The sequence below is a fragment of the Streptomyces sp. NPDC051563 genome (assembly GCF_044454225.1).
Taxonomy (GTDB): Bacteria; Actinomycetota; Actinomycetes; order Streptomycetales; family Streptomycetaceae; genus Streptomyces.
This window is the reverse complement of sequence record NZ_JBITDL010000005.1, coordinates 211,156-321,766: the sequence shown is the minus strand read 5'-3', so window position 1 is coordinate 321,766 and position 110,611 is coordinate 211,156. Positions and strand designations below refer to the sequence as shown.

Genomic DNA, 110,611 nt, shown 5'->3' with positions numbered 1-110,611 from the left:
CGTTCAGGTGCAGGACGGGCAGGACCGCGCCGCAGGTCACGGGGTCCAGGAACTTGTTCGAGTGCCAGGCCCCGGCGGTCGGGCCGGTCTCGGCCTCGCCGTCGCCGACGATGCAGGCGACGATCCGGTCCGGGGCGTCCAGGGCCGCACCGAAGGCCGTCGCGAGCGCGTACCCGAGCTCTCCGCCCTCGTGGAGGACGCCCGGTACGGCCGGGGAGAGATGGCTCGGGAAACCGTCCGGGGCGCAGTACCGGCGCGCCAGCTCGCGCAGTCCGGCCCCGGTCCGGGCCAGGGCGGGGTCGTAGTCCCCGTGCGTGCCTTCGAGCCACAGATTGGCGTGCAGCGCGGGCGCACCGTGCCCCGGCCCGGTGACCAGCAGGACGTCCGCGCCGCGCTCCCTGACGAGGGTGTTGAGCGCCTCGTAGACCGTGGTGATGCCGGGGCAGGTCCCCCAGTGGCCCAGCAGCCGCGGCTTGACGTGTTCGGGGCGCAGCGGCTCCGTGAGCAGGAGATTGTCCTGGAGGAAGATCGAGGCCGCCGCCACGTAGTCGGCGGCCCGCGCGTAGGGGCTCCGGGCCCTCTGACGCGGCTGTGCGGAGGGGGTCACGGCGCTGCTCCGAATCGTCGGGAACGAAGTGGACACTTCCCCGCGCCTGCCCCGGCCGTCCCCTCCGAACCCGTCCCGGCGCGGCACGCGACACGCGGCCGGGGAGCGGTGGCGGTGGAACGTCCGCATTCGCGGCTCCACCGGTTGGGGATCCGGAGCCGGGGAAGGCGCGCAGGGAGGCGGAACGCTCCGGTCCGGGCCGGTCCGCCGCGCTGTCGGCATGCCGGGCATGCCGGGCATGCCGATGGCCCGATGTACCCGATATCCCGGATATCCCCGATGAAGGAAGTGAGCCCCGTGCGCATTGCATTTCTGACCGCCCCCGAAGGCGTCGAGGAAGTCGAGCTCACCGCGCCCTGGCAGGCGGTCGAGGCGGCAGGCTGGAACCCGCAGCTCGTATCGACGGAGCCCGGGCGGGTCCAGGCCTTCAACCACCTCGACAGGGCCGGCACCTACCCCGTCGACCACCTGCTGGCGGGCGACACCTCGGACGCCTTCGACGCGCTCGTCCTGCCCGGCGGCCTCGCCAATCCGGACGCGCTGCGCATGAACGAGCGGGCCGTCGGGTTCGTCCGGAGCTTCTTCGAAGCGGGCAAGCCGGTCGCGGCCATCTGCCACGCGCCGTGGACCCTGGTGGAGGCCGATGTCCTGCGCGGCCGCACCCTCACCTCCTGGCCGAGCCTCGCGACCGACATCCGCAACGCGGGCGGCACCTGGGTCGACGAGGAGGTACACGTGTGCCACGCGGCCCCGGCGGGGCTCGTCACCAGCCGCAAGCCCGATGACCTCGATGCCTTCTGCGCCGCCCTCGTGAAGGAGTTCGACCTCGTACGACACTGACGTCACCGCACGGCGGTGACGGAAGCCGCTGGCGGGCGGGCGGCTCAGGGTGGCCGCCCGCCCCGGGTGCAGCCGGTCAATAGCCGAGGGCGCGTTTGAGTGCGGCCTTGTCCATCGTGGAGCGGCCTTCGATGTTGCGCTGCTTCGCCTCGTTGTACAGCTGCTCCTTCGTGGGTCCCCGCGAGCCGCTGTGCGAGTGCAGGCCGCCCCGCCTCGCGGAGGACATGTCGTGCGTGGAGGACCGGCTGGCGGTCTTCGACTCGCCGGCACGCGCCCTCTCCTTGTTGACCGTGCGGGCGGCGATCTCCTTCGCCCGCCGCGGGCTCTCGCCGCGCTGCTCCGCACTCTCCTTGATGTGCTCGTACTGCCGTTCGCGCTTGGGGCTGGAACCGCGGGGCATGGCCGCTCCCTCTCCACTCGTCCTGTGCCGGTCCGGTGGCGGATCCCCCGGACCCGCACTGCGTCTGCCCGGTCCTCGGCCGCGCATACCACCACGGGCATCAGCCCTCCGGCCGGCCGGGACAACGTCACTCCCGCGCCGCGCGGTTGACCTGTTCTCCGCGCCGCTTCCCCGCACCGTCCCGTACTGCACCCCCTGGGCGCGTGCAGGGAGCGGCTGCCGGGGCAGATGCGCCGGAGACCCGTACACCTGAGAAGGGACGGACACCATGACACGACCGAGGATCGTGGTCGTCGGCGCGGGCTTCGCCGGCGTCGCCTGCGTACGCCGCCTGGAGCGGACGCTGTCACCCGGGGAGGCGGAGATCCTCCTGGTCACGCCGCTCTCCTACCAGCTCTACCTGCCCCTGCTCCCCCAGGTGGCTTCCGGCGTGCTCACCCCCCAGTCCGTGGCGGTGTCGCTGCGCCGCAGCCGCCGCCACCGGACCCGGATCGTGCCCGGCGGGGCCGTGGGCGTCGACACCCGGGCCAAGGTCTGCGTCATCCGGAAGATCACCGGGGAACTGGTCGACCAGCCGTACGACCACCTCGTACTCGCCCCGGGCAGCGTGACCCGCACCTTCGACATCCCCGGCCTGGCGGAGCACGGCCGGGGCATGAAGACGCTGGCCGAGGCGGCCCACCTGCGCGACCACGTCATCGCCCAGCTCGACCTGGCCGACGCCGCCGCACCGGGCTCGGCGGAGCGGGCCTCACGGCTCGGATTCGTCGTGGTGGGAGGCGGCTACGCGGGCACCGAGACGGCCGCCTCCCTGGAGCGGCTCACCAAGAACGCCGTCGGCCGCTACCCCCGCCTGGAACGGCGCGAGATCACCTGGCACCTCGTGGACGTTTCCCCCAAGCTGATGCCCGAGCTCGGCGACCGGCTGGGCAGGGCCGCCCTCGACGTGCTGCGCGGGCGCGGCATCGAGGTCTCGCTCGGCGTCTCCGTCGCGAAGGCGGGCCCCGAGGACGTCACGCTCACCGACGGGCGCGTGCTGCCCTGCCGCACCCTCGTCTGGACGGCCGGCGTCACCGCGAGCCCGCTCATCGCCACGCTGGGCGCCGAGACCGCCAAGAGCGGCCGGCTCGTCGTCGCACCGGATCTGCGGGTGCCGGGGGCGGAGGGCGCGTTCGCGCTCGGTGACGCCGCCGCCGTGCCCGACCTGGCCGGCGGCGGGGACGGCGCGGTGTGCCCGCCCACCGCGCAGCACGCCGAGCGCCAGGGCAGGATCGCCGCCGACAACCTCGTCGCCACGCTGCGGGGTACGCCGCTGCGCCCGTACGTCCACAAGGACCTCGGGCTCGTCGTCGATCTCGGCGGCCGCGACGGCGTCTCCCGGCCGCTCGGCATCGACCTGCGCGGCATGCCCGCCCAGGCAGTGGCCCGCGGCTACCACTGGGCGGCGCTGCGCACCGGCGCCGCGAAGACCCGGGTGATGACGAACTGGCTCCTCAACGCCGTGGCCGGCGACGACTTCGTCCGGACCGGCTTCCAGACGTACAAGCCGGGCACGTTGCGCGACTTCGAGTCCACGGACCAGTACCTCACCCCGCAGGAGATCCGGGCCCGGCAGGATGCGGAGGAGACGGCCTAGCCGACCGGCGAACGCCGGTCAGCGGCCGAAGGTGTCGATGCCCTCCACGAGCCAGTGCCCGTCACGGTCCACCAGGTCGAGGGCGAACATCGCTCCCGCGTAGACGCCCTGGTCCTGGGCGTTCTGCTTCTCGGCTCCCGCCGTGCTGACACTGCTCTGGTCGGCGTAGACCAGGACGCGCGCCCGGTCGCCGTCGATCCGCTCGACGGCGCTGTCCGTGACCGTCGTGGTGATCACCGTCTTCTGCTTCTCCGCCTGCGCGAGGACCTCGTTGAAGAGCGCCCGGTGCTGGGTGACGGCCTTGCCGGTGAGCAAGGTCTTCGACGCGCTCTCGAAGGCGGCGGGGCGCGCGTGGTCGTAGGAGAAGAGGGAGGCGACGGCCTTGGCGGTCTGGCCCTTGATCTCGCTGGTACGGGCGAGGTCGGTGAGCGCGGTGTTCGCCCGTACGGGATCGTCCCGCAGCGCCGCGGCCCGGCTCTGGGCGAATCCGGCGCCGGAGCCGAGCAGGAGGGTGAGGGCGCAGAGGACGAGGAGGGGGACGAGGTGCTTCCTCCCTCCCCTGCCCGTGGGGGCGGAGGTCCCGGCCGCTTCGTCCCGCTCGGGCGCTTCGTCCGGCTCGGGCGCGTCGTGCCGCTTCTCCTCGGCGGCCCCGCTCGCCCGGGTCCGTGTCCGTGCGGACGCGGGCCGGGGGCTCGCGGGCGGGCGCGAGGTGCCGGCCGGGGGGTCCTGTGCGCCGGTGTCGTCGGCCGGGCGCACGGCGGGGACGGTCTGGCTGCCGACGGACTGGCGGCGGCGCTGGCGGTTGATGAGGTGGCGGGTCGTCGACATCGTGCCTGTCCTTCTCGCGTGCGGGCGGCTCTCGGGTGCGGGCGGCTCTCGGCTGCGCGCGGCTGTCGCCGGCACGGCCGGCTATCGCGGTGCGGCGGCCGTCAGCCGGTCGCCGTACCGCCCACCGGGGCCTGGCCCAGCGCGCTGAGCTTCCAGTGGGTTCCGGTGCGGCTCAGTTCACCGAGCATGCGGCTGTCCTTCTCGCTGCTCTTGTCGTCGGCTCCCTTCACCGTGACCCGCAGGGCGACCAGCACCTTGGCCCGCCCCGCCCGGTCGTCCAGCTCGGTGACGGCGCCGGACAGCACCCGGGCAGTGGTCACCGTCTTCGCCGTCTTGACCTGCTGCGCGAACTCGACACGCCCCGCCACGAGTTGGTCGTGCAGGTCGCCGGTCGTGGACGACTCCCACAGATCCAGGCCCTGGTCCACCTTGGTGTGGTCGAGGGTGTTGAGGTTCTGCACGGCCTGTTCCGCCGCCGCGAGCGCCCGGTCGCGCTGGACGGCGTACGCGGCGGACTCGTCGTGACTCGCCCCGTACCAGTCCTGGGCCGCCCACGCGGCGAAGCCGCCCGCGACCAGGGTGAGCACGAGGGCGGCGACCAGGATCGGCCGGGTGCCCGCGAGGGCGCGGACCGCGAGTGTCATGGGATGTTCCCGTCTCCCGCTCATCTCTCAGCGGGTCTTGATGTCGACGATCTGCCAACGGTTCTCCTGGAACCGGGCAGTGACGGTCAGCTGGGCCGCGGCCGAGGTCGTGGCGCCCTCGTCCCGCCGCGAGGTCTGGTCGAGGAGGACCAGGAGGCGCGCGGTGTCCCCGTCGAGTTCGATCACCCCGGTGCGGACGGCCCGCGTGTTCAGGGTGATCTTCTGGGTCTCCAGGTTGGCGCGGAGCTGGGCGAACAGGTCGGTGTACTGCCGGGCCGCCTTTCCCCCGAGCACGGTCCGCGCCGATCGCTCGGTGGCGTCGGCGCCGGTGGGGGTGTACGAGAAGATCCTGGCGAGGCCGTCGCTGATCTCTCCGCTCACCCGCTCGGTGGTCGCGGTGTCGGTGAGGGCGCGGTTCTGGGCCGACGGGGTGGCGCGCAGTCGGTGTGCGCCGTAGAAGAAGGCGCTCCCGCCCAGGAGCAGGAGGACGACCGCAGCCACGACGGCAGGGGTCCGCCACCGGCCGGCGATGCGGGAGCGGGTGTCCCGGGCTTCCCGGGCGTCCGGTTCGCCTTCGGCACCGGCGCGGCCGCCGTCCGCCTCCCCGTCCGCCTCCTCTGACGCCTCCTCTGACGCCTCGTCCAGGGCAGTCGTGGCCGTCGCTCCGGAGCCGGCCGTCGTGTCGGGCGCGGCCGGCTCCTCCGTCTCCTCGGGGCCGTGCATCGTCTTGCGCCGCAGGAGCGTCACCGCGCCTCGCTTCCCGCGCCGGCCGGGGCGGAAGCACCGGCGCCGGCGCCCGCCACGGGTACGGCGCTCAGTGCCTTGACCTTCCAGGTGTCGTCGCCCGTGCGCTCCAGGACGGCTTCGAGGCGCTTGCGGTCGCTCGTCGCCTTCGAGGTGCCTTGCGGGGTGACGTCGACGCGGACCGTCGCGATGAGCTTCGCCGTACCCGCCCGGGCGTCCAGCGCGGTCACCGCCGCCTCGGTGACCGTGGCCCGGGCCGAGGCGCCCACCACCGGTTGCGTGGCGCCGAGTTCGGTGTGCAGCGGCCCGGTGGAGGCCTCGCGCCACGCCTCGATGCCGGCCTGCGCGTGCTCGCGCGTGGAGGCGTCCAGGGTGTTGAGCACCGTGAGGTGATCGCGGCCCTGGGCGAGGACCTCGTCCCGCTCCCGCCCGAAGGCGAGGCCGTCGTCGGTGCGGGCCTGCGCGTAGGTCCAGGCACCGGTCCCGCAGAAGGCCAGCGCCACGGCCAGGGCGGCTCCCGCGAGGACGCGTGCTCGCCTCATCGACCGCCCCCGGCGCCGAGGCCGAGCAGCCCGGCCAGGTCGGTGGGGCCGGCGGCCTGGCCCGGCAGCGCGAGTGCGCCGGGCAGGGGCTGCGCGGCCGGTGCGGCGGCGGGGCCGTTGCTGCCCGAGGGCAGGGAGCCGGGTCGGGCCGGAGTGGGGACGGGGCCGCCCTTGGGTGCGTTCGCGGAGCCGCGCACGTTCTGCCCGGAGGAGGCCGGGCTGGTGCAGGAGGCGCCGGTGTTGAGGGCGGGCGCGGTGCCGAGGTCCAGGCCGTTGCGGTAGCGCGTGCCGCCGTAGCCGGAGGTGCAGGGCAGGGGCTTGAAGAAGGTGACGGCCATGCCGAGGTTCATCCGTCCTCCGTCGACGGTGGTGGCGCCCGCGGAGACGGCCACGGGGAACTTCACGAGCAGTTCCTCCAGGCCGTGCTGCCGGGTGACGGCGATCTCCGAGGTGGTGAGCAGGTTGGCGAGGACCACGCCGAGGCTGGGGTCGAGGTCGCGCAGGAGGCCGCTGATCTGGGTGGCCGCGTCCGGTGTGACGGCGAGCAGGCGGCGGACGTCGGCGTCGGAGCCCTTGAGGGTGACGGCGAGTTCGCGCGCGCCGGTGGCGAAGTCCCTGATGGCCCGGGCCTCCTCGGCCTGGGTGCGCAGGACGACCTCGCCGTCGTTGATGAGGCGGGTGGTCTCGGGCAGGGAGCGGTCGGCGGCCTGCACGAACGCGCTGCCGCTGTCGATCAGGGCCTGGAGGTCGTCGCCGTGGCCCTCGAACGCCTTGCCCAGTTCGTCGACGACCGTGCGCAGCGAGTCGAGCGGAACGGACCGGGTGAGGTCGTTCATGCCGGCCAGGAGGTCGGTGACGGGCGCCGGGACCTCGGTGTCGGCCTGGTCGATGCGGGCCCCCTCCCGGAGGTACGGGCCCTGGTCGCTGCGGGGCCGCAGGTCGATGTACTGCTCGCCGACGGCGGACAGTCCGGCGACGACGGCCTTGGCGTCGGCGGGGACGCGGGCGGCCCCCTTCTTGATGTGCAGCCGGGCCACGACCCCGTCGGCGGTGAGGTCGATGGCGCCGACGCGGCCTACGGAGACGCCCCGGTAGGTGACGTCGGAGTGGGGGAACAGGCCGCCGGTCCGGGAGAGGTGCACGTCGACGGTGTAGTAGTCGGCGACGCCGATGTAGCGGCCGAGGTCGGCGTAGCGGATGCCGAGGAAACCGAGGACGAGGACGGAGATGACGAGGAACGCGAGGTTCTTCAGCCGTACGGCGAGGGTGATCACCGGGTCTTCCCTCCGCCCTGTGCTCCGTCGGTGGTGTTCCGTCCGCTCGGGGAGGACGAGGTTCCGGGCGGGGTGAAGCTCTGGACGGGCGGCAGGGGCAGCGGTGAGGGCGGGTTCGCCGATCCGCGGCCGGGCGCGCCGCCGCGGGCGGTGGTGCCCGGATCGGTGGGCGGGGTGGGCGTGGGCGTCGGGCCGGGCGTGGTCTGCGGGACGAGCGGCGGGATGACCTGCGTGCCCGGTTCGGCGGCGATGTACAGGTAGGTGTTGAGGTAGTCGCCCTTGATGCCCCGCATCACCTCGTCGGTGAAGGGGTACGTCAGCAGGGCCTGGAGCGAGTCGGGCAGGTCGGCGCCGGCGTCGGCGAGTGCCTTCAGCGTGGGTGCCAGGGCCTTGAGGTCGGCGACCATGTCGTCCTTGCCGGCGTTGATGGTGGAGACGGCGACGCCGGACAGCGTGTCGAGGGCGCGCAGCATGGTCAGGAGCGAACCCCGTTGGTTCTCCAGGGTCTTGAGGCCGGGCGCGAGGCCGGTGATGACCTTCCCCACGTCCTCCTTGCGCCCGGCCAGGGTGGCGGAGAGCCGGTTGACCCCGTCGAGGGCCTGGGTGATGTCGGCCCGGTGCGCGTCGAGATCGCTCACCAGGGTGTTGACCCGCTCCAGCGTGGAGCGGACCTCGGGCTCGCGTCCGCCCAGTGCGGAGTTCAGCTCCTTGGTGATGGTCTTCAGCTGGTTGACCCCGCCGCCGTTGAGCAGCAGGGACAGGGCGCCGAAGACCTCTTCGACCTCGGTATTGCGGCTGGTGCGGGCGAGCGGGATGGTGCTGCCGTTGGCGAGGCGCGCACCGCCCGCGTCCTTGGCGGGGGCGGTGAGCTCGATGAACTTCTCACCGAGCAGGCTGGACTGCTGGAGGCGGGCGCCCGCGTCGGCGGGCAGCCGGATGTCTCCGTTGATCTTCATGGTGACGCGCGCCGTCCAGTCGCCGGTCCCGAGGCGGATCTCGGTGACGCGGCCGACGGCGACGTCGTTGACCTTGACGGCGGACTGCGGGACGAGGCTGAGGACGTCGGCGAGTTCGGCGGTCACCGTGTACGGGTGGGAGCCGAGGTCCGCCCCGCCGGGCAGCGGCAGGTCCTCGATGCCGTCGAAGCGGGGCAGGTCCGCGGGGAGCATGGTCACGGTCAGGACCACGACTGCCCCCAGGGCGACGATTCCGGCGATGCCCGCCCCGGTGGCCTTGCCGGTGAGGGGTCCGCGGCGCTTCACCGGTCCCCCTTCCCGCCGCCGGCCGGGGAACCGCCGGCCGAGGAGGCGCCGGTCACGGGCAGTGGGAGCAGCGGTCCGCCCATGCTGATCTCGTTGAGGTTGGCCCGGCCGTCGAGGGTGCGGGTGTCCTTGTTGTACGCGCCCACCACGTTGGCCGCCGCGAGCGGGGCCACGTCGAGGGCTTCGGCGAGGGAGGCCCGCTGGTCGACGAGGGCCTGGGTGAGGGGGACCAGCCGGTCGACGTTCTGCTTCAGCTCGCCCCGGTTGTCCTGGATGAAGGTCTTGACCTGGGCGAGGGCCTTGCCGAGTTCGGTGAGGGCGCCCGCCAGGTCGTCCTTGTTGTCGGCGAAGAAGGTCACCACGTCGTCGAGGCGTTCCTGGGCGGTGCGGACGTCGCCGTCCTTGTCCTTGAGCATGGTCGTGAACGTCTGGAGCTGGCCGAGCGTGGCGAACAGGTTGTCGCTGCTGCCGTCGAGGGTCTTGGCCGCCTTGCCGAACTCCTGGATGGAGGTGCCGATCGCCTCACCGTTGCCGCCCAGGTTCTTCGCGCCGGTGTCGATCAGGCCGGACAGGGCTCCGCCCGCATTGGCGCCGTCGGGGCCGAGGGCCTGTGCGAGGTCGGTGATCGAGGCGTACAGCTGGTCGATCTCGACGGGGGTCCGGTTGCGGGAGGCGGTGAGCCGGGCTCCGTTGGCGAGGGCGGGGCCCGAGGCGTAGGCCGGGGTGAGCTGGACGTAGCGGTCCGCGACGATGCTGGGGGCGACGATGACGGCCCGGGCGTCGGCCGCGACGCGTACGCCGTCGTCGACGTGGAGCCGGACGCGTACCCGGGTGCCGTCGGGTTCCACGGATTCGACCTCGCCGACGCGCACGCCGAGGATCCGCAGGTCCGAACCGGCGTAGATGCCGACGGCGCGGTCGAAGTAGGCCGTGACACGGGTGCCGTCGGAGTCGAGGGCGCGTACGGCGACGAGGCCGCAGGCCGCGAGCACCACCATGGCGAGCCCGATGACGAGGGGTCTTCTGACGTCGGTCATCGGGCACCGCTTCCCTTCGCCGCCGCCGGCGTCTGCTGCGGCGGTTGGCATCCGGCCTTGGGCTGTGACGCCTCGGGCAGGTAGTTGCGGGGGACGACTCCGCACAGGTAGCTGTCGAACCAGTGGCCGTTGCCCAGGGTGTTGCCGACGAGCCGGTAGTACGGGCCGACGAGGGCGAGGGTCTTGTCGAGCTGGCCGCTGTTCTTCTCCAGGACCTCGGTGACGCGGCTGAGGGCCTTGAGGGTGGGGCCGAGCTGGCGGTCGTTGTCGGTGACGATGCCGCTGAGCTGCGTGCCCAGCTCGCGGCTGCCCTTGAGCAGGGCGCGGATGGCGTCGCGCCGGTCCTTCAACTCGCCGAGCAGGGAGCCGCCGTCCTCGATGAGGGTCTCGAAGCTGGACTTCTTGCCTTCCAGGGTCTTGGTGAACGTTGCGCTGCCCTGGAGCAGTTGGGACAGCTGGGCGTCACGGCTGGAGACGGACTTGGAGAGTTCGGACAGGCCGGTGGCCGCGCTGCGCACGTCCGGCGGGGAGTTCTTGAAGGTTTCGGAGATCGTTTCGAAGCTCTCGGCGAGCTTCTTCGTGTCGATGGCGTCGACGGTGCCGCTCAGGTCCTGGAAGGCCTGGGTGACGTCGTACGGGGAGGTGGTGCGCGCCAGCGGGATGCGGCTGCCGGGGTCCTGGCGGCCGGCCCCGAGCGGGTCGAGGGCCAGGTACTTCTCGCCGAGCAGGGTCTTGATGGCGATGGCGGCGGTGGAGCGGTCGCCGACCCAGGCGTCGCCGACCCCGAAGGTCACCTTCACCTTGGGCCCGTCGAGGGCGACCCCGGTGACGGAGCCGACCTTGACGCCGGCGATGCGCACCTCGTCGCCGGTGGCGAGTCCGGCGGCCTCGGTGAAGTCGGCGCTGTAGGTGGTGCCCGTGCCGGAGAACGGCAGCCGGTCCAGGTTGTAGGCGAGGACGGCCATCACGGCGAGCACGACGAGTCCGACGACGGCCACCGCGACGGGGTTGCGGTCCTTGACGGGGGTGAACCTGGGCGGGCGGCTCATCCGCGGCACCTCGATTCGGTGACGATGATGCCGGTCGGCGGCTTGGAGCCGTCGGAGGTGCTCACACCGCTCACGCGGGCCTCGCAGAGGTAGAGGTTGAACCAGGACCCGTACGAGGACAGCCGGGCCAGGGCGGCCATCTTGGCCGGTGTCCGGTTGAGGAAGTCCTCGATCTGCGGCGTGTGTTCGCCGAGGTTGGTCGAGAGGCGGCCCAGTTCGCCGATGCTCTGCTTGAGGGGGGCCCGCCCGTCCTGGAGGAGTCCCGCGGTCACGGTGGTGAGGTCGCCCATGGCCTGGACGGCCTCGCCGAGCGGCTTGCGGTCGTCGTTGAAGCCCGTGACGAGCTTCTGGAGGGTGACGACGAGATCGCCGAAGGCGGCCTCGCGGGTGTTGAGGGTGTCCAGGACGGTGTTGAGGTTGGTGACGACCTGGCCGATCACCTGGTCCTTGGCGGCGACGGTCTGCGTGAGCGAGCCGATGTGCCGGAGGAGACTGTCGACGGTGCCGCCCTCGCCCTGGAGGACCTGTACGAGCGACCCGGCGAGGTCGTTGACGTCGCTCGGGGACAGGCCCTCGAAGAGCGGCTTGAACCCGTTGAACAGCAGGGTCATGTCGAGCGCGGGCGTCGTGCGCTCCAGCGGGATGGTGGAGCCGGCAGGCAGGACGGAGCCCACGTCGCCGCTGCCCCGGTCGAGGGCGACGTAGCGCTGCCCGACCATGTTGAGGTACTTCACCGCGGCGGTCGCCGAGACGGGGAGCGTGCGGTCGTCGCGGATGCGGAAGGTGACCTGGGCGGTGCGCCGGTCGACGACGCGGACGTCCGTCACCTCCCCGACCTTCACGCCGGAGATCCGTACGCTGTCCCCGTCGATGAGCCCGGTGACGTCGGTGAAGAGCGCCTTGTACGAGCGCGTACCCGCGTCCACGCCGGTGTTGGCGATGCTGAGCGCGAGCACGGTCGTGGCGAGGGCGGTGACCAGGACGAAGATCAGGGACTTGACCAGCGGGCCGGTCAGGGGGCGCCGGCGGGTGTGGGCGAGGTCGTCTCTCACTTCAGGACCACCTCCGCTCCGCGGTACGCGGGTCCGGCCAGCAGGCCGCTCCAGTCGGGCAGGTCGCCGGGCGGGGTGCCGGCGGCGGGGGCGAGGAGTTCGTTCAGGAGGTCGTTCTCCTGCTCGGAGTTGGCGGGTCCGAGGTTCTGCTCGGCCGCCGCCGTGGCCCGTACGGCGGGTGCCACCGGGACACCGAGGTAGGGCACGGGGTAGCAGTGCGGGCCGCCGCCCGAGGTGTACGCGGGGGTGTCGCGGCCGGGTGCGTAGGCCCCGCGGGAGGGCACGGTGACCACGTTGACGTGCAGCCCGGGCTGGTCGGTGCCCTTGCCGAGGGCCTTGTCCATGGCCGGCACGAACTCGGCGAGGGTGCGCAGGGTGCAGGGGAACGACGCGGAGTACTCGGAGAGCAGCTCCAGGGTCGGCCTGCTGCCGGCGCCGAGCCGGATGATGTTGTCCTTGTTCTGGCGCAGGAAGGTGGTGAGGTCCTGCGCGGTCCGCGTGGTGGCCCCGAAGGTGCCGGCCAACTCGCTCTCCTTCTCGGCGAGCGTGCCGCTGGTGGTGGTGAAGTCGTTGAGGGCCGTGACGATGTCCGGGGCCGCGTCGGCGTACACGTTGCTGACCTTCACGAGTTCCTGGAGGTCCCGGTTGAGCGCGGGCAGCTCGGGGTTGAACTTCTGCAAGTGCGCGTCCAGTTGGGCGAGGGTGTCCCCGAGCTTGGCGCCGCGCCCTTCGAGCGCCCGGGAGACGGCGGACAGGGTGGCGGAGAGCTTCTGCGGCTGGACGGCGGTGAGCATGGGCAGCACGTTGTCGAGGACCTGCTGGAGTTCCACGGCGCTGCTGGAGCGGTCCTCGGGGATGACGGCGCCGGCGCCGATCGGCTGCGACGAGGGCGACGCCGGCGGTACGAGCGCCACGAACCGTTCGCCGAACAGGGTCGTCGGCAGCATCTGGGCGCGCACGTCGGAGGGGACCTCGTGCAGGGTGTCCGGGTCCATCGCGAGGGTGAGCCGGGCTCCCGTGGCGGTGGCGGCGATGGAGCGGACCTCGCCGATGACGACGCCGCGCATCTTCACCTCGGCGCCCGGGTGCATCTCGTTGCCGACGCTGCCCGTCTCGATGGTGATCGGGGCGCTGTCGGTGAACTGCTTGTCGTAGACGGCGATCGCCAGCCAGACCAGGAGGGCGGGGACGAGCAGGAAGACGAGGCCGGCGGACCGGTGGCGCAGGGTCGTCGCGCGTGGACTGCTCATCTCACCCCGCCACCTTCACGGTCGTGGTCGCGCCCCACAGGGCCAGCGACAGGAAGAAGTCGGTGACGCTGATGAGCACGATCGCGTTGCGCACGGACCGGCCCACCGCGACGCCGACCCCGGCGGGGCCGCCGGAGGCGCGGAAGCCGTAGTAGCAGTGGGCGAGGATCACCATGACGCTGAAGATCAGCACCTTGAGGACCGACAGCACGACGTCCGTCGGGGAGAGGAACAGGTTGAAGTAGTGGTCGTACGTTCCCTGGGACTGGCCGTTGAACAGGACGGTCACGTAGCGGGAGGCGAGGTACGACGAGAGGAGGCCGATCGCGTAGAGCGGGATGATCGCCGCGACGCCCGCGATGATGCGGGTGGTGACCAGGTAGGGGATGGAGCGGATGCCCATGCCTTCGAGGGCGTCGACCTCCTCGTTGATCCGCATGGCGCCGAGCTGGGCGGTGAAGCCCGCACCGACGGTCGCGGAGAGCGCTAGCCCGGCGACCAGGGGTGCGATCTCACGGGTGTTGAAGTACGCGGAGACGAATCCGGTGAACGCGGCGGTGCCGATCTGGTCGAGGGCCGCGTACCCCTGGAGTCCGACGACGGTGCCGGTGAACAGGGTCATCGCGATCATCACACCGATGGTGCCGCCGATGACACCGAGCCCGCCGGAGCCGAAGGCCACCTCGGCGAGGAGCCGTTGGACCTCCTTGAGGTAGCGGCGCAGGGTGCGCGGTATCCAGGCCAGTGCCTTGACGTAGAACAGGAGCTGGTCGCCCGACCGGTCGAGCCAGAGGAACGGGGAGGCCATCGACCTCAGCCTCCCTTCGGCGGGACGATTTGCAGGTAGATGCCCGTCAGCACCATGTTCACGAAGAACAGCAGCATGAAGGTGATGACGACGGACTGGTTCACGGCGTCGCCGACTCCCTTGGGGCCGCCGCGCGGGTTGAGGCCGCGGTAGGCGGCGACGATGCCCGCGATGAACCCGAAGATCAGGGCCTTGAACTCGCTGATGTACAGGTCGGGCAGTTGGGCCAGCGCGGAGAAGCTGGACAGGTAGGCGCCCGGGGTGCCGCCCTGGAGGATGACGTTGAAGAAGTAGCCGCCGAGCGTGCCGACCACGGAGACCAGGCCGTTGAGGAGCACGGCCACGCCCATCGTGGCCAGCACCCTCGGCACCACGAGGCGTTGGACCGGAGAGACTCCCATGACCTCCATCGCGTCGAGCTCCTCGCGGATCTTGCGGGAGCCGAGGTCGGCGCAGATCGCGGAGCCTCCCGCGCCGGAGATGAGCAGGGCGACGATGAGCGGGCTCGCCTGCTGGATGACGGCGAGGACGCTGGCGCCTCCGGTGAACGACTGGGCGCCCAACTGCTGGGTGAGCGAGCCGACCTGGAGGGCGATCACCGCGCCGAACGGGATGGAGACGAGCGCGGCGGGCAGGATCGTGATGCTGGCGATGAACCAGAACTGCTCGACGAACTCCCGGAACTGGAAGGGCCGTCGGAACAGGGAGCGGCCCACTTCGGCCGCGAGGGCGAAGAGCCGGCCGGTCTGCCGCAGCGCACCCGTGATCACGAGCCGCTCCCGGTGGCCGGAAGCCGCAGGGTCGGCGCCTGCGCCCCGCGCGCGTAGGTGTCCTCGATGGCGGCCCGGGCGGCGGGCGGCAGCGTGTCGAGCATGGCGAGGACGCGCTCGCGGCGCCTGAGGGCGGCCTGGCGGGGCGGGAGTCCGGGCGAGGGCTCCAGTTGCGGCACGATGACCCGCGGCCCGGCGGGTACGAAGCCGGGCACGGCGGCCTCGGCGGCGAGGGTGGCCTCGTCCTTCTCCTCGGACATCCCGATGGGTCCCTCGCGCCGCCCGGCGAGGAACTGCGCCACGACCGGCTCGTCGCTGGTGAGCAGCAGTTCGCGCGGGCCGAAGGTGACGAGGTTGCGCCGGAAGAGCATCCCCATGTTGTCGGGGACGGTCGCGGCGATGTCGAGGTTGTGGGTGACGATGAGCATCGTCGCGTCGATCTGCGCGTTGAGGTCGATCAGCAGCTGCGAGAGGTTGGCGGTGCGGACGGGGTCGAGGCCGGAGTCCGGCTCGTCGCACAGGACGATCTGCGGATCGAGCACGAGCGCGCGGGCCAGTCCCGCCCGCTTGCGCATGCCGCCGCTGATCTCGCCGGGGAGCTTGCCCTCCGAGCCGAGGAGGCCGACGACGTCGATGCGCTCCATGACGATCCGGCGGATCTCCGACTCCTTCTTCCGCGTGTGCTCGCGCAGCGGGAAGGCGATGTTGTCGAAGAGGGACATGGACCCGAAGAGGGCACCGTCCTGGAACATGAGGCCGAAGAGTTTGCGGGCCTCGTAAATGTCGCGCTCGGGGCTGTTCACCATATCGACGCCGGCCACGAGGACGCGTCCCCGTTCCGGCTTCAGCAGGCCGATGAGCGACTTGAGGAAGACCGTCTTCCCGGTTCCCGAGGGGCCGAGCATGACGCTCACTTCCCCTGCGGGCAACGTCAGGGTCACGTCCTGCCAGATGTTCTGCTTGCCGAAGGACATGGTCAGACCTTCCACAGCCACTTCGATTCCCACTTCACCTCCAGCAGTCATGTGCCACTTGTACGTCGCGGGCCGCACGTTAGGTCGTTCGCGATCACCGGACAATAGGTGGGACACCAATTCGGACCGGCGCCGAAGAACTTGTCACCACGTGGACAAGACCGGCCGCGCCACTTGTCTCCCACGTCAGGACTCCCGCGTTCAGGGGCCGCCGACCAGGGATCAGGTGTCGCTCCCGGAACGCTACGGTCGAGTAACATCCGACGGCAATAAGCGGGTTCCGAGTTTTTCGCGCGACGCCCGCCGCCCCGCACTCCTTGTCACCTGGATTACACATTCACGCCGCCGCTTGTCACCGCGGAGAGCACTCCGCGCATCCGCCGGGATGCATACGTCCCGTGCGGCGGAAAAGCGGGCCTGAGCGGCGTCCGATCGACCGGAATTATCGATTTTGCGCACCCGGCGGCTAATGCGATGACGAGGACCGCTCACCCCGTGAACAGTTAATGCGGACTCTTCAAAGAATCTTGAACTACGCCATTGTTCAGCCAAGTTTCCCGCAAGTAACGTCAGCGTCGCGGCCGAGGAACACCGAGCCGCGGGCCGCCGCCGTCTCCCCCACCGCACGGCTGCGGCCCACCTCTGCCGGTCAATCCCCAAGGAGTCCCACAGCCATGAAGAACACCCTCAGAAACCTCGCCGTCGTCACCAGCGCCGCTGCCGCCGCACTCGCCCTGACCGCGGGCTCGGCATCGGCCGTGCCGTCCACCACGTGGACCGTCAACCCGTCTCCCGCTGCCTTCACGGCGACGAACAGCGGGAACATCGTCCTCAGCGTCAACGGCATCGCCATGACGTGTACGACCTCGGGCGGATCCGGCTCGATGGCCAGCGCGACCGGCAACCCCGCCACCGTCGCCTCGATCAGCGCCATCAGCTTCGGCGCCACCGGCTCGCCCTGCACCAGCGTCCTGGGCAACGTGACGACCGTCGCCACCACCCCGTGGACCGTGGTGGCACAGGACTACACCGCCGCGACCGGCGTCACCAAGGGCTACGTCGGAAACGTCGACGCCAAGGTCACCGTCGGCGCCTGCGTCTTCCGCGTGACGGGCAAGGCGTCCGGCACGTACACCAACTCGACGGGCAAGCTCGCGGTCGCGAGCACCACCGGCGAGCTCAACGTCGTCTCCTCGACCAACTGCGGCAGCGCCGTACCGGTCGGCGCCAAGCCCATCTTCACCGGCGCCTACCTGGTCAAGAAGACCGGCACCGCGGTCATCCCCACCATCGTCGGCACCAACCCGTAGGCCATGCGGGAGTGCCCCGGCACTCCCGCGGGTCCGTACGCCCGACCGGCAGGACCGGCCGGGCGTTCGCCGACCCACCCCGACCAGGCACGCCGACCGGCCCCGCCGGCCGTCGTGCCCCGGACGATCTCCGAGCGGAGCAAGTGATGAGAGGCCACCGTCCCGCCCTGCGGACACCGCGCGTCCGCGCACGCGGTGCGGCGATCGCCGCCTTCGTGGCGCTCGCCCCCCTGATCTCCTCGGCTGCCGCCGCGGTGGGGTCGCAGGTGGTGACCGCGAAGCTGCCCTACGACTGTGCGCTGCCCTCGGGACAGCAACGCGTCGCGGTACGGGTCAAGGCCACCTTCCCCGACCGGGCCACCACCGGTGAGGCCATCCGCCCCACCGCGGTCACCACGACCGTCGAGCTCCCGGCCGCGGCCGTCGCCGACCTCGCGGCCCTCAAGGCCGCCACGGTGGTGCCCGAGACCAGGCTGTCCCTCGACGTCGCCCAGCACGGGGCGAAGGCCCAGGCCCTCTGGCGCGGCACCGGCGCCGCGCCTCCCGTCACCGTTCCCGCCGAGGGCCCGTTGACCCTCACCACCACCGGCGACGCCCCGACCGTGACGGCCACCGCCGACGGCGACCTCACCCTCACGGCCACGGACCTCGGTGTCGACCTCGCCCTCGGCACGGCCGACGGCGCGCCCACCGCTCCCCCGTCCCTCACCCTGGCCTGCACCCTCACGAAGGACGCGGCCGGCCACGGCCTGCTGGCCACCGTGCCGGTCGGCCCGGTCACCCCGGCCCCGGCCACGAGCGGTTCGCCCTCCCCGTCGGCCCCGGCGTCCGGACGTCCGACGGGCTCCGCGTCCCCGACGGATTCCACCTCCCCGGCAGGACCCGGCACCCCGAAGGGGTCGACGAAGCCGGGGGCTCCCGCACAGGAGGCCGGCGGGGGCAAGGGCAAGGACAAGGCACCGAAGGTCGGCCAGTCCCGCGTCGGCCCGTCGGCCGCCAGGCCGCCGGCGCCGCCCTGCATCAAGCAGAACCCGACCGACAAGTCGCTCACCGCGTACATCACCGGCTACTCGAACGTCCGCAAGCTGGGCGGCGCCTCCCTGATCCCGGTGTCGTGCGTGCAGATCGAGCAGGGCGACCCGGACATCGCCTTCCCGCCGGACGGGACCATCCACCTGCTCCAGAAATCCGCCGCCTATCTCGACTACCAGGGCCGCAAGCAGACCCCGCCCTTCAAGTCCACCTTCCTGACCTTCGGTTTCACCCCGACGACGGCGACCATGATCCTGGAGCAGGCGGGACCCATGACCGTCGCCTCCGACGTCCTGCTCGTCTTCCCCGACAACATCGCGGAGACGTACGTGCGCGCCCCGCTGGTCCTGCGCGTCCTGGACGTCGAGGTGAACGGCACCCGTCTGGACGTCGGTCCCTCGTGCCGTACGCAGACCCCGCTCAGCTCCCCCGAGCCCGATCCGGCCACGTACCCGGGCCCGCACCTGGTGATGCTCGGCAAGGGGCAGCTCATCAACGGAACGGACGCCACCGGGTACGTCCTGACCTCCGGCGGACCGCTGACCGGCGAGGTGACCATCCCCGCCTTCACGGGCTGCGGCGCGGGTGGCGAGGACCTGGACCGGCTGCTGACCGCCTCCATCTCCGGCTCCGGCAACTACGTCAAACAGATCCAGGGCCAGACGTGTGCCGTGGCCGTCGAGGTACCGACCGAGGGCCAGTGCACCGAGGACCGCCAGCCGTACGTGGTCCCCGTGCCGGAGCGCTGATCCGCACCCCCCGCACCCCCCGCACCCCGTATCCCTGTACCCCGCACCCCGCACCCCGCACCCCGCACCACAGACCTGAACGTCCCCCGTCACCGAAAGGCACCTCCATGCCACTCGCCTCCGCACGCACCCGGCTCGCCACCCTCTCGGCGCTGACCGCGTTCGGCGCGTTCGCCTCCCTCGGTACGGCGACCGCCGCCACGCCGGCGCTCAACGGAGGGTGGGCGCCGTTCACCCGCTGCCCCGTCGACTCGCCGACGATGCTCGGGGCGGACGGCCTGGACAAGGCGCCCCAGTGCGTCGTCTCCTACTCCACCAGCGGATCCATCAAACTCGGCAACACGACGGTCCTCACGGGCAACAGCAACCTCCAGATGGGGGTCGTCCAGAACGCCGACGGCACCAGCACCGTCGTCGCGCCCGCCTCCGGGGCGATCATCGCCGACTCCGCGACGGTCCCCGGCGGCCTCCTCGGACTGATGTGTCCGAGCAACATCCCGGGCATCACGGCCATCTGCCAGCAGCTCGCGGACGCCAAGCTCAACAAGATCACCGCGACCCTGGAGTCGGTGGGCACCCCCTCCAACTTCGACCAGATAGCGGGCGTCGTCACCGACCAGACGATCGTGAACATCCCCGTCCGCATCCACCTGGAGAACCCGTTCCTGGGCAGCAACTGCTACATCGGCACCAAGGCCAACCCGATCGTCCTGCAGCCGAAGAACCGCACCTACCCGGAGTTCGGGGTGGACCGCTTCAACGGTGACGGCAGCGCGAACGAGGAGGGCGAGATGAGCCGCCTGAACCTCCTCGGCTCCACCCAGTACGACACGTCCTTCGCGGTCCCGGGCGCCAGCGGCTGCGGCCTGGGCATCTTCGGCCTGATCGACGCGGCGGTCAACCTCAAGACCGGCCTGCCGTCGGCAGCCGGCAAGAACAGCCTGACCCTCAACAACACCCAGACCTACCTGGGCGGGCTCTACGCCCCGGGGACGGTGGCCCCCGACGCGGGCAAGCAGCTCTCCCGCAACTGGCACTCCGCGGTCAAGTAACCGCCACGGAGGGCCTATTCCCAGCCGATCTCTGCGACCTGCCCGTTCCTCCGGAGCCACTCTTGTTCATGTGGTGTACAGCCAAGGCAACTTGATTTAGCGTCAGCACCACAAACAGGTATGGACCTGACGGGCAGCGCCCACGCCCTCGACTCAGTCCGGGTGCTGCCACGCCGCTCCCCATCGGGCGCGCAGGAGAGCAAGGGACCGGTCATGCCCTCAATCGCACAGACGCCGGACATCGGTGAACCGCTCGACCCGCTCCCCAAAGAGTTCGCAGCCCTGATGAGGCCCGAGGTCCCGGGCCTCATCAAGGAGATCAGGGTCGAGGTCCAGCGCGCCTATCCGGTGTACACCCGGCTCCTCAACGGCCCCAACGCGGACGCCATCCGCCAGGGTGTGGAACAGGCGCTGGGCACGTTCGTGGACCGTGTCGCCGACCCCGGCGCGAGCTCGGTCCTGCGGGACGAGCTCCTGCGCAAGTTCGGCCGGGTGGAGGCCTACGAGGGCCGCGACCTCGACACCCTCCAGGGGGCCTACCGGCTCGGCGCCCGCATCGCGCTCCGCCGGGCCAAGACCATCGGCCGCCGGTACAAACTGTCCCCCTCCCTCATCCTCGCGTTCGCGGACGCGCTCTTCGCGTACGTAGACGAACTGGAGGCGCTCGCCCGCGAGGGCTACGCCGAGGTCCGGGCGCGCGCGGCCTCCGAGGTGTCGGCGTTACGCAGGCAGCTGCTCCACCTCATCCTCGTCGGCTCGCCCCTGCCCCAGGCGACCATCGCCGAACTGTGCGAGCAGGCGGCGTGGGAACTCCCCGACCAGTGCACCCTGGTGGCCTTGAGGGCTCCGGCCCCCGACCGCATACGGACCTGCCTCGACCGCGACGTCCTCGCCGACCTCGGCATCCCGCAGCCGCACCTGCTGATCCCCGGCCCTCTCACCCCCGAGCGTCTGGCGATGCTCGAATCCGCCCTGGAGGGCGCCTCGGCCGTCATCGGCCTGACCGTGCCGCCGCCGCAGGCCGCCGACTCCATCCGGTGGGCCAGGAGGGTGCTGCAGCTCATCGACGACGGGATCGTGCCCAACCGGCCGCTCGTGCACTGCGAGGACCATCTGACAACGTTGTGGCTCCTGTCCGACCCCTCGCTCGTCACCCACATCGCCGCCCGCGAACTGGCCCCGCTCAGCGGGCTCACCGGCTCCCGGCGCGGGCGCCTGGTCGAGACGCTGCGCGTCCACATCTCCACGCGCGCCCCCGCCGATCAGGTCGGCGAGGTGCTCGGCGTCCACGCGCAGACCGTCCGCTACCGCCTGCGCAACCTGGACGCCCACCTGGGCGACCGCATCACGGACCCGGACCACCGCTTCACCCTGGAAGCGGCCCTGCGCTCGCTCCACCTCCAGGGCAACGACTACGCGGAGTGACCAGCCCCCTCGCCCCGCGCGCTTGCCCTCACACCGGCGACCGCTCTCGCCGGCCGGCTGGACGGGGCCTGGTGGCCCCGCTGGCCCGTTAAGGTGTTTTCGCCGTCCAAATGGTTGACCAGTCCGAGGTCGAAGCCGCCCTCGGGCAGGCCTCGTTGGATCTCCGTCTGCCGGTCCAGGGCTTCGAACACGCCGGCGATGTGCGGCAGCAGTTCCCGTCCCTGCGCGCTCATCGTCGATCCGGACCGCTTGCGCTCCAGGAGCTCGACCCCCGGCTCCCGTTCCAGATTCCTGACGGTCTCGCTCAAGGCGTGCTGGGACACGCGCAGTTCCTCCGCCGCCCGCCGGAGAGAACCGAGCCGGGTGACTGCGGCAAGGTATTCCAGTTGTTCGGTCCGCATCCCAGCAGAATGCTTTTGGTTTTCCGGTCCGTGCAAGGGTTCCCCTGTCACAGGTTCGTGAAATCCAGTGATCCACGATACGAAACCGGTCGGGTTTCCCTTGACGGTTCTCATGGACTGCTGCCAGCATCGAGTTCATGAACAAGCGACTGGACCTCACGCGGCGACGCCATGTCGACCTGGCCCGCGTCTCCAGCGCCGCTTGTCGCTCCTGCGGCCCGACTCGCTGATCCGCCGCTCCCCCAGTGCCCGCAGCCGACGTACCGGCCGGCGTGCCGGGCTGTTCCCACGCCGTCCGAATCCGGGTCCCGCACAAGGCTGATTCCCCCTCCCGTGCAAGCCTGGCGAATCCGGCGTGCCTGAAATTCTGAGCATTCCGCGACAGGAGTTCCGCATGCCCACGCCCGTCCAATTCGCCTATTGGGTTCCCAATGTCAGTGGCGGTCTGGTCACCAGCACCATCGAACAGCGCACCGACTGGGGATACGACTACAACCGGGAACTGGCCGTCCTCGCCGAGAACAACGGCTTCGACTACGCCCTCAGCCAGGTTCGGTACATGGCCAGCTACGGAGCCGAGTACCAGCACGAGTCCACCGCTTTCAGCCTCGCCCTGCTGCTGGCCACCGAGCGGTTGAAGGTCATCGCCGCCGTGCACCCCGGCCTGTGGCATCCGGGAGTCCTCGCCAAGTTCGGTGCCACCGCGGACCATCTCTCCAAGGGCCGGTTCGCGGTCAATGTGGTCAGCGGCTGGTTCAAGGGGGAGTTCACCGCCCTCGGCGAGCCCTGGCTCGAACACGACGAACGCTACCGCCGCTCGGAGGAGTTCATCCGCGCGCTCCGTCAGCTCTGGACCGAGGACCACACCGAACTCGCCGGCGACTTCTACCGGCTGCGCGACTTCACCCTCAAACCCAAGCCGCTGAACACGCCCGAACGCCCCCACCCGGAGATCTTCCAGGGCGGCAACTCCACGGCCGCGCGCGCCATGGCCGGCCGGGTCTCCGACTGGTACTTCTCCAATGGCAAGGACTTCGCCGGAGTCACCGAACAGGTCGACGACGTTCGCAAGTCCGCCGCCGAAGCGGGGCGCAGCGCACCGAAGTTCGGACTCAACGGCTTCCTCATCGCCCGCGACACCGAAGCCGAGGCCCGTGAGACGCTCCGCGAGATCGTCGCCCGGGCCGACACCGATGCCGTCGAGGGCTTCGGCGCGGCCGCCAAACAGGCCGGCCGGTCCGCCGCGGACGGCAAGGGCATGTGGCAGGACTCCTCCTTCGAGGACCTGGTGCAGTACAACGACGGTTTCCGCACCGGGCTCATCGGTACGCCCGAGCAGATCGCCGAGCGAATCGTCGCGTACAAGAAGCTCGGCGTCGACCTGCTCCTCCTGGGCTTCCTACACTACCACGAGGAGGTCAAGTACTTCGGCCGACAGGTCCTGCCCCTGGTGCGCGAACTGGAGGGCCAACTCGACCACGGTGAAGCCGAGTCCGCGCCCGTCCCGGCAGCCTGACCGCACCGCTCGCCCTGCCCGCTTCCCGCCCTCCGTACCGCACGCCGCGAAAGAGGTCACTCACCATGAGCACCGTCACGCCCGTCGACTGGCAGACCCGTCCCGACCCGCGGTCCGCCGAGGAGTGGATCGCTCGCGCCGCCGAGGTCGCCACCGTCCTCGCCGGCGATGCCGCCGCCCGCGACCACGCGGGTGCCACCCCCCATGCCGAGGTCCAACTCCTCAAGGATTCCGGCCTGGTGACCCTTCTCGGGCCCATCGCGCACGGTGGCGCGGGTCAGGACTGGACGACCGCCTACCGGGTGGTCCGCGAGGTCTCCAAGGCCGACGGCTCCATCGGCCAGCTCCTCGGCTACCACTACCTGTGGAACTGGGCCGGCCGCCTGGTGGGCACCCGCGAGCAGTGGGAGCACTTGGAGGCCGAGGCCGCCAGGAACCGCTGGTTCTTCGGCGGAGCCGTCAATCCGCGCGATGCGGACGTCCTTGTGACGGAGGACGGCGACGACCTGGTCTTCACCGGTCGAAAGACCTTCTCCACCGGCAGCAAGGTCTCCGACGTCACCGTTCTGGAGGGCGTCTTCGAGGGAACCGACCAGCACGTCTTCGCGATCGTGCCCTCCGACAGCGCCGGCCTGACCTTCCACGACGACTGGGACAACATCGGCCAGCGGCTCACCGAGAGCGGCGGCGTCACCCTCGACGGGGTCCGCACCCCGTGGTCGTCCGCGGCCGGGTACGTCGGCAAGAAGTTCCAACCGCGCGTCTACAACACCCTCAACGTCCCCACCATCCAGCTGGTCTTCGTCAACTTCTACCTCGGCATCGCGGCCGGCGCACTGCGGACGGCCGCCACCTACACGCGCGAGAAGGCGCGCCCCTGGCTGCACGGGGGTCACGAGCGCGCGGTCGACGAACCGTACGTGATCGACGTCTACGGCGATCTCACCGCGAAGCTGTGGGCGGTCGAGGCGCTGGCCGACGCGGTCGCCGCCGAGGGGCAGCGGCTGCACGAGGACCCCGACGCGGTCACCGAGCAGACGCGTGGCGAGTTCGAGGTCCGGGTGGCCGCGGTCAAGGCCCGCGCCACCGACGTCGCCCTGGAGGTCTCCCAGCGCGTCTTCGAGGTCACCGGGGCCCGCTCCACCGCCCGCGCCGAGGGCCTGGACCGGTTCTGGCGCAACGTGCGCACCCACACCCTCCACGACCCGGTCTCCTACAAGCGCCGCGAGGTCGGCCGCTGGGTCCTGGGCGGTGAGCTGCCCGAACCGACCTGGTACTCCTGACCGCTCCCCGGGGCGCCTCCGGCCTTCCGAAGGCGCCCCGGCCATCCGAAAGGGCAAGCATGGCCACCGTTCTGTCCGTCTCCGGCAGCCCCTCCGCCTCCTCCCGCACCGGAAAGCTGCTGCGCCACCTGGATGCGCGCCTGGCCGCCCGGGGCCACGAGGTGATCCCGCTCGACATCCGCACCCTCCCCGCCGAAGCACTGCTCGGCGCCGACTTCCGCCACCCGGCGATCGTCGAGGCCACCGCGCTCTTCGCCCGCGCGGACGGCATCGTCATAGGCACCCCCGTCTACAAGGCGGCCTACTCCGGCGTCCTCAAGGCGTTCCTCGACCTGCTCCCGCAGTACGCGCTCGCGGGCAAGACGGTGCTCCCGCTGGCCACCGGCGGCACCACGGCCCACGTGCTGGCCATCGACTACGCCCTGCGCCCGGTGCTCAGCTCCATGGGGGCCGGCCACATCGTTCAGGGCTGGTTCACCCTGGACAAGGACCTCACCCCGCACGCGGACGGCACCCTGACCATCGCCCCGGCCGCGGGCGAAGGACTGGCCCAGGTCCTCGACCAGTTCACGACGGCCCTCGACCGGGCGCCCCTGCCGGCCCTGGCGGGCTGAGCCGTGACCGCACACGTCATCGGCGACGACGCGGAGGCCCTCGAGGTCGCCGCCTCGCTGGCCGAGGAGTTCCGCGCCGACGCCTCCGCGCGGGACGTCGAACGCCGCCTGCCGCGTGCCGAGCTGGACCGGCTCTCCGCGTCCGGGCTGCTCGCCGTCACCGTGCCCGCCGAGTACGGCGGGGCCGATGTCTCCGCCCAGACCCTTGCGGAGGTCTTCCGGCTGCTGGCCGCCGCCGACGCCAGCCTCGCCCAGATCCCGCAGAGCCACTTCTCGTACGTCAACGTGATCCGGCGCCAAGGAACCGACGAACAGCGGAAGTTCTTCTTCGCCGAGCTGCTGGCGGGGGCGCGCCTGGGCAACGCCCAGTCGGAGGCGGGCACCAGACACGTGCGGGACATCCGTACCCGCCTGGAACGGCGGCCCGACGGCGGGTACGAGCTCACCGGGGTCAAGCACTACTCCACCGGTGCTCTCTTCGCCCACTGGATCCCGGTGCTGGCCCGCACGGACGACGAGAGCCTGCACGTGGCCTTCGTACCCCGGGACGCCCCGGGCCTCACCGTCGTCGACGACTGGGACGGCCTGGGCCAGCGTACGACCGCCAGCGGTACCGTCCGCCTGGAGGGCGTACGGGTGCCGGCCGACCGGGTCCTGCCGCACCACCTCACGTTCGAAGGCCCGCAAGTCCACGGCGCGGTGGCTCAGTTGCTGCATTCAGCGATCGACGCCGGTATCGCCGCGGCCGCTCTCGCGGAGGCGGCCCGGTTCGTACGGACCAAGAGCCGCCCCTGGTTCGAGAGCGGCGTCGAATCGGCAGCCGAGGACCCTCTGCTGATCCAGCGGTTCGGCGAACTCGCCATACAGGTCCGGTCAGCGGAGGCACTGCTGGGTGACGCGGCGCGGGCCGTGGACGCGGCCCGCGCGGACCTCACCGACGATTCGGCGGCCGAGGCGTCGATCGCGGTGGCGGCCGCCAAGGTAGTGGCCGCGCAGGCCGCCGTGGAGGTGGCGTCCGCCCTGTTCGAGGTGGGCGGTACTCGCTCCGCCCTCAATTCCCTGAATCTCGACCGGCATTGGCGTGATGCCCGCACCCACACGCTGCACGATCCGGTCCGCTGGAAGATCCAGCACATCGGACGCTACGTACTCAACAACACCCGGCCGCCCCGCCACGGTCTGCTCTGACAAGCCCCCCGAGGACCTGTCAGCCATCGGCCCTCCTGAACGGAAGACACCACGTGTCCCTCACCTTCCACTGGTTCCTGCCCACGAACGGCGACAGCCGCCATGTCGTCGGCGGTGGCCACGGCACGCCCGTGACCACCAGCGGACGCGACCGGCCCCCGACGGTGGCCTACCTGAGCCAGATCGCCCGCGCCGCCGAAGACCTGGGCTTCGCCGGCGCACTCACCCCCACCGGCGCCTGGTGCGAGGACGCGTGGCTGACCACGGCGATGGTCGCCCAGCACACCGAACGGCTCAAGTTCCTGGTCGCCTTCCGTCCCGGCTTCGTCTCCCCCACGCTCGCCGCCCAGATGGCCGCCACCTTCCAGCGGCAGACCGGGGGCCGCCTCCTCCTCAACGTGGTCACCGGCGGCGAGAGCCACGAACAGCGCGCCTACGGCGACTTCCTCGACAAGGACGCCCGCTACCGCCGCACCGGAGAGTTCCTGGAGATCGTCCGGGCCCTGTGGGAGGGCAAAACCGTCGACCTGCGCGGCGAACACCTCACCGTCGAGGGCGCGAAGCTGGCGGCCGTCCCGGATCCGGTGCCCGAGGTCTACTTCGGCGGCTCCTCACCGATCGCCGCCGAGATAGCCGCCCGTCACGTCGACGTGTACCTCACCTGGGGCGAGCCTCCGGCGCAGGTGGCCGAGAAGATCGCCCGGATCCGGGAGCTCGCCGCGAGGGAGCAGCGTACGGTGCGGTTCGGCATCCGGCTGCACGTCATCACCAGGGACACCTCCGAGCAGGCCTGGGCCGAGGCGGACCGGCTCCTGGCGGGCTTCGATCCGAAGACCGTGGCATCCGTACAAGCGGGACTCGCCCGGAGCGAGTCCGAAGGACAGCAGCGGATGCTCGCCCTGCACGGTGGCGGCGACCGGCACGGCCTGGAGATCCACCCCAACCTCTGGGCAGGGATCGGCCTGGTGCGCGGCGGCGCGGGCACCGCCCTCGTCGGCAGCCATGCGGAGGTCGCCGAGCGCATCAAGGAGTACGCGGCGCTGGGCATCGACGAGTTCATCTTCTCGGGCTACCCGCACCTGGAGGAGGCGTACTGGTTCGGCGAGGGAGTGCTGCCCCGGCTCGCCGCCGAGGGCGCGTGGCAGCACCCCTTCCAGAAGAGCGCCGCTCCGGCTGTCCAGGTGCCCTTCGCCTGACAGCTCCCCGGCCGGGGAGCCCGCGAACGGCAACGGCCCGGTGCAGGCTCAGTGCACCAGTGCCGGGGCGGTCTCGGCCGGCTCCGGGGCGGGGGTTCGGCCGAGGTGGTTGAAGGCCAGGTTGAGGAGGACGGCGGCCACGCAGCCCGTGCTGATGCCGGAGTCGAGGATGATCCGCAGGCTCTCGGGGAAGGCGTGGTAGAAGTCCGGGGCGGCCATGGGGATGATGCCGGCGCCGAGCGAGATGGCGACGATGAGGACGTTGTCGCCGTGTTCCAGCGAGGCCTTGGTGAGGTTCTGGACTCCGCTGGCCGCGATGGTGCCGAAGAGGGTGATGCCGACGCCGCCCAGCACGGGCTGGGGGATGAGGGCGACGAGTGACGCCAGCATGGGGCAGAGCCCGAGCAGGATGAGGATGCCGCCGGCCGCAGCGACGACGAAGCGGCTGCGGATCTTGGTGATGGCGACCAGGCCGACGTTCTGGGCGAAGGCGCTGGCGGCGAACCCGTTGAAGAGCGGGCTGATGGCGGTGCCGAGGCCGTCGGCGCGGAGGGCGGCGGCCAGGGTCTTCTCGTCAGCCGGCCGGTCGACGATCTCGCCGAGGGCGAGGACGTCGGCGGTGGTCTCGGTCATGATCACGAGCATCACGATGCACATGGAGATGATCGCGGCGGCGGCGAACTGCGGCGCCCCGAAGTGGAAGGGGGTGGGGAAGCCGATGAGGTCGGCGTCGCCGACGCCGCTGAAGTCGGCCAGACCGAGGGGCAGCGAGAGCAGCGTGCCGGCGATCAGGCCCAGGAGGATCGAGAGCTGCTTGAGGAAGCCGCGCAGGAAGCGGCGGAGCGCGACGGTGATCAGCAGGCTCGCGGCGGCCAAGCCGATGTTGGTCAGGCTTCCGTAGTCCTCGGCCTTGCGGTTGCCGCCCTGCGCCCAGTTGAAGGCCACGGGCAGGAGCGAGATCCCGATGAGGGTGATGACCGTACCGGTGACGATCGGCGGGAAGAAGCGGACGAGCTTGCAGAACCAGGGCGCGAGCAGGAATCCGAAGACGCCGGCGACGATGACGGCGCCGTAGATGACGGGAAGCGCGTCCTGCGGGCTCTGGGCTTTGGCGATCGCCAGCATCGGCGCGACGCCCGCGAAGGAGACCCCGTTGACGAAGGGCAGCCGGGAGCCGATCTTCCAGAAGCCGAGGGTCTGCAGCAGCGTGGCGATGCCGGAGGCGAACAGGCTCGCGCTCATCAGGAAGGCGATGTCGGCGGTCGACAGGCCGACGCCGATGCCGACGACGAGGGGCGGTGCGACGACGCCCGCGTACATCGCGGCCACGTGCTGCAGACCGGCGCCGAACAGCTTCAACGGCGGCAGGGTCCGGTCGACGGGGTGCTTGGCCGCCTCGGGCTCGGGGGCGGGGGCTTCGTTCATGGTCAGGTCACTCCTGGGCAGGGCGTGTTCGCCCACGCGACCGGCGCCGCACACGCGGACGGGGACGTACGCGTGGGGCCGGCCGCGCGGTGTGCGGGTCGGATACGAGGTGCCACGGGCACGGATGCGGACGCACGGGAGCGGCCGGGCGTGCCGGTGGGGAGTAGGGCGTCGGTGGCGCGCAGTTGCGCGAGGCGGGCGCCGGCAGGCCTCCCGGGCCGGAGGCCCCGGCGGGGCCTGGTGCGGTGGGAGTGCGGCATGAGCACCGAGGGTGGATCGACGTCCGGGACGGGGGTGGTGTCCCGGAATGGTTCCGCCGATCGACCGGAGTCGCCGCGCTGCCGTGGTGTCCACGTGGCTGCGGGCCGCTCCGATCTCACCGAGCCGAGTCAGTTCCTCACGCTTTCAGGATTCTGTCAAGGACCGGGCGTTTCAGGCCGGTTCGGCGGATTTGGGCCACCTGGAGAACAGGCGCGCCGATCCACTCAGGTGGCCGATACGCCGACCGCGGGACAAGGGTCGGGGGCCGGCATGGACGGTTGACCCAGGTCCGGCATCCAGCCGACCGCATCTTCTGGGCGATCGACCAGTGAGTTTCAGCCACACCACCCTGCTAGGTTCAGCCAGTCCGAGGCGATCCCTCGGCCCACACGCCCCGGGCTACTGCGGGTCTTGGGGCGTGCACGGCTTCGGGCGGGGAACCGGTGATCGTCGCACTCGGTTACCCGCCCGGTCGGACCGTCCCGCGGATTCGGGCCTGTTCGTGACGCCGTGCGGCAGGTGTTCTCTACGGGTCAGAGTTCGACGACCGTGATCTCGCGTACGGTCCCGGGCCAGACGCTGCGGGGGCTGCCGGTGGGTACGTCGGACGGGGCACCCTGCTTGACCTGCGCGGCCGGATCCTGCGCGCCGGCGGTGGGCGAGCGGTCCAGGAAGTGGGCGGCGTTCCCCTCGGGCCTACCCGACCGTACGCCGCCCCGGTTCCCGACCTGGCCGCCGCGTTCCGGCCGGAGAAGGTGCGGCCGACCGCAGGTGGCAGGCGCTTGCCACATTCACCCATATGGGCCACAGATGCGGTTCTGTGTGGTGCGGGCCCCCATCGGGGTCACGCACCCCCGCAAGAGGAAAAGCCCGGTCGGCAGAAGTGTGCCGACCGGGCTTTCCTACGGCAGCGGCGCCACTGGTGCGCCGCTGCCGTTACAAGGAGCGAAGGCTTAGGCGGGGGTGATGTTCTCCGCCTGGGGGCCCTTCTGACCCTGGGTGACGTCGAAGTTCACCTTCTGGCCTTCCTGGAGCTCACGGAAGCCCTGGGCGGCGATGTTCGAGTAGTGGGCGAAGACGTCCGGGCCGCCACCCTCCTGCTCGATGAAGCCGAAGCCCTTTTCCGAGTTGAACCACTTCACGGTGCCGGTAGCCATGTGTCCTCCAAAGGACTAGAGACCGGTCCCGCACCATGCGGGAGCCGGAGGTGATCGCCCTGGTCCTCAGAGACTGTGAACAGCAAAATCGCCCGTGAAAGGTGCATTCACGGGCGACCGGTACTTCGGAACCATGACAGCTGGCACTGACGCTACACGGACGGCCGCGCTTGCACCACGAGAACGCCGCGCGTGGCCCGGATGGTCCTCTGCGGCTCGGGTGGTGCCGGCCGCTGCGCGCAGGGCGCGACGGCCGGCCGGCGCGACCTCGCCGAGTCCTCACCCCGTACCCCGGAGTCCCTGTTCGAGCACCACATCCGCCGCGGAGATCAGCGAGGGCGGCGGATGCGGATCGGGCCGCGGGCACTTGCCGGATCGACAGGTCGGCCCGCTTGAGTGATCTCCACCTCGCCGGACGCGACCAGCCGACGGGCCGCGCGGCGGGCCGGTTCCATGAGCGCGCGCCAGCCCTCGTCCTTCCCTTCGTAGACCGCTCGCGCAGCGTCTGAGGGGCAGATCGAAGCGGTCGGGCCGCGGCGCTCCAAGAGTTCCAGGATGGCCCGTTCCAAACGCCGGTCAGCCGGTTGTTCGGTATCCGTCACCTCGCCAGTATCGCAAGGGGGGCAAGGCAACAGCTGAATTCGCCGCCTTGCGTGCCCCTCCCGCGAGAACGGGAGAAGGCTCCCCCTCAGGCGAGGGGGAGCCTTCTGCGTCAGGATGCGACGGGGTCGCTCAAGCGTGGCTGTGGTGACGCTTGTTTCCGGTGACCAGTCGGTAAACGGCGAGGAGGATGACCGAGCCGATGATGGCGGCGATCCAGGTCGAGAGGTCGAAGAACCCGTCGATCGAGTCGACACCGAAGATCACCTTGCCGAGCCAGCCGCCGAGCAGCCCGCCGGCGACGCCGATGAGCATGGTGATGATGATGCCGCCCGGGTCCTTGCCCGGCATCAGCGCCTTCGCGATGAAGCCCGCGAGCAGCCCTATCAGGATCCAAGCAATGATGCCCATGCGCTTCTCCTACCTCGATGAATAAAGCCTGTGTTAGCCCTCGTCTGCACCGCGCCGAGGTTTTCAAACGTTCGAATCCCGAGCTCCTGGCTGGGTGGCCGCGCCTGCCCCTCTTCGGGGACAGGGCTGAGTACCGGGCGCACCCTCCGGTCCGAGCCGGCGCCCGGGTTCGCGCTCCGTATCCGGAGATGCTCCTGCGTGCATCCGAAGCACGGCGCGGGAGAGAATACGTCGAAGAGATATGTCCCCATTTCGACTATCTGGACCGTGTGGTTTCCGCTGCGTCGGCGGATGGGTCGCCCGTGATCGATGGAGGCTGATGTGGAGCGCGACCGACTGGCACTGGCCGCGGTTCTGGAGGCCGCGGAGGCGGCCGCACCCGTGGATTCCCTCGATGTCGTGGCCCGCAACCTGCGCGACCGGTTCGACGCGCGCTCCGTATCGTTCCTGTTCGTCGACGTCGTGGGCCGCCGTCTGCTGCGGGTCCACGACACGGCGGACAGGCAGCACCAGGACCGCGCCCACCAGGTCCCGCTGTCCGGCAGCACCGTGTACGACGAGGTCCTGTGCTCCCAGAAGGTGGTGCTCGCGGCGGACGGCGGGCAGGGACAGCGGGTTCTCGCGCCGGTGACGAACCGCGGTGACACCGTCGGCGTCCTGGAACTCTTCCTGCCCCAGGTCACGCCGGAGGTACTCGTGCAGGTGGAGGGGGCCGCGCACGCGCTGGCGTACATCCTGGTCACCGACCGGCGCTTCACCGATCTCTACCACTGGGGCAACCGCACCACCACCGTCAGCCTGGCCGCGGAGATCCAGCGCCAGCTGCTGCCGACCGCCGCTACCTGCGAGGCGCCGCAGTTCACGCTCGCCGGGGCCCTGGTTCCCGCCTCCTCCATCGCCGGGGACACCTACGACTACAGCCTCGACGCCCACACCCTGCACCTGTCGATCACCGACGCCATGGGCCATGACGTCGACGCCTCCCTCATGGCCACCCTGCTCGTCAACGCCTCCCGCGGCGCCCGCCGCTCCGGAGAAGGCCTGGCCGAGCAAGCCCGCCAGGTCCACCAGGCCCTCCTCGAGCACGGGCGTCAGACCATGGCGACGGGCCAGCTCCTGCGCATGCCCTGGACGGCAGCAGCACGCAGCTCGTCAACGCCGGCCATCCCTGGCCCCTCCTGCTGCGCGAAGGAGCGGTCACCGAGCTGCCCCTGGCCGTGAACCTGCCCTTCGGCTGCGCCTCACTCACCGGCCCGTACCCGGTCCAGGCCCTTGACCTGCGGCCCGGTGACCGGCTCCTGCTCCACACCGACGGCATGCAGGAATGCGACGCCGAAACCGTCGACCTGCCGGCCCTCCTGCGCAAGACCATGGCCGAGCATCCACGCGAGGTCGTACGCACCCTGGTCGGCGCCGTCAGCGACGTCTACGGCGGCGGACCGCCGAAGGACGACGCCACCGTCCTGTGCCTCGACTGGCACGGCCCCCACGGCCCCCAAGGCCCCCACGGCGAAGGGCGCCGAACGGACAACTGATCGTCGTGACGGGGAAAGCCCGATGGGTCGGGGCGAATCGGGTGGGAGTCCGCAAAGGGGGCAGACGCCGGGCACGTCCACCTTGCGGAGGAAGACTCGTGGTTGCGCCCATGCTCGTCCTCGACCAACCTGTGCCACGTCTCGGCCAGGCCACCACCACGGTACGGGGCGTCACGCACGCGTTCCTCGAGCACGCGGCCCGGATCCGGGCCCCCGCACGGCCCGAGTACGCCGACGCGGTCCTCCTCGTCGTCATCGAGCTCGTCACCAACGCGATCCGCCATACCGAGGGACCCGCCGCCGTCCACCTCGAACTCCACGAGGACCACATCGAGATCCGCGCCACCGATTCCAGCCCCGCGGCGCCCGAGCCTCGCGTACCCCGAATCGACGGCAGCGGCGGCTACGGACTGCACCTCATCAAGACCCTCACCACCCGCACCCGCACCGACCCCACCCCGGACGGCGGAAAGACCATCTACGCCTACGCCCCCTGGTAGGAGCCATGGGCGCCGGCTCCCCGCTCGCGGATGCGCTCCGCGGCTCCCCCGCCCATGATGGGGACCCCTCCCCGCCCTCCACGGTCAGGACCCGATCGCATGCCGTCACCGCGCGTCCAGAAGCGCCGACACCACCCCGTCATCCGGTGCATCGCGGCCGACGCGTACTCCTGCGAGCACCGGAGCACGTGATGCCGCGGGACTCCCCGCCGGAGCACACCCCGGACGGACGCTACGTCGTCATTGCCGGCAGGCGCTGGCGGGCCACCGACCCGGATCTCCCCACCGATGCCGACGCGCGTCTGCGCAAGCATCTGATGGCAGCCCGGCGCGCCGTCGGCGCCGCCCTGCGGGCGCAGGACGAGGAGGCCGAACGCGAAGCCCGCCGCCGCGTGCACACGGCCAAGGTCGCCCTCGGCGAACGCGGCACCCCGTGGTGGGAGCAGACCGATGCGGAACGCCGGGCCCGATGGCTGGACGGACTGACGGTCCTGGACGAAGAAGCGGACCGAGGCGGGGACCGGGGCGCGGACCGGGGGTGAGCCGGAGCGCACGCGAACCGCGTGCCCGGCCGTACGTCTCGCCGCACTGCGCGGAATTTCGGGCCTGGACCTCGGACACCGGGGCCGAGGGCGTCCCCCGATCGGCGCAATGACCTACAGTTCCGGAGGGGACCGCCCGGTCTCCTTACTAGGGATGTGCGCTGTGGCTGATGAGACCGTGACTGATCGTCTGATCGGCTTGTTGACCGTCCGGGGCGAGGACCTGGGCTCGGAGTGGGCCCAGAAGGTGACCCACTCCCTGGGCGGGCGCGTGAGCCGCGCCGAGGTCGAGCGCGAGCTTCAGGAGCTGTACGCGGCGCTGGTCGCCGCCCTCGGCGAGGGCAGCCTGGACGGCCGCGGTGAGGCGTTCGGCGAGGTCCGTGCCCTGCTCACCGAGCTGTCGCGGAACCGCGCCCGGCAGGGTTTCAGCCCCACGGAGACCGCGGTCAGCGTCTTCGTCCTCAAGGAGGTCCTGGAAACGTCCCTGGCCGGTGATGACGCGGACGTACAGGCGTACGTACGCTTCACGGCCCTCCTCGACTCCCTGGGCCTGTTCACCATCGAGGTCTACACCCGCACGCGCGAGGAGCTGATCTCGGCGCAGGCCGAGCAGCTGATGGAGCTGTCCACGCCCGTGGTGAAGCTGTGGGACGGGGTCATCGGTGTTCCGCTGGTCGGCACCCTGGACTCGGCCCGCACCATGGTCGTGATGGAGAAGATGCTCCAGGCCTTGATCGACACCGGTTCCGAGCAGGCCATCATCGACATCACCGGTGTCCCGGCGGTGGACACCGAGGTGGCCCAGCACCTGCTGAAGACGGTCGTGGCCGCCCGCCTGATGGGTGCGGAATGCACCATCTCGGGAATCCGGCCGCAGATCGCCCAGACGATCGTGGCCCTGGGCATCGACTTCGGTGACATCGTCACCAAGGCCACCCTGGCCGATGCCCTGCGGCACGCGCTGCGCCGCTCCGGGGTCAGCTTCTCCCGTACCGCTCCGTCAGCCGGTGCCCGGTGAGCGAGCAGGTTCCGGTCCTTCGGATCGGCCAGGTCCTCCTGGTGTCCATCCAGACCGATCTGGACGACCAGGCCGTCATGCTGCTTCAGGACGATCTCGCCGCCGCGGTAGTGGAATCGGGTGCGCACGGGGTCGTCATCGACATCACCGCCGTGGAGATCGTCGACTCCTTCGTGGGCAGAATGCTCTCCACCATCGCATCGATCTCCCGCTTGCTGGACGCGCAGACCGTCGTCGTCGGCATGCGTCCGGCGGTCGCCATCACCCTGGTCGAACTCGGTCTCTCCCTCGGTGGGGTACGGACCGCGCTGACCCTCGACAAGGGCCTGCGCATGCTGGAGCAAGCCCGCGCGGCCTCCCTGGGCGAGAACACCTTCACCGCCCCGGGCGGATCCGGGCACGAGGGCATCGTGCCGGATGCCGCGGCCGGTCAGTGAACGGGCCTGACCAAGGCCCGCAGGTACTGGAGATCACTGCCAACGCCGGAGTGGTCCAGGCCCGTCAACTGGTGCGTGCCCTGGCGCAGGAGTGCCGGCTCTCGCTGGTGGACCAGACGAAACTGATCACCGCGGCCAGTGAGCTGGCCCGCAACACCCTCATCTACGGGGGCGGCGGCACCATGACCGCCGCCGTGGTCGAGGATCGTGGCCGGCGCGGAGTACGTCTGAACTTCGTGGATCAGGGCCCCGGCATCCCGGACGTGGACCTGGCGCTGACCGACGGCTGGACATCCGGCAGCGGTATGGGCCTGGGCCTGTCCGGGTCCAAACGGCTGGTCGACGACTTCGTCCTGGACACCGTGCCCGGGCAGGGAACCACGGTCACCATCACCAAGTGGGGCAGGTGATCACCGTGGGGGGACCACCGCTCCTCGACTGCGAGGACTCCGCCTGGTTCCGCGATCAGCCCGAGGCCGCCCGCGGTGCGGCCGCCGCGCTGGGCCGCCGCGTCGGCCTGGGCGAGCACCGCACCGCCCAGCTGGTCCTGGCGGTCGCCGAGCTGGCGACGAACGTGACCAAGCACGCCGTCGACGGCTCCCTGCTGCTGCGCGTCCTGCGCAACGAGGCCGTGGCCGGAGTCGAGGTCCTGGTCGTCGACAGCGGGCCCGGCATCGCGGACGTCCCCGCGGCGCTCCGCGACGGTGTGTCGAGCACCGGCACCCTGGGCATCGGCCTGGGGGCGCTGCGGCGCCTCGCGGACAGGTTCGACGTCCACTCCGTACCGGGAATCGGAACCGTGCAGTTGGCCCGCTTCTGGCCGCACCCCCTGGACCCCTCGCTGACGCGCGAGACGATCGTGGGCGGGATCACCCGGCCCATAGGCGGCGAGGACGTGTGCGGCGACGCCTGGGCCGCCCGCATCGACACCGGCGAGCAGGCCGCGCCGGTGCAGGACGGCAGGGGTGACAGGGGCGACGGCGCCGGTCTCACCTCCACCGCGCCCGACTGGTCGATCCTGACCGGGGCCCGGACCCCGTTCGGCCGATCCGACCACACCTCGGCGTCGTCGGATCGGCCGTCGCAGCGCTCACCGCGGCCGGAACTCAAAGCCCGGTCCGCGCTTCTTCGCGGGGCCACCGCGGGACCGGGCCACGGCGTGCTGGTGATGTCCTGCGACGGGCTCGGGCACGGGCCGATGGCCGCGATCGCTTCTCAGGCGGCCGTCCACGCCTTCCGCTCCGGGAGCGCGCGCACGCCGGAACAGGCGATGGAGGAAGTGCACCGGGCGCTGCGCGGAACCCGCGGTGCCGCGGTCGCGATCGCCCGCCTGGAGCCCGATGGCCGCCTGCTGTTCTGCGGGATCGGCAACATCAGTGCGTGCGTGCTCACCACCGACTCCCGGGCCAGCCTGCTCTCCCACCCCGGGATCGTGGGCCACCAGATGCGCCAACTGCGCACCTACGAACACCGGGTGCCCGCCCACGGGACCCTGGTGATGCATTCCGACGGACTCAGCGAACGCTGGACCGCGGGCGACCTCGCCGGTCTGCTCCACCACCCGCCGGCCGTGATCGCGGCCGGGCTCCTGCGCCACGCCGGCACGCGGCGCGACGACGCCAGCGTGGTGGCCGTCAAGGGAGCCTGGTGAACACACCCGTCCCCCGCACCCGAGGGCCCGGGCCCGTCCCCGTCCCCGTCCCCGCACCCGGGCCCGGGCCCGGGCCCGGGCCCGGGCCCGTCGCGACGATCGGCACCGAGCGGGACGTCTTCGCTCTGCGCCGTCGGGCCAAGGGGGTGGCCGAAGCCGCCGGGCTCGACAACCGCGACCAGGTGCGCCTCGCCACGGCGCTGAGCGAGCTCGGGCGCGACCTCCTGCGGCCGATGCCCATGACCGCGACGTTCGACGTGCTGCGGGAGCCCTCCGCGCTCAAGGCCACCCTGCGGTGGCGCGACGACCGGGTCCCCAGCGGCGAGTCGCTCGCCGCCGTCACCCGGCTGCTCCCCCAGACGCTCTACCTGCCCGCCACCGACGGCGCCGCCGGCCGGCCGGCCGGCCGATCGCGCGGCGGCCGCATCGAAATCACCTGCCCCGTACCCGAGCTCGCCGCCCGCGACATCGAAGTGGCGCACGTCCTGGCCCGTCTGGAGACGGACGCTCCCGCCAGCGCGATCGACGACCTGCGGTCCCAGACCCGGGACCTGATCGCCGCGCTAGAGGAAGCCCACGCACAACGCGACGAGCTGGAACGGCTCAACGAGGAGCTCACCGAAACCAACGCCGGGGTCATGGCCCTGTACGCGGAGCTGACGGTGGAACACAAGGACGTCGTAGAGCGCTTCGGACAGGAACACGAGCTCGCACTGACCCTTCAGCGCACCTTCCTCCCGGCCGCCCTCCCCCAATCGCCCGGAGTGGACCTCGCGGTGCGCTACCTGCCCGCCGCCACGACGGCCGAGATCGGCGGCGACTTCTACGAGGCCATCGACACTCCCCACGGACTGCTCCTGGCCGTCGGCGACGTCGTCGGGCACTCCCTCCAGGCAGCCGTGGTCATGGGCCAGCTCCGGCACGCCCTGCGCGCCTACGCCGCCCAGGGCCACCCGCCGCACGTCCTGCTCCAGCACCTCGACCACCTGCTGGGCCTGCACCAGCCCGGATGGACCACCAGCGTCTGCATCGTGCTGGTCGAACCGGGCAACTCCCGGCTGCAGGTGGCCAATGCCGGCCACCTGCCGCCCCTGCTCCTCTCTCCCGGCGGCGCACCCCGGTACCTGCGCGAACACGGCCCGCTCCTGGGCCTGGGGGTGGACCACCCGCCGGCGGTCAGTCACGCGATCGAACCGGACAGCCTGCTCCTGATGATCACCGACGGACTGATCGAGACCCGCGACAGCGACCTGTACGAGCGCATGGACATCCTCAGCGCGGCCGCTGCGGCCGGGCCCCGCGAACCCGAGGCCCTGTGCACGAACCTGATCGACGTCTTCGCGGCCGAACCGGACGACGACATCATCGTTTTCGCCGCTCGCCTCCGTCACCCCCGATAGCGACGCCGCCCTGCCCGGCGGTCGCCCCGCAAGGGCACTGCGCGGCCCCGGTCCCGGCACTCCGTAGTATCTACGGGAGACGCCCGCCATCGGGCGTGCAAGCCCTGAGCGGGCCGGGCCAACGAAGCGGACAGTGGAGGGCGACCCACAGATGTCGACCGAATCCTCCATATCGGTGGCCGCCGTCTTCGACGGCACCGAGAGAATCGCGGACGCCCGGCACATAGCCGGCTCGTTCCTCGCTGGTCTACGCGACGCGCACGGCCTGTTCGTGTCCGTCCGCACGCTGGAAACCGTTGAACTCGTGGTCAGTGAGCTGGTCACCAACGCACGCAAGTACGCCCCCGGCCCCCACCGGCTGACGCTGGCGGTCCAGGACGGATCCGTCGAGGTGGGCCTGTGGGACAGCAACCCGGTCACTCCGACGATCCTGGCCCCCGACCCTTACAGGGTCGGCCGGCACGGCCTGGAGATCGTGAGGGCCTCGGCTCGGGACTTCCAAGTCCGGCAAGAGGCAGAGGGCAAGCTCATCACCGTCGCCATCGCACTTGACGAGACCCCATCGGGGCCCGCCATCGCGTGAACCCCCTGGCACCGGGCGCCGCAGCCGGGATCGCCTCTCCGCCGGCAGCAACCACGCGGCCCCTTTCCGGCGACGGACGCGTGCACGTAGCCTCCACACCGACCACCCGAGCACGGACCGACATCGGCGCCATGCCGACCACCCCGGGGAGCTTCCCCACAGCCGAGATACAGAGGGACCCATGGAAGAGCTCGTGACGGTGTTGCCGGACGTCGAAGGCGTACGCGTGATCGCATGCGCCGGCGAATTCGACCAGGACACCCTGGATCCGTTCAGCCGAGCCGCCGACCTGGCCGTCGCCGACCCGACGGTGCGAACCATCGTCGTGGACCTCAGCCGGGTGACCTTCGCCGACTCCTCCATGCTCAACGCGCTGATCCGCCTGAGACGCACCGCGACCCCGCTCGTCCTCGCCGGCCCGATCCCCGCTCGGCTGGCCCGGCTCTTCGAGCTCACCTCGGCAGGCCAGATCTTCACCATCGTCGACGGCCTCGACGCAGCACGCGCTCTGTAGAGCGCGACCGCGTACACCCGCCGTACACCCCGGGGATGGCAGCGGGGTCGGAGCACGGTGGGAAGCGCGCAGCCGCCAGGAGGCCGCCCGCTCGGGGAGCGGCCGGCACCGCGAGGGGTCAGCCCGGCCAGTTGCCCGTCGCACGTCGTACGGTCACTGCGCCCGACCTTTCGACCGAGGCCTTGACCACGGAGAAGATCGCGCCCTGGATGGCCGCGGCGAGCAGGATCTGCTTCCAGGACCGGCCCTCGTCGGTGGCTGCGGGAGCGTCGCCCTCGCCTGCGAGGACCTTCCACGCCTGCTTGAACGCCGCGCCCGCGATCATGCCGCTCACGACGCCGAGGGCCATCCCGACCGGCTTGTAGGGGATCTTGGAAGCGTTCACTTGCGCCGTCCTCGGCTGCGGCGCACCAGCAGGAGGACGACAACGGCGGCTCCGGCCGCGAGGAGCGGGCCGCGGTGGGCGCGGGCGGCCGTCGCTGCCTGGCCGGCCTTCTCCAGGACCGGGTCGGGGGTCTTGTCCAGCGCGTACCGGCCCGCCTTGGACGCGCCGTCCCGTACCTGCGCCGCGGCCTGCGCGGTCCGCTCCAGGACGGGGTCGGGCGTGTTGTCCTTCACCAGCTGGGCGGCTTGCTCCGCCTTCTCACGGATCTGGCCGGAGACCACGGCCGCCTGCTCGGCGGCCTGGTCCTTGATCGCGGCCGTCTTCTCCTTGGCCTGGGCCTTGATGTCGGCCTTCGCCGCGAGCGCCTCGACGGTCCGGCCGAGCTCCTCCCGGGTGTGCTCGACCTGCTCGCGCAGTTCCGCGGAGCCGTGGCCGCCGGAACTGGGGGTGGGAATGCCGATGTTGGTACGGGCGTCGTCGTTCATCGGTGTGCCTTCTCCTTGATCTCGGCCAGGTCGGCCTTGACGCTGTCGATGGTCTGCTCGGGAGCCGGGGAGCCTGCCCGGGCGATCTGCTTCTTGCCGGCCAGTGCGGCCAGCGCGGCCCCGAGGCCCAGGACCGCGGTGACGACGAGGGCCGACGCCCACACCGGCAGGACCAGCGCGAGCGCGGCGATACAAGTGGCGGCCAGGGCCTGAAGTGCCAGGATGCCGAGGAGCCCCGCGGCGCCGAAGAAGCCGCCGCTCTTCCCGTAGTGCTTGCCCTTGTCGGTCATTTCCGCCCGGGCCAGTCGCATTTCCTCGCGCACCAGCTCGGACATCTGCTGCGAGGCGCGTGAGACCAGGGCGCCCACCGAGTCGTCTGTGGTGTGATGCTCTCGCTCTGCCGTACTCATGATGCGGACACCTCGCCCTTCTTCGATCGGGTGAAACGTGCTGTACGTCGGCCTCGTGCTCTGCCCGGCGCTGCCCGAGGTGCCCTGGACGGGCTGCGAACGAACCTCGAAGTGCAGGGCGGGACTCCCCATGGAGATGTCCGGGCCGCCGTCATCGCGCGACTACCCCGCAACGGCCCCGCCACCCGCTCGGCGGCCAACCCGACGGAAAGGGGCCGGAGTCGATGCTCCATGCGGCGGTACACCGGTGAGGGTGCCGGAGGTCTTGTTGTACGAGGCGAAGTTCGCGACATCCGGGCACTGTTGCGGGCCGGCATGCAAAGGGGCCGGAACCGCCGCTGCGGTTCCGGCCCCGTCGTATTGCACGTCAGTCCTTGAGGACGTCCTTGACCTTCTCCTTGGCCTCGCGGGCATCGCCCTTGGCCTGCTCGGCACGACCCTCGGCGGTCAGCCGCTCGTTGCCCGTCAGACGGCCGGCGGTCTCCTTGAGCTTGCCCTTGGCCTGCTCGCCCTTTGCTTCGGCCTTCTGCTCACCAGACACAGCTGATCACTCCCTGTTCTAGGAAAAAGCCTTACGGAACCCCGTATGACCACTGCGGGCACTCTCAAACAGCAGCTTCGCGGGGGGCAGTGGATCAGGTGACTGCGGACGGCCGTGGAAGAGGCCCCTCTCCGGATGTCACCAGTAGTGTTTCCGGCCTCCGACGGCGTGGCCGGCCGCGCCGAGGATCCAGAGAACCGCTCCGACGATCAACAGGACGATCCCGATGGTCCACAGGATCGAAATTCCCGTCACGAAACCGATGATGAGCAAAATGATGCCGAGGACGAGCATGGTGTCCTCCCACTCGCTTGACGCTTCACAACCAGGGTAGGCGCAAGCCGCATCCTTCAGCCTGTCGAGGCGCGGATCGAAGGGGCGATGACCATGACGGGGATATTCGGCACCCCTCGGGACCGGGGCCGGGGCGCGGTACGGCCACCGAACCGCGCCCCGCTGACGTGGACGAGCTGACGTGGACGGGCGGTGCAGGCATCATGCGATTCCCCTTCCGGTCCCGCAAAACCAGGGGGACGCGGCGCCTTCGGAGCGGCCGACGGCCCACGTACGCCTCCTGGCTGGCCGGAACGCTCAGCGGGACCGGCGTGAGCTCGTCGCCCGATCGCGGCGACGGCACCCGTGTCCTCGTCCTGGCCGGTGAGTTCGACCGCGGGGCCTTGGTGACGCTCCGCAGGGCCTTGGCCGAGAACAAGGCCGGCCCGGCCAAACAGACGATCATCGACGTTTCCGGAGTCGTCCATGCCGACTCCGGCCTCCTACGGCTCCTCGTACAGGCGCACCACCTGCTCCCCCGGTTCACGGTGGCGGGCCCCCTGCCACCCCAGCTGCGTCGGCTCCTGGAGCTGAGTGGCGCAGCCGGGATCCTGCGCATCGCGCCGGATGTCGAAGCGGCGCGCGGTGCTGCGTGAGGCCGGCGCGCCGCTTACCGGTCAGGACCTCGATCAGGACCTCGCCTGGGCACATCCCCGAGTGAGCCACGGGGCCTCGTATCAGGAGGATGAGGAAGGCGGTGTCGCCGTGTGGTCGGGATGGTGGTGGGTGCGGCGCATCGTCTTGAGCCGGGCCTCCAGGAGGTGGTCGCGCCCGTCGGCCAGCTCGTCGACGATGTCGTGTTCCGCCGTGGCGAAGGGTTGGTAGTAGGTCTCGTTGTAGGCCTCGACGATCTGGAACGTCCAGTGGCCCGGGATGACGTTGCGGCCCACGATCTCGCGCTCGATCCGTGCGGCCTGCTGCTCGTGCCCCGCCTCGCGCAAGAGCCGGACCGCGTCGCCCAGCTCGAAGTCGGCGGTCCCGGTCAGCTGGTGGAAGCCGTAGAGGTGGCCACGGGCCCGCTCCGTGGTCTCCAGCGCCTTCGACAGCGCACCCAGAGCGCGCACCGTCTTCTCGTCGACACCGTCCGGGACCTGATGCTCCGGGTCCATCTCACGATTGCTGTCCATGGAGGATCTTCTGCCCCACGGCGCCCTGTCCGAGCGGCCGAGTGGGCCGAGCGGCGTAAGACAACGCGCCGGACGCCTCTGCCATCGTGCTGCTTCCGCTCGGCAGAACTGGGTAAAGTACTAGAAAGTCGACATAAGCCGCGCTCGCACTCTGCTTCACCCCACTCAGAGGGGGGTAGGCGATGGATTCCTGGCTGATCTGGTCGATCGCCGCCCTGCTCCTGGGCGTGGCGGAGATCTTCACGCTCACCGCCGCGCTCGGCCTGCTCGGCGGGGCCGCGCTGATCACCGCGGGGACCGCCGCGCTCGGGCTTCCCCTCCCCTGGCAGTTCCTGGTCTTCGCCGTCGCGGCGACGGCCGGGGTGCTGTTCGTGCGTCCCGTCGCCCTGCGCCGCCTGACCCCACCGCAGAACGAGCGCTTCGGCGTGGACGCCCTGGTCGGCGGAGCCGCCTACGTCACCTCCGAGGTGACGGGCCTGGGCGGCAGGGTACGCATCGGCGGCGAGGAATGGACGGCCCGCGCCTACGACGAGACGCTGGTCATCCCTCCCGGAACGACCGTCGACGTCATGGAGATCAAAGGCACCACCGCGCTCGTCTACCCCCGGGAGTGAGCCATGGAAGCATCGGCGTTCCTCATCGTCGGCCTGCTCCTCGCGGTCTTCGCCGTCTTCACCGTGATACGGGCGGTACGCATCGTCCCGCAGGCCCGCGCCCGCAACGTCGAACGGCTCGGCCGCTACCACCGCACGCTGACCCCCGGACTCAACGTCGTCATCCCCTACGTCGACCGCGTCTATCCGGTGATCGACCTGCGCGAGCAGGTCGTCTCCTTCCAGCCTCAGCCGGTGATCACGGAGGACAACCTCGTCGTCGAGATCGACACCGTTCTGTACTTCCAGGTCACCGACCCGCGCGCGGCCGCCTACGAGATCGCCAGCTTCCTGCAGGCGGTGGAACAACTGACCGTCACCACCCTGCGCAACGTCGTCGGATCCATGGACCTGGAGAAGACCCTCACCTCGCGGGACACCATCAACAACCAGCTCCGCGGCGTGCTCGACGAGGCCACCGGCAAATGGGGTCTCCGGGTCAACCGGGTGGAGATCAAGGCCATCGACCCTCCGCAGTCCATCAAGGACGCGATGGAGAAGCAGATGCGGGCCGAGCGGGACAAGCGCGCCGCCATCCTCGGCGCCGAGGGCCAGCGCCAGTCACAGATCCTCACCGCGGAGGGCGACAAGCAGTCCGCCGTCCTGCGAGCGGAGGGAAACCGGACGGCCGAGATCCTCAAGGCGGAAGGCCAGGCCCGAGCCATCGACGAGGTGTTCCAGGCCGTGCACCGCAACGACCCCGACCCCAAACTCCTCGCCTACCAATACCTCCAGGTACTCCCCCAGCTCGCCCAGGGCCCGGGCAATACGTTCTGGGTGATACCCGGCGAGGTCACCTCCGCCCTCCAGAACGTCACCCGGGCCTTCAGCGAGGTCCTCCCCCAGTCCACGGCCACGCGCGAGGCCCCCTCGGACGATCTGGCCGTTCAGGCGGCGAAAGACGCGGCGAAGGCGGCGGAAGCCGCCGCCGAGGCACTGGCCGACGCCGCGGAAGCCGACAGCGCCCGCACCGGGCCCCCGACGCGGCTCTCGGGCCCAGGCCCAGGCCCGGACCCGGATCCCAGCGCCTGACCCAGGCCACCCGGCTCACATGCGGCCCTTGCACTGGACACGGTGCATGGCCCCCGTTACCAGCCGCGGCCGGCCCCCGCCCTCTCGGGCGTACGGCCGCGCACACCCGCGGCGAGGGCGCCGACGTGCTCGCTACCACGATGCAGCAGATCGGCGGCTCCATCGGTACGGCGCTGCTCACCACGGTCTCGGCGAGCGCCGCCACCGACTACCTGGCCGGCAAGAACCCGAAGGACCCCGCGATCCTCGCGTCTGATGCTCGCCCATCACTCCCTCTAGGCCGGGAAGGTGTGGCTGGCCGAGGAGACTCCCGGCGACGTCTTGACGGTCGCGGCCTGGAGGCCCGCTACACCGGGCGCGGAGCCCGATCCGACGGAGGTCGACCAGCTGCTGGCAGGGGAGGTGGGACCGCCGCACACACTGCTGATACGCGCTCGGCAACAGGGGCACGAGGACAGGGAAGTCGGCACGGCCCTGGTCCGTACGTGCTACGGGATCTCGGCCCCTCCCCTGACCTCGTGATCGCAGTCAGCCCGTCCGAGACGGAGGGGTCGAGCTCGAAGAGCGCGGCTTCGACGGGCTGCACGGGGTGCGGCTCCCCTCCGGAGCGAGCCTGTGGCTCTGCGAACTCAGGCCGCACGACGGCTCATCACGCGCATGACCAACCACCACGGTGCAGGGGTGTAACTGGGTTCCCCACCAGCGGCCTTCCGTTCCGTCCACCGGTCCACCGGTCCAGGATGTCGGAGGGCTTCCGGGCGGCTTCAGCCGACCGTGACGGCCTCCGGTGCCTGCCGCGGCAGGGAGGCGGATGCGGAGGCGGGGCGGCGCGGGCGGGCGAGGAGGACGGCGGCCAAGCCGGCGATCACCCAGACGGTCAGCGTGATCAACGGCCTCAGGGCCCCTGCGCCGTCGAAGAACGCCACGGACCGCACCAGCGAGCCACCGGCGCCGGGCGCCAGCCACTGGCCGATCAACCCGGCCGGCTCGGGCAGCAGCTCGGGGGCGGAGGTCATGCCCGAGAACGCGTTGCCGACCATCATGGAGAGCAGGGCGCCGACCCCTATGCCGGCCGGGCCGATCACTGCCGCGAGCCCGGCCACGGTGGCGCCGACCGCGAGGGCCGTGAGGCCGAGTGCGCCGGCTTCGGCCCACCAGTTTCCGGTGAGCGCGCCGAGCCAGCTGTGGGTGAGTGATGCTGCCACGATGCCGACCAGGCCGGCCGATCCGAGAAGTGCGAGGACTCCGCGGGTACCGCGCAGTCCGAGGAGCGTGATGACGGCGCCGGCCGCGATTCCGGCGAGGGTCATCGGCAGCAGGCTGGAGCCGAGTACGGCGCCGCGTGGATCCTCGGCCGGTGCTGCGACCACATCGGTGATCTGAACCTGCGTGCCCTTGGGGCTCCCCGCGGTTACCGCCTGCTGCAGCAGCTGGGCCACCACCGTGCTCGCGGCCGAGGCGGTCAGCAGCTTCGGGCCCTGCTGGGTGACGACGACCGCGCCGTACACCGTCCGGGTCTCGATGGCTTCACGCGCCGCGGCTTCGTCGGCGTACCGGTGGATGTCGAACGCGCCCGGCTTCTGCTGCAGTTGCTTCTGAACGCCTTCGGCCGCCGCCGCGGGACCCGCGACGCCGATGGGGAGATCGCGCGGTGCGATCCGGCTGGCCGGCCAGGCGAACGCCCACAGCGCAAGGGTCACGAACACCGGGATCAGGACTATGACGGCGATCAGACGCCTGCCCTGCGGCGGGGACGGCGCCGCGGAAGTAGCGGAGGAGGTGGCCATCGAGGCTCCCGAAGTAAAAAGAATGAGCATTCGTTTTAGCTAGATCACTGTGTTGCAGGCTGCGACACTTGTCAAGAATGAATGTTCGTTTTACTTTGGGCGCATGGCTCGCGTATCCCAGGAACACCTCGACGCCCGCCGCCGCCAGATCTTGGACGGCGCCACGCGCTGCTTCAGCCGCCACGGCTTCCACAGCGCCTCGATGCAGGACGTCCTGCGCGAGGTCGGCCTCTCCGCGGGCGCGGTCTACCGCTACTTCACCAGCAAGGACGAGCTGATCGCGGCCATCGCGACCGAGGCTCTCGCCACCGTCCGGGCCGCCTTCGAGCGAGCCGCCGCGGAGCACCCGCCGCCCTTGCCCGACGTCCTCCTCACCCAGACCCTCGGCGACGTGCTGGCCGGAGGGCTGCTGGGCGACGGACCGGGAGCCGGCGACGAGCTCGAGTTTCCCCGGGTGGCCCTGCAGGTATGGGCGGAGACGCTGCGCAACCCCGAGCTGGCCAAGGCGCTGCGCCAGGGGTTCGACGAGATGCACGAGGCCTGGAGCGCGGTCGTCGGGGCCTACCAGGAGGCCGGACTGATGAGGGCCGACGTACCGGCCGACCGCGTGGCGCGCACCTTGATGGCACTGGCGCAGGGGTTCATCGCCCAGCAAGCCCTGTTCGGGGATGTGGAGGTCGACCAGTTGCGGGACGGACTGCGCGGCCTGATGTCCATGACGGAACCCGGGACCGCCTGACGAGGGGACGCGCGGCCCGCGCCATCAGACCTCGATGTCGCCCGAGCGCGAGGGGACGGCGTCGAGCGAGGCGAGCATCGCCCCATCGAGGCTGATCGCGCCGGCGTGGATGTTGGCCCGCAGGTGGTCGGTGTCGGCGGTGCCGGGGATGAGGAGCGTGTGGGGGGTGTGGTGGAGCAGCCAGGCGAGGCCGATCTGCGCCGCCGAGACGTCCAGGGCCTGCGCCGCGGCGAGGACGGCGGGCTCGTCCGCGACCTTGGCCAGACCCGCGTAGGCACCGCCGAGCGGGAAGTACGGGACCCAGGCGATGCCCTCGGCGAGGCAAATCCGCACCATGTCCTCGTCGGCGCGCGACACCAGGCTGTAGGCGTTCTGCACGCAGGCGATGCCCGCCGGGAGGGCCCGGCGCAGGCCGTCGGGGGAGACGCTGCTGAGGCCGATGGCGCCGATCTTGCCCTCGTCGCGCAGGGAGGTCATGACGGCGAGCTGGTCGTCGAGGTCGACGATCTGGTCGCCCTCGGCGCGCAGGCCGGGGCCGTTGTCGGCGCGGCGGAGGTTGACCAGGGGAATCCGCTCGAGTCCAAGGCTCTTGAGATTGGCCTCGACGCCGGCCCGCAGCTGCTCGGGGCGCTGGGCGAGGCGCAGCGGGATGGGCCCGGTGGGGTCGGGTTCGGCGCCGACCTTGGTGACGACCAGGACCTCGTCCTCGGGGCGGAGCGCGGCGGCGATCACCTCGTTGACGAAGCCGCCGCCGTAGAAGTGAGCGGTGTCGACGTGGTCGACGCCGAGCTCGACGGCGTGGCGCAGCAGCGAGATCGCGGCGGCACGGTCCAGGCGCCGCAGCTGCATGGCGCCGTAGCCGATGCGGGAGACCGTGCGGCCCGACAGTGCGCCGGGCCCGCCGGGACGCGCCACCCCGGTGGCGGTGAGCTGGTCGGATCGGTCGGTGGATGCCATGGCGGTCTCGCTCTCATGAGACGATGGAGATAAACGGAGGGACTCCGTTAATGGCCACCGTAACACTAACCGGAGGACCTCCGTTTTGAGTGAGACCCACTCCCCCGCTCCCGGCCGACCGGAGAAGCCGGCCGGACGCCCGGCCCGCGCAGACGCACGGCGCAACCGGGAACGGCTGCTCGTGATCGCCCGTGACGCCTTCGCCGCGACGGACGGCAAGACCACCCTCGATGCCATCGCCCGCGAGGCCGGCGTCGGGATCGGCACCCTCTACCGTCACTTCCCCACCCGCGAGGCGCTCGCCGAGGCCATCTACGCCTCCGAACTCGACGCCGTCGTCACCAGCGCCCCCGCACTGCTTGGCGAACTGCCCCCCGAGGCGGCCCTGAGGGCATGGATGGACCGCTACGCGGCGTTCGTCGCGGCCAAACGCGGCATCACCGACACCCTGCGCGCAGGCTGGGCCGCGGGCACCATCGCGACACCTGCCACCCGGGAGCGGATCACCGCCGCGATCGCGCAGATCCTCGACGCCGGAGCGCAGGCCGGCTCCCTCCGGGCGGACGCGGAGCCGGAGGTGGTCACGATGATGCTGCTCGGCGTCTTCATGTCGACGACCGCCGGCAACAGCCCGGAGCTGACGGGACCGCTGCTGGATCTCGTGGCGGACGCGCTACGGCCTACACCGACGGGCGGACAGCCGCTGGATCGGCCCACTTCGTCGCCGACGTCGTGAAGACCGGCTCGCGCGCCGGGTCGTTCGAGGTGGAGGCCCGGTTCTCATAGGCGTCAACAAACGCGCCTTGTGGACCACTCACAACACGGCGCCACAGCCTCCGCGAGAGAAGGGCACCCAGCAGCGGCCGCGGCGGAGCGCGAGCTGCGATACTGCGCAACTCGCCGCTCGGCTGACATCAACGCAGTTCAGCGCACCCTTCCCCTGGGCTTCAAGCGGGTCGGGGGGAGTTCCGGTGCCGGAATCGGAGGGCCGTCGTAGCCCTTGACCTCGCCGTAGCGGGTGCCGTTCATCCAGTCCTCGCGGAAGCCTGCGATGTCCTCCTGGGAGCGGCCGATCCAGTTCCAGAACATCACGATCTCCTCCTCGAACGGCTCGCCGCCCAGCAGCATCAGGCCGGCGTCCGAGACCGCGCGCAGGGGGAGGTCCGTGCGGCCGCAGCCGAGGTAGAGCATGGCGCCCGGGAGGAGGGGGACGCCGTCGACGTGGGCTTCGCCCGACATCGACAGGACCGCGTACTCGAAGTCCGGGTCCAGCGGGAGCCGGGTTTGCGTGCCCGCCGCCAGGGCCAGGTCCGCGCCGACGATCGGGCTGTACGCGGTTCCGGGCGAGGTCGCCGTGTCCAGGGTGCCCAGAATGACCGTCGCCGTCAGGCCGGGGGCGCTGACCTGGGGGAGGTCCGCGTGGTGCTGGAAGTGCGGGTCCACGTCGCGGTGCGCGTCCGGGAGGGCCACCCACAGCTGCGCGCCGTGCAGGAACCGGGCGTGCGGGCGCGGGCTCTCCTCCGAGTGGCTGATGCCCCGGCCGGAGGTCATCAGGCCGAGCTCGCGCGGGCGGATCGTCTCCAGGCTGCCGACGCTGTCGCGGTGCAGCACCTCGCCCTCGTGGAGCCAGCTGACCGTCTGGAGGCCCGAGTGGGGGTGCGGGGCGACGGCCATGCCGGACTCGTCGGCGATGTCGTCGGGGCCGTAGTGGTCGACGAAGCACCAGGCGCCGACCATGCGGCGGCCCAGGTTCGGCAGGAGCCGGCGGACCTCGGTGGACCCGCCGAGCTTGACGGTGCGCGGACTCAGGAGCTCGCGCACGGGCTCGGCGACGACGAACCCGCGTCCGCCGCAGGTGGAGAGAGCGGGCTGGCGATCGAGATTGCTCATACCGCACAACTTAGTCCCGGCGCAGCCGCCGGGGTCAGGGGAATGTGCGTACGGATCCACGTGTTGAGCAGCCGGACCGAACAGAAAGCGGAACGGCGGAGGGATTCGATGGACGTGACCGACGTGACCGACGTGACGGGCATGACCGACGTGACGGGCGCGATCGACGTGACGGGCCCGATCGACGGGCGCCACGGGTACCTCGAGCACGGGACCGCCGCCGAGCGCTGGGACCGCGGCCGGCTCTTCTTCGAGGCGAAGGAGTACGCGAACGCCGCCCGCGTCCTGCACGGCGTGGCCGCCGAGGCCCCCGAGCTGCTGGCGCCGCGGCTGCTGCTGGCCCGCGCCTACTACCACTCCGCCCAGCTCTCCAAGGCCGAGCGCGAGCTGCGCGCCGTACTGGAGCGCTGGCCCGTGGAGGACTACGCGCAGCTGATGCTCGGGCGGACCCTGGAGCGCCTGGGCCGGGCCGCCGAGGCGGCTCCGTACCTGCGGATCGCCGCCGCGATGGCCGGGGACTTCCCGGAGTAGAGGCGGCCGGGCCGGGTCCGCGGCGGGGCCGTGTGCCCCGGCTCCCACTCTCCCGGCCCCGCCCGTGCGGGACCGGGGCGGTCCCTCGGTTAGCCTGGGGGCAATATGAACCGTCTGACCACGCCCTTCGGCTCCTACGAGCTCGCCCGCTTCCCCGAGGACCCGCGCGACCGGCTCTTCGCATGGGACGCCGCCGACGAGTACCTGCTGCGCCACCTCGAATCCGGTACGGGTGAACGCGGGCCGGTGGATCTGGCCGGCGCCGGGCAGATCACCGTGATCGGGGACCGCTGGGGAGCGCTGACGACGGCGCTGGCCGCGCACCGGCCCACCCAGATCACCGACTCCAGCCTGACCCGCTCCGCCACCATGGCGAACCTGGACCGCAACGGGATCGGCACCGCCAAGGGCACCGTGACCTTGCTGACCACCCAGGACGCGCCGCCGGAGCGGATCGACGTCCTCCTCGTCCGGGTACCCAAGAGCCTGGCGCTGCTGGAGGACCAGCTGTACCGGGTGGCCCCACACGTGCACGCCGGGACCGTCGTCGTCGGCACCGGCATGGTGAAGGAGATCCACACCTCCACGCTGCGGCTCTTCGAGAAGATCCTCGGCCCGACGAAGACCTCCCTGGCAGAGAAGAAGGCCCGCCTGATCTTCTGCACTCCGGGCAACCCGGGTGCGACCCGGCCGACGACCCCCGGCCCGTGGCCGCTGACCTACGTCGTGGACGAGGACGGCGGCTCGGGCGCCGGACTGACCGTCGTCAACCACGCGGGCATCTTCTGCGCGGACCGTCTCGACGTCGGCACCCGCTTCTTCCTCCAGAGCATCCCGACCAATACGGACGGGGCCCGGGTCGTCGACCTGGGGTGCGGCAACGGGGTCGTCGGCACGGCGGTCGCGGTGGCCGACCCGCGTGCCGAGGTCGTCTTCACGGACGAGTCGTACCAGGCGGTCGCCTCGGCCAAGGCGACGTTCCGCGCCAATGTCACGCACGAGCGCGAGCGGGCGGACTTCCTCGTCGGCGACGGGGTGGCGATGCTGGACCCCGGCTCCGTGGACCTGATCCTCTGTAATCCGCCCTTCCACTCCCACCAGGCGACGACCGACGCGACGGCCCTGCGGATGTTCGCGCAGTCCCGCAAGGTGCTGCGGCCGGGCGGCGAGCTGTGGGTGGTGGCCAACCGCCACATGGGGTACCACACGCATCTGCGGCGTCTCTTCGGCAACAGCGAAGTCGCCGCGAGCGAGCCGAAGTTCGTGGTGCTGCGGGCGGTCAAGCGGCGCGAGCAGCCGCGCGGCGCCTAACAGCGCGCACGGCCTGCCGCCCGACCGGCCGTACGCCCCGCACGAGGAGGCCCGCCGGCCCCGGAGACGACTCCGGGACCGGCGGGCCTTCCTGCATCCGGGCGTGAGCGGTGGGCGGGGGCCTCAGCGGTGGGCCGGGAACTCCACCACCTGCTGGTACGTGGGCCGGTTCTGCCAGTTGATCTGCGGATGGGCCAGGCCGCCCACCGGGCGCTGCACGATCGAGTCCGCGCACCACTGGTTGCCCGCGGCGCAGGTCCCGCCGGCCGGGTACACGGCGGCGGGGGTGGCGGCCGCCGCCTGCTTGAGCGTCGCCGTCATCGCGTCCCGGCACGCCGGGAGCGAGCCGCCCCCGCAGTAGGGCCGGGCCAGGGGTCCGGACACCGGGCGGCCGAGCAGGGTCCGCAGGTCCTTGTCCACGTAGCTCCACCAGCCGTACTGGAAGGCCGAGCCGGCGTGCGAACCGGTGGGCCCGTGGCCCGCGTTGGGTGCCTCGTCGATGGTGAGCGAGGCGCGCAGGGCATCGTAGAGCGGGGCCCCGAGGCCGGGCTTGAACTCGGCCTCGACGAGCAGCGGCCACCAGGCGTCCATGATGCGGACGGCGTCCGCGTGCCCGTACGTCCTGGAACCGCGGGTGGTCTCCTTGCGCTCGGTGCCCGCCGCCTGCCACGCGGCGAGCTTGTCGACCGCGGCCGCGACGGCCGGATCGGTGACGGGAGCGCTGCGCAGCACGTCCAGCAGCTCGGGCAGCAGGTTCTCGGCGCGCAGGTCGGTGACCGCCGCGTCGGCCATGGCGCGGGTGAGCCCGGCCCGGGTCACGCCGCCCGCCGCGACGAGCGGTTTGACGCGCTGGTCGAGGAGGTCGCCGCGGTGGACGGAGCCCATCTCGAAGCCGGCCGCACCGTACCCCTTGGCCTGCTTGTTGTTCCAACTGATGTAGTAGTCCTGGCCGATGGACTGCGGATGCTCCGCGGGCGGGGTGTAGGCCGCCGTGTTGGCGACCGGGTCGAAGCCCTGCCACTCGTACTGCTGCGTGCCCAGGACGGGCAGCGCCGCGTCGACTCCGGCCGGACGCACCGGATTCGACCCGCTGTTGTAGTACGCCGCTTCGCGCGAGTCGGCGTAGAACCAGTTGAAGGCGTAGCCGATGTGCTGGGCCGCCTCCTGGAAGGTGCGGGCGTCCTTCACGTACGAGGGGTCGTTGAACATCTGGAAGCCGATGATCGAGTCGGCCTCGTGGCGGTACGTGGAGCGCAGCGCCGTGTAGGCCACGGGCTTGCCCGCGATGGTCGCGCGGTGCGTGACGATGCCGTAGTTGGTGCGCCACACCTGCATCCGGTAGGAGCCGCCCGGGGTGGGATCGGCGACGGAGGACTTCCAGGTGTTGGTGTGTTCCAGCTTCTCCATGGGCGTGCAGGCGCCGCGGTAGAGGTAGGAGGTGCTCGCCTTCGTGGGGGCGCCGCCGCCGGGCTCGCACAGTTCGACGGCGAAGGTGTCGGTGATGTCCTGGCCGGCCGAGGTGGCGCTCCAGGCGTAGTCCTGCCCGCGCCCGAGCTGTACGTACATGCTGACGCCCGCGAAGGAGGCGCCGCGCGCGCTGATGCCCGGGCCCTGGAGCTCCTGGAGCATGAGGAGTTGGGGCGCGAGGTAGCCGGTCTGCGGGCCGAAGACGGCGACCGGGTGGCCGCTCGCGGTCTTCGCGCCGGAGACGAGCAGGGCGTTGGACATGCTCTGCTTCATCGGTTTGGGCGGGGCGGCCGCGGCGGCGGTCGCGGCCGCGCCCGTACGGTCGTACACGAGCTGCTCGGCGGTGACGGAGCCGGCGTCGGGCAGGGCCGTGCCCCGGGGGTCGGCGGGCTTCTGGGCGTAGGGGAAGCTCGTGCCGTCGTGGACGGTGAGCACGGCTTCCGGGTCCTCGCGTTCGCGGAAGGACTCCCAGACGCGGGTGCCCTCTTCCAGGCCGTACGTCTGCTGCGCGGACAACAGGGAGAGCGCGGCCTGCACTTCGCCGCCTCCCCCGCCTCCGAACAGGCCGCCCACGACGGAGGCGAGGGCGATCAGGTCGGTGAGCTTGAAGGGCTGGATCTCCCCCGCGTTGGTGATCGAGTTGATGTGGCCGGTCAGCACGTACTCGCCGGGGAAGTACCGGCCGTTCTTGGACTGGACGCGGTAGGCGTTGATGCCGTCGATGTAGGCCTGGGCGTCCTCCATCGCGAGGCGCCCGCGCTCGCCCTCCGTGCGGATCCGGTCCACCTGCGCCTGGAGGTCCGCCTCGGTGTACGGGGCCTGCGGCCAGAACTGCTGCTCCAGGCCCTGGTTGGCGAGGGCGCCGCCGGCGAAGGGGGTGAGGTCGCCCCGGCCGACGTGCCGGAAGAGGTCCATCTGCCAGAGCCGGTCCTGGCCGGCCGCGTAGCCGGCACCGAAGGAGGTCCCGTAGCGGGTGGTGCCCTTGATGTGCGGGACGCCGCTCTTCTTGTCCCGGGTGATGGTGACGTCGGAGCGCGGGCTCGTGGTGGACTCGACCTGGTCGGCCGGGACGCCGAAGGAGGCGTCGTTGAAGAAATCGTTGAGCTTGGCGTCGGTGAGGCCGGGGTAGCCGGCCACCAGGGAGTCGTAGCGCGCCAGTTGATCGGAAGTGTGCGCGGGCAGCGTGCCGAAGGCCTTGTGGGCGAGGATCTGGGCGAGGGTGGCGTTGCCGCTCTGGCCCGGCGGCAGGATGTCCGCGCACTGCTGTCCGCAGTAGTCGGCGTAGTCGGCGATCGGGAGCGGCCCAGCCGGGGCGCCGGCCCCGGAGGCCGCCGAGGCCGCCGAGGCCGCCGAGGCCGCCGAGGCCGCCGGGGTCAGCAGGGCCGCTCCGAGGGCGATGAGTGCGGTGGCGACGGCAGTTCTCGTGCGGGCTTTCGTGCGCGTGGTGGGGCGTCGCATGCGTGCTCCTCCGTGGGGGGCAGGAACCGGTCACGGGGAGGGTACTGGCAGGTGCTACCACTCAGTAAGATGAACGACCGTCACTTTTGCCCGCGGCGAAAAATCCGTTGCCGCGGCGAGGCCTCCCGGGTGAAGCTCCCTGACATGTCACGAAGCACCGCAGGGACCACTGCGCGCACCCCGCGCGGCGTCGCCGACCTCTTCACCGCCGACGGCCGCCTGACGGCCGTCCCGCGCAAGGCGGCCCGCCGCGAACAGCTCCTCACCCACCTCACCGAGACCCTCTTCGCGGCCGACCGCGCGTACACCGAGCCCGAGGTGAACGGACTGCTGCGCACGGTCCACGAGGACTGCGCGGCGCTGCGGCGGTACCTGGTCACCGCCGGGCACCTGACCCGCACCCGCGACGGCTCCGGCTACCGGCGGGCCACGACCACCCTGTAATGGGTCGTCAGCCGGCCGTCCTCGCCGATCACGTGGAAGGCCACGGCCGGCGGCTCGTCCGTGTGGACGTACTCGCTCGCCCCGGACGCCGCCTCCCACGGGAGACGGGTCGTGGACACCACGCCCGGCGCCGCGAGCAGCGGCCGCCCGGCGAAGGTGGTCGCCGCTCCCGTGTGGGCGTGCCCGCACAAGAAGGCCGTGAGGTGCGGATGCCGTGAGGCCAGCTCCGCCAGCCGCTCCTCGCCGAACTGCCGGATGCCGTCGACGTACGGGATGTGCAGCGGGACGGGCGGGTGGTGGAAGGCGACCAGGACGGGCACCTCGCGCGGGGTGCCGGCGAGCACCCCGTCCAGCCAGGCGAGCGTCGAGTCCTCCAGGTGGCCGCGGTGTTCACCGGGTACGGACGAATCGCACACGGCGAGGACGAAGCCGTCGCCCCGCAGCACCTGGTCGACCGGGGCCGCGGACGGGCGCTCCTCCCCCAGCAGGCCGCGCCGGAAGGCGGCGCGGTCGTCGTGGTTCCCGGGGCAGACGATCAGCGGATGGCGGGAGCCGAGGGCCTTGCGCGCCTCCTCGTACTCCTCCGGGCGCGCGTGGTCGGCGATGTCCCCGCTCACCAGCACCGCGTCGAGCGCGTACGGGAGCCCCTCCAGGTAGTCCATGACGACGCGGGTCCGCTCGGCGGCCCGCTCCCCGCCGTCGAGGTGGACGTCGCTCAGGTGGGCTATCACGATCACGGGCGGTGGCTCCTTCGGTCCGGAAGCTTGGGATTGTATGCCCGGGCACCGCCGCCGCGACGGTGAGGTGGCCCCCGAGATGGACGCCCGGGTACAGGCACGGTTCCCGTCCGAGCGCGCCGCCGGCATCCACGGCGCCGACCACGTCATCGACGGCGGCGCCCTCGAGGCCGGCTAGCGCACGCCGTGTTGCGGCGGCCGGGCCTCACCTCCTCTCCGCCTCCAGCAGCCTCAGCGCTTCCAGGGCCACGGCGCTGCCCCTCGCGACCCCGTCGGCGACCACCTGCCGGTGCGGGTCGTAGCCGCCGGTCGCCTCCTCGTCCACGAGCTCGTCCGCGTTCGCCCCGTCCACCACCAGGACCCCGCCCGCGGTCAGTCCGCGCAGCGAGGCCGTCACGAGCAGCGCGGAGAGCTCCATCTCGATCGCCGCGACCCCGGCCTTCCCGTACGCCGTGAAGGGGATCAGGCCCGGCTGGAAGGCGGCGCGCGTCCAGACGATGCCGCGGTGGTGCGGTGCGCCGGCCTCGCGCGCCGCCCGCTGCAGGGCCAGTACCGCCTCGGGGGCGGACACCGCGGGATACTCCGGCGGCAGCAGCTGGCCCGTCACCCCGTCGTCGCGCACCGCCGCCTCCGCGATCACCAGGTCGCCGTCGGCGATCCCGGGGCGGATCGCCCCCGCCGTACCGAACCTGATGAAGGTGCGCACGCCCGCATCGGCGAGCTCCCGGAAGAGCAGGATCGCCCCGGGGGCGCCGACCCCGTGCGAGGCGACCGTCACCGGGAATCCGCGCCAACTCCCCGCGAACACGCGGAATTCGCGGTGATGGGACACCTCGACGGCGTCTTCCAGCAGGTGCGCGACGGTTTCGGCCCGCGCCGGGTCCCCGACGACGAGCGCGGAGGCCGGCAGGCCGGTGCGCGGGATGCGGGTGAGGGGCAGCAGGTCCTGCGTCATACGGCAGCTCCATGAGTACGGGCGGCACGGCGGCGGCCCGCCGTGGTGAGGAAGAGGGCCGCGAGCGTGACGACGTACGGTGCTGCGTCCGTGGCCTGCTGCGGGAGGCCGAGGCCCTGCAGGCGGAAGCCGACCGCCTCGGCGACGGCGAACAGCAGGGCCGCGAGCAGGACTCCGATGGGTGCGGCCCGGCCGAGCATGACGGCTACCACGGCGATCCAGCCGCGGCCGGCGGTCATGTTCTCGGAGAACAAAGTGACATTTCCGAGTGCTAGTTGGGCCCCCGCCAGACCGCAGAGCGTACCGGCGGCCAGGACCGCGCCGTAGCGGTACTTCGCGGGATTCACTCCCAGGGTCGCGGCGGCCTCGGGCGCTTCGCCGACACCGCGCAGCCGCAGCCCCAGCACGTGGCGGGAGAGCTTGAAGGCGGTGAGGGCCACGGCCGCCCAGGCGAGGTAGGCGAGCGGTGACTGCCCGCCGATCAGCGGAAGTCCGGCCAGCGCGGGGTCGTCGAAGGTGCCCCGTACCCCGAAGACCGTACGCAGCAGGAAGCCGGTGAGTCCGAGGGCGAGCAGGTTCATGGCCACGCCCAGCACCACGGCGTCGCCGCGCAGCGTCACCGTGCCGACGGCCAGGATCAGGGAGTACGCGGCGGCGGCGAGCGCCGCCGCGAGCACTCCGAGCCACGGACTGCCGGTGAACCAGCTCGTGGTGACCGCGCTGAAGCAGCCGATCAGCATCATGCCCTCGAGGCCGATGTTGAAGACACCGGCCCGCTCGCAGATCGCCCCGCCGAGGGCGGCGAGCAGGATCGGGGTGAGAGCGCGCACGACCGAGAGGAGGAGGTCGGTTTCGAGGGACATCAGGCGACCTTCACGTTCTTGTTCTCGTCCTCGGCCTTGTTCTCGTCCTCGGCGCTGTGGCCGGGGCTGCTCTTCTCAGTGATCCCGTCGGGGCCGTGCCCGGTGCCGCTCCGCGTCGCCTTCTCCTCGGCTTCCCCGGAGCGGCCGGGCCGCCGGAGCATCCGCGGCCGCGAGGCGAGCAGGACGATGACCAGGGCCTGCAGCACCTGGGTCAGCTCCCGCGGCACCTCGGTGGCCCGCTCCATGCTCAGGCCGCCGACCTGCAGGACCGTGAAGAAGAGCGCCGCGAGCACGGTGCCGAGCGGGGCGGCGTTGGCGAGCAGCGCCGCGGTGAGTCCGGTCCACGTGTAGCCGGGTGCGGTGAGCGCGCCGTCGAGGAAGCGGTGCGGGAAGCTCAGCGTCCCGATCGCCCCCACCAGGCCCGCGAGGGCTCCGGAGGTGCCCATCAGGCGCAGCGTCAGCCGGGCCCGGTCCACGCCCGCGTAGGCGGCGAACCGGGGTCCCAGACCGGTCATCCGGACCTCGTACCCGGCACTGGTGCGCGTGTCCACGAAGAAGTGGACACCGGCCGCGGCGACCACGAGGAGCAGGCCGGCCGTCACCGTGGTCGAGCCGAGCGCGGGCAGCGCCACGCCCTCGGGCAGTCTGCGCGTCTGGGGCAGGCTGGAGCCGGGCTCCTTCAGCGGGTACCGCGCCAGGTAGGAGGCGAAGGAGACCGCGGGGTAGGACAGCAGCAGGCTGCTCACCAGCAGCGGTACGCCGAGCCGGGTCTCGCACCCGGCGGCGAGCATGGCGTACGCGGCTCCGGCCGCCATCCCGGCGAGCAGGGAAGCGACGACGACGAGCGGGGCGGGGAGCGGCGCGTAGAGCCCGGTGACCGCGGCGGCCAGGCCGCCGAGCACGAGCTGTCCGTCGCCGCCCAGGTTGATCAGTCCGCCGCGCAGCGGCACGGACAGGGCGAGGGCCATGCCCAGGACGCTGGTGCCGGTGGTCAGCGTGGCGCCGAGGCCGTCGGCGCCCAGGGAGCCGCTCAGGACGGCCCCGTAGGCGGTGAACGGATCCGCCCCGGTCGCCGCCAGGAGGACCACCCCGACGAGGAGGGTGACGGCCACGGAGATCAGGACGGGTGAGCGCACGGCCGACACGAGGGCGGCACGGACGGAGCGGGTGGAAAGGGCGGAGCGGGTGGGAGGGGCGGAGCCGGCGGGAGGCTCGGAGCGGGTGGGCAACGTGCTCATGTCAGGCCCCCGCTCCGGCCATGGCCAGGCCCAGGGTGCGTTCGTCGGCGTCGTCCCGGCTGTAGGAGGCCGAGATCCGGCCCTCGTATATCACCAGGATCCGGTCCGACAGGCCGCGGACCTCGCTGAGTTCCGCCGAGACCAGGAGGACCGCGTGACCCGCGTCCCGGTAGGCGGTCAACTGGTCGTGGATCTGCTGGACGGCGCCGATGTCCACACCGCGCGTGGGCTGCTCCACGAGCAACAGCGGCGCTCCGTGGGCGAGTTCCCTGCCCACCAGCAGCTTCTGGAGGTTGCCGCCGGACAGTGCGCCCGCCGGGGCGGCGGGTGAGGGGGCCTTGATTCCGTAGCGTTCGATCAGGGTGCGGGCGTGCGCGCGCAGGGCCGCCGGGTGCAGCAGTCCCCGCCTGGTGGCGAGCGAGCGCCGGTGGTGCCCCATGGCCAGGTTCTCCGCTACGGAGGCGGCCGGCGCGGTGCCGACGGCCGCGCGGTCCTCCGGTACGTAGGCGAGGCCCGCCGCCCGGCGGGCGGCCGGGGACGCGTGGGTGATGTCCTGCCCTGCGAGCTCGACCCGGCCGGCGCCGACGGGGCGCAGGCCGGCGAGCGACTCGATCAGCTCGCTCTGGCCGTTGCCCGCGACGCCGGCGATGCCGACGATCTCGCCGGCCCGTACGGTCAGGTCCACTCCGCGGACCCCGGCGACGTTCAGGACCACCTCGCCGGGGGTCCCCGGCTCGCTGACGCGGTCCAGCTCCACGCGGCGGCCGGTCATGGCCTCGGCGATCTCGGCCGCGGTGGTGTCGGCGGTACGCAGCCGCGCGGTGACGCGGCCGTCGCGCAGTACGGTGACGCGGTCGCTGCCCTCCAGCACCTCGTGCAGCTTGTGCGTGACGATGATCACCGAATGCCCCTGGGCGGCAAGCGACTTGAGGACGGCGAACAGCCGGTCGGCCTCGTCCGGCGTGAGGACGGCCGTCGGCTCGTCGAGGATCAGGACGCGGGCGCCGCGGTGCAGCAGTTTGAGGATCTCCACCCGCTGCCGGACGCCGACGGGCAGGTCGCCGACCCGGGCGTCGGGGTCGACGGGCAGCCCGTGCTCCCCGGCGAGTTCGCGGACGCGCCGGCGCGCGGCGGCCCGGTCGAGGAGGCCGAACCGGCGGGGTTCGGCCCGGAAGACCACGTTCTCGGCGACGGTCAGCGAGTCGAAGAGCCGGAAGCTCTGGTGGACCATGCCGAGTCCGGCGGCGATCGCGTCCGCCGGGTCGGAGAAGGCCACCTCGCGCCCGTGGATGCGGATCGTGCCGGCGTCCGGTCGCTCCATGCCGTAGAGGATCGACATCAGCGTGGACTTCCCGGCGCCGTTCTCCCCCATCAGGGCGTGGATCTCGCCGCGCCGGACCCGGAGGCCGACCCCGTCGTTCGCGAGCGTCGCGGCGAACCGCTTGGTGATTCCGGTGAGTTCGACGACCGTGTCGTCAGGGCTACTTGGCGGCGGGGTCATCGACCTTCAGCTCCCCGGAGACGATCTGGTCGCGCAGCCGCTTCACCTGGTCCAGGACCGGGGCGTGCTGGGCTATGACGCACTGGGAGTCGGCGACGCCCGGCTCCAGGCCGGTCAGGCTGATGCCGCCCTCCTTGAGTCCGTACGAGACGATCTGGCCGCCCTTGCCGCCCAGGACCTGCTGGATGCCCTTCTCCACGGCGACGTCGGTCTTCTTGATCACGTTGTCGACGACGGTTCCGGGCGCCGAGACGCACTGGTTGACGTCCACCCCGTAGGCGAAGACGCCCTTGGCCTTCGCCGCCTCGAAGACCCCGTAGTTGCCCGCGGCGGCGGCGGCCATCAGCTGGTCCGTCCCGGCCGAGATCAGCGAGCTCGCCTGCTCCTTGGCGCGGGCCGAGTCGTTGAAGGGGGACTGGCCTCCGACGAAGCGGGTGGTCGCCTCGGCGGCGGGTGCGGTCTGCTTCGCCCCGGCGGCGAACGGGTCGCTGTACCGCCGGAACTGGGGCGTGTCGAGCACGTCGACGGCCCCGACCTTGCCGCTCTTGCTGAGCAGTCCGGCCTCGGCACCGGCGAGGTACACCCCTTCGTGCTCGCGGAAGACGGCGCAATCGACGTTCGGATACGTCTGCTTGGTGCAGGCGTCGACCACCAGGAACCGCTGCTGCGGATGGGCCTCGGCCTGCTGGGCGACCAGGTCGGCGAACTCGAACCCCACCAGGACGATCACCTGCGGCTTCGCGTCCACCGCGGCCTGGACGTTCTGCTGCCGGGAAGCCACGTCGGTGGATTCGTAGACCTTGGAGCTGCCCGAGTTCGCCTTCGCCGCCGCCTTCAGGCCGTCCACGGACAGCTTGAGGAACTCGTTCTGTCCCACCGCGTCCGGGGTGACGAGGGTGAACACCGGGCCGCCGGCGCCCTGTCCGGACTCCTCCTTCTTCGCCGCGGCGGCGTTGCAGCCGGTGGCGAGCAGGGCTCCTCCCGCCACGGCGGCGGCGAGTCGAAGGGCGCGGGTACGGGATCTCCGGGACATGGAGGTGACCTTCCAGAACGGTACGGACGTACGGGGGTACGGATGTACGGGGATACGGGAGCAGGGAGCAGGGGGCACTGAGCACGGGGGTGCGGGGACGCGGGTGCATCGGCACGGGGTGCACGAGGCGGGCGGCGGCCGTTCGCATGTGAACGGCGCACGACATCGATGAAATCGATGTGAAATCAGACGGGTCGGGAAGAGGGCCCGTCAGGCGTCAGACGCAGGGCGAAAGGGTGCGCTCAGCCGCGACAGGCGTCGCTGGAGCACCGGCCGTAGTCGAGGTAGCGGCGCAGCGTCAACAGCATGTGCGCTCTCCCCCTCGGACCACCGGCGTGCAACAGTTCGTTGAAGCCAGGAGAGTAACACCGGTCCGCGCACGACCGCTCCGCCGTCTCGAACTCTGGTTCCCGCGGCTGCTGTACGGTGACGCGCACCCCTCCCCCCTTCCTCCCCCAAGCCTTTGGAGTGCACAGCCATGACCAGGGAACTGCGTGCCGTCGAGTGGGCCGGAGACGCTCTCGCGCTGATCGACCAGACCGCTCTGCCGCACCGCAAGGAGGTGCTGCGCGTCGCCGACGTGGACGCTCTGGTGGACGCGATCCGGCGGCTCGTGGTGCGCGGAGCCCCGGCGATCGGCGCCGCCGGAGCCTACGGCGTGGCCATCGCCCTGCTCCAGGGCGAGCGCGAACGCTGGGACCGCACGCGGATACGCGCCGAGGTCGCCCGGATCCGGGAGGCCCGGCCGACCGCGGTCAACCTGGCCGTGTCCGTGGACCGGGTGCTGGCGAGGCTGGACGAGGGTGTGACGGCGGTCCTGGCCGAGGCCGTCGCCGTGCAGCGCGAGGACGTGGAAGCCAACCGCGCCCTGGGCGCGCACGGCGCGGACTGGCTGCAGAAGCGGCTCGACGTGGACCGCCCGCTGCGCATCCTGACGCACTGCAACACCGGTGCGCTCGCCACGGCCGGCTGGGGCACGGCGCTCGGCGTGATCCGTGAACTGCACGCCCGGGGAGGGCTGGAGACGGTGTACGCCGACGAGACCCGGCCCCTCCTGCAGGGGTCCCGGCTGACCGCCTGGGAGTTGGCCGAGGAGGGCATCGCGCACTACGTCCAGGCCGACGGCGCGGCAGCCGGCACCATCCTGCGGGGAGAGGTGGACGCCGCGGTGGTGGGCGCCGACCGGATCGCCGGGAACGGCGACACCGCGAACAAGGTGGGTACGGTCGGCATCGCCCTGGCGTGCGCCCATGCGGGCATTCCCTTCATCGTGGCCGCGCCCACCACGACAGTGGACCTGGCGACCGCGAGCGGCGATGACATCACCATCGAACTGCGCGGCGAGGAGGAGGTGTTGGAGTGGGGAGGCATCCGCACCGCACCGCTCGGCTCCCGCGGGCACAACCCGGCCTTCGACGTGACTCCGGGCAGCCTGGTGACGGCGCTGGTCACCGAACGCGGCGTACTGGAGGTGTCGGCGGGCGAGCTCCCGGCGGATCACCTGGCCTGACCGGCCGGTTCCGGAAGGGACGGCCCGTAGGGCGCTCCCGCGCGGGGAGCGCCCTTGAGGGGCGGCGGACGGCGTGCGGGGTCAGCCCGCCGCCAGCTCCAGTTCCAGGAGCCATTCCACGATCTCGGTGTGGTGGCGGGCCTGCCGGGGCGAGTCTCCCCACGCGTACAGCCCGTGCCCGGCCACGACCACGGCCGGCATCCGCGGGTCGCGGGCGGCCTCCAGGCGGTCGCCCAGTTCGCGCATGTCCTGGCTGTTGGCGATCACGGGCAGGGTGACCTCCTCGCCCTCGGCGGGATGGCCGAGGCCCTTGAGCATCTCCAGGTCCTTCAGGACGATGCCTCCCGGCTGCCTGCGCCCCATGAGTACGGAGGCGACCGTGTGCACGTGGACCACAGCGTTCGCACCCGTCAGCAGGGCCACGCGAGCGTGCAGCTCCGCCTCGGCGGACGGCCTGCCCCCGCTCACCGCCGCTCCCCGTTCGTCGACCACCACCACGTCCGCGGCGTCGAGTTCGCCCTTGTCGTGGCCGCTCGCCGTGACCGCCAGCCGGAACGGCTCGCGGGACAGGAGTGCCGAAAGGTTGCCGGAGGTACCGCGCATCCAGCCGAAGGAGGCGAAGCGGGCCGCTTCCGCCGCCAGTACCGCCCCCGCCTGTTCCAGCCCGGTCACCGTCGTCACGCTCGCGCTCACGCTCCGCTCCCCACTCCACTGATGTCCTCGAAGGTCCCGGCCTCCGGATGGTCCTGCACGCCCTGCTCGTAGTACGGCTCCCCCGGCCGCCGCACGCCCACCGCCCGCCATCCCGCCGCCCGCGCGGCGTCCAGTTCGCCCGCCCGGTCGGAGAGGAACAGCAGCCGGTCCGGGGAGATCCCGGTGTCCGCGGCGATCGTGCGGAAGGACCCGGGCTCCTGCTTGGGGCCCGCGTTCTCCGTGTCGTACCAGCCGCTGACGAGCGCGCTCAGGTCTCCCTCCGCGCTGTGCCCGAACCAGGCCCGCTGGGCGGCGACCGATCCGGACGAGTACACGTACAGGGCCGCGCCCGCCGCGTGCCAGCGCCGCAGTGCGGGCACCACGTCGGCGTAGAAGTGCGCGACGAGCTCCCCGCGCGCGAACCCCTCGGCCCACAGCACGCCCTGAAGGGTCTTCAGCAGCGTCGCCTTGCGGTCCTCGTCCAGCCAGGCGTTCAGCACCCGCACGATCCGCGCCGGGTCCGCGTCCGGCTCGCCCAGCTCCGCCCGCACCTGGTCGAGCGCGCGGGCCACCTCCGGTTCCCCGGACCGCTCGGCGATCAGGGCGGCGAACCGCTCGCGGGCGTAGGGGTAGAGCACGTCGACGACGAAGCCGGTGGAGCTCGTCGTCCCCTCTATGTCCAGGACGACGGCGTCCACGGCACGGCTCACGCCGCGTCCTGCGCCGTGATCGTGTCGAAGTCGGGGAAGCGCTGCGCGATCCCGCTGCCGGTGAAGGATCCGATCCAGCCGTCCTCCTCGTGGAAGAAGCGGATCGCGGTGAAGGCCGGCCGGGTGCCCATGTCGAACCAGTGCGTGGTCCCCTTCGGCACACCCAGGAGGTCCCCCCGCTCGCACAGCACCGCGTGGACCTCACCCGCCACGTGCAGGTAGAAGATGCCGGAGCCCGCGACGAAGAAGCGCACCTCGTCGTCGTCATCGTGCGTGTGCTCCTGGAGGAACTTCTCCCGCGCGGCCTTCGCCTTCCCGGCGAAGCCGGGGTCGTCGTCGGGGTGCAGGGCGACCACGTCGACGGTGGCGAAGCCCTCCTCCTCGGTCAGCCGGTCGATCTCGGCACGGTAGGCCGCGAAGACGGCCTCGCTGCCGGCGTCCGCCGCGAGGTCGTCGCGTACCGGCCACTGTTCGTAGCGGATGCCGATCGGCGCCAGTGCGGCGGCGATCTCGGCGGGATCGGCGGTACGGCGTACGACGGTCTCGGGGCCGGTCTCCGGCCAGGTCGTCAGCAGCGTCACGGAATGCTCCAGGGTGGAAGGGGCGGGGTGACGGGGGTGCGGGCCCCTGGCCCCGGGCCGATTCTCGCTCCTGGTTGTTGCCACAACATGGCGGCTGCATGGCAGGTCCGACGGGCGTGGAGGGCGGCCGGCGGGCCCGGTGGCCGTACGGGGGACACCGGGGCGCCCCGTACGGGGAACACGGGGCCCGCCGACACCGTTGCACCGAGCGAGGGGCCGAGGCCGTATCGACGGACGGCACGCTCAAGCAACGACGTACTCATGCAGGAGGACTGCTTTTCATGACCGACCGGCCCTTGACGCTCATGGCAGTACACGCGCACCCCGACGACGAGGCCACCAGCACCGGAGGGGTCCTCGCGATGTATGCGGCGGAAGGCATCCGCACGGTGCTGGTGACGTGTACCGACGGCCGCTGCGGTGACGGACCGGGGGGTACGAAGCCGGGTGCTCCCGGGCACGATCCGGCGGCCGTCGCCTCTATGCGGCGCAAGGAGCTCGAGGAGAGCCGTCACGTGCTGAAGATCAGCGATCTGGAGACGCTCGACTACGCCGACTCCGGGATGATGGGCTGGCCGAGCAACGAGGCCCCCGGAGCCTTCTGGCAGACCCCGGTCGAGGAGGGCGCGGCCCGGCTCGCGGAGCTCATGCGGCACTACCGGCCCGACGTGGTCGTGACCTACGACGAGAACGGCTTCTACGGCCACCCCGACCACATCCAGGCCCACCGCATCACGATGGCGGCACTGGAGCTGACCGAGCTGACGCCGAAGGTGTACTGGACGACGATGCCCCGCTCCGCGATGCAGCGCTTCGGGGAGATCATGCGCGAGTTCGGCGAGGACATGCCGGAGCCGGATCCCGCCGAGACCGCCGCGCTGGCCGAGATCGGCCTCCCGGACGAGGAGATCACCACCTGGGTGGACGCCACCCCGTTCAGCGGCCAGAAGTTCGATTCACTGGCCGCTCACGCCAGCCAGGGCGAGAGCATCTTCTTCCTCAAGATGGGCAAGGAGAGGTTCGGCGAGCTGATGGGCGTGGAGACCTTCGTCCGCGTCAAGGACACCACCGGCGCGCCCGTACCCGAGACCGACCTCTTCGCCGGCCTGCGCTGACCGGCCCCGCCCACCCCACGGCGGCGCGACATCCGGTAGTCCCGGCGCAAGACGGGGCGCCGGGCCCTGCCGGGCACCGGAAGGGCTTCGCCCGCCCGTCCCGGGGGTAAAGGACGCGGACACCGGCGCGACGGGGGCCACGGCGCGGAGGACGGGGGGGACACGGGTGCGGGAACGGACGGCAGTGCGGGAACAGACAGGAGTGCGGGAACAGACAGGGGCGCGGGCGTCCACGGGACCGCAGGGCGCGGGATGACGGCTCCGGGCCCGGGCGGCCCGGGCCCGTCCGGGGGCGTGGTGACCCGGGTACGCACGGCTCTGGCCGGGCTCGGGGGCGTACTGGGGATCCTAATCGGAATCTACGCCGACGAGGCCCGTACCGCGCTCGCCTGGGCGGGGGCGCACGCCGTCGCGCCGGCCGGTGTCGCGCTCCTCGCCGCGGGCGCCGGCTTCGGCCTCGGGTGGTGGAGCGGCGGCGGGGCGGGTGCGCGCGGCCGGGACGCGGGGCCGGTGGTGGCCGAGGGCTCCTTCGAGATCAGCGCCGACGACTTCGAGGTGGACCTGCCCGCGGACCACATGGTCTTCGGCCGCCGACTGCGCTACCTGGAGCGGGCCACGGCCTCGCGCGACCTGGTGGTCCTGTTGCACGGTCTGGGCACGGACGCCTCGGAGTTCCGCCCGTACATGGCCTCGGCCCGGCCGCACACCGTCGCGTTGACGGCGTTCGGCCACCATCCTGAGGAGGCGCGGGACGCGCGCTACCGGCCGATCGGCCTGGCCACGCACACCGAGTTGATCGCGGGCGCCATCAGGGCGCTCGCCCGGCGCCACCCGGACAAGCGGCTCGTGCTCGTGGGGTTCTCGTACGGGGCCGACACGGTGCTGCGCCTGGCCGAGCAGTGGGCGGAGCATCCGGAGCAGCGGCCCTCGCTCGCGGGGGTGCTGCTGCTGGATCCGAACATGAACCGGTCCACCCTCCCCGTCACCAGGTCCCTGGCCGGGCTGGACCTGGCCGATCCGGCGGCCGCGTTGCGCGGGATCGTGGCGGGGACCCGGGACCTGGACGGCCTCGCGAACGTCTGCGACTACCTGCACCGGATCGCCGCGAAGGACCTGGCGCAGGTGTGCCGGTACGCCGCCGAGGTGTGGGAGGACGCGGAGGAAGTGGGCTGCTACGAGCGGTTCGTGCGCCGGTGCGAGCGGCTGCGGTCGGTGTGCGCGGGTCCGGTGCGGATCCACTTCTCCACGCGCTTCGAGACGCACTTCAACGATCTGGTCGCGGATGCGCGGCGGCGCGGCGTGCGGGGGGTGTTCGACCTGCGGCGGACCGATCACTTCGCGCTGTGCGCGGAGCCGGCGCTGCGCCCCCAGGTGGAGGCCCTGGTGACGGGGTCACCAGCCCCCGCTCCCGAGGTGTGAGCGGGGGGACGAACGTAGCCGACGGGCAGTGTGCGGCCGTGCTCGTCAGGCGTCGGCGAAGAGGGGGTCGTACGGCGTGCCCGCGCGACGGCCGGCCATGAAGGAGAGGAAATCGCCGACGAAGGCGCTCTTGCCGTACGCGCCGTCGGCGGTGGTGAGGTCGCGGTGGAAGGCGGTGCGGAAGAGGGTCCGGTACTCCTCGGCGTCGATGCTCCCGTTGCCGTCCTTGTCGGTGGCGTCGAAGAGGACCTCGGCAACGCGGATGAGCGCGGGTCCCGCGAGGGAGGGGACGGCGGTGGCGTACTCCTCGGCGCTGACGCGGCCGTCGCCGTCCGTGTCGAGGGCTGCCTGGAGTTCGCGCCACCAGGCGGCGAAGGCATCGTAGAGCCGGGTCTCCTCGGGTTCGTCCAGGTCGAGGCGGGTGGAGAGCTCGCGTGCCATGGCGGCGAGGTCGGGCCAGTCGAGGTGGCCGTCGCCCGTCTGGTCCAGTACCCGGCGGAAGAACTCCTCCGCCGGGCGTCGGTTCTCCTGCGTTCCCCTCGGCGGTGCCGGTGCGGAGTCGGCCTCGCCGCCGAGCGGTGTGAGGAGGCGCAGCAGGGCCGATGCCCGCTTCATCCGGGCGCGCAGGGCGGCTACGGTGCGGGCGCGGGGATCATCGCTGTCGGGGGAGAGCGAGAGGGCTTCGATGATGCTCTCGGCGTTGATCCAGCCCGCGGGCAGGAACCGGGTGAGCCCGGCCGCGAGGTAGGCGCCCTGCATGAGGGTCGCGGCGCCCGGCATCTCGGGCAGGCCGGCCCGGCGGCGGTAGGCCTCGGGGAGCGAGGCGACGGTGATCGCGCCCAGGAGCGGACCGACCACGGCGCGGCCGGCCGCCCACAGCGTCGGCGCGCCGTCGAGCAGCGCGGGAGCGGGAAGGTGGTCGAAGAGCCGGTAGAGGATGATGCGGGCCGCCTCGGTGTTCTCCAGCTCGTTCTCGACGACCCGGTCGAAGTACCGCCAGAAGTCGTTGAGGTCCTCGGGGAGTTCCGCGGCGTCACCGTCGAGCGCGGCGAGGTACGCACGGAACTCGGCGTACATCTGCTCCATCGTGTCCCGCTCGAGCGGCTGGCCGCTCAGCCGGCACATGGTGACGGCGCTCTCGAAGAGGGTGGCGACCACCCAGGCCCGGGTGGCGCGGTCCATCGCGTCGTAGGCACGGCCACGGGCGTCGGATCCGCTCATGCGGGAGTGCAGCCGGTTGAGCCGGGCGGCCTCCCGCTCGCGTTCCGCCGGGTCGGCGCCGAACATGCGCCGCATGCTGAGGAAGGTGTTGCGCAGTCGGCGCCAGGGATGGGTGACGAAGGTGGAGTTGTCGGCGAGGGCGGCACCGACCTGCGGGTGCGCGGCTTCCAGGACGGTGGCGCGGATGATGGCCAAGGCCCAGCGCGGATCGTCGAAGAAGGTGCTGAAATGCGCGTCCGGCCCGAACAGCGTTGCGTTGTCGGCCGTTCCCGTGGTCTCGGTGGTCATGACGGGTCTCCGTTCGTCCGGGCGGGCACGCCGCCGAAGCGGCGGTCGCGGTGCCGGTAGGTGTGCAGACAGGCCAGGAAGTCGGGGGCCCGGAAGTCCGGCCACAGCACCTCGGGGAAGACCCACTCGGCGTAGGCCACCTGCCAGAGCATGAAGTTGGAGATGCGCTGCTCGCCGGAGGTACGGACGACCAGATCCACATCGGGGGTGTCGGGGAAGGGCAGGTGGTCGGCGAAGAGCCGCTCGGTCACCTCGTCGGCGGGCGTCCCGCTGAGGATCAGCGACCTGGCTGCCTCGACGATGTCCCGGCGCCCCCCGTGGTCGAAGGCGACGGTCAGGGTCATGCCCCGGTTCTCGGCGGTCAGGACCGCCACGTCCTCGAAGTCCTGGGCCAGTGCACGGGGGATCCTCGGGTCACTGACCCCGAGGAATCGGCAGCGGATACCGCGCGCGAGCAACAGCGGCGCGTGCTTGCGCACGACCCGCCGGACCAGACCCATCAGGAACTCGACCTCGGTTCCGGGGCGGTTCCAGTTCTCGGTGGAGAACGCGTACAGGCTGAGCCACTCCACCCCGGCGGCCCGGGCCGTCTCGATGACGTCGATGACCGCGGCCTCCGCCGCCCGGTGGCCCGCCGTACGGGGAAGCGAACGCCGTTGCGCCCAGCGCCCGTTGCCGTCCATCACACAGGCCACGTGCCGCGGCCCGGCACGCAACGCCCGTTCCTCCTGACGGTGTTCACCGGCTCCACTGCCGGGCAGTGGCCCGTCCGGCGGATCCTCCGTCACCGATCGGGCGCGCGGGACTCCGCGGTCCGCCACGCCCGGCCCCGCCCCGTCCGGAGCGGCACAACCAGCCGTACCAAGATCTTCCACGCCCACCCCGCCCAGCCCGAGCCCGAGCCCCTCCAGCTCTTTGCCTTTCCGGAGTCTGACAGCGCGAAGGGGACATGATCGACCGAACGAGTCGCCGTCACCTTTGATGCGTACGTTCGATTCCCGTAGGCCGGCGAGGGGGCAGGGGAAGGGAGAACCAGACGGCTTTTCCCTCGGCCGTGGGCAGGGTGCCCCAGGCCTCGGCCAGGGAGTCGACCAGGAGCAGTCCCCGTCCGGACTCGGCGTCGTGCGAGGCGAACCGTGCCTGCGGGAGCACGGGGCTTCCGTCGCACACTTCGACGCTGAGTTCGCGCCCCGCCTCGCGGACCCGCAGCCTGACCGGGCCGCAGCTGTGGTTCACCGCGTTGGAGAGGAGTTCCGACGCGAGCAGGCACGCGGTCTCGCACAGCTGGTCGTCGCCCCTCCCCCACAGGCCGAGGGTGGAACGCAGGAAACGGCGGCCCTCGCCGACGCTGCTGGGCTGGGCGGGCAGCACCACGCTCTGCGAGGTCACGGGTGAATCGGGGATGTGAACGAGGAGCAAGGTGACGTCGTCCGCGTAGTCATCGGCGTCGGCGTCGGGAAGCATCTCGCCGAGGAGGCAGTCGGCCGTCACTTCCAGACCGTCGACCGTGGCCCAGGTCTTGGCCAGTGCCAAGGAAAGGCGGTCGACCTGCTCCTCGATGTCACTGCCCGGGGTTTCGACCAGTCCGTCGGTGTAGAGGGCGAGGACCGAGCCGGGTTCCACGGTGTGGCGGCTCTCGTGGTGGGGTACCTCGCCGACGCCGAGCGGCACGCTGACGTCGACGGCGAGACGACTCACCTGGCCGTCGGGGGCGGCGAGGAGCAAGGGGAGGTGCCCCGCCGAGCAGACCGTCAGTTCTGCCGCGTCCGCGTCGACGACCAGGTAGCAGCAGGTGACGAACTGATCGGGGAGTTCGCTGACCACGGCGTCGAGGGCGCGCATCAACTGCCAAGGCGGCATGCCGGTCTTGGCCAGCGCGTGCGAGGCCGAGCGGAGCTGGCCCATGACGGCCGCGGCCTCCAGCCCGCGGCCCATGACGTCGCCGATCATGACGCCGACCCGGCCACCGCCCAGGGGGATCAGGTCGAACCAGTCGCCGCCCACGCCCGCGCCTTGGCGAGCCGGAAAGTACCGGCTCGCCGTCGGCATCCCCGGGACCGCCGCCGGTGATCCCATGAGGCTGCGCTGCAAGGTGAGGGCGACGTGGCGCTGCTGTTCGTAGAGTTCGGCGAGCTTGTCCTCGGCGGCCTTGCGGTCGCTCACGTCGCGGATGGCCGCCGACACGAGCGTTCCGTCGGAGGTCTCCAGGGGGCTCAGGCTGATCTCGACGGGGAACTCGCGCCCGTCCCGGCACAGGCCGTGCAGTTCCAGCCCGGCACCCATGGGCCGGACCTGGCGGTCGACGAAGTAGCCCTGCCGGAAGTGGGAGTGGTGACCGCGGAACCTCTCCGGGACGAGGATTTCCACGGGCCGGCCCAGGAGATCCGCCCGGGTGTGGCCGAAGAGTGCTTCCGTCTGGGCATTGACGAGCTGGATCGTGCCGCGGTCGTCCACGATGACCATCGCGTCGGGGGCGGCTTCCAGGAGTGCCCGGAACAGCTCCTCGGCCGCCTTGCGCTCGCTCACATCGCGTACGGCGGCGGAGATGAGCAGGCCGTCGGCGGTCTGCAAGGGACTCAGGCTGATCTCGACGGGAAACTCGCGCCCGTCCCGGCGCAGCCCGTACAGCTCCAGGCCGGCCCCCATGGGCCGGACCTGACGGCTGGCCGCGTACCCGCGCCGGTGTCGCGGGTGGAGCCCCCGGAACCGCTCGGGTACCAGGACGTCGATGGGCCGGCCGAGCAACTCCTTCCTGGGGTAACCGAACAGCGCCTCCGTCTGGGCGTTCACCAGCCGGATCACACCCGCGTCGTCCACGATCACCATCGCGTCCGGTGCCGCTTCCAGCAGGGCTCGGAAGGGTTCCTCGGTCGTTGTCGTCATGTCGCGCCTCGCACTCGCCGGACACCACCGAAGCCGACATCCGATCACGCCCCCGCACATCACCACGTCTCTTGACTGGAACATGTGCGCAAATGACCGAGTGCGACCAGGGCCGGGAGCCGGCATGTGTCGCGGGCGGCACCTACCCCCGGTATGCCTCCAGCAGCCGCAGCCACACCTCGCTGATCGTCGGGAACGCCGGGACCGCGTGCCACAGACGGTCGACGGGCACCTCGCCCGCGACCGCGATGGTCGCCGCGTGCAGGAGCTCGGCCGCGCCCGGTCCGACGAAGGTGGCGCCGAGCAGGACCTCGCGGTCCAGGTCCACCACCATGCGGGCCCGTCCCTTGTAGCCGTCGGCGTACAGGCCCGCTCCGGAGACCTTGCCGAGGTCGTGGTCCACGGCCCGGACCCGGTGGCCGGCGCGCTCCGCCTCCGCGAGGGTCAGGCCCACCGAGGCGGCCTCCGGGTCGGTGAAGACGGCTTGCGGCAGGGCCCGCGTATCGGCGGTCGCCGCGTGGGCGCCCCAGGGGCCGGTGTCGAGGGACGCGGTGCCCGCCGCCCGGGCGGCGATGACGGAGCCCGCGATCCGGGCCTGGTACTTGCCCTGGTGGGTGAGGAGCGCCCGGTGGTTGACGTCGCCGACCGCGTACAGCCAGTCGATGCCCGGCACCCGGCAGCTGTCGTCCACCGCGATCCACCCGCCCGGCGCGAGCCCGACGGTGTCCAGGCCGATGTCCTCGGTGCGCGGGGTGCGCCCCGTCGCCACGAGCAGCTCGTCGCCCTCCAGGGTCTCGCCGTCTTCGAGGACCACGCCGACGGGCCCGGTCGGGCCGTCCCGTTCGACGGACCGGACGGACACCCCGGTACGGACCACGGCGCCCGCCTCGCGCAGCGCATCGGCGACCAGTTCCCCGGCGAAGGGCTCCATGCGCGGCAGCAGCCCGGAGCCCCGTACGAGCAGGGTCACCCGGGAGCCGAGGGCCTGCCAGGCCGTGGCCATCTCCACGGCCACCACCGACCCGCCGACGATCAGCAGCCGGCCCGGCGCCGCCTGCGCCGAGGTGGCCTCGCGGCTGGTCCACGGCCGGGCCTCGGCCATGCCCGGCAGCTCCGGGATCACGGCCCGGGTGCCGGTCGCGACGACGACCGCGTGCCGGGCGGAGAGCACGTGGTGCTCGCCCTCCGGGCTGGTGACGGCGACCTTGCGGACCCCGTACAGCCGCCCGTGGCCCCGGTACACGTGGGCGCCGACCGACTCCAGCCAGTCGATCTGGCCGTCGTCCTTCCAGTTCCCCGTCCAGTAGTCCCGGTGCGCGAACACCGCTTCGGCGTCCAGCGGACCGGCCGCGGCCCCCGCGAGACCGGGCACCCGGCGCGCGTCGGCCCGGGCCAATGCCGGGCGCAGCAGGGCCTTGCTGGGGATGCAGGCCCAGTACGAGCACTCGCCGCCCACCAGCTCGCTCTCGACCAGCGCCGTGCTCAGTCCGGCGGCGCGGGTCCGGTCCACCACGTTTTCGCCGGCCGGTCCCCCACCGAGGACGATGACGTCGTACTCCACCGCTTCAGTCATGCGGTCCAGTCTCACCGCCCGGCGGGGGCCCGTCACGCAATCAGGCCTCCGGCGTGCCGGGCTCCTCCGCGGTGGCACCCGCGGCGCCACCCTGCTCGGCGGCGATCTTCGTGCGCACCTCTTCCATGTCGAGGGCCCGGGCCTGGGCGATGAGGTCCGTCAGTGCCGCCTCGGGCAGCGCTCCGGGCTGCGAGAAGATCGCGACCTGATCCCGGACGATCATGAGGGTCGGGATGGAGCTGATCTGGAAGGCGGCGGCCAGCTCCTGCTGCGCCTCGGTGTCGACCTTGGCGAAGACCAGGTCGGGGTTGGCCTCGGCGGCCTTCTCGTAGACCGGGGCGAACTGCAGGCAGGGACGGCACCAGCCCGCCCAGAAGTCGATCAGGACGAACGAGTTCTCGCTCACCGTCCGGTCGAAGTTCTCCTTGGTGAGTTCGACAGTAGCCACGGTTTTCCAGACCTCCAGAGTGCTGTGCTGCTTGTTTTCCCTGAACGAACGACCGGCTCGAAGCATTCCTGACCGCCCGGGATGCATGCAATGTGCATCTTGGGGCGCGCCGGGACGAGCTTCCCGAAGGGATCCCCCGGACCCGGAGGGAACCTCTAGACCCGGAGGGATCCCCCTACAGCCGAAGGGATCCGCTAGAACGGATGTCCGCCCGGGGTGGCGCGCAGCGTGGTCCAGCGAAGCTCGGTGAAGGCGTCGAGGTTCGCCTCGCCGCCGAAGCGGGCGCCGGTGCCGGACGCGCCGACGCCGCCGAAGGGGGCCACGGCCTCGTCGTTCACCGTCTGGTCGTTGACGTGCGCGATCCCGACCGGGATCCGCCCCGCCAGGTCCAGGCCTCGCGCCGCGTCGCCGGTCACGATCCCGAGGGAGAGCCCGTAGGGGCCGGCGGAGGCCAGCTCCACGGCCTCGTCCTCCGTCGCGAAGGACCGTACGGGCGCCACCGGTCCGAAGACCTCCTCCGCGTAGGCGGGGCTGTCGTCGCCGGCGCCCGCCAGCACCGTCGGACGGTAGAAGAGGTCCTGGTGGGCGCCGCCCGTGATGAGCTTGGCGCCCTGTGCGGTGCTGGCTTCCACCAGGCCGTGGACCCGGTCCAGCTGGGACCGGTCGATGAGCGGCCCCAGGTGCACCCGTTCGCGGTACGGGTCTCCGACCGCGAGCTCCTCCGCGCGCGCGGCGAGCCGCTCCACGTACTCGTCGTAGAGCGAGGCGTGCACGAGGTGCCGGCCGGCCGTCATGCAGATCTGCCCCTGGTGGAAGAAGGAGCCCCAGGAGGCCTGCGCGACGGCCGCCGCCACATCGGCGTCACGGAGCACGACCAGCGCCGAATTGCCCCCCAACTCCAGGTGCGCGCGCTTGAGGTGACGGCCCGCCAGCTCTCCCACGAGGCGGCCGCTCGCGGTGGACCCGGTGAACGAAATGACCCTGACCAGGGGATCGGCGACCAGCGCGGCGCCCGTCTGCGCACCGCCGGGCAGGACGTGCAGCAGTCCGCCCGGCAGGCCGGCCGCCGCGAAGACGGCGGAGAGTGCGAGCCCGCCGCTGACCGCGGTGCGGCGGTCCGGCTTGAGGAGCACCGCGTTGCCGAGGGCGAGCGCGGGCGCGACCGATCGGATCGAGAGGATCAGCGGCGCGTTGAAGGGCGCCACCACGCCCACCACGCCGACCGGTTCGCGGCGGGTGAAGGACAGTCGCGGCGCTTCGCTCGGCAGCACCTGCCCGGCCGGACGCGAGGCCAGGGCCGCGGCCTCGTAGCACTCCTGCGCGGCGACGTGCAGCTCGAAGTCGGCCTTGCCGGGGATGGATCCGGACTCCCGGACCAGCCAGTCCCGCAGCTCGTCGGCATGGGCGGTGAACAGGTCCCCGGCCCGGCGCAGCACGGCCGCCCGCTCCGGGTGGGTGGCGCGCGCCCAGGCACGCTGGGCCGCGTGGGCCCGTACGGCCACCTCCGCCACGTCGGCCGGGGCGGCCAGGTCGATGGTAGCGAGGGTCTGGCCGGTGGCGGGTTCGATGACCGGGGCGGTGCCTCCGGTGAGGGTGGGTCCGTCCTGCCAGAGCGTCGGATCGAGGAGCGGCATGGCGCGGGGCCTCCGGATGCGGGGAGCGTGGCGGGGGGGTGGCGGCAGGCGCCATCGTGCCACCCCCTCGCACTGGAGGCATCAATTCTCTTCGGTTACCGGGCAGTTGCCGACTGACTATGACCGGAAACGATCGACCGGCCGGAGTCGGGCTCAGCGCTCCAGAACGAGGGCGATCCCCTGTCCCACACCGATGCAGAGGGCCGCGATCCCGGTACCGGACCCGGCCGCCGCGAGCTGGTGCGCCACCGAACCGGCCAGCCGGGCGCCCGAGGCACCGAGCGGGTGCCCGATCGCGATGGCCCCGCCGCGCGGGTTGACCACGGCGGGATCCAGCTCGGGCCAGGCGGCCAGGCAGCCCAACGCCTGTGCCGCGAAGGCCTCGTTGAGTTCGAAGGCGGCGAGATCGGCGAAACCGCGGCCCGCCTTGGCGAGCGCCCGCTCGACGGCGTTCACCGGCCCCAGACCGAAGAGCTGGGGCTCGATCCCGGTGACGGCCGACGCGCTGATCCGGGCCAGCGGCTCCCGCCCGGTGGCGGCGAGGCCCTCCTCGTCCGTCAACAGCAGTGCGGCGGCACCGTCGTTGAGCGGAGAGGCGTTACCCGCCGTGACCGTGCCGGTGCCGTCGCCGCGGAAGGCGGGCTTGAGACGGGCGAGCGCCTCCGGAGAGGAACCCTCGCGGATGCATTCGTCGCGCAGCAGGTCCACACCCACGTACGGGACCACCTCGGCGTCGTACTGTCCTGCCGCCCAGGCCGCGGCCGCCTTGCGGTGGCTCTCCAGCGCGAAGGCGTCCTGCGCCTCGCGGGTGATGCCGTGCTTGTCCGCGACCAGTTCGGCGCCCTCGCCGAGGGAACCGGTCCACTCCGCGGGCATCCGGGGGTTGGTCATCCGCCAGCCGAGCGTGGTGGACCACATCTGCTGGTGCCCGGCCGGGAAGGCGCGCTCCGGCTTCTGCACCACCCAGGGGGCCCTGCTCATGGACTCCACGCCCCCGGCGATGGTGACGGAGGCGTCGCCGAGCGCGATGGCGCGGGCCGCCTGGACGACGGCTTCGAGCCCCGAGCCGCAGAGCCGGTTCACGGTGACCCCGGGCACGGTCACGGGGAGGCCGGCGAGCAGCACCGCCATGCGGGCCACGTCCCGGTTGTCCTCGCCCGCGCCGTTGGCGTCCCCGAAGACGACGTCGTCGATGCGGGCCGGATCCAGTGCGGGCGTACGGTCCACGAGCGCGCGCACCACGTGGGCGGCCAGGTCGTCGGGGCGGACCCCGGCGAGGGCGCCGCCGAACTTCCCGATCGGGGTGCGGACGGCGTCGACGACATAGACGTCGCGGACGGTACGGATGCTCATGGAGTCCCTCCGGAGCGAACGGGAGGCGGCGCGGCACACCGACACCACTGTCCGGCCCGGCGCACGCTCCGCCCGCGCCCGGGTGGGGCGCGCCCGAAGTCTCCGTCGCCCCGACCCCGCTGTCAACGGGCCGCCGAGCGGAGCAACAGGCTCAGGTCGAGTCCCGCGGCACCGCCACCGCCACCATCAGGTCGTGCCGCAGCACCGCCGCCGCGGGCTCCCGTACCGCCTGGTCCACCAGGGCCGCCAGCCGTTCCCCGGTCGGCATCTCGATCTGCACCGTACTGAGCCGGGGCCGCAGCAGGCGGCCGATCAGCAGGTCGTCCGCGCCCATGACGGCCACGTCCTGCGGCACGCGCAGGCCCACGTCCTGGAAGGCCCTCATCAGCAGCATCGCGTACTCGTCGTTGTACGCGAACGCCGCGTCCAGCCCGAGCGACCCCCACCGCTCGGCCAGCTCCGCCGCCGACTCCTCCGAGTAGGCCATCCGCAGGGCCACGACCTCGGCCCCCGGCACGGACCGCGCACCTTCGAGCCGGGGGGTGGAGAAGAGGCCCAGCCCCTCCTCCTCGGGAACGACCACGCCGATCCGCCGCCGGCCCCGCTCCACGAGGTGCTCGGCCGCCCGCGCGCCGACTTCCGCCTGGTCCATGACCAGCGCGTGCGCCCCGGGCACGGCTTCCGGCCCCATCGTCAGCACCGCGCGCGCCCCGGCCCGCTTGAGCGTGGCCACGTTGTGCGGGGACAGGCTGATCTCCCCTAGGGAGAGCACCGCGACCGGGCGCAGTTCGGCCCAGGCCCGGGCGGCCTCGTCACCGGTGAGGCCGAGGCTGCCGTACTGGACCACCGTGTAGTCCAGGCCGCGCAGCGCCCACTGCAGCTCGTTGAGGAAGGTGCTGTAGAGCGGGCCGATCGGCACGTGCGACGTGGGGAGCAGCACGATGCGGGTGTGCCCGGCGCGCAGGCTGCGGGCGGCGGCGTGGGGGACGTAGCCGAGCTCCTCGGCGGCCTCGCGGACCTTGCGGCGGGTCGGCTCGCTGATGCGTACGGCCTCGGCGTTGTTCAGGACGTACGAGACGGTCGCGCGCGACACTCCGGCGAGACGGGCGACGTCCGCGCTGGTCGGCACGAGCGGCTGGGACCGCGGCGTGGGGGGCTTCGATGACTGAGACATTGCCGTGGCATCTTTCCAGACCGTTTGTGCCCAGGGGCTAGCGGATGGCCGGAAACCAATGCTACACAGTGGTTACACGATTCACTGACACGTGTAACCCAGACGTCATCCGGGCTTCATCAAGGGTGTCTCCCCACGTGCCGGTGGCGTGCCCAGCCGTGCCGCCGTCCTGCCGCGTTCCGTCGCACCCCCGCCGTCGCGACAGGGCGGCGCGCACTCCTCCCCACACCCCTCAGCGCACCCCTCCCGTACCCCTCGCCCCTTCACAAACTGCCCAGGAGGGCACCGTGGCCCTTTCCTCCCCCGGCACCGGCACCGCCGCCGCCACCACCGACGCCCCCGCCTCCCGGCGCGGTCTGCTCCCCTTGCTGCTCGTCGGCAACGGCGCCATGTACGCCCTCTACATCGGTGTCGCCGGTGTACTCCTCGCCCTCCAGGTCGAAGACGTCGACGCGGCGAACAAGGTCTCCAACTTCGGCCTGATCGCAGGGGTCTCGGCGATCTTCGCGACGGTGTTCAACCCGGTCGCGGGCGCCCTGTCCGACCGCAGCGGACGGCGCAACCCCTGGATCCTGGGCGGTGGACTCGCCGCGATACCGGCGATGTTCCTGCTCGGCGTCGCGGACACGATCCTGCTCATCACCATCGCCTGGTGCCTCGGACAGGCCGTGATGAACATCTACCAGGCCGCCATCACCTCCGTGGTCCCCGACCGGGTGCCCATGAGCGCCCGCGGCAAGGCCTCCGCCGCCGTCGGCCTCGGCCTGCCGCTGGGCTCGACCGTCGGCGCCCTGATCGGTGCGGCCTTCTCGGACGACTACCGCACCGGGTACCTGATCTTCGGCGCGCTCGTCGCCGGCGCCGCCGTCCTGTTCACCGTCTGCACCCGCGAGGAGCGGCGCCCCGCGAAGCCCTCCATGCCGGTCAAGGCGCAGCTGGCGGCCTTCGCGAGCGCCCTGGCGGACCACGACTTCCGCTGGGCGTTCATCGGGCGGGCCCTGCTGGTCCTCGGCTACTTCGCGGTGAGCGGCTACCAGCTGTACATCCTCCAGGACCACACCGTGCTGCCCGAGGGCATGAAGCCGGAGTCCGCGGTCGCCATCCTGATGCCGCTGACCAGCGTGGCGATGGTCGTCTCCACCGTCCTCGGCGGCTGGCTGTCGGACAAGTACGACCGCCGCAAGCTCTTCGTCGGCGCCTCCGCCCTGCTGTCCGCCATCGCCCTGCTGATCCCGGCGCTGTCGACCAGCTGGACGGCCATGCTGGCCTTCGCCGCGATCAACGGCCTCGCGTTCGGCTGCTACATGGCCGTGGACACCGCACTGGTGACCATGGTGCTCCCCAAGGCCGAGGACGCCGCCCGCGACATGGGCGTACTCAACATCGCCAATGCCGGCCCGCAGATCGTCGCCCCCTTCATCGCCTCGGTGATCGTGTCCGTGAGCGGCGGCTACACGGCCCTGTTCATCGCCGCCGCCGCCCTGGCCGTGGCCGGCGCCCTGGCGGTCAGGCCGATCCGCAGCGTCCGCTAGAACGCGGCGCCCGCACCCAGCCCCCATCCCCCAACTCACATCCCGCATCCCACATCCCACATCCCACATCCCACGAAAGGCTGGCACCACCGTGCAGCTCCACACCCACACCTGGGGCGAAGGCGACCGCATCGCCCTCCTGATCCACGGGATCATGGCCGACCACCGGACCTGGCGCCGGGTCGGCCCCGCCCTCGCCGAGCGCGGCTACCGTGCCATCGCCGTGGACCTGCGCGGCCACGGCGCCAGCGGCCGGGGCGAGTACAGCCCCGAGGCCTTCGCCGACGACGTGGTCGAGACCCTCCCGGCCGGCGCCGAGCTCGCCATCGGCCACTCCCTGGGCGGCCTGACCCTCTCGAAGGCCGTCGGGCGGCTGAAGCCGAAGCGCGCCGTGTTCTCCGACCCGGCCTGGCACCTCGCGGAGCTCGGCGAGGGCTTCGGCCCCGAGATGTTCGCCCAGTTCAAGGCCGCGCCCAGGGAACAGATCCAGGCCATGAACCCGCGCTGGGAGGAGGCCGACGTGGACGTCGAACTGGCCACGCTGGCCCTCTGGGACGAGGCCACCGCCCTGTGCCTGGCCCCGCTCGCGGGCACGGACCTGCTGCCGGCCGCACCGGTGGTCCCGTCCCTCGTCCAGCTGGCGGACCCGAGCTTCCTGATCTCCCCGGAGCGCGCGACGGTCCTCAAGGAACGCGGCTTCGAGGTCCGCTCGGTCGCCGGCGCCGGCCACACCATCCACCGCGACGACTTCGACGGCTTCATGACCTCCCTGGAGGGCTGGCTCTAGGCGCACGGACCAACCCCCGGGACCGAACTCTACGTTCGGCCCGGGGGGTTGGCAGTCAGGGCGGTGGGCAGTGAGGTGGCCGCAGCAGAGGCTGGAGAGGCGGTCGGGCCGCCGCCCCCCGACCCACCGACGCACGCACCCCCCGCGCGCCCCGTCACCCGGTAACCTCGCCCGAATGACGGCACTTTCCCACCACAGCAATGGTCACGTCGAGCAACCGGGTCGCGACGGCGTCACCGCGACCGCCGAGGCCGACCCGAACGCCATCGGGCCGGTGCAGACCTCGTACGCCCCCGATCGCGACGGGGATCCCGATCCCGGTGAAATCGTCTGGACCTGGGTTCCGTACGAGGAGAACGACGGGCGGGGCAAGGACCGGCCGGTGCTGGTCGTCGCCCGTGAAACGGGCGGCACGCTGCTGGCCGTACAGCTGTCCAGCAAGCGGCACGACCACGACCGGGAGTGGGTCCCCATCGGGACCGGCCCCTGGGACGGCGCGGGCCGGGAATCCTGGGTGGACGTGGACCGGGTGCTGCGCGTCCACGAGGACGGCATGCGGCGCGAGGCGTGCGCACTGGACCGGGGCCGGTTCCAGCTCGTCGTGGACCGGCTCCGCGAGCGGTACGGCTGGCGGTAGCCGGCCGGGGCGCCGGCACCGCCCCCGTCACCCCTTGCGCAAGGATTCCCAGACCGCGCTGGTGCCGAAGTAGGAGTCGTACAGCTCCTGCACCTCCAGAAGGCTCTCGGGCGGGACCTTCCCGTACCGGATCCGCTCCAGGTGCCGGAAGTACTCGAAGCGGTCGACGCCCGGCGTGATGATGACGAGCATCTCGGCGATCTCGCCCGGCGCGGCCGCGAAGGCGTGCTGCCGGCCCGGCGGTACCACGACGACGTCGCCGCGCTCGGCCGTGACGACCTGGTCGCCGGCCAGCAGCTGCGCGGTTCCGTCGAGGACGTAGAACATCTCGGCGGACCTGCCGTGATGGTGCGGACGGGCCCCGTTCGCACCCTTGGCCAGGGTCACTTTCATCGTGGAGAGCGCGCCGCCCACCTCGGTGCTGTCCACGAGCAGGTGGTTCCGGACCGGGGTGCCGTCCCCGATCAGCTCGGCGTCGGCTGCGCGTACGACGACGGAATCGTCGAAGTCGGGGATGAAGAAGGACATTCTCAGGAGCCTGTTCTGTGCTTATGCGCCAGGGAGGCATCGGACCACCGGCCTCCGCACGCCCTCCCCCCGCTCGTGCGCAGTCGGTCGACTCACGGCCTTCCGGGGCCGACCGGGACGATGGTGCCACAGCGGCGAGAAGGTTCCCGGGACGCCTACGCCCTTGTTCGACGACCAGGCGGGCCCGCCGCACCGGCCCGCCGCACCGGACCGCCGCACCGGCCCGCCGTCGAGGACCTACGGAGCCTCCGGGCCCCCTCCCGCCGGGTTCCCCTCCGCGACCTCCCCGGCCTCCGCGGCCCCCGCAGCCCCCACATCCCCCGCGAGGCCCCCCAGCACCCGCTCGAACGTCTCCCGCGTCTCCGGCTTGCGGTCGAGCACGCCGAACACCACCCGTTCGAACACGCCGGCGAACCGCCCCGACAGCAGCCCTCGGAAGGCCTCCGCCACGTGGGCGGGGTCGTTCTGGAAGACCCCGCACCCCCAGGCCCCCAGGACCAGCCCTCGGTACCCGTGCAGCGCGGCCACCTCCAGGACCAGCTCGGCGCGGCGCGCGAGGGCGGCGGGGATCTCCGGCTCGCGGTCCGGCTCCTGGCGCCGGATGGTGCCCGCGTTCGGGGCCGGCGAGGTGAGGAATCCGGCCCGGAAGGGGGTGTCCAGCAGATCGCCCCGGTCGTCGCGGAAGACGGGCACCCCGGGCGAGTGAATCACCCGGTCGGTGTAGAAGGTGCTGACCTCGGCGCGGTGGATCTCGTAGTACTCCGGGGCTTCCAGGAGGGTCTCGTACAGCGCCGACGCGCGGCACAGGGCCTCCTCCTGCGCCTTGGCCCCGCGGACGTAGCCGCCCCCGGGATTCCGGGCCGAAGCGAAGTTCAGGACGGCCACCGAAGCGGCCCCGGGGTGCTGCGCGGCGAGCCTGCGGGCGGCGACCGTGCTGCTCTCCCCGGTGACCTCCACGACGGTCCGGCAGGCCTCGCGCCCGTCCGGCTCGCCTGGAATGACCCGGTTTGGACCATATATTCTGGTTCCTGCCTTGGCCTCCGCCACGGCGGCGGCAAGCGAGACCTGCCGTCCCGACCGCGCCCGGTAACCGCCGGCCGCCACGATCTCCGCGTTCTCCCGCGCGATCTCGCGCAATCTGCCGCTCATGCAGTGATCTTCGGCGCACCGGCACGGCGCCCGCAATGGATTTGTGTCCCAAAGGACGGGTAGGCACGGGTGATGTCACAGCCGACGACAGGAGACGAGGGCCCCGTCATGCCCCAGGACTCGCTCACCCGACTGACCGAAGCCGGCGCCGAGGAGCTGATCCACGGCATCTGCTTCAAGACCGGCCCGCCCCGCCTGCTGGGCGCGGAACTCGAATGGCTGGTGTTCGACGCCGAACGGCCCGGCCGGCCCGTTCCCCACGAGCGCCTGGCCGCCGCGCACGACGCGGCCCGCGCCCTCCCCCTCGGCTCCGGCGTCACCGTCGAGCCCGGCGGACAGCTGGAGCTCAGCTCGCCCCCCGGCTCCTCACTGACCGCCTGCGTCGACGGCCTCCAGGCAGACCTGACCGCCGTCCGGGGCGCCCTGCGCGACCAGGGGCTGGTGCTAAGCGGACTCGGCCAGGACCCGCGCCGGCCGCTGAGCAGGATGCTGGCCAGCCCGCGGTACGAGGCCATGGAGACCTACTTCGACCGCACCGGGCCGGCCGGGCGTGCCATGATGCGCGCCTCGGCCTCCGTCCAGGTCAACGTGGACGCCGGTCACGAGGAGCCCGGCCCGCTGGGCCACGGCAGGCGCTGGCGCCTCGCCCACCTCCTCGGTGCGGTACTGGTCGCCGCCTTCGCCAACTCCCCCGCGCACGAAGGCCCGTACGCCGGCTGGAGGTGCGCCCGCCAGGGGATCTGGAGCGATATCGACACCCGGCGTTCCCTCGCCCCACCGCTGGAGGCGGAGCCGCGCGGTGCGTGGGCCCGGCAGGCGCTGGACACCGAGGTGATGTGCGTGCGGTCGGACGAGGAGGGCGTGCCCTGGGCGGTGCCGCGCGGGCTGACCTTCCGCGACTGGCTGCGCTCCGGCGGCGGCCCGCGTCCGCCGACCGCCGCCGACCTCGACTACCACCTGACCACCCTGTTCCCGCCGGTGCGGCCCCGGGGCCATCTGGAGCTGCGGATGATCGACGCCCAGCCCGGCGAGGACGGCTGGCTGGTCCCGGTGGCCGTCGTGCACGCACTGTTCGACGACCCGGAGGCCGCGGAGACCGCGTACCGGGTGGCGAAGGGGCTGGCCGACACCTACGGCGTACGGCCCGCGCCGCGCAATCCGCTGTGGCGCTCCGCCGCCCGCGACGGGCTGTCCGATCCCGAGCTGCGGTCCGCGGCCCGCGCCTGCTTCCGGGCCGCGGTCTCGGCGCTGCCCCGGCTGGGAGCCCGCGGCCGTGTCGTGGACACCGTCGGCGAGTTCACCGAGCGCTACGTGTCCCGCGGCCGCTGCCCGGCCGACGACCGGACCGACCCCCTGCAGACCGAGGCGCGCCCGCAGCCGTCGACGCGCCCCCACCCGCGATCCCGACCGCAGCCGGCCGGCGAGGAGGCACGCTCATGACCGTCGAACCGGAGCTCCTGCGCGAGCGGGCCGCCGCCGCCCTGACCGCGGCGCGCGCCCGTACCGCCGGACTCACCGACGCCGTCAGCGAGGCCGACCTGACCGCCCAGCACTCCCCCCTGATGTCTCCGCTGGTCTGGGACCTGGCGCACATCGGGAACATGGAGGAGCTCTGGCTGCTGCGGAACGTCGCGGGCCGCGAGTCCATGCACCCCGAGATAGACCCGCTCTACGATGCGTTCGAGCATCCCCGTGCGGAACGCCCGAAGCTGCCGCTGCTGAGCCCGGACGAGGCCCGCCGGTACGCCGCCGAGGTGCGCGGCCGGGTCTTCGACCTCCTCGACCGCACCCCCCTGGAGGGCACGGCCCTGCTGGACGGCGGCTACGTCTTCGGGATGATCGCCCAGCACGAACAGCAGCACGACGAGACGATGCTGATCACCCATCAACTGCGCCAGGGCGCCCCGGTGCTGGCCGCACCCGACCCGGAACCTCCGCAGGGACCGCCGCCCACGGCGGCCGAAGTGCTCGTACCTGCAGGACCGTTCACCATGGGAACCTCCGCGGAGCCCTGGTCGCTGGACAACGAGCGGCCCGCGCACCGGCGCGAGGTCGAGGCGTTCTGGATCGACACCGTTCCGGTGACCAATGCCGCATACCAGGAGTTCATGGCGGACGGCGGGTACCACGAGGAGCGGTGGTGGGAGGCGCCCGGCTGGTCGGAGATCCGCCGCCACGGGATCGAGGCCCCGCTGTTCTGGCACCGCGAGGGCGCCACCTGGCTGCGCCGCCGCTTCGGAGTCACCGAGCCGGTGCCCGGGGACGAGCCGGTGCTGCACGTGAGCTGGTACGAGGCCGACGCGTACGCCCGCTGGGCGGGGCGGCGGCTGCCCACCGAGGCGGAGTGGGAGAAGGCCGCCCGCCACGACCCGGCGGCCGGGCGGTCCACCCGTTACCCGTGGGGCGACGCGGACCCCACGCCCGCCCACGCCAATCTCGGCCAGCGCCACCTGCGGCCGGCCCGGGCGGGCGCCTATCCGGCCGGGGCCTCCCCGCTCGGGGTGCGCCAGCTCATCGGCGACGTGTGGGAGTGGACGGCTTCGGACTTCCTGCCCTACCCGGGCTTCCGGGCGTTCCCGTACCGCGAGTACTCCGAGGTGTTCTTCGGCCCCGAGCACAAGGTGCTGCGCGGCGGTTCCTTCGCCGTGGACGCCGTGGCCTGCCGGGGCACCTTCCGCAACTGGGACCTGCCGGTGCGCCGGCAGATCTTCTCGGGGTTCCGGACCGCGCGCGACGCCGGTCCCGCGGGCTCCCCCGCCGGGCAGGCCTGATGTGCCGTCACCTCGCCTACCTCGGGGCGCCCGTGAGCCTCGGCAGGGTGCTGAGCGAGCCCGAGCATTCGCTGGTGCGGCAGTCGTGGGAGCCGCGCCGCCAGCGTTACGGCACGGTCAACGCCGACGGGTTCGGCGTCGGCTGGTACGCGGAGGGGGACCCGGTCCCCGCCCGCTACCGCCGGGCCGGGCCGGTCTGGGGCGACCTGACCTTCAGCGACCTCGCCCGGGTGATCCGCAGCGGGGCCGTACTGGCCGCCGTACGGGACGCCACGCGCCCCGGTGCGGACGGGGAGGCGGCGGCCGCGCCGTTCGCCGAGGGGCACTGGCTGTTCAGCCACAACGGCTCGGTGCGGGACTGGCCGGACGCCGCGGCCCCCGTGGCGGCGTGCCTGCCGCCCCGGGAGCTGCTGTCGCTGGCCGCCCGGACGGATTCGGCGCTGATCTGGGCGCTGGTCCTGCACCGGCTGCGGCGGGATCCGGACCTCGGTGCGGCGCTGGCCGGAACGGTCCGGGAGCTGGCCGAGGCCGCGCCCGGATCCCGGCTGAACCTGCTGCTCACCGACGGCCGGACCGTCGCGGCGACGGCCTGGGGGGATTCCCTGTGGTACCTGGCCGACCCCGCGGCGCAGCGCACGGTGGTGGCCTCGGAGCCCTACGACGACGATCCGCGCTGGTGCGAGGTCCCCGACCGGACCCTGCTGACCGCCACGCGCACCCGGGTCTCCCTCTCCTCCCTGAAGGAGCCCGCCGCGGGCTCACCGCACGCCCCGCGTGACCCCCGCGCACTGTTCGCACCGCACGCACCCGACGCACCGCACGCACCGCACGCACCGCACGCACCGCAGCAAGGAGACGAAGGCCAGTGAACGACTTCCAGCTGACGCGCACCCTCGACGAGCACGCCGCCGAGACGGCGCTGCGCACGGATGTGCACGACGGGCTGACCCGGTCCCCCAAGTCACTGCCGCCCAAGTGGTTCTACGATGCGCGGGGCAGCGAACTCTTCGAGGAGATCACCCGGTTGCCCGAGTACTACCCGACGCGCGCCGAGCGGGAGATCCTGCTCGAACGGGCCCGGGAGATCGCCTCGGTGAGCGGGGCCCGCACCTTGGTGGAGCTGGGTTCCGGCTCCTCGGAGAAGACCCGGCACCTGATCGAGGCGCTGCCCGCGCTGGACACCTACGTCCCGGTGGACGTGAGCGAGAGCGCACTGACCGGGGCGGCGAAGATCCTGCTGGAGGAGCATCCGGGGCTGCGCGTGCACGCGTTGCTGGCCGACTTCACGCGTGCGCTGCGGCTGCCGGACTCCCCCGGGCCCCGGCTGGTGGTGTTCCTGGGCGGCACGATCGGGAACCTGCTGCCGGCGGAGCGGGCCGTGTTCCTGGCCGACGTACGGGCGATGCTGTCGCCCGGGGACGCGCTGCTGATGGGCACGGACCTGGTGAAGGACCCGGCCGTCCTGGTGTCCGCGTACGACGACGCGCAGGGGGTGACGGCCGAGTTCAACAGCAACGTGCTGTCCGTGGTGAACCGGGAGCTGGGCGCGGACTTCCACACCGCCGACTTCGCGCACGTGGCGGTGTGGAACCGGGAGCACGAGTGGATCGAGATGCGGCTGCGGGCCCGCAGGCCCTTGGTGGTGAAGGTCCGGGCGCTGGATCTGGAGGTGCCCTTCGAGGCCGGTGAGGAGATCCTGACGGAGATCTCGGCGAAGTTCCGTCAGGAGGGTGTCCGCAGGGAACTTGCCGCGGCAGGGCTTGAGTTGACCCATTGGTGGACGGATGCCGGGGGCCGCTTCGCCCTGTCGCTGTCGGTGGCGGACGGCATCGGCACCGACGGCTGGGCGGGTACGCCGGGCAGCAGCGGAACCGGCGGCCGGGACACCGGAACCGGTTCGCCGAGCACGGCGGCCTGAGCCGCCGCCGCGAGGTCCCGCCGGTGCGCGTACCGGCCCGGCGGGATCCGCGGCAGCAGCCGGACCTCCGCGCGCACCCCGCGGGCCCGCGCGATCCGCCACAGGGAGGCGGTCAGCGGATCGTCCCCGACGAAGGCGGGCGCCCCGGCCGGCCCCCCGTCGTCGAGCAGGTAGCTGATCCGTACGGGCTGTACGGGCACGCGCGCGTCCAGCGCGGCCTGGAACGCAGCCCGGCGGAACGGGCCTTGGGCGCGCCCGCACCAAGTGGAGCCCTCGGGGTACACGGTGATGCGGTCACCGGCGCGCAGGGCCCGGGTGAGGAGGCCGACGGTGGCGGGCAGACTGCGGAGCCGGTCGCGTTCGATGTAGAGGGTGCCGGCCTGCCGGGAGAGCGGTCCGAGCACCGGCCAGCTGCGGATGTCGCTCTTGGCCAGCATCCGGGAGGGCAGGACGGCGGCGACGAGCGGGATGTCGAGCCAGGAGATGTGGTTGGCGACGATCAGCCGGCCGCTGCCGGGACCGGACACGGGACCGGACACGGGACCGGGACCGGATCCGAGCCCGGATCCGGTCCCCCGGCCAGGTCCCGGTCCGGGCGTCCCGTGCACGGTGATCCGCAGGCCGAAGGCGCCCAGCAGGGCGGCCGCCCAGGCCCGTACCAGCACGTGCCGGGCCCGCTCCGGCAGCAGCCGCAGCGGCGGGGCTCCCAGGATTCCGAGCAGGACCAGGGCGACGGCGGCGGCCAGCCGCAGGACCGCGAACGGCACGCTCGCGGTGCGCCCCTCGTGGCCGGCGCAGTCCGCCGGGGTACAGGGCGAGGTCGGGAGCCAGGCGCTCATGCGGACGGGGCGAGCGACAGGAAGTGCTTGAGGTAGCGGGGGTTGGTGCGCCGCAGGGAGAGCAGGACGTACAGGTCGGCGCAGGCGAACTCGGCGTCCAGGGCGGGCTCTCCGCAGACCCAGGCGCCGAGGCGGAGGTAGCCGCGCAGCAGCGGGGGCAGTTCCGTCCGGCTCGGGAAGGTGATGCCCTCGGGGTTCCAGGGGAGGTGCGGGGTGACCCGGTACTCGACGGGGGCGAGGCTGCGGGACAGGACGTTCTCCCGGGTGGCGGCGGCCAGCACCCCGCCGTCGGAGAGCGGTACGGAGCAGCAGCCGGCGAGCCAGTTGTGCCCGGAGCGGTCCATGTAGCGGGCGAGGCCCGCCCAGATCAGGGCGATGACGGCGCCGTTGCGGTGGTCGGGGTGGACGCAGGAGCGGCCGACCTCGACCAGGTCGGGGCGGATGGGGCCGAGCGCGGAGAGGTCGAACTCGCCTTCCGAGTAGAGGCGTCCGGCCACGGCGGCGCGTTCGGGGGGCAGCAGCCGGTAGGTGCCGACGACCTGCTCGGTCTCCTCGTCCACGACGAGGAGGTGGTCGCAGTAGGCGTCGAAGGCGTCGGAGTCCAGGCCGGGCTCCGGGCCGTCGAGACGGGCGCCGAGCTCTCCGGCGAAGACCTGGTGGCGCAGCCGCTGTGCGGCGCGGACCTCGTTCTCGTCGCGGGCGATGCGGACGGCGTAGCGGGGTGCGGGGGCGTCCTCCGGGCGCCGGGCGGGCGCGGGCGCGGGGAGGGGGGCGGCAGCGGGAAGGAGGACGGGGGTCACGGCGGACGGGGACAGGGGGGCGATGGTCATGACGGCTCCTGGTCCGGCACGGGAAGCCAGGCCGGGAGGTGTGTGGCCTGGCTTCCTTACTTCTTCCGTGACCGGCTGGATTCGACATGGCCGCTTCGCGGCCCTTGGATGTGCGGACGCTGAACTTGGCGGGCGGGCCGCCCGGGGGCTCCGGGCGGCCCGCTCGAAGACCCTTGATCAGCGGTCGGAGCTGAGGACCTTGCTCATGGTGTCGGAGGCCGTCTTCGCAGCCTGCTCGGGGTCCTGGCCGGTGAGCACGGCCGTCATGAACGGCTTGATCGGGTTCTTGGCCTCCACCTCGGCCCAGCGCGGGGACTGCGGGGTGGCGCGCCCCTGGGCGGCTCCCGGGGCCATCGCCGTGGCGCCGTCGTTGCCCTCGGCGACGTGCGCGAGGGTGGACTTGTTGGGTACGTAGCTCATCGTGCGGGCGAGTTCGGTCTGCCACTTCTCGCTGACCAGGGCCGTGATCACGTCGACGGCGTGCTGACGCTGCTTCGTCTTCTCGGGGATGATCAGGTCCGAGCCGCCGGTGAAGACCGAGCCCACCTTGTCGGCGGTCTTGCCGGGGATCGGGAAGAAGCCGAGCTTGCCCTTGAGCGCCGGGTTCGCGGCCTCGATGACGGCCGCCTGGCCGGGCGTTGCGATCACCTGGGCGACATCGCCGCGGGCGAAGACGTCGGACTGCGGAGGCGTCTCCTCGTCGGCTTCCTTGGGGCCGTCGCCGAGGGCCTGGAGCTGCTTGTAGAACTCCATTCCGGCCAGGGCCTTCGGCTCGTCGAGGGTGCCGATCCACTGGCCGCTGCTCTCGACGGCGAGCTCGCCGCCCTCGTCCCAGATGAACCCGGCGAGGACGTACCAGTTCTGCCCGGCGAGGTAGATGCCCTGCTGGGAGCCCTTGTCGAGCTTCTGCGTGGCCTGGATCCACTCCTGGCGGGTCTTGAGCGGCGCCTTCACCCCGGCGGCCGCGAAGAGGTCCTTGTTGTAGATCACCACGCGGTTGGCGGCGTACCACGGGACGCCGAACTGGGCGCCGTTGACCTTTCCGGGTTCGGACAGACCCTTCAGCCAGTCCTTGCCGTCCCATTCGCGCAGGGCCTCCAGGGTGAGTTCGGAGACCCCGCCGCCCTCGACGTACTGCGCGACCTGGGTGTTGCCGACCTCGATGACGTCGGCGCCCTCCTCGCTCTTGCCGGACAGGACGGCGTTGACCTTGTCCCCGATGCCCGTCCACTCCTGGATCTTCACTTCGAGGTCCACGCCCGGGTGTTCCTTCTCGAAGCTGGTGGTGAACTGGCCTATGAACTCCTCGGAGGCGCTGCCCTTCATCAGCCAGAGCGTCACCTTCTGCGTACCTCCGCCCGCCCCGGCGAGACTGCAGCCGGTGAGGGCGGTCGCTGCCGCGAGAGCGGTGGACACGGCAAGGAAGCGCATCTTCACGAAGGTCACCTTCTGGGGATTGGATCGCAGATGGCTTGAAATTGGCATAGACCAATGGGTGGGTCAAGGGGGTATCGCTATGGATTCTTCACGCAAAGTTCGCGGACCAGCACTTACTGGGGCACCGTAGAACAAGGCAACAGCCACCCAGTGTCCGGGAGACCCCCATGTCCAATCACACGTACCGGGTGACCGAGATCGTGGGCACGTCCCACGAGGGCATCGACCAGGCCATCCGCAACGGCATCGCCCGCGCCGGCGAGACGCTGCACAACCTCGACTGGCTCGAAGTCGTCCAGATCAGGGGGCACATCGAGAACGGCGAGATCGCGCACTATCAGGTGGGCATCAAGGTCGGTTTCCGGCTCGACGCGGACGAGGCCTGAGGGCCGGTTTCCGCGCGCCGCCCGGGCCCACCACGAGCGGCTCGGGGCCCCCGGGCCGCCCGGGGCCCACGGGCCCTACAGGCCGCACGGGCCCCACGGCCTCCACGGCCTCCACGCGCCCCACGGCCCCCACAGGCGCCCCGCCCTAGCGGGGCGCCGGGGAGCCGGGGCGCGCCCTCAGGTGCGGCCCTCGCCCTCCTGCGCGTCCTTGAGCTCCGGCGCGTCCCCCGCCCAGTCCGCCACGACCACCCGGAAGCCCTCCGCGCGCGCCGCCCCGCACACCAGCTCGTCGTCGTCCACCAGCATCCGCACCTCGCGGCCCCGCGAGATCCGCCGCAGGACCTCCAGCTTGGTCGTCCGCGCCGGCCGCCGGTCCTGGTTCCCGCGCATCCACAGCCGCCCCTCGGGCAGTCCGTTCCGGGCGAGCCAGTCCTCCGTGTCCGCCCGGCACCGCTCCGGGCGGCCGGTGAGGTACGTGACCTCGCAGTCGGCCGCGCTCTCCACCGCGAGCGCGATCCCGCGGGCGAGGGGCGGATCGGCCGGGGCCGCGCCGAAGAAGCCGCTCCAGTCGCGCGGCCGGCGCTCCAGGAAGTGCTGGCGGTGGGCCGTGTCGGCCAGGGTGTTGTCGATGTCGAAGACGGCCAGGGGCCTTCGGTTCTGAGTCTCGGTCACCCCGCCAGCCTAGGCATCCTCCCCTTAGGGGAATCCTGACGCCCAGCGCGCGTTGAAACCAGTGTGATCCGCACACTCTCGATACTCGACCGGTCCCGCACCCGCGCGGGGCACCCCGCCCCCGAGGCCCTGCGCGACACCGTGGAGCTCGCGCGCACCGCCGAGCGGCTCGGATACCGGAGGTTCTGGGTCTCCGAGCACCACAGCGTGCCCGGGGTCGCCGGATCCGCGCCCACGGTGCTCGCCGCCGCCGTGGCCGGGGCGACCTCCCGGATCCGCGTGGGCACGGGCGGCGTGATGCTGCCCAACCACCAGCCCATGGTCGTCGCGGAGCACTTCGGGGTCCTGGAGTCCCTGTTCCCCGGCCGGATCGACATGGGCCTCGGCCGCTCGGTCGGCTTCACCGGCGGGATCCGCCGCGCGCTCGGCCGGGACACCGCCGACGCCGACCGGTTCGAGGAGCAGCTCGCGGAGCTCCTGGGCTGGATCGACGGCTCCCAGGAGGCGTACCCCGACGTGCACGCCCGCCCGGCGGAGGGGATGCGGATCCCGGCGTACGTGCTGGCCACCGGCGAGGGGGCGGGCATCGCGGCCCGCGCCGGGCTGCCCCTGGTGGTGGGGGACCTGCGGGCCCGGGATCGGGTCGCGGAGATCGTCACGGCGTACCGCGAGGAGTTCCGGCCCTCCGCCCGGGCCGCCCGGCCGTACGTGGTGGTCTCCGGGACGGTCGCGGTGGCCGCCACCACCGAGGCGGCCCGGAGGATCCTGGTGTCCGAGGCCTGGGCCGCCGCCCACGCGCGGACCCGGGGCAGCTTCCCGCCGCTCCGCCCGGCCGAGGAGATCGAGGCCCTCTCCATGAGCGCCAAGGAGCGGGAGCTGTACGAGGGCGCCCTCGCCGGGCACATCCACGGCACGGAGGAGCAGGTCGCGGCGGAGCTCTCCGCGGTCGCGGAGCTGACCGGGGCGGACGAGCTGCTGGTCACCACGTCCACGTACGACCGGACGGCGCTCCTGGACTCCTTCGGGCGGCTCGCCGGGCTCGCCGACCTCACGGAGCGCCCGGACAGGCACGCGGAGCTTGACGGCCGGTCGGTGGGCCGGTCCGCGGCCCGACAGGCTGCCCGACAGGCCGCCGGGCGTCCCGTCGCCCCCGGACACTAAACTAGGACGAATGCACCAGCCCGCCGCCCCGCACGCCCACGATCCCTACGTCCGCGTCCGCGGTGCCCGGGAGCACAATCTGCGCGGGGTCGACGTGGACATTCCGCGTGACGCGCTGACCGTGTTCACCGGGGTCTCCGGCTCCGGGAAGAGCTCGCTGGCCTTCGGCACGCTCTTCGCCGAGGCCCAGCGCAGGTACTTCGAGTCCGTGGCCCCGTACGCCCGCCGGCTGATCCACCAGATCGGTGCGCCGAAGGTCGACTCCGTGACCGGGCTCCCGCCGGCCGTCTCGCTGGAGCAGCGGCGCTCCTCCCCCGGGTCCCGGTCCTCGGTCGGGACGGTGACCACCCTGTCCAACTCGCTGCGCATGCTGTACTCGCGCGCCGGCTGCTACCCGCCGGGCGCCGAGCGCCTGGACTCCGACTCCTTCTCCCCCAACACCGCGGCCGGGGCCTGTCCTTCCTGCCACGGGCTCGGGCGCGTCCACCGCACCAGCGAGGAACTGCTGGTTCCCGAGCCGGGCCTGTCGATCCGTCAGGGTGCCATCGCCGCCTGGCCCGGTGCCTGGCAGGGCAAGAACCTGCGCGACATCCCGGAGGCCCTCGGCCACGACGTGGACGCGCCCTGGCGGGAGCTGCCGGCGGCGGACCGCGAGTGGATCCTGTTCACCGAGGAGCAGCCGGTGGTGACGGTGCATCCGGTGCGGGAGGCCGACCGGATCCAACGCCCTTACCAGGGCACGTACATGAGCGCCCACCGGTACGTGATGCGGACCTTCGCCGACAGCAAGAGCCTCACCCTGCGGGCGCGCGCCGAGAGGTTCCTGACCGATGCGCCGTGCCCGGTGTGCGGGGGCCGGCGGCTGCGCCCGGAGGCCCTGGCCGTCACCTTCGCGGGCCGCACCATCGCCGAGCTGGCGGCGCTGGCGCTGACCGAACTGGACGGGGTGCTGGCCACCGCGCACGGCGGCGGCGAGGCGCCCCGGGTCCTCACCGAGGACCTGCGCTCCCGGATCGGCCCGGTCACCGAGCTGGGGCTGGGCTACCTGAGCCTGGACCGCGCCGCCCCGACCCTGTCGGCGGGCGAGCTGCAACGGCTGCGGCTGGCCACGCAGTTGCGTTCGGGGCTGTTCGGGGTGGTGTACGTCCTGGACGAGCCGTCGGCGGGGCTGCACCCGGCCGACACGGAGGCGCTGCTCGGCGTCCTGGACCGGCTCAAGGAGGCCGGGAACACGGTGTTCGTGGTGGAGCACGACCTGGCCGTGGTGCGGCACGCGGACTGGCTGGTGGACGTCGGCCCGCTCGCCGGGGAGCACGGCGGGAGGGTGCTGCACAGCGGGCCCCCGCAGGCCCTGGAGGCGGTGGCGGACTCGGCGACGGCCCCGTACCTGTTCGGGGGCCGGCGGCCCGACGCGTGGCGCTCGGGGGCCGTGCGGAAGGCGACCGGGTCCGTCCGGCTCAGCGGTGTCGACCGGCACAACCTGCGCGACGTGGAAGCCGAGTTCCCGCTCGGGGTGTTCACGGCGGTGACCGGGGTGTCGGGGTCCGGGAAGTCCACGCTGGTGGGCCAGGCCCTCGCGCGGGAGGTCCACGAACGGCTGGCGGAGCCGGGGTTCCCGGTGCGGCGGCTGGTGGAGGTGGACCAGAAGCCGATCGGCCGGACCCCGCGCTCCAACCTGGCCACGTACACGGGGCTGTTCGACGTGGTGCGCCGGCTCTTCACGGCGGCTCCGGAATCCAGGGCACGGGGCTGGAAGGCGGGCCGCTTCTCCTTCAACGTGCCGGGCGGGCGGTGCGAGTCCTGCCAGGGCGAGGGCTTCGTCTCCGTGGAGCTGCTGTTCCTGCCCAGCACCTACGCCCCGTGCCCGGAGTGTGCCGGGGCCCGGTACAACTCCGAGACGCTGGAGGTCCGTTACGCGGGGCTCACCATCGCGGAGGTGCTCGACCTGACCGTGGAGTCGGCGGCGTCCTTCTTCGCCGGGGTCCCGGCGGCGGCCCGCAGCCTCGGCGCGCTGTCGGACATCGGCCTGGGGTACCTGCGGCTCGGTCAGCCCGCCACGGAGCTGTCGGGCGGCGAGGCGCAGCGCATCAAACTGGCGACGGAGCTCCAGCGCGTGCGCCGCGACCACACCCTGTACCTGCTGGACGAGCCGACGACGGGACTCCACCCGGCCGATGTCACGGTTCTCCTGCGGCAGTTGCACGGTCTGGTGGACGCCGGGCATTCGGTGGTGGTCGTGGAGCACGACATGGCAGTGGTCGCGGGCGCCGACTGGGTCATCGACCTGGGTCCGGGCGGCGGCGCGGACGGCGGCCGGGTGGTGGCCGCGGGGACACCGGCCGAGGTCGCCCGCGCCACGGGCAGCCGTACGGCGCCCTATCTGGCGCAGGCCCTCGCGCCGGTCCGGTAGGCGACCTCGCCGGCACCACGCCGGTCAGGTCTCCGCGGGTTTGGCGAAGTCCCCGTAGCCCTGCCAGTCGAGGACGACGCACGGGTCGTCGCCCAGTACCCAGGCGTCGTGGCCTGGGTCGATCTGGATGAAGTCCCCGGGCCGCGCCTCGATGCTCTCGCCGTCGTCCATGACGACCTTCATCCGGCCGCTGACGATGTAGCCCACGTGGGCGGCCTGGCAACTGTCGGTTCCCGCAATGGGCTTGATGTGCTGCGACCACTGCCATCCGGGCTCGAACACGGCCCGGCCGACCGGTCCGCCGTCGGTGTCGAGCAGATCGAGCCTGCCCTTGCCGTCCTCGAACCGGCGTGTCTCGTCGGCGGAATCGAAGCCCCTTCGGACGATTCCCGTCATGATCGTCGACCTCCCGGCGCACGACTGCCCCGAGTCCACTTCTCAGCGTACGCCCGTACCGGCCGGTCACCGCGGTGTCCGGGCGCGGCCGTGCACCCCGCTACGCGTCCCCGTGGAGCAGGTGCTGCGGAAGCTCACCGAAGGTCCAGACGCCCTGTCTGCGGGTGAACCTCCACACCAGGTCGTAGCGGTCGGGCCAGGCGGCCGGCAGCCCCAGCACGTCCTGTGCTCCGAGGCTCCGGATCAGGCGGGGCACGCCCTGGTGCTCCCAGCAGACCAGGACGGGCATCCGTGCCGCCAGCACCGCCCCGGCCAGGGCGGACTCGGCTCCGACGGCGTACTCCGCGCGGACGGGCGTCCCCAGTGCGGTGGCGAGCGCCTCCACGGTCTGGCGGCACCGCGCGGGCGCCCCCGGCTTGCCGCCGGCCGCGAAGACCGCCGCGGGCCGGGGCAGACGGGCGCCCTGGGCCGGGGAGAAGAGCGCGGGCAGTTCCTGCGCGCGGCGGCGGCCCCGGACGGCGAGGAAGCCGGGGTCCTCGTTGCCCTCGTCGTCCTCGCCGGTGTCCCCGGCGGACGGCTTCTCCGCGTGCCGGATGACCATGACCAGCGCGTCCTTGGCGGTCTCGGGGCCGGGGCGCGGCGCCGGCGGCCGCTCCTCCCCGGCGCAGCCGGCCACCGTCAGCGGGGCGAGGGCGGCGGCCAGCAGGGAGCGGCGGCGCGGACCGGATCCGGCGGGGGTGGGGGGCCCTTGAGACATGCGCCCACTGTCACCCACGCCCGGAAGGGCGGCAGGTCACGGCGCGAGGGGCGCCGCTCCGATCATCCGATCGGCGGACCCGTCGTGGCCGTGCGCGGAGGGGTCGCCGTCGGGTCCGGCGGGCCGGCTCTTCGCGGCGGCCCGGCCCGCGGCCTCGTACGGCGAGGCGACGGGGAAGTAGGCCTCCAGGAAGGCCCGCAGTTCGCGGTGCTGCTCCTCGGGGGACACCTCGGTGCCCGAGTCGTCGGCGAGGCAGAAGGCGTCGGTGCCCCGGTCGCTCAGGAGGCCGCCCAGCCGCTGGAGCTCCTTGGTCCCGGCGGTGGACACATACGCGGTGGCCAGGTCGCCTTCCACGGCACGCCCCTGGGCGAGCGCCAGGTGCAGGGCGAGGGTGACGGGGGCGAGGTCGGTGGCGCTGCGGAAGACGGACCTGCTGGTCGCGTCGAGCCCGCCGGGCAGGGCCTCTTCCAGCCGGGCGTAGAGGGATCGGTTCTGCGCGTACGGGGCGTGCGCGAGGATGCGCGGGTACGTGCGTCCCGCGAGCGCTTCCACGGTGCGGCGGGTGGCCCGCTGCGAGGTGGTGTAGACGTCGTCCTCGCTGTCCGGGGAGCTGGGCGGGACGGCCCGGGTGTCGTGGAAGACCTTCGGCAGACCGGACGGCAGGAAGTAGTTCTGCGGGCGCTGGGGGCGGCCGAGGAAGATGTCGTCGTTGAAGTAGAGGTAGTGCTCGGCGAGGCCCGGGATGCGGTGCAGCTGGGTTTCGATGGCGTGGGAGTTGAAGACGGGCAGGGCACCGGGGTCGGCGAACAGCTCACGGTGGTGGACCACCGTGAGACCGGGGTGCTCCTCGGCCAGCCAGTCGGGGACCTGGTCGTCGGTGACGAGGAAGACCCGGCGGATCCAGGGCGCGTAGGCCGCGATGGAGCGCAGGCAGGAGCGCAGCTCGCCGCGGTCGCGGAAGCGGTGGTCCCCGCTGTCGGCGGAGTCGGGGCTGTCGGTCTCGCCGGTCCCGTCTGTCCCGCCGGTCCCGCCGGTCCCGCTTTCAACGGCCTCGTCGGCCTCGTCGGCCTCGGCGGTCCGGCCGCCCGTCATTGCCGCAGCGGCCCGGTCCCGGCGGCGGCGCCACTGGGGGTCCGAGCCGTCCACCCAGGTGACCACGGCGTCGATGGGGAAGTCGATGTCCTCGGGGAAGCGCCGGTCGAGGGCCGTCAGTACGGGGTAGTCACGGTCGCCGATGCGCCGGTGGGCGGTGGCCGCCATCGAGGGCACCCACCAGCCGAAGGGCGTCTCCCGGAGCGAGGCGACCCCGCCGGGTCCGTTGGCCGGCTTCCAGAACTCCAGGTCGCAGCCCTGATCGGCGCCCATGTGGAGGGTGTACCCGGAGGTGACCACAGGGATGTAGAGCCGGATCCCCGCGACGACGGCGCCGGGCGTCCCGGACTCCGCCGCGGCGACGGCCTCGGGCAGGTCCTCGGCGAGGGCGGTGCCGAAGGCGGTGCGGTGGCCGAGGAGATCGGCGTAGACGGGCCGGCCGGCGAAGCCCTTCGCCAGGGCGGCGAGCGCGTCGGCGCGGGCGCCGGGGGCGAGCGCCACCCGGTGGACCAGTTCCCCGTCGGGGACCAGGCCGTAGGGCATCGATGCCGCTTCGAGGACCTCGGCGACCTCGCGGAGGTTGAGTTCGGCGAGTTGGGCGGGGAGCAGGTCGTCCCGTACGACGGCCAGCCGGCCCCCGCGTTCGACGATGCTTCCGGATTCGGCCGCCTGCGCCAGGATCTCCCGTTCGCGGACGGCCCGCCGGGCCTCCTGCGCCTGCGCCGGGGTCCGGGACCCGCGTGCGCGCTCCGAGCCCTTCGGCTGCGAGGATGAAGCGGTCCGCTGGAACGGCATCCAGCTCAGATGCCGACGGATGCCGCTCATGATCACCTCAGGGCTCGTGTACGCAGAAATCGACCCCACCGTGCCCGACGGCCCCCGGTGGCCGAAACTCACCTTACGGGTCGGTGTCCGAAAGGTGAACAGGATCTTCCCCCGCAGACCTGATTCTTATGAAATCCACAGGTCAGCGGGGACCTCGGCGCACGGCCCGCAGCCACTCCTTGTTCATGGCGGCGATCGACGGGAGCGGGATCCCCTTGGGGCAGGCGGTGGCGCACTCGCCGGTCAGGGTGCACCCCCCGAAGCCCTCGGCGTCCATGGTGGCGACCATGTCCAGGACCCGGGTCTCGCGCTCCGGCGAGCCCTGCGGGAGCACGTTCAGGTGGTTGACCTTGGCGGAGGTGAAGAGCATCGCGGAGCCGTTGGGGCAGGCGGCCACGCAGGCTCCGCAGCCGATGCACTCGGCGTGCTCGAAGGCGTAGTCGGCGTCGGGCTTGGGCACGGCCGTGGCGTGCGCCTCGGGAGCGGAGCCGGTCGGGGCGGTGATGTACCCGCCGGCCTGGATGACCCGGTCGAGCGCCCCGCGGTCGACGACGAGGTCCTTCACGACGGGGAAGGCCGAGGCGCGCCAGGGTTCGACGTCGATGGTGTCGCCGTCGGTGAAGGAGCGCATGTGGAGCTGGCAGGTCGTGGTGCGCTCCGGCCCGTGGGCGTCGCCGTTGATGACGAGGCTGCACGCGCCGCAGATGCCCTCGCGGCAGTCGTGGTCGAAGGCGACCGGGTCCTCACCGCTCAGGATGAGGTCCTCGTTGAGGGTGTCGAGCATTTCGAGGAAGGACATGCCCTCCGAGATGCCGTCGACCTCGTACGAGGCCATCGCGCCGGGTTCGGCGGCGTTCTTCTGGCGCCAGACGCGCAGGGTGAGCTTCATGCGTAGCTCCGCTGGGTGGGGTGGACGTACTCGAAGACGAGGTCTTCCTTGTGCAGGACGGGCGCGGCGCCGGTTCCGGTGTACTGCCAGGCGGCCGCGTACCCGAACTCCTCGTCGCGGCGGGCGGCTTCGCCGTCCGGGGTCTGGGACTCCTCGCGGAAGTGGCCGCCGCAGGATTCGGCGCGGTGGAGGGCGTCGAGGCACATCAGCTCGGCGAGCTCCAGGTAGTCGACGATGCGGTTGGCCTTCTCCAGCGACTGGTTGAACTCCTCGCCGCTGCCCGGCACCTTGATCCGGCGCCAGAACTCCTCGCGGATCTCGGGGATCCGGGCGAGGGCCTTGCGCAGGCCCTCCTCGGTCCGGGCCATCCCGCAGTACTCCCACATCAGTTCGCCGATCTCCCGGTGGAAGGAGTCGGGCGTGCGGTCTCCGTCGACGGCCAGCAGCTTGGCGAGGCAGTCGCGGGTCTCGCGGACGGCGGCCGCGGCCTCGGGGTGGGTGTCGTCGACCTCGTCCCGGTGCGGGTGGCGGGCCAGGTAGTCGTTGATGGTGGAGGGGAGCACGAAGTAGCCGTCGCCGAGGCCCTGCATGAGGGCGGAGGCGCCCAGACGGTTGGCGCCGTGGTCGGAGAAGTTGGCCTCGCCGATGGCGAACAGGCCGGGGACGGTGGTCTGGAGGTCGTAGTCGACCCACAGTCCGCCCATCGTGTAGTGCACGGCGGGATAGATCCGCATGGGGACCTCGTACGGGTTCTCCGCGGTGATCCGCTCGTACATGTCGAAGAGGTTGCCGTACTTCTCGGCGACCTTCTCCTTGCCCATGCGGCGGATGGCGTCGGCGAAGTCGAGGTAGACGCCCTGGCCGCCGGGGCCCACGCCGCGGCCCTCGTCGCAGACGTTCTTGGCCGCGCGGGAGGCGATGTCTCGGGGCACGAGGTTGCCGAAGGAGGGGTAGATCCGCTCCAGGTAGTAGTCGCGTTCCGCTTCCGGGATCTCGGCGGCGGGTCGGGTGTCGCCCTCGGCCTTGGGGACCCAGATGCGGCCGTCGTTGCGCAGGGACTCGCTCATCAGCGTGAGCTTGGACTGGTGGTCGCCGGTGCGCGGGATGCAGGTGGGGTGGATCTGGGTGAAGCAGGGGTTCGCGAAGTACGCGCCGCGCCGATGGGCCCGCCAGACGGCGGTCGCGTTGGAGTTCATGGCGTTGGTCGAGAGGTAGAAGACGTTGCCGTAGCCGCCGCTCGCGAGGACGACGGCGTCCGCGTAGTGGGTGTCGATCCTGCCGGTGACCAGGTCGCGGGCGACGATCCCGCGGGCCACGCCGTCGACGGTGATCAGGTCGAGCATCTCGGTGCGGGCGTGCATCTCGACGTTGCCGGCGGCGATCTGCCGCGAGAGCGCCTGATAGGCGCCGAGCAGGAGCTGCTGTCCGGTCTGGCCGCGGGCGTAGAAGGTGCGGGAGACCTGGACGCCGCCGAAGGAGCGGGTGTCGAGGAGGCCGCCGTACTCGCGGGCGAAGGGGACGCCCTGGGCCACGCACTGGTCGATGATCTCGACGGAGATCTGGGCGAGGCGGTGGACGTTGGACTCGCGGGCGCGGAAGTCGCCGCCCTTGACGGTGTCGTAGAAGAGGCGGTGTACGGAGTCGCCGTCGTTGCGGTAGTTCTTCGCCGCGTTGATGCCGCCCTGGGCGGCGATGGAGTGGGCGCGGCGCGGGGAGTCCGAGAAGCAGAACTGGACGACGTGGTAGCCCTGTTCGGCGAGGGTGGCTCCGGCGGCGCCCCCGGCCAGGCCGGTGCCGACCACGATGACGGTGTGCCCGCGCCGGTTGGCCGGGTTGACCAGTTTGGCCTCGAAGCGGCGGCGGTCCCAGCGCTCGGCGATGGGGCCTTCGGGGGCCTTGGTGTCGGCGATCGGATCACCGGTGGTGTAGTCGGCGTAGTCGGTGCTCATGTCAGCTCACCACTCCGGTCATGACGGCGACGGGTACGGACACGAAGCCCGCGAAGAGGACGAGGGCGAGGGCGTTGGCGAGGAACTTCAGGGTCCTGTCCCGCCGGGCGTTGCCCGCGCCCAGGGTCTGGGCGGCGCTCCAGAAGCCGTGGCGGACGTGGAGTCCGAGTGCGGCCATCGCCACGACGTAGATGGTGTTGCCGTACCAGGTGGAGAAGGTGGCGAGGACGTTCTCGTACGGGTGCCCGGCCCAGGCCCGCTCGTTCACCGTGAGCGTGGTGAGGTCGAGCAGGTGCCACACGATGAACAGGGCGAGGATGATGCCGCCCCAGCGCATGGTGCGGGTGGCGTAGCTCGCGCGGCGGCGCTTGTGGGCGTACTTCACCGGGCGCGCCCTGATGTCGCGGCGGCTGAGCTGGTACGCGCAGACTCCGTGCGCGACGACGGCCGCGAGCAGTGCCACGCGGACGATCCACAGGGCCCATTCGTGGTGCAGGAAGGGCGAGCCGAGGGTGCGGAGCCAGTGGGCGTAGCCGTTGAACTCCTCCGGCCCGAAGAAGATCTTGAGGTTGCCGAGCATGTGCACGACGAGGTAGCCGAGCATGATCAGGCCGGAGACGGCCATCACGGACTTCTTGCCGACGGAGGAGTCCCAGAGCGTGCGCGTGGTGGACGGCCGTCGATCCGTCCGCGTTGCCAGAGCCATGTCATTGACCGTAGGGACGAAGGTCCCGAAAGGTCCAAGACATGATGGAGCTCAAGTCGATAGGTTCTTCCTATGCAGGGCGCTAGCCTGGGGCGATGCAGTTCCAGCAGCTGGTCTACTTCGTCGCCGTCGCCGAGACCCGGCACTTCACGCGCGCGGCCGAACGCGAGCACGTGGCCCAGCCGTCCCTGTCGCAGCAGATCAAGGCCCTCGAAAGGGAACTGGGGGCCGAACTCTTCAGCCGGGCGCGCGGGAACATCACACTCACCGACGCCGGCGAGACCCTGCTGCCGCTGGCCCGCCGGATCCTCGCGGACGCGGACACGGCGCGGCTGGAGGTGCAGGAGCTGGCGCAGCTCCGGCGCGGCCGGATCCGGCTGGGGGCCACCCCGAGCCTGTGCACCGGCCTGCTGCCGGGAGTGCTCCGCGCCTTCCACACCGCCCATCCGGGCATCGAGCTGCTGATCGAGGAGAGCGGTTCGCTGGACCTCGTACGTGAGCTCGCGCGCGGCTCCCTGGACCTCGCACTGATCGCCCTGCCGCTGCCCCCTTCGGCGCCTGCCCTGACCACGGTGGAGTTGCTGACGGAGGACCTCGTGGTGGTCTCCTCGGCGGCCCTGCCGCCTCCGGCGGGCGGCGGTCCGCTCACGGTGTCCGCGCTGCGCGACGAACCGATGGTCATGTTCCGGCACGGCTACGACCTGCGGGACCTGACGGTGGCGGCCTGCCGGGCGGAGGGTTTCGAGCCGGTGTTCACGGTGGAGGGCGGGGAGATGGACGCGGTACTGGGCTTCGTGCGCGCGGGGCTCGGCATCGCGGTGGTCCCGGCGATGGTGGTCGGCCACGCCGGCTCCGGCCTGCGCGCCACGCCCCTGGCGGGCTCCCCCCTGCGCCGCACGATCGCCCTGGCCCACCGCACGGACGTGGCACCCCCGCGCGCGGCCCGCGAACTGAAGCGCATCCTGCTGGGCTGAGGGGGGTGCGACCGGCCGCACACCTTTCTCCGCGATGCCACGGGCCCGGCCGGGCCGTCACGGACCCGGCCGCGCCGCCCCAGCGGCACCTGGGAGGGACCGGTCCAGGCCGTCGGACAGGAGGGCGAAGGCGCGCTCCGCGTCGGCCACGGCGGCCGGGTGGGCCTCGTCGGCGCTCTGGCCGGCGTCGATCCGGCGCCAGTTCTCGCGACCCAGCTCCTGACGGGCCGCCACCAGGTATCCGGCCGACAGGCGGGCGGTGAGCGGGTCGACCGCTTCGGCCTCCAGCACGGCGGTGAGGAGCTCCACCTCGCGGGCGGTGTAGTGGGCCAGCCGGGATTCCAGGCTGGCGGTGCCGTAGAGCAGCCGCTCGAAGGCGAGCACGTTCGGGTGGTCGCAGAGCCCCGTGATCGGGTCCCGCTCGGCGAGCGCCGCCAGGAAGTGGGCGCGCACGGCCGCCACCGGGGTCTGCCCGGCGGCCCGGTCGCGCACGATGCGCGCCGCCTCGTCCTGGTGGTCCGCGAAGCGGTCGAGGACCAGGTCCTCCTTGCTCGGGAAGTAGCGGAACAGTGTGGGTTTGGAGACCTCGGCCGCGGCCGCGACATCGGCCACGGAGACCGCGTCGAAGCCCCGCTCCAGGAACAGCTCCAGCGCCGTGGCCGCCAGCTGCTGTCGCGTCCGGAGCTTCTTGCTCTCGCGCAGGCCCTTCGTGTTCTCCATGCGTCCAGCTTAACACGAATGAGTGACCCAGTTAGTTTTGTAACCGGGTTGCTTTTTTTGCCGCGAGCCGCTTTCCTTGAAATACCGAAAACGAGGGGACGTCTCATGACGAATGCAGTGGATGCGGATGCGGATGTGGACGTGCGCGTGGACGCGCATGCGGATGCGGATGTGCTGATCGTGGGCTCCGGCCCGACCGGCCTCACGCTCGCCTGCGACCTGGCTCGCCGCGGCATCGCGGTGCGGATCGTCGAAGGCCGCCCGGCACCGCACCGCGAGTCCCGGGGCAAGGGCCTCCAGGCGGAAAGCCTCGCCCTCTTCGAGGAGCTCGGCGTGGCCGGCTCCGTGCGGAGCAAGGGGCAGGAAGGCGTGGTGCTGCGCAAGTACTTCGACGGGGAGCCCGTCAGGGACACCGCCGTGGGCAGAGGCCTGCTCATCGGGCAGTGGCAGGTGGAGGAGAGCCTGCGCGACCGGCTGGCCGGGCTGGGCGTGCGCGTGGAGTACGGGTCCCGGCTCGCCGGAATCACCCAGGACGCGGACGGCGTCCGCGCGCTGCTGGAGGACGGCAGCGTGATCCGGTCCGGCTATCTGGCGGGATGCGACGGCGGGCGCAGCACCACCCGCAAACTCCTCTCCATCCCCTTCGAGGGCAGTGGGGAGGAGGAACCGGCGATGGTCATCGGGGACGTCGGGGCGCCGGGGCTCAGCCGGGAGTTCTGGCACCAGTGGTTCTCCTCGGACGGAGGCGGAATCATGCTCTGCCCGATGCCGGGGACGGACGCGTTCCAGCTGCAGGCCGCCCCCGAGACGGACGAGCGGGGCGAGATGCTGCCGCCCTCACTGGAGAGCTTCCAGCGGCTCTTCGACCGGCACGCCCGGATGCCGGGGATACGGCTGACGGAGCCCACCTGGCTCTCCTCCTGGCGGGTCAACGTCCGCATGGCCACCCGGATACGCGAGGGCCGGGCCTTCCTCGCCGGGGACGCGGCACACGTGCACCCCATAGCCGGCGGGCTGGGCATGAACACCGGCATCCAGGACGCGGCCGCCCTCGGCCGGACGCTGGCCGCCGTCCTCACCGGGTCGGCCGGGGAAGACGCGCTCGACGCGTACCAGGCGGAGCGGCTGCCCGTGGCCGCCGAGGTCCTGGCCGACACGGCACGGCGCTACGAGCGGGTGGTGGCGGCCGTCCGCGAGCCGGGCCGGGGTACGGAAGCGGGCCTGGACTGACCTCGGGCGGTCCGAGCGGCCGGGCCGGCCCCGGCGGTGCTCAGAGCGTGGGCACCGCGTCCGACAGCGACAGGGTGTGGATCCGGTCCGCGGCGCCCGGGCGGGCGTAGTACCAGCCCTGGGCCGTGTCGCAGCCGAGGGCTCGGAGCTGGGCGGCCTGGGCGCCGGTCTCCACGCCCTCCACGGTGACGGCGAGTTCGAGGCTGTGGGCCAGGGCGACTATGCCCTCCACGATCTTGACGTCGACCGGGTTGGCCGGGTGCTGCTGCATGCCCTTGGTGAAGGAGCGGTCCAGCTTCAGAACGCTGACGGGCAGGCGGCGCAGGTTGGCCAGGTTCGAGTAGCCGGTGCCGAAGTCGTCCAGGGCGATGTCGACGCCCAGGGCGGCGAGCCGGCGCAGCGGTTCGAGGAGTTCGTCGTCGGCGCCGATGAGGGCCGACTCGGTGACCTCCAGGCACAGCGTGCCCGGCGACAGGCCCGAGGACTCCAGCACGCGGATCGTGTCGGCGACCAGGCCGGGATGGTGCAGCTGGGTCGGTGAGAGGTTGACGTTGATCCGCAGGGTGGCGCCGCCCTGCTGGTGCTGCCAGGCGCGGGCCTGGCGGACGGACTCCTCCAGGACCCAGCGGCCGAGCGGCACGATCAGCCCGGTGCGTTCGGCGAGCGGAATGAACCGGTCCGGCCCGAGCACCCCGTGCTGCGGGTGCGACCAGCGCACCAGCGCCTCGGCGCCGTGCACGCTGCCGTCGTGCATGTGGACCAGCGGCTGGTACTCGATGAAGAACTCGCCGCGTTCCAGCGCGGCCGGCAGGGCGTTGGTCAGCCCGTGCCGGGTGATGGCACGGGCGTCGGCAGCGGCGTCGGCGAACTCGAACCGGTTGCCGCCGGCCGCCTTGGCCCGGTACATGGTGATGTCGGCGCTGCGCAGTACCTCCGCGGGGGTGCGCTCGCGGGCGGGGCCCTCGACGATGCCGATGCTGCCCCGGACCGTCAGCTCGCGCCCCTCCAGCCGGATCGGGACGGAGAGGGCGGAGAGGATCCGTACGGCCAGTTCGGTGGCCTTCTCCTCGGTGTCGGGGCCGGTGGTCAGCGCCACGAACTCGTCGCCGCCGAGCCGTGCCACCACCTCGCCCGGTCCGGTCGCGCAGCTCTGCAGGCGGTCGGCGACCTCCACCAGCAGCCGGTCGCCGGCCGAGTGGCCGAGGCTGTCGTTGACCGCCTTGAAGCCGTCGAGATCGAGGTAGCACAGGCCGAAGCGCGAACCGCCGGCCGCGCCCAGGGCCTTCTCCAGGCGCTCGAAGAAGAGCGTGCGGTTGGGCAGGCCGGTCAGGGCGTCGTGGGTGGCCTCGTAGCGCAGGCGCAGGTTCAGCAGACGGCGCTCGGTGGTGTCTTCCATCAGGGCCAGCTGGTACTGCGGCACGCCCTCGGCGTCGCGCAGCAGCGAGACCGTCAGGTTGGTCCACAGCACGGTCCCGTCGTGCCGGTAGTACGGCTTCTCGACGCGGTAGCTCTCGCGTTCGCCGCGCACGAGCTCCCCGTACATCCGCCAGACGTGCGGGGTGTCGTCGGGATGGCTCCATTCGCTGATGTTGCGGCCGCGCACGTGCCCGTCCATACCGCCGAACATCTGCAGCAGCGCGTCGTTGATCTCCAGGACGTTGCCCGACAGATCGGCGATGCCGATGCCGATGGCCGCGCCCTCGAAGACCGCCCGGAAGCGGGCCTCGCTGGCGTGCAGCGCCTGCTGGGCGTCGGCGCGGGCGGTCAGGGCGGAGCGGGCGATGGCCTCCTGCTCCTTGAGGGTGCGCTCGCGCAGGGCGCGGGCGAACCCGGCCGCGATGCCGTGCTGGAGCCGGGCGCAGCGGGACCGGTACTCCTCGGTCCCCTCGACGCTCTCGGCGTCGGGGCCCTGTGGACCGCAGTACAGCACCAGGTAGGACTCGACGACGCCGAGCGTGCCGGCCAGCGCTTCCGGGTCGGTGCAGTGGACGGCGACGAGCTCCTCACCGACCCGCTGGCCGGCGGAGGACTCGAAGGGGCGGGCGCGCAGGGCCTCGACGAGGGTGCGGGTGAGCGGTACGAGGTGGCGTTCGAACTCGCCGCGGGTGAGCGAGGTCGCGGTGACCGGGAAGATCGCCCTCCCCCAGATGGTCGCGAACCGCCCGATCCGGTCCTCCAGGCCGCCCTGTGGCGCGGCAGGGTCCTCCGCCGTCTGCGTCGGCAGTCTCACGCCTTGCGTCCCACACCTGCGAAGCCCGAGAAGGCGTAGGGGTCTTCGTCCGCGCCCTCACCCTCGGGACCGCCCGTCGTGTCGGGCCGCCAGTCGGGCATGGACACCAGTCCGGGCTCGATCAGGCCGAAGCCGTCGAAGAAGCGCCCGATCTGCTCGGCGTTCCGCATGACGAGGGGGTTGCGGATCTCGCGGTAGACGTCGACGGTGCCGCTCGCCACCTCCTCCGAGAGCGGGATCCCCTCGTACGAGGCGTGCGTGAGGATCAGCAGGCTGCCGGGGGCCAGGGCGTCGCACAGCTGGGTGACGGCGGCGTACGGCTCGTCCGAGTCCTCCATGAAGTGCAGGACGGCGACCAGCATCAGGGCGACCGGGCGGCTCAGGTCGAGCCCCCGCGCGACCTCGGGGGCGCTCAGGATGTCCTGGGGCTTGCGCAGGTCGGCTGCGACGACCCCGGTCCGCTCGGTGCCGGCCAGGACGGCCTGGCTGTGGGCGACGGCCACGGGGTCGTGGTCGACGTAGACCACGCGCGCTTCAGGGCTGGCGGCCTGGGCGATCTCGTGGACGTTGCCGAAGGTGGGGATGCCGGAGCCGATGTCGAGGAACTGCGTGACGCCCTCGGCGACGGCGTACCGGACGGCCCGGCGCATGAACGCCCGGTTCGCCTGCATGATCTTGGGGAGACCCGGCATGAATTCCATGGCCCGGCGGGCCGCCTGCCTGTCGACCTCGAAATTGTGGGAGCCGCCCAGGTAGTAATCGTAGATACGGGACACGCTCGGCACCGATATGTCGATGCCTGGCGGGGCCCAGGAGGGGCGCTCCATCGGGGTCTCCAAGCCTTGGTCCTGCAGCGGTCCGGACGGATCGGACTCCTGTCCGAGCCGAATGTACTGATCATTGCCCAACGGAGCGAGCGAAAGCGGAAATTGGCGATCCGTTCTTCGTCACATGCCAAAGGCCGAACGGTCGGCCGTCGTCGAATGATCGAAACCGACAAATACCTTTTGAGAAAAGGTCGGTGAACGATCGGATCCGAAGCGAATCTGGCTCAAACCTCCGTAGCCAAAGCCTCACCCGTTCAGGCGAACCATGGGCAACCCACCCGCGCGCGGGCGCGCGTGACCCCATGATCCCCGGGTGAAAAGAGCCTCTTCCAGGCGCCTGCTGGCAGTACCGGTCCTCCTGTGGGCCGCCCTGTCCGCGACACCGGCCATGGCCGATAGCAGCGCATACGCGACGATCGACGCCGGCGACGGAACGGGCGCCGTCAGGCAGGCCCTGTCCGCCGTCGGCGGCGCGACCGCGGGCATCCGAGGTGGCGGACGTCACGGTGACCAGGGCCCCCAGGGGGACCAGGGCAACCGGGGCGGACGGGGTGACCGCGGGAACCAGGGCGGCCCGGACAACCACGGCGGCCCCGGTCAGGGGAACGGCCCCGGCCCTGGTCACGGTCATGGCGGACACGGACACGGGCACGGACACGGCGGCCATCACGGCCACCCGCCCTGCCCGCCGCCGCCTCCGCCTCCCCCGCCGTGCCCGCCCAAGCCCACCCCGACACCCCCTCCGCCACCGCCACCGCCACCGCCCCCCAAGCCCACGCCTCCCCCGCCACCGCCGCCTCCGCCCCCGCCCGCTCCCAAGCCGGTCCCGAAACCCCCCGCGCCCGCCCCGCCCCCCGTGCGCCCGGCGCCCGCTCCCCCGGCTCCCAGGCCGGCCCCGAAGCCGGTCCCGAAACCCGTCGTAAAGCCCCCCGCACCGCCGGTGGCGGCCGCGGTGATCCCCGTGGCCGTGCCGAAGAAGCCGGTCGCGCGGCCCACCTACCACGCGGCGGCCCGCAAGCCGGTGGAGCACCACATCTCACCGGTGACCTTCACCTTGATGACCGCGGCCCCCGCGGTGCTCGCGATCGTCGCGCTGCGCCCGCGCTAGAGCCGGCGCATTCCACCCCGTAATCGATTGGGAGTCATCTTGTCGGAATGGCTCGTCCTGTCCCTCGCGATGGCCGCGGCATGTGCCGTGGTGCTGTCCATCGCCTTCTTCAATCAGCGCCGGATCGGTGAGGACGACGATCCCAGCGAGACCCCCGATGTCATCGAGTACATGACGATGATGATCGGCGTGATCTACGCGATCGTGCTGGGCCTGGCGATCGCCGGCGTCTGGGAGGGCCGCGGGGCCGCCCAGGAGTACGTGCGCCAGGAATCGCAGGCCCTGCACGAGATCAGCGTCCGCTCCGAGGTCTACCCGGCGGACGTGCGCAAGAAGATCAGGTCCGACGTGGACGCCTACGTGAGCTACGTCGTCGACACCGAATGGAAGGAGATGGCCGAGAACGGCGAGCTGACGGACCGCAGCGGGGAGCTGCTGGAACGCATCCGCCGCGATGTGACGGACTACGAACCGCAGACCGACCACGAGGGCCAGGCGTACCAGCCGCTCGTGGACCAGGTCGCCGTGGTCGACGACGCGCGCAACGCGCGCGGCCAGAGCGCCGGGGCCACCATGCCCGGGGTGGTCTGGTTCGGCCTGATCGCCGGAGCCCTGGTGACGGTGGGACTGATCTTCACCCTCCAGATCAGGCGCTCGTTCCGGGAACTGCTGCTGGCCGGGCTGTTCAGTGCGCTGATCGCGTTCCTGCTGTTCCTCATCTGGGACTTCGACGCACCCTTCGGCCGGGGCATCGCCGCCACCGCCGAGCCGTTCCTCGCCCAGTTCCCGCATCTGGGCCTGGGCGACTGACACCGCGTCGTCCCGGGAGCAGCACATCGGGCCCGGCCGCTCAGGAGCGGTACCCCAGGAGCCCGGCAGCCCGGTAGCCCAATAAACCGGGGACGGTTCTCCCGTCCCCGGTTCGGCCTACGGCCATGCCCCATTCGCCCGTTCCTGATCGCGGGTCGCCGCGCCCGGACCTAGCGTGGCGGACATCGAGGCGCACGACCCCCCACGTGCGGAAACCGTTCCGCGGCTGCTCCTCGGGGATCCGGAGAATCAACCATGGGCGCGATACCCACCTCCCCCACAGCCCTGTTGGGCGCCGCCGCGGCAGGCGCGCTCCTCCTGTTCGGTGCGGCGGCAGCGCCCGCCGCGAGCGCGGCCGAGGCCGAGGCCGCGCCCATCACCTCCTTCGGTTTCGCCATCACCCCCTCGACGGTCGCCCCGGGCGGCCAGGTGGTGCTGTCCGTGACCGGCTGCAACGCCGCCTTCGCCACCGTCTCCTCCGGCATCTTCGACACCGTGAGCATCGACCGGGGCAAGACCGCACGGGTCACCGTGGACCGGGACGCGCGGCGCGGAGCCCAGTACTCCGTCTCCTTCACCTGCGCCGGCGAGACCGGCTCGGCCGACCTCACGATCACCGGCGGCACCGGCAAGCCCACGACGAGCTCCACCGTCGGGGCCCGCAGGAGCGCGAGCGCGGTCGCCGGCAGGAGTACGGGGACCAGCACCGGCACCGGTACGGGCGCTTCGCGCCCCGCCACCCTCGGCGTCCGCGGAGGCCTCGGCGGCAGCATCGCCGCGCTCGATCCCCTGGAACTCGGCGCCGGCGCGGGGCTCGTCCTCGGCGGGCTCGTCGGTCTCGGCTACGCCCTGCGCCGCAGGGACATCCGCCGCATCCACTGACTGCGCTCGAAGCCCCGCTCGAAACCAGCGCTCGAAGCCCCCGGAAACGCCGGGGGGGGCCGGGGGGGGGGGGGGGGCGCGGGGGGCCGGGGCGGGGGGGGGCGGGGGCGGCGGGGGGGGGGGGGGCGGGGGCGCGGGGCCGGGGGGGGGGGGGGCGCCGGGC

At 72.1% G+C, this 110,611-nt stretch carries 109 protein-coding genes and 3 pseudogenes (1 of these 112 cut by a window edge); 49 read left to right on the top strand and 63 right to left on the bottom strand.

Annotated elements, in window-relative coordinates:
* Nucleotides 1-607: the 5' end (the start) of a phosphoketolase gene (locus ACIA8F_RS09240; protein WP_399377627.1), read on the bottom strand. The gene continues 1,751 nt to the left of window position 1, outside the view; 607 of the gene's 2,358 nt are visible here — the first part of the coding sequence; its start codon is at nucleotides 605-607; its stop codon lies beyond the left edge, outside the window.
* A gap of 297 nt (nucleotides 608-904) precedes the next feature.
* Between ACIA8F_RS09240 and ACIA8F_RS09235 the strand changes: the two genes are divergently transcribed.
* On the top strand, nucleotides 905-1,447 hold the full coding sequence (locus ACIA8F_RS09235; RefSeq protein WP_399377626.1) for a type 1 glutamine amidotransferase domain-containing protein: 543 nt from the start codon (nucleotides 905-907) through the stop codon (nucleotides 1,445-1,447).
* A 76-nt stretch (nucleotides 1,448-1,523) separates the two neighbouring features.
* Here ACIA8F_RS09235 and ACIA8F_RS09230 read toward each other — a convergent pair whose 3' ends face one another.
* Nucleotides 1,524-1,847, bottom strand: a complete 324-nt coding sequence (locus tag ACIA8F_RS09230; protein ID WP_399377625.1) for a plasmid stabilization protein — start codon at nucleotides 1,845-1,847, stop codon at nucleotides 1,524-1,526.
* Nucleotides 1,848-2,115: 268 nt separating this feature from the next.
* Here ACIA8F_RS09230 and ACIA8F_RS09225 point away from each other — a divergent pair, with 268 nt between their 5' ends.
* On the top strand, nucleotides 2,116-3,483 hold the full coding sequence (locus tag ACIA8F_RS09225; RefSeq protein ID WP_399377624.1) for an NAD(P)/FAD-dependent oxidoreductase: 1,368 nt from the start codon (nucleotides 2,116-2,118) through the stop codon (nucleotides 3,481-3,483).
* Between the two features lie 18 nt (nucleotides 3,484-3,501).
* Here ACIA8F_RS09225 and ACIA8F_RS09220 read toward each other — a convergent pair whose 3' ends face one another.
* The 13 genes from ACIA8F_RS09220 to ACIA8F_RS09160 form a co-directional block, all read right to left on the bottom strand.
* Complete coding sequence (locus ACIA8F_RS09220) at nucleotides 3,502-4,311, bottom strand: hypothetical protein (protein WP_399377623.1); 810 nt, start codon at nucleotides 4,309-4,311, stop codon at nucleotides 3,502-3,504.
* A 101-nt stretch (nucleotides 4,312-4,412) separates the two neighbouring features.
* Nucleotides 4,413-4,955, bottom strand: coding sequence for a hypothetical protein (locus ACIA8F_RS09215; RefSeq protein WP_399377622.1), 543 nt, complete (start codon nucleotides 4,953-4,955; stop codon nucleotides 4,413-4,415).
* Nucleotides 4,956-4,982: 27 nt separating this feature from the next.
* Nucleotides 4,983-5,678 (bottom strand): hypothetical protein, encoded by a 696-nt coding sequence (locus tag ACIA8F_RS09210; RefSeq protein ID WP_399377680.1) that lies wholly within the window; start codon nucleotides 5,676-5,678, stop codon nucleotides 4,983-4,985.
* A gap of 20 nt (nucleotides 5,679-5,698) precedes the next feature.
* Nucleotides 5,699-6,241, bottom strand: coding sequence for a hypothetical protein (locus tag ACIA8F_RS09205; protein ID WP_399377621.1), 543 nt, complete (start codon nucleotides 6,239-6,241; stop codon nucleotides 5,699-5,701).
* Nucleotides 6,238-7,515, bottom strand: a complete 1,278-nt coding sequence (locus ACIA8F_RS09200; protein ID WP_399377620.1) for an MCE family protein — start codon at nucleotides 7,513-7,515, stop codon at nucleotides 6,238-6,240. The genes ACIA8F_RS09205 and ACIA8F_RS09200 overlap by 4 nt, the downstream gene beginning before the upstream one ends.
* Nucleotides 7,512-8,684: an MCE family protein gene (locus ACIA8F_RS09195; protein WP_399377679.1), complete on the bottom strand. Its 1,173-nt coding sequence runs from the start codon at nucleotides 8,682-8,684 to the stop codon at nucleotides 7,512-7,514. The genes ACIA8F_RS09200 and ACIA8F_RS09195 overlap by 4 nt, the downstream gene beginning before the upstream one ends.
* A gap of 89 nt (nucleotides 8,685-8,773) precedes the next feature.
* Complete coding sequence (locus ACIA8F_RS09190) at nucleotides 8,774-9,814, bottom strand: MCE family protein (RefSeq protein WP_399377619.1); 1,041 nt, start codon at nucleotides 9,812-9,814, stop codon at nucleotides 8,774-8,776.
* On the bottom strand, nucleotides 9,811-10,863 hold the full coding sequence (locus ACIA8F_RS09185) for an MCE family protein (RefSeq protein ID WP_399377618.1): 1,053 nt from the start codon (nucleotides 10,861-10,863) through the stop codon (nucleotides 9,811-9,813). Before ACIA8F_RS09185 ends, ACIA8F_RS09190 begins: the two co-directional genes overlap by 4 nt.
* Nucleotides 10,860-11,915 (bottom strand): MCE family protein, encoded by a 1,056-nt coding sequence (locus ACIA8F_RS09180; protein ID WP_399377617.1) that lies wholly within the window; start codon nucleotides 11,913-11,915, stop codon nucleotides 10,860-10,862. Before ACIA8F_RS09180 ends, ACIA8F_RS09185 begins: the two co-directional genes overlap by 4 nt.
* Nucleotides 11,912-13,165 carry an MCE family protein gene (locus tag ACIA8F_RS09175; protein WP_399377616.1) on the bottom strand — a complete coding sequence of 418 codons (1,254 nt, stop codon included), beginning with the start codon at nucleotides 13,163-13,165 and terminating at the stop codon, nucleotides 11,912-11,914. The genes ACIA8F_RS09180 and ACIA8F_RS09175 overlap by 4 nt, the downstream gene beginning before the upstream one ends.
* 1 nt (nucleotide 13,166) lies before the next feature.
* On the bottom strand, nucleotides 13,167-13,973 hold the full coding sequence (locus tag ACIA8F_RS09170) for an MlaE family ABC transporter permease (protein ID WP_399377615.1): 807 nt from the start codon (nucleotides 13,971-13,973) through the stop codon (nucleotides 13,167-13,169).
* A gap of 5 nt (nucleotides 13,974-13,978) precedes the next feature.
* Complete coding sequence (locus ACIA8F_RS09165) at nucleotides 13,979-14,743, bottom strand: MlaE family ABC transporter permease (RefSeq protein WP_399377614.1); 765 nt, start codon at nucleotides 14,741-14,743, stop codon at nucleotides 13,979-13,981.
* The gene (locus ACIA8F_RS09160) at nucleotides 14,740-15,750 is read right to left on the bottom strand and encodes an ABC transporter ATP-binding protein (protein ID WP_399377613.1); all 1,011 of its coding nucleotides are present in this window, start codon (nucleotides 15,748-15,750) and stop codon (nucleotides 14,740-14,742) included. The genes ACIA8F_RS09165 and ACIA8F_RS09160 overlap by 4 nt, the downstream gene beginning before the upstream one ends.
* 641 nt (nucleotides 15,751-16,391) lie before the next feature.
* Here ACIA8F_RS09160 and ACIA8F_RS09155 point away from each other — a divergent pair.
* The 4 genes from ACIA8F_RS09155 (at nucleotide 16,392) to ACIA8F_RS09140 (ending at nucleotide 21,285) form a co-directional block, all read left to right on the top strand.
* Nucleotides 16,392-17,027, top strand: a complete 636-nt coding sequence (locus ACIA8F_RS09155) for a hypothetical protein (RefSeq protein WP_399377612.1) — start codon at nucleotides 16,392-16,394, stop codon at nucleotides 17,025-17,027.
* A 146-nt stretch (nucleotides 17,028-17,173) separates the two neighbouring features.
* The gene (locus ACIA8F_RS09150) at nucleotides 17,174-18,808 is read left to right on the top strand and encodes a DUF6801 domain-containing protein (protein ID WP_399377611.1); all 1,635 of its coding nucleotides are present in this window, start codon (nucleotides 17,174-17,176) and stop codon (nucleotides 18,806-18,808) included.
* A gap of 107 nt (nucleotides 18,809-18,915) precedes the next feature.
* A complete protein-coding gene (locus ACIA8F_RS09145; RefSeq protein WP_399377610.1) occupies nucleotides 18,916-19,860 on the top strand; it encodes a hypothetical protein in 945 nt (314 codons plus the stop codon).
* Between the two features lie 213 nt (nucleotides 19,861-20,073).
* The gene (locus tag ACIA8F_RS09140) at nucleotides 20,074-21,285 is read left to right on the top strand and encodes a helix-turn-helix domain-containing protein (protein ID WP_399377609.1); all 1,212 of its coding nucleotides are present in this window, start codon (nucleotides 20,074-20,076) and stop codon (nucleotides 21,283-21,285) included.
* 50 nt (nucleotides 21,286-21,335) lie between these two features.
* Here ACIA8F_RS09140 and ACIA8F_RS09135 read toward each other — a convergent pair.
* Nucleotides 21,336-21,686 (bottom strand): annotated as a pseudogene (locus tag ACIA8F_RS09135) (LysR family transcriptional regulator); the annotation flags it as partial.
* Nucleotides 21,687-21,823: 137 nt separating this feature from the next.
* Between ACIA8F_RS09135 and ACIA8F_RS09130 the strand changes: the two are divergent.
* The 6 genes from ACIA8F_RS09130 (at nucleotide 21,824) to ACIA8F_RS09105 (ending at nucleotide 27,483) form a co-directional block, all read left to right on the top strand.
* On the top strand, nucleotides 21,824-21,916 hold the full coding sequence (locus ACIA8F_RS09130) for a putative leader peptide (protein ID WP_399377608.1): 93 nt from the start codon (nucleotides 21,824-21,826) through the stop codon (nucleotides 21,914-21,916).
* A 164-nt stretch (nucleotides 21,917-22,080) separates the two neighbouring features.
* Nucleotides 22,081-23,202, top strand: coding sequence for a dimethylsulfone monooxygenase SfnG (sfnG, locus tag ACIA8F_RS09125; protein ID WP_399377607.1), 1,122 nt, complete (start codon nucleotides 22,081-22,083; stop codon nucleotides 23,200-23,202).
* 65 nt (nucleotides 23,203-23,267) lie between these two features.
* Nucleotides 23,268-24,485: an acyl-CoA dehydrogenase family protein gene (locus tag ACIA8F_RS09120; protein WP_399377606.1), complete on the top strand. Its 1,218-nt coding sequence runs from the start codon at nucleotides 23,268-23,270 to the stop codon at nucleotides 24,483-24,485.
* A gap of 59 nt (nucleotides 24,486-24,544) precedes the next feature.
* On the top strand, nucleotides 24,545-25,099 hold the full coding sequence (gene ssuE / locus ACIA8F_RS09115; RefSeq protein WP_399377605.1) for an NADPH-dependent FMN reductase: 555 nt from the start codon (nucleotides 24,545-24,547) through the stop codon (nucleotides 25,097-25,099).
* Between the two features lie 3 nt (nucleotides 25,100-25,102).
* Entirely contained in the window at nucleotides 25,103-26,287 is a 1,185-nt protein-coding gene (locus ACIA8F_RS09110; RefSeq protein WP_399377604.1) for an SfnB family sulfur acquisition oxidoreductase, read from the top strand.
* 53 nt (nucleotides 26,288-26,340) lie between these two features.
* Nucleotides 26,341-27,483, top strand: a complete 1,143-nt coding sequence (locus ACIA8F_RS09105; protein WP_399377603.1) for an LLM class flavin-dependent oxidoreductase — start codon at nucleotides 26,341-26,343, stop codon at nucleotides 27,481-27,483.
* Nucleotides 27,484-27,531: 48 nt separating this feature from the next.
* Here the strand turns inward: ACIA8F_RS09105 and ACIA8F_RS09100 are convergent, their stop codons facing one another.
* The 5 genes from ACIA8F_RS09100 to ACIA8F_RS09080 form a co-directional block, all read right to left on the bottom strand.
* Nucleotides 27,532-28,908 carry a nucleobase:cation symporter-2 family protein gene (locus ACIA8F_RS09100; protein ID WP_399377602.1) on the bottom strand — a complete coding sequence of 459 codons (1,377 nt, stop codon included), beginning with the start codon at nucleotides 28,906-28,908 and terminating at the stop codon, nucleotides 27,532-27,534.
* 794 nt (nucleotides 28,909-29,702) lie between these two features.
* Complete coding sequence (locus tag ACIA8F_RS09095) at nucleotides 29,703-29,960, bottom strand: hypothetical protein (protein WP_399377601.1); 258 nt, start codon at nucleotides 29,958-29,960, stop codon at nucleotides 29,703-29,705.
* 162 nt (nucleotides 29,961-30,122) lie between these two features.
* Nucleotides 30,123-30,326 (bottom strand): cold-shock protein, encoded by a 204-nt coding sequence (locus tag ACIA8F_RS09090; RefSeq protein ID WP_114041062.1) that lies wholly within the window; start codon nucleotides 30,324-30,326, stop codon nucleotides 30,123-30,125.
* 329 nt (nucleotides 30,327-30,655) lie between these two features.
* A complete protein-coding gene (locus ACIA8F_RS09085; RefSeq protein ID WP_399377600.1) occupies nucleotides 30,656-30,928 on the bottom strand; it encodes a DUF3253 domain-containing protein in 273 nt (90 codons plus the stop codon).
* 130 nt (nucleotides 30,929-31,058) lie between these two features.
* Nucleotides 31,059-31,337, bottom strand: a complete 279-nt coding sequence (locus ACIA8F_RS09080; protein ID WP_399377599.1) for a GlsB/YeaQ/YmgE family stress response membrane protein — start codon at nucleotides 31,335-31,337, stop codon at nucleotides 31,059-31,061.
* 309 nt (nucleotides 31,338-31,646) lie between these two features.
* On the opposite strand from ACIA8F_RS09080, the pseudogene ACIA8F_RS09075 reads away from it, so the two are divergent.
* From ACIA8F_RS09075 to ACIA8F_RS09030, 10 genes and pseudogenes are all read left to right on the top strand, one after another.
* Nucleotides 31,647-32,872 (top strand): annotated as a pseudogene (locus tag ACIA8F_RS09075) (PP2C family protein-serine/threonine phosphatase).
* 98 nt (nucleotides 32,873-32,970) lie between these two features.
* Complete coding sequence (locus ACIA8F_RS09070) at nucleotides 32,971-33,372, top strand: ATP-binding protein (protein ID WP_399377598.1); 402 nt, start codon at nucleotides 32,971-32,973, stop codon at nucleotides 33,370-33,372.
* Nucleotides 33,373-33,563: 191 nt separating this feature from the next.
* Nucleotides 33,564-33,914 (top strand): hypothetical protein, encoded by a 351-nt coding sequence (locus tag ACIA8F_RS09065; protein WP_399377597.1) that lies wholly within the window; start codon nucleotides 33,564-33,566, stop codon nucleotides 33,912-33,914.
* A 163-nt stretch (nucleotides 33,915-34,077) separates the two neighbouring features.
* Complete coding sequence (locus ACIA8F_RS09060; protein ID WP_399377596.1) at nucleotides 34,078-34,932, top strand: STAS domain-containing protein; 855 nt, start codon at nucleotides 34,078-34,080, stop codon at nucleotides 34,930-34,932.
* On the top strand, nucleotides 34,929-35,369 hold the full coding sequence (locus ACIA8F_RS09055) for an STAS domain-containing protein (RefSeq protein ID WP_399377595.1): 441 nt from the start codon (nucleotides 34,929-34,931) through the stop codon (nucleotides 35,367-35,369). Before ACIA8F_RS09060 ends, ACIA8F_RS09055 begins: the two co-directional genes overlap by 4 nt.
* On the top strand, nucleotides 35,366-35,779 hold the full coding sequence (locus ACIA8F_RS09050; RefSeq protein ID WP_399377594.1) for an anti-sigma regulatory factor: 414 nt from the start codon (nucleotides 35,366-35,368) through the stop codon (nucleotides 35,777-35,779). Before ACIA8F_RS09055 ends, ACIA8F_RS09050 begins: the two co-directional genes overlap by 4 nt.
* Nucleotides 35,780-35,784: 5 nt before the next feature.
* Nucleotides 35,785-37,020: an ATP-binding SpoIIE family protein phosphatase gene (locus ACIA8F_RS09045; RefSeq protein ID WP_399377593.1), complete on the top strand. Its 1,236-nt coding sequence runs from the start codon at nucleotides 35,785-35,787 to the stop codon at nucleotides 37,018-37,020.
* Nucleotides 37,017-38,420 carry a PP2C family protein-serine/threonine phosphatase gene (locus ACIA8F_RS09040; protein ID WP_399377592.1) on the top strand — a complete coding sequence of 468 codons (1,404 nt, stop codon included), beginning with the start codon at nucleotides 37,017-37,019 and terminating at the stop codon, nucleotides 38,418-38,420. The genes ACIA8F_RS09045 and ACIA8F_RS09040 overlap by 4 nt, the downstream gene beginning before the upstream one ends.
* Before the next feature lie 151 nt (nucleotides 38,421-38,571).
* Complete coding sequence (locus ACIA8F_RS09035; protein WP_399377591.1) at nucleotides 38,572-39,003, top strand: ATP-binding protein; 432 nt, start codon at nucleotides 38,572-38,574, stop codon at nucleotides 39,001-39,003.
* Nucleotides 39,004-39,184: 181 nt separating this feature from the next.
* A complete protein-coding gene (locus ACIA8F_RS09030) occupies nucleotides 39,185-39,517 on the top strand; it encodes an STAS domain-containing protein (protein ID WP_399377590.1) in 333 nt (110 codons plus the stop codon).
* A 118-nt stretch (nucleotides 39,518-39,635) separates the two neighbouring features.
* On the opposite strand, the gene ACIA8F_RS09025 is transcribed toward ACIA8F_RS09030, so the two are convergent.
* The 5 genes from ACIA8F_RS09025 to ACIA8F_RS09005 all read right to left on the bottom strand — a co-directional run bounded on the left by ACIA8F_RS09025 (nucleotide 39,636) and on the right by ACIA8F_RS09005 (nucleotide 41,632).
* Nucleotides 39,636-39,902 (bottom strand): DUF4235 domain-containing protein, encoded by a 267-nt coding sequence (locus ACIA8F_RS09025; protein WP_399377589.1) that lies wholly within the window; start codon nucleotides 39,900-39,902, stop codon nucleotides 39,636-39,638.
* Nucleotides 39,899-40,387, bottom strand: coding sequence for a DUF3618 domain-containing protein (locus tag ACIA8F_RS09020; protein ID WP_399377588.1), 489 nt, complete (start codon nucleotides 40,385-40,387; stop codon nucleotides 39,899-39,901). Before ACIA8F_RS09020 ends, ACIA8F_RS09025 begins: the two co-directional genes overlap by 4 nt.
* Entirely contained in the window at nucleotides 40,384-40,797 is a 414-nt protein-coding gene (locus ACIA8F_RS09015) for a phage holin family protein (RefSeq protein WP_399377587.1), read from the bottom strand. The genes ACIA8F_RS09020 and ACIA8F_RS09015 overlap by 4 nt, the downstream gene beginning before the upstream one ends.
* Nucleotides 40,798-41,164: 367 nt before the next feature.
* Nucleotides 41,165-41,338: a CsbD family protein gene (locus ACIA8F_RS09010; protein ID WP_351370989.1), complete on the bottom strand. Its 174-nt coding sequence runs from the start codon at nucleotides 41,336-41,338 to the stop codon at nucleotides 41,165-41,167.
* Nucleotides 41,339-41,476: 138 nt separating this feature from the next.
* Nucleotides 41,477-41,632 carry a DUF6131 family protein gene (locus ACIA8F_RS09005; protein WP_351370981.1) on the bottom strand — a complete coding sequence of 52 codons (156 nt, stop codon included), beginning with the start codon at nucleotides 41,630-41,632 and terminating at the stop codon, nucleotides 41,477-41,479.
* A gap of 311 nt (nucleotides 41,633-41,943) precedes the next feature.
* Here ACIA8F_RS09005 and ACIA8F_RS09000 point away from each other — a divergent pair, with 311 nt between their 5' ends.
* Entirely contained in the window at nucleotides 41,944-42,267 is a 324-nt protein-coding gene (locus ACIA8F_RS09000) for an STAS domain-containing protein (RefSeq protein ID WP_399377586.1), read from the top strand.
* Nucleotides 42,268-42,348: 81 nt separating this feature from the next.
* Here the strand turns inward: ACIA8F_RS09000 and ACIA8F_RS08995 are convergent, their stop codons facing one another.
* On the bottom strand, nucleotides 42,349-42,798 hold the full coding sequence (locus tag ACIA8F_RS08995) for a hypothetical protein (RefSeq protein WP_399377585.1): 450 nt from the start codon (nucleotides 42,796-42,798) through the stop codon (nucleotides 42,349-42,351).
* 182 nt (nucleotides 42,799-42,980) lie between these two features.
* Here ACIA8F_RS08995 and ACIA8F_RS08990 point away from each other — a divergent pair, with 182 nt between their 5' ends.
* On the top strand, nucleotides 42,981-43,412 hold the full coding sequence (locus ACIA8F_RS08990) for an NfeD family protein (RefSeq protein WP_399377584.1): 432 nt from the start codon (nucleotides 42,981-42,983) through the stop codon (nucleotides 43,410-43,412).
* A 3-nt stretch (nucleotides 43,413-43,415) separates the two neighbouring features.
* Complete coding sequence (locus ACIA8F_RS08985) at nucleotides 43,416-44,483, top strand: SPFH domain-containing protein (RefSeq protein WP_399377583.1); 1,068 nt, start codon at nucleotides 43,416-43,418, stop codon at nucleotides 44,481-44,483.
* A gap of 764 nt (nucleotides 44,484-45,247) precedes the next feature.
* On the opposite strand, the gene ACIA8F_RS08980 is transcribed toward ACIA8F_RS08985, so the two are convergent.
* Complete coding sequence (locus ACIA8F_RS08980) at nucleotides 45,248-46,270, bottom strand: ABC transporter permease (RefSeq protein ID WP_399377582.1); 1,023 nt, start codon at nucleotides 46,268-46,270, stop codon at nucleotides 45,248-45,250.
* Nucleotides 46,271-46,373: 103 nt separating this feature from the next.
* Between ACIA8F_RS08980 and ACIA8F_RS08975 the strand changes: the two genes are divergently transcribed.
* Nucleotides 46,374-47,009 carry a TetR/AcrR family transcriptional regulator gene (locus ACIA8F_RS08975; RefSeq protein ID WP_399377581.1) on the top strand — a complete coding sequence of 212 codons (636 nt, stop codon included), beginning with the start codon at nucleotides 46,374-46,376 and terminating at the stop codon, nucleotides 47,007-47,009.
* A 24-nt stretch (nucleotides 47,010-47,033) separates the two neighbouring features.
* Here the strand turns inward: ACIA8F_RS08975 and ACIA8F_RS08970 are convergent, their stop codons facing one another.
* A complete protein-coding gene (locus ACIA8F_RS08970; protein ID WP_399377580.1) occupies nucleotides 47,034-47,966 on the bottom strand; it encodes an aldo/keto reductase in 933 nt (310 codons plus the stop codon).
* Nucleotides 47,967-48,051: 85 nt separating this feature from the next.
* Between ACIA8F_RS08970 and ACIA8F_RS08965 the strand changes: the two genes are divergently transcribed.
* Nucleotides 48,052-48,702, top strand: coding sequence for a TetR/AcrR family transcriptional regulator (locus tag ACIA8F_RS08965; protein ID WP_399377579.1), 651 nt, complete (start codon nucleotides 48,052-48,054; stop codon nucleotides 48,700-48,702).
* 188 nt (nucleotides 48,703-48,890) lie between these two features.
* Here ACIA8F_RS08965 and ACIA8F_RS08960 read toward each other — a convergent pair whose 3' ends face one another.
* Nucleotides 48,891-49,856 (bottom strand): pirin family protein, encoded by a 966-nt coding sequence (locus tag ACIA8F_RS08960; protein WP_399377578.1) that lies wholly within the window; start codon nucleotides 49,854-49,856, stop codon nucleotides 48,891-48,893.
* Between the two features lie 141 nt (nucleotides 49,857-49,997).
* Here ACIA8F_RS08960 and ACIA8F_RS08955 point away from each other — a divergent pair, with 141 nt between their 5' ends.
* Both ACIA8F_RS08955 and ACIA8F_RS08950 read left to right on the top strand, forming a co-directional pair.
* Nucleotides 49,998-50,387 carry a tetratricopeptide repeat protein gene (locus ACIA8F_RS08955; RefSeq protein WP_399377678.1) on the top strand — a complete coding sequence of 130 codons (390 nt, stop codon included), beginning with the start codon at nucleotides 49,998-50,000 and terminating at the stop codon, nucleotides 50,385-50,387.
* A 105-nt stretch (nucleotides 50,388-50,492) separates the two neighbouring features.
* On the top strand, nucleotides 50,493-51,698 hold the full coding sequence (locus ACIA8F_RS08950) for a methyltransferase (RefSeq protein ID WP_399377577.1): 1,206 nt from the start codon (nucleotides 50,493-50,495) through the stop codon (nucleotides 51,696-51,698).
* A gap of 123 nt (nucleotides 51,699-51,821) precedes the next feature.
* On the opposite strand, the gene ACIA8F_RS08945 is transcribed toward ACIA8F_RS08950, so the two are convergent.
* Nucleotides 51,822-54,623, bottom strand: a complete 2,802-nt coding sequence (locus ACIA8F_RS08945; protein ID WP_399377576.1) for a penicillin acylase family protein — start codon at nucleotides 54,621-54,623, stop codon at nucleotides 51,822-51,824.
* A 144-nt stretch (nucleotides 54,624-54,767) separates the two neighbouring features.
* Between ACIA8F_RS08945 and ACIA8F_RS08940 the strand changes: the two genes are divergently transcribed.
* Nucleotides 54,768-55,067 (top strand): DUF2087 domain-containing protein, encoded by a 300-nt coding sequence (locus tag ACIA8F_RS08940; protein ID WP_399377575.1) that lies wholly within the window; start codon nucleotides 54,768-54,770, stop codon nucleotides 55,065-55,067.
* Here the strand turns inward: ACIA8F_RS08940 and ACIA8F_RS08935 are convergent.
* Complete coding sequence (locus ACIA8F_RS08935; RefSeq protein WP_399377574.1) at nucleotides 55,040-55,804, bottom strand: metallophosphoesterase; 765 nt, start codon at nucleotides 55,802-55,804, stop codon at nucleotides 55,040-55,042. The genes ACIA8F_RS08940 and ACIA8F_RS08935 overlap by 28 nt on opposite strands.
* 37 nt (nucleotides 55,805-55,841) lie before the next feature.
* On the opposite strand from ACIA8F_RS08935, the gene ACIA8F_RS08930 reads away from it, so the two are divergent.
* Nucleotides 55,842-55,982 (top strand): hypothetical protein, encoded by a 141-nt coding sequence (locus ACIA8F_RS08930; protein WP_399377573.1) that lies wholly within the window; start codon nucleotides 55,842-55,844, stop codon nucleotides 55,980-55,982.
* A 27-nt stretch (nucleotides 55,983-56,009) separates the two neighbouring features.
* Here the strand turns inward: ACIA8F_RS08930 and ACIA8F_RS08925 are convergent, their stop codons facing one another.
* From ACIA8F_RS08925 to ACIA8F_RS08905, 5 genes are read right to left on the bottom strand one after another with little or no spacing between them, the layout of a single operon-like run.
* Nucleotides 56,010-56,759: a nucleoside phosphorylase gene (locus ACIA8F_RS08925; RefSeq protein ID WP_399377572.1), complete on the bottom strand. Its 750-nt coding sequence runs from the start codon at nucleotides 56,757-56,759 to the stop codon at nucleotides 56,010-56,012.
* The gene (locus ACIA8F_RS08920; protein ID WP_399377571.1) at nucleotides 56,756-57,622 is read right to left on the bottom strand and encodes an ABC transporter permease; all 867 of its coding nucleotides are present in this window, start codon (nucleotides 57,620-57,622) and stop codon (nucleotides 56,756-56,758) included. The genes ACIA8F_RS08925 and ACIA8F_RS08920 overlap by 4 nt, the downstream gene beginning before the upstream one ends.
* A complete protein-coding gene (locus ACIA8F_RS08915; protein ID WP_399377570.1) occupies nucleotides 57,622-58,860 on the bottom strand; it encodes an ABC transporter permease in 1,239 nt (412 codons plus the stop codon). Before ACIA8F_RS08915 ends, ACIA8F_RS08920 begins: the two co-directional genes overlap by 1 nt.
* 1 nt (nucleotide 58,861) lies before the next feature.
* On the bottom strand, nucleotides 58,862-60,361 hold the full coding sequence (locus tag ACIA8F_RS08910; RefSeq protein WP_399377569.1) for an ABC transporter ATP-binding protein: 1,500 nt from the start codon (nucleotides 60,359-60,361) through the stop codon (nucleotides 58,862-58,864).
* Nucleotides 60,342-61,394: a BMP family ABC transporter substrate-binding protein gene (locus tag ACIA8F_RS08905; protein WP_399377568.1), complete on the bottom strand. Its 1,053-nt coding sequence runs from the start codon at nucleotides 61,392-61,394 to the stop codon at nucleotides 60,342-60,344. The genes ACIA8F_RS08910 and ACIA8F_RS08905 overlap by 20 nt, the downstream gene beginning before the upstream one ends.
* Before the next feature lie 478 nt (nucleotides 61,395-61,872).
* On the opposite strand from ACIA8F_RS08905, the gene mtnA reads away from it, so the two are divergent.
* The gene (gene mtnA, locus ACIA8F_RS08900) at nucleotides 61,873-62,904 is read left to right on the top strand and encodes an S-methyl-5-thioribose-1-phosphate isomerase (RefSeq protein WP_399377567.1); all 1,032 of its coding nucleotides are present in this window, start codon (nucleotides 61,873-61,875) and stop codon (nucleotides 62,902-62,904) included.
* A gap of 81 nt (nucleotides 62,905-62,985) precedes the next feature.
* Here the strand turns inward: mtnA and mtnB are convergent, their stop codons facing one another.
* Genes mtnB through ACIA8F_RS08885 form a run of 3 tightly spaced genes read right to left on the bottom strand, consistent with a single transcriptional unit; the run spans nucleotide 62,986 to nucleotide 64,888 of the window.
* Nucleotides 62,986-63,597, bottom strand: a complete 612-nt coding sequence (mtnB, locus tag ACIA8F_RS08895) for a methylthioribulose 1-phosphate dehydratase (protein ID WP_399377566.1) — start codon at nucleotides 63,595-63,597, stop codon at nucleotides 62,986-62,988.
* Nucleotides 63,594-64,307 (bottom strand): acireductone synthase, encoded by a 714-nt coding sequence (gene mtnC, locus ACIA8F_RS08890; protein WP_399377565.1) that lies wholly within the window; start codon nucleotides 64,305-64,307, stop codon nucleotides 63,594-63,596. Before mtnC ends, mtnB begins: the two co-directional genes overlap by 4 nt.
* Entirely contained in the window at nucleotides 64,304-64,888 is a 585-nt protein-coding gene (locus tag ACIA8F_RS08885) for a 1,2-dihydroxy-3-keto-5-methylthiopentene dioxygenase (RefSeq protein ID WP_399377564.1), read from the bottom strand. Before ACIA8F_RS08885 ends, mtnC begins: the two co-directional genes overlap by 4 nt.
* A gap of 281 nt (nucleotides 64,889-65,169) precedes the next feature.
* Between ACIA8F_RS08885 and ACIA8F_RS08880 the strand changes: the two genes are divergently transcribed.
* Together ACIA8F_RS08880 and ACIA8F_RS08875 are read left to right on the top strand one after the other, a co-directional pair.
* Nucleotides 65,170-66,003: a PIG-L family deacetylase gene (locus tag ACIA8F_RS08880; RefSeq protein WP_399377563.1), complete on the top strand. Its 834-nt coding sequence runs from the start codon at nucleotides 65,170-65,172 to the stop codon at nucleotides 66,001-66,003.
* Between the two features lie 297 nt (nucleotides 66,004-66,300).
* Nucleotides 66,301-67,422, top strand: a complete 1,122-nt coding sequence (locus ACIA8F_RS08875) for a hypothetical protein (RefSeq protein WP_399377562.1) — start codon at nucleotides 66,301-66,303, stop codon at nucleotides 67,420-67,422.
* Between the two features lie 45 nt (nucleotides 67,423-67,467).
* Here ACIA8F_RS08875 and ACIA8F_RS08870 read toward each other — a convergent pair whose 3' ends face one another.
* From ACIA8F_RS08870 to ACIA8F_RS08835, 8 genes are all read right to left on the bottom strand, one after another.
* On the bottom strand, nucleotides 67,468-68,931 hold the full coding sequence (locus ACIA8F_RS08870) for an oxygenase MpaB family protein (protein ID WP_399377561.1): 1,464 nt from the start codon (nucleotides 68,929-68,931) through the stop codon (nucleotides 67,468-67,470).
* The gene (gene uppS, locus ACIA8F_RS08865; protein WP_399377560.1) at nucleotides 68,928-69,647 is read right to left on the bottom strand and encodes a polyprenyl diphosphate synthase; all 720 of its coding nucleotides are present in this window, start codon (nucleotides 69,645-69,647) and stop codon (nucleotides 68,928-68,930) included. The genes ACIA8F_RS08870 and uppS overlap by 4 nt, the downstream gene beginning before the upstream one ends.
* A gap of 256 nt (nucleotides 69,648-69,903) precedes the next feature.
* Nucleotides 69,904-71,814 (bottom strand): PAS domain S-box protein, encoded by a 1,911-nt coding sequence (locus ACIA8F_RS08860; RefSeq protein WP_399377559.1) that lies wholly within the window; start codon nucleotides 71,812-71,814, stop codon nucleotides 69,904-69,906.
* Between the two features lie 142 nt (nucleotides 71,815-71,956).
* Complete coding sequence (locus tag ACIA8F_RS08855) at nucleotides 71,957-73,387, bottom strand: dihydrolipoyl dehydrogenase family protein (RefSeq protein WP_399377558.1); 1,431 nt, start codon at nucleotides 73,385-73,387, stop codon at nucleotides 71,957-71,959.
* A 40-nt stretch (nucleotides 73,388-73,427) separates the two neighbouring features.
* Complete coding sequence (locus ACIA8F_RS08850; RefSeq protein ID WP_399377557.1) at nucleotides 73,428-73,835, bottom strand: thioredoxin family protein; 408 nt, start codon at nucleotides 73,833-73,835, stop codon at nucleotides 73,428-73,430.
* 194 nt (nucleotides 73,836-74,029) lie between these two features.
* Nucleotides 74,030-75,469, bottom strand: coding sequence for an aldehyde dehydrogenase family protein (locus ACIA8F_RS08845; protein WP_399377556.1), 1,440 nt, complete (start codon nucleotides 75,467-75,469; stop codon nucleotides 74,030-74,032).
* A 153-nt stretch (nucleotides 75,470-75,622) separates the two neighbouring features.
* Complete coding sequence (locus ACIA8F_RS08840; RefSeq protein ID WP_399377555.1) at nucleotides 75,623-76,822, bottom strand: thiolase family protein; 1,200 nt, start codon at nucleotides 76,820-76,822, stop codon at nucleotides 75,623-75,625.
* A 151-nt stretch (nucleotides 76,823-76,973) separates the two neighbouring features.
* On the bottom strand, nucleotides 76,974-77,996 hold the full coding sequence (locus ACIA8F_RS08835) for a LacI family DNA-binding transcriptional regulator (RefSeq protein WP_399377554.1): 1,023 nt from the start codon (nucleotides 77,994-77,996) through the stop codon (nucleotides 76,974-76,976).
* A 287-nt stretch (nucleotides 77,997-78,283) separates the two neighbouring features.
* Between ACIA8F_RS08835 and ACIA8F_RS08830 the strand changes: the two genes are divergently transcribed.
* The 3 genes from ACIA8F_RS08830 (at nucleotide 78,284) to ACIA8F_RS08820 (ending at nucleotide 80,952) form a co-directional block, all read left to right on the top strand.
* The gene (locus tag ACIA8F_RS08830) at nucleotides 78,284-79,528 is read left to right on the top strand and encodes an MFS transporter (RefSeq protein WP_399377553.1); all 1,245 of its coding nucleotides are present in this window, start codon (nucleotides 78,284-78,286) and stop codon (nucleotides 79,526-79,528) included.
* A gap of 91 nt (nucleotides 79,529-79,619) precedes the next feature.
* Nucleotides 79,620-80,315 carry an alpha/beta fold hydrolase gene (locus ACIA8F_RS08825; protein ID WP_399377552.1) on the top strand — a complete coding sequence of 232 codons (696 nt, stop codon included), beginning with the start codon at nucleotides 79,620-79,622 and terminating at the stop codon, nucleotides 80,313-80,315.
* Between the two features lie 175 nt (nucleotides 80,316-80,490).
* Nucleotides 80,491-80,952 carry a type II toxin-antitoxin system PemK/MazF family toxin gene (locus ACIA8F_RS08820; protein WP_399377551.1) on the top strand — a complete coding sequence of 154 codons (462 nt, stop codon included), beginning with the start codon at nucleotides 80,491-80,493 and terminating at the stop codon, nucleotides 80,950-80,952.
* Nucleotides 80,953-80,979: 27 nt separating this feature from the next.
* Here ACIA8F_RS08820 and ACIA8F_RS08815 read toward each other — a convergent pair whose 3' ends face one another.
* Nucleotides 80,980-81,480 (bottom strand): cupin domain-containing protein, encoded by a 501-nt coding sequence (locus ACIA8F_RS08815; RefSeq protein WP_399377550.1) that lies wholly within the window; start codon nucleotides 81,478-81,480, stop codon nucleotides 80,980-80,982.
* Between the two features lie 237 nt (nucleotides 81,481-81,717).
* A complete protein-coding gene (locus tag ACIA8F_RS08810; RefSeq protein WP_399377549.1) occupies nucleotides 81,718-82,629 on the bottom strand; it encodes a TIGR02452 family protein in 912 nt (303 codons plus the stop codon).
* A gap of 72 nt (nucleotides 82,630-82,701) precedes the next feature.
* Here ACIA8F_RS08810 and egtA point away from each other — a divergent pair, with 72 nt between their 5' ends.
* From egtA to egtD, 4 genes are read left to right on the top strand one after another with little or no spacing between them, the layout of a single operon-like run.
* The gene (egtA, locus tag ACIA8F_RS08805) at nucleotides 82,702-84,069 is read left to right on the top strand and encodes an ergothioneine biosynthesis glutamate--cysteine ligase EgtA (protein ID WP_399377548.1); all 1,368 of its coding nucleotides are present in this window, start codon (nucleotides 82,702-82,704) and stop codon (nucleotides 84,067-84,069) included.
* Nucleotides 84,066-85,400 carry an ergothioneine biosynthesis protein EgtB gene (egtB, locus tag ACIA8F_RS08800; protein ID WP_399377547.1) on the top strand — a complete coding sequence of 445 codons (1,335 nt, stop codon included), beginning with the start codon at nucleotides 84,066-84,068 and terminating at the stop codon, nucleotides 85,398-85,400. Before egtA ends, egtB begins: the two co-directional genes overlap by 4 nt.
* Nucleotides 85,400-86,269: an ergothioneine biosynthesis protein EgtC gene (gene egtC / locus ACIA8F_RS08795; protein WP_399377546.1), complete on the top strand. Its 870-nt coding sequence runs from the start codon at nucleotides 85,400-85,402 to the stop codon at nucleotides 86,267-86,269. Before egtB ends, egtC begins: the two co-directional genes overlap by 1 nt.
* On the top strand, nucleotides 86,266-87,318 hold the full coding sequence (gene egtD / locus ACIA8F_RS08790; RefSeq protein WP_399377545.1) for an L-histidine N(alpha)-methyltransferase: 1,053 nt from the start codon (nucleotides 86,266-86,268) through the stop codon (nucleotides 87,316-87,318). The genes egtC and egtD overlap by 4 nt, the downstream gene beginning before the upstream one ends.
* 185 nt (nucleotides 87,319-87,503) lie before the next feature.
* Here the strand turns inward: egtD and ACIA8F_RS08785 are convergent.
* The 3 genes and pseudogenes from ACIA8F_RS08785 to ACIA8F_RS08775 form a co-directional block, all read right to left on the bottom strand.
* Nucleotides 87,504-88,157: pseudogene (locus tag ACIA8F_RS08785) on the bottom strand (lysophospholipid acyltransferase family protein); the annotation flags it as partial.
* Nucleotides 88,154-88,987, bottom strand: coding sequence for a GNAT family N-acetyltransferase (locus ACIA8F_RS08780; protein ID WP_399377544.1), 834 nt, complete (start codon nucleotides 88,985-88,987; stop codon nucleotides 88,154-88,156). The gene ACIA8F_RS08780 and the pseudogene ACIA8F_RS08785, both read right to left, overlap by 4 nt.
* A 177-nt stretch (nucleotides 88,988-89,164) precedes the next feature.
* Nucleotides 89,165-90,424, bottom strand: coding sequence for an extracellular solute-binding protein (locus ACIA8F_RS08775; protein ID WP_399377543.1), 1,260 nt, complete (start codon nucleotides 90,422-90,424; stop codon nucleotides 89,165-89,167).
* 167 nt (nucleotides 90,425-90,591) lie between these two features.
* Between ACIA8F_RS08775 and ACIA8F_RS08770 the strand changes: the two genes are divergently transcribed.
* Complete coding sequence (locus ACIA8F_RS08770; protein WP_399377542.1) at nucleotides 90,592-90,810, top strand: dodecin; 219 nt, start codon at nucleotides 90,592-90,594, stop codon at nucleotides 90,808-90,810.
* A 177-nt stretch (nucleotides 90,811-90,987) separates the two neighbouring features.
* Here ACIA8F_RS08770 and ACIA8F_RS08765 read toward each other — a convergent pair whose 3' ends face one another.
* Nucleotides 90,988-91,482, bottom strand: coding sequence for a hypothetical protein (locus tag ACIA8F_RS08765; protein WP_399377541.1), 495 nt, complete (start codon nucleotides 91,480-91,482; stop codon nucleotides 90,988-90,990).
* A 63-nt stretch (nucleotides 91,483-91,545) separates the two neighbouring features.
* On the opposite strand from ACIA8F_RS08765, the gene ACIA8F_RS08760 reads away from it, so the two are divergent.
* Nucleotides 91,546-92,643, top strand: a complete 1,098-nt coding sequence (locus ACIA8F_RS08760) for an LLM class flavin-dependent oxidoreductase (RefSeq protein WP_399377540.1) — start codon at nucleotides 91,546-91,548, stop codon at nucleotides 92,641-92,643.
* A 10-nt stretch (nucleotides 92,644-92,653) separates the two neighbouring features.
* A complete protein-coding gene (locus ACIA8F_RS08755; RefSeq protein WP_399377539.1) occupies nucleotides 92,654-95,053 on the top strand; it encodes an ABC transporter in 2,400 nt (799 codons plus the stop codon).
* A gap of 24 nt (nucleotides 95,054-95,077) precedes the next feature.
* Here the strand turns inward: ACIA8F_RS08755 and ACIA8F_RS08750 are convergent, their stop codons facing one another.
* From ACIA8F_RS08750 to ACIA8F_RS08725, 6 genes are all read right to left on the bottom strand, one after another.
* Complete coding sequence (locus ACIA8F_RS08750) at nucleotides 95,078-95,449, bottom strand: cupin domain-containing protein (RefSeq protein WP_399377538.1); 372 nt, start codon at nucleotides 95,447-95,449, stop codon at nucleotides 95,078-95,080.
* A 100-nt stretch (nucleotides 95,450-95,549) separates the two neighbouring features.
* Complete coding sequence (locus ACIA8F_RS08745) at nucleotides 95,550-96,206, bottom strand: hypothetical protein (RefSeq protein WP_399377537.1); 657 nt, start codon at nucleotides 96,204-96,206, stop codon at nucleotides 95,550-95,552.
* Nucleotides 96,207-96,242: 36 nt separating this feature from the next.
* Nucleotides 96,243-98,123, bottom strand: a complete 1,881-nt coding sequence (locus ACIA8F_RS08740) for a stealth family protein (protein WP_399377536.1) — start codon at nucleotides 98,121-98,123, stop codon at nucleotides 96,243-96,245.
* Between the two features lie 142 nt (nucleotides 98,124-98,265).
* Nucleotides 98,266-99,012 carry a succinate dehydrogenase/fumarate reductase iron-sulfur subunit gene (locus ACIA8F_RS08735; RefSeq protein ID WP_383953479.1) on the bottom strand — a complete coding sequence of 249 codons (747 nt, stop codon included), beginning with the start codon at nucleotides 99,010-99,012 and terminating at the stop codon, nucleotides 98,266-98,268.
* Entirely contained in the window at nucleotides 99,009-100,961 is a 1,953-nt protein-coding gene (locus ACIA8F_RS08730) for a fumarate reductase/succinate dehydrogenase flavoprotein subunit (protein WP_399377535.1), read from the bottom strand. The genes ACIA8F_RS08735 and ACIA8F_RS08730 overlap by 4 nt, the downstream gene beginning before the upstream one ends.
* A 1-nt stretch (nucleotide 100,962) precedes the next feature.
* Nucleotides 100,963-101,667 carry a succinate dehydrogenase cytochrome b subunit gene (locus tag ACIA8F_RS08725; RefSeq protein WP_399377534.1) on the bottom strand — a complete coding sequence of 235 codons (705 nt, stop codon included), beginning with the start codon at nucleotides 101,665-101,667 and terminating at the stop codon, nucleotides 100,963-100,965.
* A 95-nt stretch (nucleotides 101,668-101,762) separates the two neighbouring features.
* On the opposite strand from ACIA8F_RS08725, the gene ACIA8F_RS08720 reads away from it, so the two are divergent.
* Complete coding sequence (locus tag ACIA8F_RS08720; protein ID WP_399377533.1) at nucleotides 101,763-102,641, top strand: LysR family transcriptional regulator; 879 nt, start codon at nucleotides 101,763-101,765, stop codon at nucleotides 102,639-102,641.
* Between the two features lie 57 nt (nucleotides 102,642-102,698).
* Here the strand turns inward: ACIA8F_RS08720 and ACIA8F_RS08715 are convergent, their stop codons facing one another.
* Nucleotides 102,699-103,361: a TetR/AcrR family transcriptional regulator gene (locus ACIA8F_RS08715; protein ID WP_399377532.1), complete on the bottom strand. Its 663-nt coding sequence runs from the start codon at nucleotides 103,359-103,361 to the stop codon at nucleotides 102,699-102,701.
* 105 nt (nucleotides 103,362-103,466) lie between these two features.
* Between ACIA8F_RS08715 and ACIA8F_RS08710 the strand changes: the two genes are divergently transcribed.
* Nucleotides 103,467-104,591: an FAD-dependent monooxygenase gene (locus tag ACIA8F_RS08710; RefSeq protein ID WP_399377531.1), complete on the top strand. Its 1,125-nt coding sequence runs from the start codon at nucleotides 103,467-103,469 to the stop codon at nucleotides 104,589-104,591.
* A 40-nt stretch (nucleotides 104,592-104,631) separates the two neighbouring features.
* Here the strand turns inward: ACIA8F_RS08710 and ACIA8F_RS08705 are convergent, their stop codons facing one another.
* Nucleotides 104,632-106,821, bottom strand: coding sequence for a putative bifunctional diguanylate cyclase/phosphodiesterase (locus ACIA8F_RS08705; RefSeq protein ID WP_399377530.1), 2,190 nt, complete (start codon nucleotides 106,819-106,821; stop codon nucleotides 104,632-104,634).
* A complete protein-coding gene (locus ACIA8F_RS08700; RefSeq protein ID WP_399377529.1) occupies nucleotides 106,818-107,648 on the bottom strand; it encodes an SAM-dependent methyltransferase in 831 nt (276 codons plus the stop codon). The genes ACIA8F_RS08705 and ACIA8F_RS08700 overlap by 4 nt, the downstream gene beginning before the upstream one ends.
* Before the next feature lie 961 nt (nucleotides 107,649-108,609).
* On the opposite strand from ACIA8F_RS08700, the gene ACIA8F_RS08695 reads away from it, so the two are divergent.
* From ACIA8F_RS08695 to ACIA8F_RS08685, 3 genes are all read left to right on the top strand, one after another.
* Nucleotides 108,610-108,756: a hypothetical protein gene (locus tag ACIA8F_RS08695; RefSeq protein WP_399377528.1), complete on the top strand. Its 147-nt coding sequence runs from the start codon at nucleotides 108,610-108,612 to the stop codon at nucleotides 108,754-108,756.
* Between the two features lie 39 nt (nucleotides 108,757-108,795).
* Nucleotides 108,796-109,566, top strand: coding sequence for a hypothetical protein (locus tag ACIA8F_RS08690; protein ID WP_399377527.1), 771 nt, complete (start codon nucleotides 108,796-108,798; stop codon nucleotides 109,564-109,566).
* A 255-nt stretch (nucleotides 109,567-109,821) separates the two neighbouring features.
* On the top strand, nucleotides 109,822-110,448 hold the full coding sequence (locus tag ACIA8F_RS08685; protein ID WP_399377526.1) for a hypothetical protein: 627 nt from the start codon (nucleotides 109,822-109,824) through the stop codon (nucleotides 110,446-110,448).
* Nucleotides 110,449-110,611: the final 163 nt, after the last annotated feature.

Coding starts and splice junctions, on each gene's coding strand:
- ACIA8F_RS09230 (WP_399377625.1), bottom strand. CDS start 1,847: ATGCCCCGCGGTTCCAGCCCCAAGCGCGAACGGCAGTACGAGCACATC.
- ACIA8F_RS09225 (WP_399377624.1), top strand. CDS start 2,116: ATGACACGACCGAGGATCGTGGTCGTCGGCGCGGGCTTCGCCGGCGTC.
- ACIA8F_RS09220 (WP_399377623.1), bottom strand. CDS start 4,311: ATGTCGACGACCCGCCACCTCATCAACCGCCAGCGCCGCCGCCAGTCC.
- ACIA8F_RS09215 (WP_399377622.1), bottom strand. CDS start 4,955: ATGACACTCGCGGTCCGCGCCCTCGCGGGCACCCGGCCGATCCTGGTC.
- ACIA8F_RS09210 (WP_399377680.1), bottom strand. CDS start 5,678: ATGCACGGCCCCGAGGAGACGGAGGAGCCGGCCGCGCCCGACACGACG.
- ACIA8F_RS09205 (WP_399377621.1), bottom strand. CDS start 6,241: ATGAGGCGAGCACGCGTCCTCGCGGGAGCCGCCCTGGCCGTGGCGCTG.
- ACIA8F_RS09195 (WP_399377679.1), bottom strand. CDS start 8,684: ATGCTCCCCGCGGACCTGCCCCGCTTCGACGGCATCGAGGACCTGCCG.
- ACIA8F_RS09190 (WP_399377619.1), bottom strand. CDS start 9,814: ATGACCGACGTCAGAAGACCCCTCGTCATCGGGCTCGCCATGGTGGTG.
- ACIA8F_RS09185 (WP_399377618.1), bottom strand. CDS start 10,863: ATGAGCCGCCCGCCCAGGTTCACCCCCGTCAAGGACCGCAACCCCGTC.
- ACIA8F_RS09175 (WP_399377616.1), bottom strand. CDS start 13,165: ATGAGCAGTCCACGCGCGACGACCCTGCGCCACCGGTCCGCCGGCCTC.
- ACIA8F_RS09170 (WP_399377615.1), bottom strand. CDS start 13,973: ATGGCCTCCCCGTTCCTCTGGCTCGACCGGTCGGGCGACCAGCTCCTG.
- ACIA8F_RS09155 (WP_399377612.1), top strand. CDS start 16,392: ATGAAGAACACCCTCAGAAACCTCGCCGTCGTCACCAGCGCCGCTGCC.
- ACIA8F_RS09150 (WP_399377611.1), top strand. CDS start 17,174: ATGAGAGGCCACCGTCCCGCCCTGCGGACACCGCGCGTCCGCGCACGC.
- ACIA8F_RS09145 (WP_399377610.1), top strand. CDS start 18,916: ATGCCACTCGCCTCCGCACGCACCCGGCTCGCCACCCTCTCGGCGCTG.
- ACIA8F_RS09140 (WP_399377609.1), top strand. CDS start 20,074: ATGCCCTCAATCGCACAGACGCCGGACATCGGTGAACCGCTCGACCCG.
- ACIA8F_RS09130 (WP_399377608.1), top strand. CDS start 21,824: ATGAACAAGCGACTGGACCTCACGCGGCGACGCCATGTCGACCTGGCC.
- sfnG (WP_399377607.1), top strand. CDS start 22,081: ATGCCCACGCCCGTCCAATTCGCCTATTGGGTTCCCAATGTCAGTGGC.
- ACIA8F_RS09120 (WP_399377606.1), top strand. CDS start 23,268: ATGAGCACCGTCACGCCCGTCGACTGGCAGACCCGTCCCGACCCGCGG.
- ssuE (WP_399377605.1), top strand. CDS start 24,545: ATGGCCACCGTTCTGTCCGTCTCCGGCAGCCCCTCCGCCTCCTCCCGC.
- ACIA8F_RS09100 (WP_399377602.1), bottom strand. CDS start 28,908: ATGAACGAAGCCCCCGCCCCCGAGCCCGAGGCGGCCAAGCACCCCGTC.
- ACIA8F_RS09095 (WP_399377601.1), bottom strand. CDS start 29,960: ATGTGGCAAGCGCCTGCCACCTGCGGTCGGCCGCACCTTCTCCGGCCG.
- ACIA8F_RS09090 (WP_114041062.1), bottom strand. CDS start 30,326: ATGGCTACCGGCACCGTGAAGTGGTTCAACTCGGAAAAGGGCTTCGGC.
- ACIA8F_RS09080 (WP_399377599.1), bottom strand. CDS start 31,337: ATGGGCATCATTGCTTGGATCCTGATAGGGCTGCTCGCGGGCTTCATC.
- ACIA8F_RS09065 (WP_399377597.1), top strand. CDS start 33,564: ATGCCGCGGGACTCCCCGCCGGAGCACACCCCGGACGGACGCTACGTC.
- ACIA8F_RS09035 (WP_399377591.1), top strand. CDS start 38,572: ATGTCGACCGAATCCTCCATATCGGTGGCCGCCGTCTTCGACGGCACC.
- ACIA8F_RS09030 (WP_399377590.1), top strand. CDS start 39,185: ATGGAAGAGCTCGTGACGGTGTTGCCGGACGTCGAAGGCGTACGCGTG.
- ACIA8F_RS09020 (WP_399377588.1), bottom strand. CDS start 40,387: ATGAACGACGACGCCCGTACCAACATCGGCATTCCCACCCCCAGTTCC.
- ACIA8F_RS09015 (WP_399377587.1), bottom strand. CDS start 40,797: ATGAGTACGGCAGAGCGAGAGCATCACACCACAGACGACTCGGTGGGC.
- ACIA8F_RS09005 (WP_351370981.1), bottom strand. CDS start 41,632: ATGCTCGTCCTCGGCATCATTTTGCTCATCATCGGTTTCGTGACGGGA.
- ACIA8F_RS08995 (WP_399377585.1), bottom strand. CDS start 42,798: ATGGACAGCAATCGTGAGATGGACCCGGAGCATCAGGTCCCGGACGGT.
- ACIA8F_RS08990 (WP_399377584.1), top strand. CDS start 42,981: ATGGATTCCTGGCTGATCTGGTCGATCGCCGCCCTGCTCCTGGGCGTG.
- ACIA8F_RS08985 (WP_399377583.1), top strand. CDS start 43,416: ATGGAAGCATCGGCGTTCCTCATCGTCGGCCTGCTCCTCGCGGTCTTC.
- ACIA8F_RS08980 (WP_399377582.1), bottom strand. CDS start 46,270: ATGGCCACCTCCTCCGCTACTTCCGCGGCGCCGTCCCCGCCGCAGGGC.
- ACIA8F_RS08975 (WP_399377581.1), top strand. CDS start 46,374: ATGGCTCGCGTATCCCAGGAACACCTCGACGCCCGCCGCCGCCAGATC.
- ACIA8F_RS08970 (WP_399377580.1), bottom strand. CDS start 47,966: ATGGCATCCACCGACCGATCCGACCAGCTCACCGCCACCGGGGTGGCG.
- ACIA8F_RS08960 (WP_399377578.1), bottom strand. CDS start 49,856: ATGAGCAATCTCGATCGCCAGCCCGCTCTCTCCACCTGCGGCGGACGC.
- ACIA8F_RS08955 (WP_399377678.1), top strand. CDS start 49,998: ATGACCGACGTGACGGGCGCGATCGACGTGACGGGCCCGATCGACGGG.
- ACIA8F_RS08950 (WP_399377577.1), top strand. CDS start 50,493: ATGAACCGTCTGACCACGCCCTTCGGCTCCTACGAGCTCGCCCGCTTC.
- ACIA8F_RS08945 (WP_399377576.1), bottom strand. CDS start 54,623: ATGCGACGCCCCACCACGCGCACGAAAGCCCGCACGAGAACTGCCGTC.
- ACIA8F_RS08940 (WP_399377575.1), top strand. CDS start 54,768: ATGTCACGAAGCACCGCAGGGACCACTGCGCGCACCCCGCGCGGCGTC.
- ACIA8F_RS08930 (WP_399377573.1), top strand. CDS start 55,842: ATGCCCGGGCACCGCCGCCGCGACGGTGAGGTGGCCCCCGAGATGGAC.
- ACIA8F_RS08925 (WP_399377572.1), bottom strand. CDS start 56,759: ATGACGCAGGACCTGCTGCCCCTCACCCGCATCCCGCGCACCGGCCTG.
- ACIA8F_RS08920 (WP_399377571.1), bottom strand. CDS start 57,622: ATGTCCCTCGAAACCGACCTCCTCCTCTCGGTCGTGCGCGCTCTCACC.
- ACIA8F_RS08915 (WP_399377570.1), bottom strand. CDS start 58,860: ATGAGCACGTTGCCCACCCGCTCCGAGCCTCCCGCCGGCTCCGCCCCT.
- ACIA8F_RS08910 (WP_399377569.1), bottom strand. CDS start 60,361: ATGACCCCGCCGCCAAGTAGCCCTGACGACACGGTCGTCGAACTCACC.
- ACIA8F_RS08905 (WP_399377568.1), bottom strand. CDS start 61,394: ATGTCCCGGAGATCCCGTACCCGCGCCCTTCGACTCGCCGCCGCCGTG.
- mtnA (WP_399377567.1), top strand. CDS start 61,873: ATGACCAGGGAACTGCGTGCCGTCGAGTGGGCCGGAGACGCTCTCGCG.
- ACIA8F_RS08880 (WP_399377563.1), top strand. CDS start 65,170: ATGACCGACCGGCCCTTGACGCTCATGGCAGTACACGCGCACCCCGAC.
- ACIA8F_RS08870 (WP_399377561.1), bottom strand. CDS start 68,931: ATGACCACCGAGACCACGGGAACGGCCGACAACGCAACGCTGTTCGGG.
- ACIA8F_RS08860 (WP_399377559.1), bottom strand. CDS start 71,814: ATGACGACAACGACCGAGGAACCCTTCCGAGCCCTGCTGGAAGCGGCA.
- ACIA8F_RS08855 (WP_399377558.1), bottom strand. CDS start 73,387: ATGACTGAAGCGGTGGAGTACGACGTCATCGTCCTCGGTGGGGGACCG.
- ACIA8F_RS08845 (WP_399377556.1), bottom strand. CDS start 75,469: ATGCCGCTCCTCGATCCGACGCTCTGGCAGGACGGACCCACCCTCACC.
- ACIA8F_RS08840 (WP_399377555.1), bottom strand. CDS start 76,822: ATGAGCATCCGTACCGTCCGCGACGTCTATGTCGTCGACGCCGTCCGC.
- ACIA8F_RS08835 (WP_399377554.1), bottom strand. CDS start 77,996: ATGTCTCAGTCATCGAAGCCCCCCACGCCGCGGTCCCAGCCGCTCGTG.
- ACIA8F_RS08820 (WP_399377551.1), top strand. CDS start 80,491: ATGACGGCACTTTCCCACCACAGCAATGGTCACGTCGAGCAACCGGGT.
- ACIA8F_RS08815 (WP_399377550.1), bottom strand. CDS start 81,480: ATGTCCTTCTTCATCCCCGACTTCGACGATTCCGTCGTCGTACGCGCA.
- ACIA8F_RS08810 (WP_399377549.1), bottom strand. CDS start 82,629: ATGAGCGGCAGATTGCGCGAGATCGCGCGGGAGAACGCGGAGATCGTG.
- egtA (WP_399377548.1), top strand. CDS start 82,702: ATGTCACAGCCGACGACAGGAGACGAGGGCCCCGTCATGCCCCAGGAC.
- egtB (WP_399377547.1), top strand. CDS start 84,066: ATGACCGTCGAACCGGAGCTCCTGCGCGAGCGGGCCGCCGCCGCCCTG.
- egtC (WP_399377546.1), top strand. CDS start 85,400: ATGTGCCGTCACCTCGCCTACCTCGGGGCGCCCGTGAGCCTCGGCAGG.
- ACIA8F_RS08780 (WP_399377544.1), bottom strand. CDS start 88,987: ATGACCATCGCCCCCCTGTCCCCGTCCGCCGTGACCCCCGTCCTCCTT.
- ACIA8F_RS08770 (WP_399377542.1), top strand. CDS start 90,592: ATGTCCAATCACACGTACCGGGTGACCGAGATCGTGGGCACGTCCCAC.
- ACIA8F_RS08755 (WP_399377539.1), top strand. CDS start 92,654: ATGCACCAGCCCGCCGCCCCGCACGCCCACGATCCCTACGTCCGCGTC.
- ACIA8F_RS08750 (WP_399377538.1), bottom strand. CDS start 95,449: ATGACGGGAATCGTCCGAAGGGGCTTCGATTCCGCCGACGAGACACGC.
- ACIA8F_RS08745 (WP_399377537.1), bottom strand. CDS start 96,206: ATGTCTCAAGGGCCCCCCACCCCCGCCGGATCCGGTCCGCGCCGCCGC.
- ACIA8F_RS08740 (WP_399377536.1), bottom strand. CDS start 98,123: ATGAGCGGCATCCGTCGGCATCTGAGCTGGATGCCGTTCCAGCGGACC.
- ACIA8F_RS08735 (WP_383953479.1), bottom strand. CDS start 99,012: ATGAAGCTCACCCTGCGCGTCTGGCGCCAGAAGAACGCCGCCGAACCC.
- ACIA8F_RS08730 (WP_399377535.1), bottom strand. CDS start 100,961: ATGAGCACCGACTACGCCGACTACACCACCGGTGATCCGATCGCCGAC.
- ACIA8F_RS08725 (WP_399377534.1), bottom strand. CDS start 101,667: ATGGCTCTGGCAACGCGGACGGATCGACGGCCGTCCACCACGCGCACG.
- ACIA8F_RS08720 (WP_399377533.1), top strand. CDS start 101,763: ATGCAGTTCCAGCAGCTGGTCTACTTCGTCGCCGTCGCCGAGACCCGG.
- ACIA8F_RS08715 (WP_399377532.1), bottom strand. CDS start 103,361: ATGGAGAACACGAAGGGCCTGCGCGAGAGCAAGAAGCTCCGGACGCGA.
- ACIA8F_RS08710 (WP_399377531.1), top strand. CDS start 103,467: ATGACGAATGCAGTGGATGCGGATGCGGATGTGGACGTGCGCGTGGAC.
- ACIA8F_RS08700 (WP_399377529.1), bottom strand. CDS start 107,648: ATGGAGCGCCCCTCCTGGGCCCCGCCAGGCATCGACATATCGGTGCCG.
- ACIA8F_RS08685 (WP_399377526.1), top strand. CDS start 109,822: ATGGGCGCGATACCCACCTCCCCCACAGCCCTGTTGGGCGCCGCCGCG.